Genomic DNA, 110,586 nt, shown 5'->3' on the forward strand with positions numbered 1-110,586 from the left:
GGCGATGACCACCGCTCCCGCTCTGCGGGCCCGCGGGACGGCCCGGTTGAGCCACGGCAGCCCGGTCGGGAAGATCGGCGCGATGAACAGGCCGACGCCGGCGTACGCGTACGGCGCCAGCTCCGGAACTGTGGCGAGCAGCAGGCACACCGTCATGCCCGCGCACGAGACGGTGATGATGGCCTGCGCCGAGAAGCGCAGCGCGATCGGGGCGACCAGGAAACGGCCGACGGTCATCATCAGCCAGTACACCGACGTGGCGGTGGCGGCGGCCCCGGCGCCGTAGCCCACGGTCTCCAGGTGGGTCGGCTCCCAGCCGCCGACGCCGGCCTCGATGCCGACGTGCAGGACGTACAGGGCGACGAACACGGCGAGTACGGAGCCGAGGCTGCGAGCCTGGACCTGGCCGCCGTAGGTGTCGCTCGACCTTTCGGTGGGCCTTTCGGTGGATCTCCCGGAGGTTGTCACGGCGGACGTCTCCATCGACGTCTCCATGGCCGTCCCGGGCGACTGCGGCGCCTGGTCACGCACCCCGCGCAGGCACAGCAGAAGCGGCAGGTTGGCCAGCGCGAAGCCGAGGAAGACCACGGGGTAGTGCGCGGATCCCACCGCGCCGATCAGGGCCGGGCCGAGGATCGCGCCGATGCCGAAGTGGGCGTTGAGGATGTTCAGCATCGCGGTCGAACGGTGGCCGAAGCCGACGGCGAACAGTTGGTTGAGGCCGTAGTCGATGCCGCCGAAGCCGAGCCCCGCCAGCAGGGCCATGGCGAGCGCGGCCGGCCAGTTCGGTGCGAGTGCGAAGCCGGTCGCACCGAGGGCCATCAGCAGATACGAGGCACCCAGGATCCGCCGGTTGCCGACCCGGCCGCTGCCGTGGAGCCGGTCGAAGAGGAGCACCCCCGCCACCCCGCCGACGAAGTGCGCGCTCAGCCCGAGGCCGGCGGCCGACGGGGACAGACCGAACTCCTCGCGGAAGGCGGGAATTGCCGGGCCGTACAGGGCTTGCAGGGCGCCGATGAGGACGAAGCCGACGCAGGAGGCGACCACTGCGGCGGGGCTGAAGACACGTGGGTGCGGGGGTACCGACGTCACTGTCATGACGTGGAATGTTACCGGTAACAAATCCGGACCCGTCAAGATCCGGGGCCTCGGACTGGTGACCTGGACTCCCAGTACAGATGCTGGACGTGTAGTCTAGGAAATGGCTCGGGCGGTCAGCTGCCGGGCCACTGGCGGCAGAGGAGTGTGCGATGGCGGCCGAGCAGGCCCTCGAAGCGGAGCGAGACGCGATCGTGGCCGCGCTGAAGCCGGTCGTGGACGGGCTCGCGGCGACGTTCGGGCCGATGTGCGAGGTGGTCCTGCACGACTACCGGCGGCCGGAGAAGTCCGTGGTCGCGGTGGCCGGTTCGGTGACGGGGCGGGCCGTGGGCGGGGCGATGAGTGAGATCGGCATGCGGGTCGTCGCGCGCGGCGACGGTGCGGGCGACGAGCTCAACTACGTCACCCGCACGCGCAGCGGCAAGCTGGTCAAGGCGTCCACCATGGTGCTGCGGGACTCCACGGGAGCCGTGTTCGGCGCCCTCTGCGTCAACCTGGACGTCACCGCCGTCAACGACGCCCACGCCCTGCTGGGAGCCCTCGCCGGCATCGGCGCCACCTCGGCCGACGTACCGGTCACCACGTTCGGCAACGACATCGACTCCGTCGTCGACGCCATCCTCGACGCCCATCAGCTCCGGCAGAACGGCAGCTGGGCCGGTCTCGAACGGGCCCAGCGCCTGGAGCTGTTCCGCGGCCTGGACGAGCGGGGCGTCTTCGCCGTGCGGCGCGCGATCGAACAGGTCGCGGCGCGGCTCGGCATCTCCCGTGCGTCCGCCTACAGCTATCTGTCGCAGGCGCGCTCCGAGGCCTGGGCGGCGACGGACGAGGCCGCCACCCACACGACAACCTCTGGAGGACACGAGTGACGACCCCCACTCCACCGGTCACCCTCGACGACGTCCGCGACGCCGCCGCCCGGCTCAAGGGCGTCGCGCACCGCACCCCGGTGCTGCGCTCGCGCACGCTCGACGAACTCGTCGGCGCGGAGGTCTTCCTCAAGTGCGAGAACTTCCAGCGGGTCGGCGCCTTCAAGTTCCGCGGCGCCTACAACGCGGCCTCCCGTCTGACGCCGGAGCAGTTGGAGCGCGGTATCGCCGCATACTCCTCCGGGAACCACGCGCAGGCCGTCGCGCTCGCCGCCCGGGAACTCGGTACGACCGCGGTGATCGTCATGCCCGAGGACGCCCCGCCGTCGAAGCGTGCGGCGACCGTCGGCTACGGCGCCGAGATCGTCACCTACGACCGCTACACCGGCGACCGGGTTCAGATCGCCGAGGCCCTGGCCGCCGAGCGCGGCCTCACCGTCATCCCGCCCTACGAGCACCCGCACATCATGGCCGGTCAGGGCACCGCCGCTCTCGAACTCCTCGAAGAAGTGAGGGAGTTGGATGCACTTCTGGCGCCGGTCGGCGGTGGTGGGCTCATCGCCGGCAGCTCCACGGCGGCCAAGGGCCTGTACCCGGGCATCCGGATGATCGGCGTGGAGCCGGAGGCCGGGGACGACACCAAGCGATCCCTGGAGGCGGGGCGGCGCATCAGCATCCCGGTGCCGCACACCATCGCCGACGGCCAGGCCCTGCACACCCCCGGCGAACTCACCTTCTCCGTCAACCGGCGGCTCGTCGACGCGATCGCGCTGGTCAGTGACGACGAGATCCGGGACGCGATGCGGTTCGCCTTCGAACGCCTGAAGATCGTCGTCGAGCCCAGCGGCGCCACCCCGCTGGCGGCCCTGCTCACCGGCCGGGCAGGCACGTCGGCACGCCGGGTCGGCGTGATCATCTCCGGGGGCAACATCGATGCCGAGCGCTTTGCCGAGCTCTGTGGGACGGGGGCCTGAGCGGGAGTTCTCCCGAATGGCGGGCCCGGATGGCCGGGCGGACGATGGAGTGGTAGGGGGCCGGCCGCCGACGGCGGTGCACAGGGTTCGCCGGGGAGACCGGCCGCGGTCGCGGTGAGACGCGGCCGGAAGGGAGCCCGTCATGTTGGAAGTGAAGCCCATCGACAAGCCGGATGAGCGGCGCGATTTCCCCCGCGGTCACCTCGAAGCCGTCCACATGACGGATCTCGACTTCGCCGTGGCGACCTTCGAGCCCGGTTGGCGCTGGACGGAGTCCGTAGCCTCCATCGCGGGCACCGACACCTGCCAGATGCACCACAACTGCTACGTGGTCCAAGGCCGCATGCACATCCGCATGGATGACGGCGGCGAGAGCGAGGTCGGTCCTGGCGACGTCTTCGTCTGCTCGCCCGGACACGACGCCTGGGTCGTGGGCGACGAGCAGGTCGTGGTCTACGACTTCCAGGGACAGACGGCGAGGGAGTACGCGAAGCAGAAGTAACGCGCGGCAGCCGACTCGGTGCCCGGTACGTCAGACGGTGACGACTATCTTCGCGCGCGCGTGCTCCACCTCCACGTACCGGAGCGCCTCGGCAGCCTCGCTCAGCGGATACGTCCGCTCGACGACCGGGGCGATCCTGCCGGACTCGGCGAGTTCGCGCAGCGCCGCCAGGTTGGCCCTGCTCTGCCGGGCCGAGATCTCGAGCAACTGCTGCGGGCGCGCGAAGGGTGCCGCCAGTCGCCGCTTGAGGAAGAGCGCCATGGGGCCGACGACGCTGCCGCCCTCGTACACCCCGCCGCCGGACAGGATGAGCGTCCCGGTGGGCGTCAGTACGCGCCGGAACTCCCCGAGCGAGCGATTGCCGACGAGGTCCAGCACCACGTCATACCGCTTCCCGCCGAGAGTGAAGTCCTCCTGCGTGTAGTCGACGACCCGGTCGGCGCCGAGTGAGCGGACCAGGTCCACGTTCCTCGTGCTGCACACGGCCGTCACCTCCGCGCCGTACGCCTTGCCGAGTTGCACGGCGAACGTGCCCACCCCGCCCGACGCCCCGTTCACCAGGACCGTCTGTCCCGGTTGCACCCGGGCGACGTCGCGCAGACCGATCAGGGCGGTGTTCCCCGCCAGCGGTATCGCCGCCGCCTGCTCGAAGGTGAGGTTGGCCGGCTTCGGGCCGACCTCGCTGTCCCGCGCGCACACGTACTCCGCGAACGCGCCGTCGGCCTCCCCGTACACCTCGTCGCCCGGCTCGATCCCCGTGACCCCGGCGCCCACCGCCTCCACCGTGCCCGCGAAGTCCCTGCCCCGCACGCGCGCCTTGGGCCGCCGCAGCCCCATCATGCCCCGGCCGATCAAGGGGTCCCCGCGCATGAAGTGCCAGTCGTAGGCGTTGACCGAGGCCGCGTGCACCCGCACCAGCACCTCGTCGGTAGCCGGCACCGGCCTGTCGATGTCCCTGAACTCCAGCACGTCCGCCGAGCCGTACCGGTCCTGAATCACTGCCTTCATGGGATCCCCCTCCATCTCCGGCGAGCCTACGGACGGCCATCGGAAGCGGATATCCGGGATGAACCCTGATTTTCTCAGGGTCGCCCCCGGCCTTGCCCGGATGAAACCGATCGGTTTACGCTGGGTCCTGCAGTTGGAAACCGATCGGTTTCCATGCGTCGAGACAGCCTGGAGAGTCCCATGACCGCCATCGAAGGTTCCGTCGCCCTGGTCACTGGCGGCAGCCGTGGCATCGGCCGTGCCCTGGTCGCAGCCCTGTACGAGCGGGGCGCGAAGAAGGTGTACGCCACCGCCCGCGACCCGCGCACCGTCACCCACCCGGACGCCGTGCCGCTCGCCCTGGAGGTGACCGACCCCGCGTCCGTCGCGGCGGCGGCCGAGCAGGCGCATGACGTCACCCTGCTGATCAACAACGCGGGCGCGGCGGTGAACGCGAACTTCCTCGACTCTCCCGTCGAGGACGTCCGCCGTGAGTTCGAGACCAACTTCTACGGGCCTCTCCTGGTCACGCGGGCCTTCGTTCCCGTCCTCGAACGCAACGGCGGCGGGCACATCCTGAACGTCCACTCCGTGCTGTCGTGGATCGGTCTCGCCGGTTCCTACAGCGCGTCCAAGGCCGCCTTCTGGTCGCAGACCAACTCACTGCGCCTGGACCTGAAGCCGCGCGGCATCGAGGTCACGGGCCTGCACGTCGGATACGTCGACACTGACCTGACCGTCGGCATCGACGCGCCCAAGTCCACGGCCGAGAGTGTCGCCGCCCAGGCCCTGGACGGGATCGCGTCGGACGCCCTGGAGGTCTTGGCCGACGACATCTCACGGCAGGTCAAGGCGGGACTGGCGGCCGACCCGGCCACTCTCTACCCGCAACTCGCCGCCTGACCTGCGCCCTGATCACACCGGCAGCAGGCGCGCCACCAGCGCGCTGAGCTGCCGGGCGGTGCGGCACTCGTGCATCTCGACCAGCTCGGCGTAGGCGGGCGCGGCGGAGTCGCCCGTGCCCCAGCGGGAGCGCTGCTCCGGGTTCAGCCAGTAGACGCGACGAGCCCGTTCGGAGATCTGCCGTACGGCGGGCAGGTTCGGGTCGCTCTGGTTGGTGCGGGCGTCACCGAGGACGAACACGGTCGTGCGGTGGCCGACCGTGTCGCCGTACCGCTCCGCGAACTCGCCCAGTGCCATGCCGTAGTCGCTGCTGCCGTGATAGCCCGTGAGCGTGGCCTCCGCCTCGATGCGGGCGCTTAGCCCCTCCGGGTCGGCGGTCCCGCGCTGAAGCAGCCCGGTCACCTCGTCGATCCGGTTGACGAAGGCGAACACGCGCACCTTGCTGAACTGGTCGTGCAGCGCCTGTACCAGCAGCATCGTGAAGTCCGAGAAGCCGGACACGGAGCCCGACACATCGCACAGCAGCACCAGTTCGGGGCGGACGGGCCGGCGCCGGCGCAGCACCGGCTTCATCGGCACGCCCCCCGTCGACAGCGAACCGCGCAGGGTCCGCCGTAGATCGATGCTGCCCCGGGAGGCGCGGCGGCGGCGTGCCGCGAGCCGGGTCGCGAGCTTGCGGGCGAGCGGCTGAACCGCCCTGCGCAGCTCGGCCAGTTGAGCTTTCCCGGCGAAGAGGAAGTCGACCCGGTCGGCGGTCGGAGCCACCGCCCGCCGGGCGATCTCGTCCCGCCCGCGCCGCTCCGCGACCCGGCGCCGCGCCTCCGCGGCCACCAGTGCCCGGAACGCCTCGATGCGCTGCCGGATCTCGTCCTCCAGCAGCCGGTCCGTGAACCCCGAACTCCCGCCCTGCCCACGCACGGTGTCGCGGACACGGGCCAGCAGGGTCTGCGGGCGCAGCCGTTCCAGCGTCTGGTACGACGACCAGCCGTCCGACTCCGGCGAGGAGCCGTAGCCGCCGAAACCGTCGACCGCCTCGGCCGCCAGCCGGCCCATCATGGCCTGGTCGTTGGCGGCCAGGGCAGCCGCCAGGCGGTCGCGCAGGTCGTCCCGCCCCGCCGCCTTCTGCTCCGGCGCGCCGAGACCACGCGGAAAGTAGAGGTCGAAGACCGGGTCGAACACCGGCCGTTGCCCGTTTCCGTGCAACAGCGTCGCCGCCAGACCCTCGCGCAGCAGCTCCCGGTCCGCAAGGCCGAGGACCTCCATCGCCCGCCCCGCGTCGACCGTCTCGCCGGTGCCGATGCGGACACCGTGCGCGCGCAGCGCAGAGACGAGGGACGTCAGCCGTTCCGCGACGCCCGCAGGCGTGGTCACAGGGCGTCCAGATCGAGCTTGGCGGTCGCCTTGAGGACATCGTCCTGGTGCTTGAGGAGCACGCCGAGGCTGGCCTGCACGACCGTCTCGTCCAGGGTGTCCGCGCCCAGCGCCAGCAGGGTGCGCGCCCAGTCGATCGTCTCGGCGACCGACGGCACCTTGCGCAGGTCCATCGCCCGCAGCGCGCCCACGACCCGGACGACGGAGCGGGCCAGCGTCTCGTCGAGCCCCGGAACCTTCAGCCGTACGATCCTGCGCTCCAGCTCCTCGTCCGGGAAGCCGATGTGGAGGAAGAGGCAACGCCGGCGCAGCGCCTCGGACAGCTCACGGCTGGCGTTGGACGTGAGGACGACGAACGGGCGGCGCGTCGCGGTGATCGTGCCGAGCTCGGGAACGGTCACCTGGAAGTCGCTGAGCACCTCGAGGAGCAGGCCCTCCACCTCGACGTCGGCCTTGTCGGTCTCGTCGATCAGCAGGACCTTCGGGTCGTCGCCCCGGATGGCCGTCAGCAGTGGCCGGGTGAGGAGGAACTCCTCGCTGAAGATGTCCGTGCGTGTCTCGTCCCACGTCTCGTCGCGGCCCGCGCTGATGCGCAGCAGCTGCTTGGCGTGGTTCCACTCGTACAGCGCCCGGGACTCGTCGACGCCCTCGTAGCACTGCAGGCGCACGAGCCGCGCCCCGGCGACCTCGGCCACGGCCTTGGCGAGCTCCGTCTTGCCGACCCCGGCAGGGCCCTCCACCAGGAGCGGCTTGCCGAGGCGGTCGGCGAGGAACACGGTCGTGGCGACCGCGGGCGAGGCGAGATAGCCGGTCTCGGCCAGACGTGCGGAGACGTCGTCGACGGATGTGAACAACGGGGCCTCCGGCTGGGTGGGAGATGTCAGTCCAGACACCTATCTAAGCGCTTGTTCACCTCCGCTGTCACCTGTGATCCGATGCCTTTTCCGAAGCCTTCCTCGCTGGAGACCGATCGGTTTCCGTCCGGGCCGGGTGCGCGGTAGCCTCGCCGTATGGCCACGACAGACAAGGCGTCCACCAAGGACCGGCTCCTCGACGCGGCGTCCGAGCTCTTCTACCGCGACGGCGTCTCCATCGGCGTCGAGGCGCTGTGCCGGACCGCCGGGGTCTCCAAGCGGTCCATGTACCAGCTGTTCGCGAGCAAGGACGAGGTCCTCGCGGCGAGCCTGGCCCGACGGCTTCCGGCGTACGAGGCCCAGCTGGCGCCCGGCTCGCAGGACGCCGGTACGCCCCGGGAGCGGATCATGCACGTCTTCGAGCGGTTGGAGAAGGCGTCCACCGAGTGCGACTACCGCGGCTGCCCCTATCTCGCGGCCCTGGTCGAGCTGAAGGATCCCGAGCACCCGGCGAGCGTGGTCGCGCGCGGCGCGAAGGAGTGGATGCGGGACTTCCTGCATGCGCGTGCGCAGGAGGGCGGAGCCCGGGATCCCGAGCTGCTCGCCCGCCAGCTGATGCTGGTCTTCGACGGGGCCAGCGCCCGCGCGGGTGCGAAGGTCGAGACGCTGGACGGGCTGGCCACCGCGACCGTGGTCGCGCTGCTGGACGCGGCCGGCGTGGAGTGACGCGGCGGCCGTCGTGCGGTGACACAGGAAAAGGCGGCCACCGTGGTGACCGCCTCTCGTCATACCTGTCGTCCGGGTCGTACCCGGCGTCATGACGCCACCGCGACCGCCCCCACCGCCGGCGCGCGCAGCATCCGCCGGGCCGTGGCCAGGCTCGTGCCCAGGGTCACCGTCGCCGCGACCGCGACCACGGCGACCGCCGTGCCGTAGGCCTGGCCCGGCAGCACCCCATCGGTGCGCACCATCGTGAACGGGACGATCCCGGCCAGCGCGGCGACCATGCCGAGGAGGACCCCGGAAACGGTCAGGATCAGCGTCTCGACGCCGACCGTGCCGAGCACCTGCCCCGGGGTCGCCCCCGCCAGACGCTGCTGCCCGAACTCCCGGCCGCGGTAACTCGTCGCCGCGTACAGCGAGTTGACCAGCATCACGCAGACGAAGACGACGATGATGCCGACGACCGTGAAGTTGAGCGTCTCCAGGTTCTTGGCGTCGATCGACTTCGTCAGGCCCGAGGCCGCGACGGCGTCGCTCTCCACCGCCTGCATGGTGAGCGTGGCCGTGGCCACCGCCGTGAACAGGATCAGCGACATCAGGATCCCGGCCAGCTGACCGGCCCGCTCCCGCAGATTCCGCACGGCCAGCCAGCCGCTCGCCCCGTTCAACGGGAGCCGGTCCAGCACGCCCTCCAGAAGCTGCGGCGCCAGCAGCGCGAAGCCCACCGACAGCAGGATCGCCCCATAGGCCGGCGCCGCCATCAGCGCCGCGTCCGTCGCCGAGAACGCGAAGGTGGAGGAGGCCGCGACGGCCCCGGCGAGCAGCGCGCCGTACGCGAGGTACTTCCGTGCTCCGCCCCGCCGTTGGTGTCCGCGCGTCGCCCGCCGTACGGCGAGGAAGGCGGCGCCCGCGGATGCGAGCAGCGTGATGTCGATGCCCGACAGGAGCGCGATCGGGCCGAAGGAGTGGTCGACGGACTCGGCGACCTGGCCGCTGTTCTGGAAGATCTCCAGCAGTGCCCGGCCGCCCAGCATCGCAGGGCCGATCGCCAGCGCCGCGCCCACCAGGGCCACGACCACCGCCTCGCCGACGACCATCCGCTTGAGCTGCGCCGGAGTCGCCCCCGAGCAGCGCAACAGCTCCAACTCGGCCGTACGCTGACGGACGTTGACCGTCAGGGCGGAGGCGACGGCGAAGAAGACCAGCAGGGTGCCGTAGCCGCCGACGACGCCCGCCGCGGTGGACAGTGTCTCCGCACTGGTCGAGTCGACGCCGTCCTGCGCGGCCGTGTCGTGCATCGAGTTGAACGTCATGATGATCGCCGCGCCGAGAAACGCGGACAGCAGCGTGGCCAGGAACCGCCCGGGGCGGTGCCGTATCGACCGTATGGCCAGCATGAACATCGCTCACACCCCCGTCGTCACGTTGTCGCCGAGGTGGGCCAGGCGTTCGGCCACCGCGTCCGCCGTCGGAGCGTCCAGCCGGCCCGCCAGCCGGCCGTCCGCCAGGAACAGCACCGAGTCGGCGTAGGAGGCGGCGATCGGATCGTGGGTCACCATCACGACCGTCCGGCCGTGCACCCGTACCGTCTCCTGGAGCAACCGCAGCACATCGCGCGCGCTGCGCGTGTCCAGCGCGCCCGTCGGCTCGTCCGCGAAGATCACCCGAGGCTCGGTCACCAGGGCGCGGGCGATGGCGACTCGCTGGCGCTGACCGCCGGACAGCTGGTCGGGACGGTGACCCAGCCGGTCGCCGAGGCCGACGGACGTCAGCACCTCCTTGGCCCGCTTCCGGTCGACGCGCTGACCGGCGAGCTTCAGCGGCAGCACTGTGTTCTGCGCGACGGTCAGCGTCTCCAGCAGGTTGTACTGCTGGAACACGAACCCGATCCGGCCACGCCGGAACTTCGTCAACTCGGCCTCACCGCCGCCGGTCAGCTCGGTACCGTCCACGCACACGATGCCGCTGTCGGGCTGGTCGAGACCGGCCGCGCAGTGCAGCAGCGTGGTCTTGCCGGAGCCGGACGGTCCCATCACCGCGGTGAAAGTGCCCCGCCCCAACCCCAGCGTGACCCCGTCCAGAGCCGTCACCGCGCTGTCCTGCGCACCGTAGGTCTTGGTGACCTTGACCAGCCGGAGTGCCTCGGCGGCGGGTCCCTTGTCGTGCGTACGTCGCGAGCTTGTCCGAAACATCGTCATCACTCTCCGTCCGGCACTCCCTGTGCCTGCCGACGAAGCTACGGAGCCGGCGAGTCGACCACATTGGGCGCAGAACCCGTATTGCCGGGTGTACTTGGCGACACCCCCTGAGGGGGACGGGATCCGGGCCCGCACGGATCCAGCCAATTGAACGGTTTCAATTCAATCATCGTCGCACACTTCGTCGACTGAATGCTTCTGTTGGAATCTGCACAGAATTCATGCTGCTCGCACCATGGACTCATGTCACTTCTGCCACTAGCTTCAACCGACGTTCGACCTGAATCGTTCCAACTTCGAAGAGTCGAAGGGACAACGGCATGAACGACGGAGTCGACCGTACGAAGGGCCGAGGGGTGCGCCGCAGGACCGTGCTCACCACCGCCCTGGGCGCCGCCCCGGTGGTCCTCGCGGGCGGGATCGCCGCAGGCGGCCCCGCTTCGGCCGCACCCACCTCGCACCGCACGGCCGTCGAGGGCCTGACGGTCGAGCACAGAACGAACCCCCTCGGCGTGGACGCCGCTCACCCCCGGTTCGGCTGGCGCATGGCGTCCACGGTGCGCGGTCGCCGCCAGTCCGCCTACCGGATCCTCGTCGCGACCGCGCCCGACCGCCTGACCCCCACCCGGGCTGACGTCTGGAACAGCGGCCGGGTCACCTCACCCGACTCGATCGCCGTGCGCTACGAGGGCCCCGCACTGCGCGCCTCCACCCGCTACCACTGGACGGTGACGGCCTGGGACGAGACCGGCCGAGCCGTCCCCGCCGCCCCAACCTCCCACTTCGAGACCGGCCTGCTCGGCACCGACGGCATCGCCGGCTGGGACGGCGCCCGGTGGATCACCATGGCCGGCAAGCAACCCAACACCGCCGGCGCCCCGCTGCTCCGCCACCAGGCAAGGCTGACGGGACGTCAAGTACGTGACGCCCGGGTCTACATCTCCGCACTCGGCGTCTACGAGGCCCACCTGAACGGCCATCGCGTCGCCGTGCCGGAGGGCGACGCAACGACCCATGAACTGCTGACGCCGGGCTGGACCAACTACGACAGCACCGTCAACTACTTCACCTACGACGTCACGGACCTGGTCGCCGGGGAGCGACGCGAGGGGCAGGTGGGGCAGGAGGGGCACGCGGGGCATGTCACCCTCGCCGCCGTACTCGGCAACGGCTGGTACAACAGCCGGGTCTCCGAGAACAGCGCCTACTACTCCGCCGACGGCAACCGTCCGGCCCTGAAGGCCAAGCTGCTGATCCGGTACGCCGACGGTTCCGAGCAGACGGTCGTCACCACACCCGGCGACGACTGGAAGGCCACCGACACCGGCCCCTACCGCGCCGACGACATCTACGACGGCCAGACCTACGACGCCCGTGCGGAACTGTCGGGGTGGACGGCCGACGACTTCGACGACTCCGCCTGGGCCGGCGTGACCGAGCACGACTTCACCACCAGGTTCCCCGACGCCAGGCTGGTCGCCTACCCGGGTGAGAGCGCCCGCCTGATGCCCCGGTGGGACCGCAAGCCGCAGTCCGTCACCGTCTGCACGGGCGTCACCGGCCAGGACGGCAGCCCCAACGGCAAGGGCCGCATCGTCGTCGACCCCGCCCGCACCGTCACCGACCCGGCCGCGGCAGCCAAGGCGGCTGTGACCCTGCACCCCGGCGACACGGCCGTGATCGACCTGGGCCAGAACCTGGTCGGCGTGCCCCGCTACACCCTGCGCGGCCCGGCAGGCACCGAAGTCGCCTTCAGGCCCGGCGAGATGCTCAACGACGACAGCGAGGGCGCCGACGGCCCCGTCGGCTCGGTCTACCGCGCCAACCTCCGCTCCGCCAAGGCCACGAGCACCTACATCCTCAAGGGCGACCCCGACGGCGAGACCCACGAGGACTCGCTGACCTTCTACGGCTTCCGCTACGTCTCCGTCACCGCGACCGAAACCGTCACCCTCACCCGCTTCACCGGCCGGGTCGCGACCTCCGCCCTCCGCGACATCGGCACGATCACGACCGACGACGCGGATGTCAACCAGCTGATCAGCAACGTGCGTTGGGGACAGCGCGGCAACTACCTCTGGGTGCCCACCGACTGCCCGCAACGCGACGAACGCCTCGGCTGGACGGGCGACACCCAGCTCTTCTCCAACACCGGGCTCTACAACGCCGACGCCGTCAACTTCCTCAGCCACTTCGAGGACATCCTGATCGACTCGCAGCACACCTACGGTCTGGACGGCGCCCAGTTCACGGCGGTCGCGCCCGGCAACCGCTACAACGCGGCGGCTCCCGCCAGTGGCTGGGCGGACTGCGGGGTGGTCGTGCCGTGGACGGTGTGGCAGATGTCCGGCGACCCCACGATCGTCGACCGCAGCTGGGCGGCGATGACGAAGTACGTGGACTGGATCCGTGGGCGCACCGGCGACGCGTACGCCGGGCAGGGTGCCGTCTTCGGCGACTGGCTCGCCTTCCAGGACACCAGCACCCAGCTGATCAGCGACGTCTACTACGGCTACAGCGTGCGCCTCATGGCGGACATGGCCCGCGGCAGCGGCCGCACCACCGAGGCACGCGCCTATGACGACCTCTTCGCCCGCATCAAGCGCGCGTTCACCACCAAGTACCTGGCCACCGACGCGACAACGGGCCGGGTGACCGTACGGTCGAGTCTCGGAGACGCGCCTCCCACGGGCGGCCGGACCGAGGACGACACCCAGACCGCCCTGCTGTGGGTCCTCAAACTCGGCTTCTACGACACCGAGGCCCAGCGCCGCCAACTGGTCACGCTGCTCGCCGAGAACATCGGCAACGACGAGGCCTACAAGGAGGCCCACCCCGACAGCACCCGCGTGAAGTACGCCGAGAACACCCTCTCCGTCGGCTTCCTCGGCGTGAACGTCCTCGCCCCCGTGCTCACCGACGAGGGCCACGTCGACCTCGCGTACAAGCTGCTCCACCAGGACGCCATGCCGTCCTGGCTGTACTCGGTGCGCAACGGCGCCACCACCATCTGGGAGCGCTGGAACTCGTACTCGAAGGAGGACGGCTTCGGCCCGGTCGACATGAACTCGTTCAACCACTACTCCTACGGCGCGATCATGGAGTGGATGTACGAGAGCATGGCGGGCATCGCGAAGGACCCGGCCCACCCGGGCTTCCGGCACTTCCTCCTGCGCCCGCACCTCGACCCCACCGGGCGGATCACGCAGGTCGCCGGCACTCACCACTGTCCGTACGGGGAGATCGTCAGCGAGTGGCGGACGGAGGGCCGGAAACTGACCTACCGGGCCGTGGTTCCCGCGAACAGTACGGCGACCCTGCACATCCCCACGTCCGACCCGGCCTCGGTGCGCGAAGGCAGGACCCCTCTGTCCCGGGTGTCGGGCGTTGAGTACCTGGGCTTCGAGGACGGGACGGCGCGCTACCGGCTGCCCTCCGGCCGCTACCGGGTGACCGCCACCCTCGGCTGACCCGGGCCCGTCGTGTGGCGGGTCCGGCTGGGGGAACTCGGTCGGCATGGACGAGCCGACCCGCACCCACACGTCGTACTGGATCGAGACGGCACCGCCCGGGGACCTCGCGCCCCCGCCGGACGGCGACCTCACGGCCGAGGTCGCCGTCGTGGGCGCGGGGATCGCCGGGATCGCCACGGCCTGGGAGCTGGCCCGGCGGGGCCACGACGTCGCCCTGCTGGAGGCGGACCGGATCGCCGCCGGCGTCACCGGGCACACCACCGCCAAGCTGACCGCCCAGCACACCCTGATCTACGACCGGCTCCGCCGCACCCGGGGCAAGGACGGCGCCCGCCTGTACGCGACCTCGCAGACGGACGCGATCCGGCACGCCGCCGAGGCCGTCGACGAACTCGGCATCGACTGCGACTGGGAGGAGACGGCGGCCTACACCTACGCCGAGGACGGCGACCGGATCGACGAACTGCGCGCCGAGGCCGACGCGGCCCGGGAGGCGGGCCTGCGCGCCGAGTACGTGACCGGGACGGATCTGCCGTATCCGGTGGCGGGGGCGGTACGCGTCGAGGGGCAGGCGCAGTTCCATCCACGCAAGTACCTGCTCGCGCTGGCCGCCGACCTCGAACGCCTCGGCGGGAAGGTGTACGAGCACACTCGCGTGGTGGGTCTCTCCGAGGGCGAGCCCTGCGTGCTGACGACCGAGGACGGCGTGAAGGTGATCGCCGGGACCGTCGTGGTCGCCACCCACTACCCGATCTTCGACCGGGCGCTGCTGTTCACCCGCCTGACGCCCCGGCGGGAACTGGTCGTCACGGCCCCCGTCGACGCGGCCAAGGCACCCACCGGCATGTACATCACCCCCGACCAGAACACCCGCTCGGTCCGCACGGCCCCCTACCGGGACGGAAAACGCCTGCTCATCGTCACCGGCGAGCACTTCACTCCGGGCGCGGGCGGCGACGTCGAGGCGCGCTTCGAGGCGCTGACGAGCTGGGCGCGGGAGCGCTTCGGTGACCTCTCCTTCACCCACCGCTGGGCCACGCAGGACAACGACTCCACCGACTCCGTCCCGCTCGTCGGCCCCCTGCACCCCGCGAGCCGCCATGTCCACGTGGCCACCGGCTTCGGCGGCTGGGGACTCAGCGGCGGCATCATGGCGGGCCGCCTGCTCTGCGATCTGATCACCGGTCGCGAGAACCCGTGGAGCGACCTCTACGACCCACGCCGTGTGATGTCCGTCGTCCGCGAGGGGAAGGACTTCGTCAAGCACCAGGCCGACGTCGCCCGCCACTTCGTCGGCGACCGGCTGCACCACCTGCCCGGCCCGTCGACCAACTCCGTGGACGACATCGCACCCGGAGAAGGCGCCGTCGTCCACGTGTCCGGCAAGCGCTGCGCCGTCCACCGCGACCACGACGGAAAGGTGCACGCCGTCTCCGCGAAGTGCACCCACCTGGGCTGCCTGGTCGCGTTCAACCGCGCGGAACGGACCTGGGAGTGCCCCTGCCACGGCTCGCGCTTCGATCCCGACGGCCGAGTCGTCCAGGGCCCCGCCGTACGGCCGCTGGAGCGGCGCGACCTCTGAGGCGGCGCCTTCAGCCGGCGTCCTCGCCGACCAGGACGACCTCCAGCGTGCGCGGGCCGTGCACCCCCTCCACCCGGTCCAGCTCGATGTCGCTGGTGGCCGAGGGGCCGGAGATCCACGTCAACGGGCGGGTGGGATCGAGGCGTTCCAGCGCCTGCGGGACCGACGACACGACCTGCTCGGGGACCCGTACGACACAGATGTGGTGGTCGGGGACGAGCGTGATGCGGCGACGGCCCTGGTCGGGGGAGCCGTCGAGGACGATGGTGCCGGTCTCGGCGATGGCGAGCGCGCACGCCGTGACCACGCTGCCGACCCTGTCCAGTTCGTGCGGGGTGCTCTCCGTCCGGTCCGGGATCCGCTCGGCGTCGGACGCCGCCAGCCACCCTGGCTCCAGCCCCGGTGGCACGAGCACCGTCCGCGCGCCCCGCGCCGCGAGCATCCCGGCGATCGTCGCCGCGAGATCGGCGCCCGTGCAGCGGTGCACGATCGCCCGGTAGTCCGCCAGGTTCTCGGCCAGCAGATCGACCGTCTCCGCGACGCTCCGCTCCCCGTGTTCGTGCGCGTAGCCGCGTGGAACCGCCTCTTCGTACGGCTTCTCGTCGTGCGGAACGTCCGCCAGCGCCCGCCGCACCCGGCCCAGGATCCGTTCCCTGCTGCTCACTCGGCACCGCCCTTTCCGCCCTGCGTCCGCTGCCACCAGTCCCGGAACGGCTCCGCCGGCACCGCCGGCAGATCCCGTGTCCCACTCCATGCCTTGCCAGGGCCGGGCAGCGAGCGCGGATGCAGTCGGCGGGTGCGTGAAGCGAGACGCTGGCCGGTGCGCAGGACGCCCGGGCGACTGAACGCCCAGCGTGCCGCCCGCATCGCGGCCCGCTCGGCGGCATGCCCCTTCGCGGGCTTCAGGACGACCTTGTTGCCGTGGGAGGTCACCTGGCCGCCCTCCACGACCCGCTCCCGCAGATGCACCAGCACCTCGGGGATGTCGATGGCGACCGGGCACACCTCGTAGCAGGCACCGCACAGCGACGACGCATACGGCAGCGAGGCATCGATCTCGCTTGTCACGCCCCGGAGTTGAGGGCTGAGGATGGCACCGATGGGCCCGGGGTAGACCGAGCCGTAGGCGTGACCGCCGGCCCGCTCGTAGACCGGGCAGACGTTGAGGCACGCCGAGCAGCGGATGCAGCGCAGGGCCTGGCGGCCGACCTCGTCGGAGAGCGTGTCGGTGCGGCCGTTGTCGAGGAGGACCAGGTGGAAGGTCTTCGGCCCGTCAGCCGCCTCGGAGTCCGTCGTACCGGTCCACATGGACGTGTACGGGTTCATGCGCTCGGCGGTGGACGAGCGGGGGAGGGTCTGCAGGAACACCTCCAGGTCCCGCCAGGTGGGCACGATCTTCTCGATGCCGACGACCGAGATCAGCGTCTCGGGCAGGGTCAGGCACATCCGCCCGTTGCCCTCGGACTCCACGACGACCAGCGTGCCGGTCTCGGCGACCATGAAGTTGGCGCCGGAGACGCCGACCTTGGCGCGCAGGAACTTCTCGCGCAGGTGCAGGCGGGCCGCCTCGGCGAGCTCGGCGGGGGTGTCGGTCAGGCCTGCCGGGGCCGGGCGGCCCCACTCGCCCATCTCAGCCCGGAAGATGTCCCGGATCTCGCCCCGGTTGCGATGGATCGCCGGGACGAGGATGTGCGAGGGCCGGTCCTTGCCCAACTGCACGATCAGCTCGGCGAGATCGGTCTCGTAGGCGCGGATGCCCTCCGCCTCCAGGGCCTCGTTAAGCCCGATCTCCTGCGTGGCCATCGACTTGACCTTGACGACCTCGGACTCACCGGTCGCCTTGACCAGGTCGGCCACGATCCGGTTGGCCTCGTCGGCGTCGGCGGCCCAGTGGACCGTGCCGCCCGCCGCCGTGACCGACTCCTCCAACTGCACGAGATAGCGGTCGAGATGACGCAGCGTATGGTCCTTGATCCGTTTCCCGGCCTCCCGCAGCGCCGCCCAGTCGGACACCTCCGCGACCGCCTTGGCCCGCTTGGCGCGGATCGTGTGCGTGGCGTGGCGCAGGTTGCCGCGCAGGGTCGTGTCGTGCACGGCCTCGTGCGCGGCCTTCGGAAACGCCGGCATCCCGACGAACGTTCCACTCATGCCGCCGGCTCCTCCTCCGTGCTCGCCAGGATCTCCGCGATGTGCACCGGCCGCATGCCCGTCCGCAGCCGGGCCATGGTCCCGCCGATGTGCATCAGACAGGAGTTGTCGGCCGCGCACAGCACGTCGGCGCCTGTCGACTCGGCGTTGCGCACCTTGTCCGTGCCCATCGCCGCCGAGACATCGGCGTTCTTCAGCGCGAAGGTCCCGCCGAATCCGCAGCACTCGTCGGCGCCCGGCAACTCCGCCAACTCCAGCCCCTTGACGGCCTGCAGGAGCCGCCGGGGCCGGTCGGCCAGCCCCAGCCCGCGCAGGCCGTGGCAGGTCGGGTGATAGGTCACCTTGTGCGGGTAGTACGCCCCGACGTCCGTCACTCCCAACACGTCCACCAGGAACTCCGTCAGCTCGTACGTCTTCGGCACCACCGGCGCCAGGGCCGCCGCGAGGGTGTCGCCGCGGCCCTCGGCCCGGGCCCGCTCACCCATCCGCGGATACAGCTCGCGTACCATCGCCCCGCACGATCCGGACGGGGTGACGATCGCCTCGTACTCCCCGAAGACATCGGAGAAATGCCGGGCGAGCGGCTCGGCCTCGTGCCGGTATCCGGTGTTGTAGTGCGCCTGTCCGCAGCAGGTCTGGGCCATCGGGAAGTCGACCTCGACGCCCAGCCTGGTCAGCAGTTTCACCACAGCGCGCCCGGTGTCCGGATAGAGCGTGTCGTTGACACAGGTCAGGAACAGGGCGACACGCATCGCGGCTCCTTGCGATCGATCATCGGATGAGTGCAGGGTAATGCGGCAGCGCGGCGCAGGGGAGACCCCGCTCGCCCCGGGTGAGCCGGTCACCCTCTGACGGGACGGTCACCTCCGGAGGAGCCGCGCCTCCGCCTCGCTCCAGCGCGCCGCGTCCCCCCGTGGCTCGTACCGGGTCAGCGGCTGCGTACGGGTGAGCAGGCGCCGCCCGTCGGCGAGGTCGCCGACCAGCCCGTGGGTCCGCGCCTGGACCAGGACGTTCCCGAGGGCGGCGGCCTCGCTCGGGCCGGCCACCACCGGCAGCCCGCAGGCGTCGGCGGTCAGCCGGCACAGCAGGGCGTTGCGGGCGCCGCCCCCGACGACATGCACGACGTCGACCGGATGGTCGGCCAGCCGCTCGGCGTCCCTGATCGCGCGCCGGTGGGCCAGGGCGAGCGAGTCGAGGATGCAGCGCGTGATCTCGGCGGGCGAGACGGGCACCGGCTGCCCAGCGGCCCGGCACGCCTCGGCGATCCGCTCCGGCATCCGCCCCGGCGCCAGGAACGCCGCGTCCCCCGCGTCCACGACCGACCGCAGCGCCGGCGCCTTGGACGCGTCGAGCAGCAGCCCGTCCAGGTCGGGGTGCCCCCAGGCCCGTACGCACTCCTGGAGCAACCACAGCCCCATGATGTTCCGCAGATACCGGACCGTGCCGTCCAGCCCCAGCTCATTGGTGAAGTTGGCGGCCCGGCTCTCCTCGGTCAGCACGGGCGCGTCCAGCTCCAGCCCCGCCAGCGACCAGGTGCCGGTGCAGATGTACGCGAACCGCTCGCCGCCCTCGGCCGGAACGGCGGCCACGGCGGACGCGGTGTCGTGCGACCCCACCGCCGTCACCGGCACCGGACCGCTCAACCCGGTCTCCTGAAGCACCTCGTCGCGCAACACCCCGGCGGGATCGCCGGGTTGCCGCAGCGGCGCGAACAGGCCCAGGTCGATACCCAGCCGGGCGGCGATGTCGTGGGCCCAGTCGCGCGTGCGGGGATCGACCAACTGGGTGGTGGAGGCGTTGGTGAGCTCGGTGCCCTGCTCGCCGGTGAGCCAGTTCGTCAGCAGGTCCGGGATGAGCAACAGCCGCTCGGCGTATCGCAGTTGAGCCGCGGCCCGGGCCGCCGTCAGCTGGTACAGGGTGTTGAAGGGTGCGTACTGCAGTCCGGTGGCCGCGTACAGCTCCGCCGCCGGGACGGTCGCCCACACCTGCTCCGCGACCCCCTCCGTCCGGGAGTCCCGGTAGTGCACGGGGTTGCCGAGCAGCGCCCCGTCCGCGTCCAGCAGGCCGTAGTCGACGGCCCAGCTGTCGATGCCGACGGAGTCGACCTGGCCGGCCGCCCGCAGCCCCTCCAGGACACCCGCGTACAGGGCGAGAACATCCCAGCGCAGTCCCTCGGGCACCCGCACGGGCCGGTTCGGGAAGCGGTGCGCCTCGGTCAGCTCCAGACGGCCGGGGCCGACGCGGCCGACCATGACACGCCCGCTGGACGCGCCGAGGTCGACCGCGGCGTACGACTTCACGGGCGCACTCACCGCAGGAAGGCGGCCGCGACGCCGGCGTCGACCGGGACGTGGAGTCCCGTGGTGTGGGTCAGGTCCCCGCCGGTGAGCGCGAAGACGGCGTTCGCGACATGCTCCGGGAGCACCTCCCGCTTGAGGATGGTCCGCTGGGCGTAGAACTCACCCAGCTTGTCCTCCTCGACCCCGTACACGGCGGCCCGCTGGGCCCCCCAGCCACCGGCGAAGATCCCGGAGCCACGGACCACGCCGTCCGGGTTGATGCCGTTGACGCGGATGCCGTGCTCACCCAACTCGGCAGCTAGCAGCCGCACTTGATGGGCCTGGTCGGCCTTGGTGGCCGAGTAGGCGATGTTGTTGGGCCCGGCGAAGACAGCGTTCTTGGAGGCGATGTAGACGATGTCACCGCCCAGCTCCTGAGCGATCATCACGCGCGCCGCCTCCCTCGACACGAGGAAGGAGCCACGCGCCATGATGTCGTGCTGGAGGTCCCAGTCCTCGGCCGACGTCTCAAGGAGGGGCTTGGAGATGGAGATACCGGCGTTGTTGACGACGAGATCGACTCCGCCGAAGGCCAGCACGGCCGCCTTGAACGCGTCGGTGATCTGCTCCTCGGACGTCACGTCCACCGCGACCGCCACGGCCTTGTCGGGCCCGCCCAGCTCCTCGGCGACGGCCCGGGCGTTCCCGGCATGGAGATCGGCGACCACCACACACGCGCCCTCGGCGACGAGCCGGTGCGCGATGGCCTTCCCGATCCCGCTGCCGGCGCCGGTCACGAACGCGACCCGCGTCGCGAGCGCCTTGGGCTTCGGCATCCGCTGAAGCTTGGCCTCCTCGAGCGCCCAGTACTCGATACGGAACTTCTCGGACTCCTCGATGGGCGCGTACGTCGAGACCGCCTCGGCCCCCCGCATCACATTGATGGCGTTGACATAGAACTCGCCGGCGACCCGGGCGGTCTGCTTGTCCTTGCCGAAGCTGAACATGCCGACGCCCGGGACCAGCACGATCGCCGGGTCGGCGCCGCGCATGGCGGGGGAGTCGGGCAGGGCGTGCCGCTGGTAGTAGGCGGCGTACTCCTCGCGGTACGCGGCGTGCAGCTCCTTGAGCCGGGCGATCGCCTCGTCGAGGGGAGCGGTGGGCGGCAGATCGAGGACGAGTGGCCGCACCTTGGTGCGCAGGAAGTGATCGGGGCAGGACGTGCCGAGCGCGGCGAGCCGCGGGTGCTCGGCGCTCGCGAGGAAGTCGAGGACGACCTCGGAGTCGGTGAAGTGGCCGACCTGCGGGCGGTCCTGCGAGGCGATGCCGCGGATGACCGGCGTCAGCGCCGCGGCCCGCTCCCGCCGCTCGCCGGCGCCGAGCGCGGCGTACCCCTCGATCGCCGGCCCGAAGGGCTCCGGCTTCCCGCGCTCGGCGAGGAACGCCTCGGCGGTCCGGATGATGTGCAGCGAGTTCCGCTCGCACTCCTCGGAGGTGTCACCCCAGGCGGTGATGCCGTGCCCACCGAGCACGCACCCGATGGCCTGCGGGTTGGCCTCCTTGACCGCGGCGATGTCCAGCCCCAGCTGAAATCCGGGCCGCCGCCACGGCACCCACACCACGCTGTCCCCGAAGCACTCGGCGGTCAGCTTCTCCCCGTCGGCGGCACAGGCGAGAGCGATGCCGGAGTCGGGATGCAGATGATCGACATGCGCGGCCGCCACGAGCCCGTGCATGGCGGTGTCGATGGAGGGAGCCGCCCCGCCCTTGCCGTGCAGGCAGTAGTCGAAGGCGGCGACCATCTCGTCCTCCCGCTCGACGCCCGGGTAGACGTCGACAAGGGCCCGCATACGGTCCAGCCGCAACACCGCCAGCCCGGCCTCGGTGAGTGTGCCGAGGTCACCACCGGACCCCTTGACCCACATCAGCTCGGCATCACCGCCGGTGACGGGGTCGATGCCGGTGCCCTTGGCGGACGCGTTTCCACCGGCGTAGTTGGTGTTCCGGGGATCGGAGCCGAGGCGGTGGGACCGGGCGAGGAGGGCGGCGGCTTGGGGATGGGGAGCCATGATCATTCAGTCCTGTCTGAGAGGGGGCGGACACGCCCTCAGGGGCGCGGGGAACTGCGCGACCTGCCACATACGGCCTTGGGCCTGCAACCGGTCGAACCAGGCAGATGCGACCCAGTAATCAAGCCCCCCAACCGGCTTGCTGCCCACCAACCCGCTCAGCCACGACCTTCTCGGCCCACCCGGACCGCCGATACGCACCCATGGGATCCGCATCGAGCCCCATCTCTTCCCGGACCTCGGCCAGCAACGGCCGCACATCCGTGTTGTATGCATCCATGAGCACGGCGTTGGCGCCCAGCACGTCGCCGCCGGCCTGCGCCGCAGCCAACGCCTCCCGGTCAACCAGCAGCGCCTTCGCCGTGGCCTCCTGCACGTTCATCACGGACCGGATGATCGCCGGGATCTTGGCCTCGACGTTGTGGCACTGGTCGAGCATGAACGCCACGCCGGACGTGAACCCGCCCCCACGCACCACCTCGTACATGATCCGGAACAACTGGAACGGATCCGCGGCCCCCACCATCAGGTCGTCGTCGGCGTAGAAGCGCGAGTTGAAGTCGAACCCCCCGAGCTTCCCCTCCCGCAGCAGCGTCGCGACGATGAACTCGATGTTGGTGCCCGGCGCGTGATGCCCGGTGTCGACGACGACCTGCGCCTTTGTCCCGAGCTTCAGGCAGTGCGCGTAGGCCGTGCCCCAGTCCGGCACGTCCGTCGTGTAGAAGGCCGGCTCGAAGAACTTGTACTCCAGCAGCATCCGCTGCCCGTCCCCGAGCCGCTCGTACACCTCCGCCAAACCCTCGGCCAGGCGGTCCTGCCGCGAGCGCACGTCATCCTGACCGGGGTAGTTCGTGCCGTCCGCGAACCACAGCTTCAGATCGGCGGAGCCCGTCGCGTCCATGATGTCGACGCACTCCAGCAGATGATCGACGGCCTTGCGCCGCACCACCGCGTCCGGATGACAGATGCTGCCCAGCTTGTAGTCGTCGTCCTGGAAGGTGTTGGAGTTGATCGCGCCCAGCTTCACGCCGCGCTCCTGGGCGTGCTTGGCCAGCGCCGCATAGTCGTCGACCTTGTCCCACGGAATGTGCAGCGCGACGGTCGGGGCGACACCGGTGAACGCGTGCACCTGAGCGGCGTCGTCCAGCTTCTCCTGCGGTGTCCGGGGAACGCCTTGCTGGGCGAACACCTTGAACCGCGTCCCCGAGTTCCCGTACGCCCACGACGGCGTTTCGACTGCCTGGGTCTTGAGTGCGGCCTTCACCGCGGCGAGCTCGGTCACTGAGGGCTCCTGTGACGTCGGGACGGAAGTCGGACGGTGGACATCTGAAAAGCTTCGTCGTGAAACGATTCAAGACGGGAACGTATGAGGCCCCCGAAAGGGTGTCAAGCCCCACGGCCACGGCTTCCTCTTGTGACTCGCCCGCGACCTTCGTTCATCGAAAGTTTTTCGACACGGACCCATTGACGTGACATGGGCTCCGTGCCTAACGTCCCGGCAACCAAGTTGAAACCTTTCACGACGTCGAGAGGGCCGTCCCGCCGACGTCGTCGAGGAGCCCCCATGACCCACCCGTCCACCACGGGTCCGGCCCCGGTTCTTGCGCTCAGGGACATCTCGAAGTCCTTCGGCGCGGTCCGCGCCCTGCGGGACGTCTCCCTGGAGCTGTTTCCCGGGGAGGTCCACGCCCTCGCCGGGGAGAACGGCGCGGGCAAGTCGACCCTGATCAAGACGCTCGCCGGAGTGCACCGGCCGGACGCCGGCCAGGTGCTGCTCGACGGCGTGCCCGTCGTCTTCCACGGCCCCGGCGACGCCCGCGACGCCGGTATCGCCGTGATCTACCAGGAGCCGACGCTCTTCCCCGACCTGTCGATCGCCGAGAACATCTTCATGGGCCGTCAGCCTCGGCGCGCCCTCGGCCGGATCGACCACAAGGCCACGCACACCGCGACCCTCGCCCTGATGCAGCGGCTCGGCGTCGAACTCGACCCCGACCGCCCCGCGCGCGGCCTGTCCATCGCCGACCAGCAGATCGTCGAGATCGCCAAGGCGCTCTCCTTCGACGCCCGCGTCCTGATCATGGACGAGCCGACCGCCGCCCTCACCGGCAGCGAGGTCGCCCGGCTCTTCGGCGTCGTGCGCACCCTGCGCGAACAGGGCGCCGCCGTCCTCTTCATCTCCCACCGGCTGGAGGAGATCTTCCAGATCTGCCGGCGGGTCACCACCCTGCGCGACGGCGCCTGGATCGCCGGCGAGCCGCTGGACGGCATGACCGAGGACGACCTCGTACGCCGGATGGTCGGCCGCGACCTCGACGAGCTGTACCCGAAGCAGGACGTGAAGCCGGGCGAAGTGGCGTTGAGCGTACGCCGGTTGACCCGCGAGGGCGTCTTCACCGACGTCTCCTTCGACGTGCGTCGCGGTGAGATCGTCGGTCTCGCGGGGCTCGTCGGCGCGGGCCGTACCGAGGTCGCGCGGGCCGTGTTCGGCATCGACCGCTGGGACGCGGGCGAGGTCTCCGTCGGCGGCAAGGCCCTCACCAACGGCGCCCCCTCCACCGCCATGGCCTGCGGCCTCGCCCTCGTCCCGGAGGACCGGCGCGCTCAGGGCCTGGTGATGGACATGTCCATCGAGCGCAACATCGGCCTCACCGGGCTGCGTACGACCGTGAGGGCCGGGCTGATGGACCGCGGCGCCGAACGCAGTCGCTCCCTCGACTGGGCCGTCAAGCTCCAGGTCAAGTACGCGCGGATCGCCGACACCGTCAACACCCTGTCCGGCGGCAACCAGCAGAAGGTCGTCCTCGCCAAATGGCTCGCCACCGGCCCCAAGGTGCTGATCGTCGACGAGCCCACCCGGGGCATCGACGTCGGTACGAAGGCCGAAGTGCACCGGCTGCTCAGCGAGTTGGCCGCCGACGGCGTGGCGGTCCTGATGATCTCCTCCGACCTGCCCGAGATCCTCGGCATGGCCGACCGCGTGCTCGTGATGCACGAAGGTCGCCTCACCGCCGAGATCCCGCGCTCCGAAGCCAGCGAGGAAACCGTGATGGCCGCAGCAACGGGGAGGGCCGCCGCATGACGGTGATCACTCCCAAGCAGGCCCCTGTCACCGACGTACCGAAGTCCAGCGGCACCCGCCTGGTCGACCGCGTCTTCAAGATGCGCGAACTCGCCATCCTGGTCGTCTTCTTGGTGATGATCGTCGTCACCCAGCTGGGCAACAGCGAGTTCCTCACCGAGCAGGGCATCAAGGACCTGCTCCTGAACGCGACGATCCTCGTCCTGGTCGCCACCGGCCAGTCCCTGGTCGTCATCACGAGGAACGTCGACCTGTCGGTCGGCTCCACGCTCGGCATCAGCGCCTTCGCCGCCGGAACGTACCTCCACGGCGGCGGGAACCCGGTCGTCGCCGTGCTCCTGGCGGTCCTGATGGGCATCGGCTTCGGCTTGCTGAACGGCCTGCTCGTCAGCCTCGGCCAGGTGCCCGCGCTCGTCGTCACCCTCGGCACGCTGTACATCATCCGCGGCATCGACTCCATCTGGGTCGGCTCCCGCCAGATCACCGCGGCCGACCTCCCGGACGGCTTCGTCGACTTCGGCTCCGGCGGCATCTCCGCGGTGCCGTGGCTGGCGCTGATCGCCCTCGCCGTGCTGGTGGCGACCGCGTACTACCTCAGGCACTTCGGCAGCGGCCGCGAGCTGTACGCCCTCGGCTCCAACCCTGAGGCCGCCCGTCTCGCCGGCATCCCGGTGCGCAAGCGGATCCTGGCCGCGTACACCTTCTGCGGTGCGCTCGCCGGTCTGGCGGGCGCCCTGTACCTGGCCCGGTTCGGCAACGTCGACTCAGGCACGGGCAACGGCTACGAACTCACCGTCGTCAGCGCGGTCGTGGTCGGCGGCGTCGTCTTCACCGGCGGCTCCGGCAGCGTCTACGGTGCCGCGCTCGGCGCGCTGCTGCTGACCTCCATCAACAGCGTCCTGCCCGCCCTCGGCGTCAGCTCCGTCTGGGTGCTCGCCATCAACGGCATCCTGCTCATCCTCGCCATCGCCGTGGACCGTGCGGTCGCGCTGCGCGTGGCCAACGCCCTGAAGAAGAGGAACGCCCGCCATGGCTGACTCGTCGCTCGCGCGCGCCGTTCGCTGGGACACGGTTGTCGGCGCCCTTCTGATCGTCGTGCTCCTGCTGTCCTTCACCACGGTCGATGGCTTCGGCAACGCTCTCAACCTGTCGTTCCTGATCGGAAACACCCTTCCGATCGCATTGATCGCCCTGCCGATGACACTGCTGGTCGTCTCGGGCGAGATCGATCTTTCGGTCGCATCGACCGCGGGTCTCTCGGGCGCCGTGATGGGTGCGCTGTGGAACCAGGGCATGACGATCGAGACGATCATTCCGATCTGCCTGCTGCTCGGTGTGGTGTGCGGTCTGATCAACGGGCTCCTGGTGACCAGGCTGGGCCTGCCGTCCCTCGCCGTCACGATCGGCACGCTCGCCGCCTACCGAGGCATCGCGCAGATCGTGCTCGGGTCGGACGCGGTGACCGACTTCCCGTCCCAGTACCTGGACTTCGCGGCGGGGCGGATCGGCGACACGTTCATTCCGTACGCCTTCCTGCCCTTCCTCGTCCTGCTCGCCATCGCCGTGGTCGCGCTGCACGCCACGCCGTTCGGGCGGTCGGTCTTCGCCACCGGCGCGAGCGAGGAGGCGGCGCGCTTCGCCGGTATCCGTGTCAAGCGGCAGAAGCTGATCCTGTTCACGGTGACCGGGCTGATGGCCTCCCTCACCGGCATCTTCTGGGCGCTGCACTACGCGAGCGCCCGCTACGACAACGCCACCGGACTCGAACTCTCCGTCGTGGCCGCCGTGCTGCTCGGCGGCATCGACTTCGACGGCGGCAAGGGCACGCTCGGCGGTGCCATCGCCGGGGTGTTCCTGCTGGGGGCGCTGCAGAACGTCATGAGCCTCCAGGACGTCTCCGCCCAGTCGCAGATCGTCGTCACCGGCGTCCTGCTCGTGCTTTCCGTGCTCGGCCCGCGGGTCGCACGGCAGATCTCCGTAGCAAGGGCGGGCCGTAGAGCCGCCTCGACTCCGACCTCGTAACTCAGCCCTTCTTCGCAAAGGACTCCCACCATGCGCAAGTCATCCCTCCGCCGCGCCTCCGCGGCCCTTGCCGCCGCCACCTCTCTCGCTCTCGCCCTCACGGCCTGCGGCGGCACCACCAAGGAGGACGTCAAGAACGAGGGCGCCTCCGCCGCCACCGCCGGCAAGGCCGACCCGAACGCCGAGCTGAAGAAGGACCTGACCGTCGGCTTCCTGCCCAAGCAGGTCAACAACCCCTACTTCACCTCCGCCGACAAGGGCGGCGAGGCCGCGCTGAAGGAGCTGGGCTCCAGCTACAAGGAGGTCGGGCCGTCCAGCGCCACCGACACCGCCGGGCAGGTGAGTTACGTCAACACGCTCACCCAGCAGCAGGTCGACGCGATGGCCGTCTCCGCGCAGGATCCGGGCGCCCTGTGCACCGCGCTGAAGCAGGCCATGAAGAACGACATCAAGGTCGTCACCTACGACTCCGACACCACCGCCGACTGCCGCAACGCCTTCGTCTCGCAGGCGTCCGCCGAGGACCTCGGCCGCACCGAGGTGCAGCTGCTCGCCGAACAGATCGACTACAAGGGCGAGATCGCGATCCTGTCCGCCGCGCAGACCGCGACGAACCAGAACACCTGGATCGACTTCATGAAGGACGAGCTCAAGGACCCCAAGTACAAGGACATCAAGCTCGTCAAGATCGCCTACGGCAACGACGACGCCCAGCAGTCCTTCCAGCAGACCCAGGGCCTGCTCCAGGAGTACCCGAACCTGAAGGGGATCATCTCCCCGACGACGGTCGGCATCAAGGCGGCCGCCCAGTACCTCTCCGGCTCCAAGTACAAGGGCAAGGTCAAGCTGACCGGCCTCGGCACCCCGAACGACATGCGCAAGTACGTCAAGAACGGCACCGTCGAGGCGTTCGAGCTGTGGGACCCCTCGAAGCTCGGCGAACTGGCCGCCCGTACCGCCGTCGCCCTGGTCTCCGGCCAGATCACCGGCAAGGAGGGCGAGACCTTCAAGGCCGGCGACATGGGCGAGTACACCATCGGCAAGGACGGCGTGATCAGCCTCGGCAAGCCGACCGTGTTCGACGCCGAGAACATCGACGAGTTCAACTTCTGAGCCCGTCTTCGACTTCTGAGTCCGTCCTCGACTTCTGGCCCCGGAGGGTCGTTGATGCAGCGCGTGTGCTTCCTGCTGAAGGTCCGTCAGGAGCGCCTGGCCGAGTACCGCGAGCGGCACGCCGCCGTGTGGCCCGAGATGCTCGAAGCTCTCTCGGCCACCGGCTGGCACAACTACTCGCTCTTCCTGCGTGACGACGGCCTGCTCGTCGGCTACCTGGAGACCGAGGACTTCGCCGCCGCAGTGGCCGGCATGGAAGCCACCGACGTCAATGCCCGCTGGCAGGCGGAGATGGCGCCGTTCTTCGAGGCACTGGACGGCGCCCGGCCCGACGAGGCCATGAAGCCGCTCACGGAAGTGTTCCACCTCGCCTGACCCACCTCTCCCCACTCCTCGCCGACAACGGAGTCCCCGAGATGAAGAGACGCACCCTGCTGGGCGCCGCCCTCGCCGGAGCCGTGATGACCCCCGCCCTCGCGTCCGGCACCGCCCGCGCCGCCGACCCCGGTCCGTCCCTCACCCTGACCGGCACGACCACGCTCGACACGCAGGCCATCTTCTTCGTGTCGTACGACGGCCTGGTCAACAACAACGCCTTCCAGAAGAACGGCCTGCTGACCTACAAGGGCTACCAGTACGCCGCCTGGTACACCGCCGACCGAGGCGCCGTCGTCGGCCGCCGCGCGCTCGGCGCCACCACCTGGGCCACGGTCAAGGCGGGCCACACCCTGCGCTACAACGACTCCCACAACGTCATCTCGATGGGGATATCGAAGGTCGACGGCCGCCTTCACCTCAACATGGACTCGCACAGCGACGGCTTCACCTACGTCAAGTCCGTCGCCGGACTGATGGACAACCCGGCGGGCCTGAGCTGGACCGCGAGCCGCTTCGGCGCACCGCAGTCGACCATGGACGGCCTCGCGCTCACCTCGCAGTTCACGTACCCGCAGTTCATCTCCACCCCCGACGGCAGACTCCAGCTCAGCTACCGGGTCGCCGTCTCCGGCAACGGCCGCAACGCCCTCGCCGAGTACGACGGTTCGACCTGGACCGACCTCGGCGAGTGGTCCAGCTCCACCGGCACGTACACCAGCGAGCACGGCACCTCGACCGCCCGCAACATGTACCTGCACGGCATCGACTACGACCGGGGCGGGCGCCTGCACTCCTTCTTCACCTGGCGCGAGCAGAACGGCGCCGTGATGTGCAACGGTGGCGGCATCACCAACCACGACACCGGCTACGTCTACTCGGACGACCGCGGCCGCACCTGGCGCAACAACGCCGGCACCGTCGTCGGCACCACCGGCGGCTCCGACAAGGTCGCCGTCACCGACGGCGGACTGGTGATCGACGCACTCAACCCAGACCACTCCCTGATGAACCAGGAGAGCCAGTTCACCGACTCCGCGGGCCTGCCGCACGCGATCATCAGCTACGTCCCCGGCCGCTTCGGGCAGTGCACCACCAACTACGTCGCCGACCGCACCGCGAACGGCCGCGCCTTCCACGTCCGCAAGAACGCCTCGGGCATCTGGCAGAAGACCGAGATCCCCGTCCCGCTGAACTCCAGCCAACGCACCAAGCTGATCCTGGACAAGTACGACAACGCGTACGCGGTCTTCCCGTTCTGTCGGATCGCAGGCGCCTCCAAGGCCTCCGGCCACACGGACTGGACGGTGCTGTACGACGGTGTCACCGCCGGCCTGAACGCCTTCGGCGAGGTCGTGATCGACGAGACGCGCGTGGGCCAGGACCACTATCTGTCGATCATGTACCAGGAGAAGTCCAGCGGTACGACGCCCTCGGCGCTGCGTAACCTCAACTTCCGCCTGCCTGCCTGATCGCAGCCGATGTGGGCGGCATGACGGTAATGTGAAGGCCTTCCCGCCGCCCCACGTCCTACGAGTCTTCTGGAGGTCCCTGCCCGATGGCCCAGTCGGTGGGTATCAAGGACGTCGCACGCGCCGCCGGAGTATCCGTCGGCACGGTGTCCAACGTCATCAACCGTCCGGACGCGGTCGCGACGGAGACCCGGGCGCGGGTGCAGTCCGCGATAGACCGGCTGGGCTATGTCCGCAGCGAGTCCGCGCGCCAGCTGCGGGCGGGACGCAGCCGGATCATGGGGCTGCTCGTCCTCGACATGGGCAACCCGTTCTTCGTCGACGTGGCGCGCGGCGCCGAGCGGACCGCGCGTGACGCCGGGCTCGGCGTGATGGTCTGCAACAGCGCGCAGAGCGCGAGCGAGGAGGCCGACTACCTGTCCCTCTTCGCCGAACAGCGCGTGCGCGGCGTGCTGCTGACCCCGGCCGACGCCACCGGACGCAACATCGAAACGTTCCGCCGCCACAACATCCCCTTCGTCCTGGTCGACCGGGTCGCCGAGGGCACCACCGAGTGCTCGGTCTCCGTCGACGACGTCGCGGGCGGTGCGCTGGCCGTACGCCACCTCGTCGACGCCGGACACCGCTCCATCGCCTACGTCAGTGGCCCGCCCGGCCTCAACCAGGTCCGCGACCGCCGCACCGGCGCACTGCACGCCCTCGGGGAGGCCGGCCTCGGCCCCGACTCCCTGCGCGAGCTGCCCACCGAGCGGCTCGACGTCGCCGCCGGCCGGGACGCGGGCGCCCGCCTGCTCGGCCTCGCCGACCGCCCGACCGCCGTCTTCTGCGCCAACGACCTGCTCGCCCTGGGCGTCCTGCAGGCCATGTACGCCGCGGGCGTCGGCGTCCCCGACGACCTCGCGATCGTCGGCTACGACGACATCGAGTTCGCTGCCGCCGCGGCCGTCCCCCTCACCTCCGTACGGCAGCCCGCGGTCACCATGGGCACCCTCGCCGCGGAGATGCTGCTGGAGGAGACGGAGGAGGAGACCGGGACGAAGCGGCACGAGCACCGGCGTGTCGTACTCCAGCCCGAGCTGGTGGTGCGGCGCTCCAGCCTGTCGGCCCGCTGATCCCGAGGCGGCCCGGACCCGGGGCCGCTGATCGGTCGGTCAGTACGATTTCATGATCCCAGGGGTCGGTCGGCGGACGAACATGTGTTGAACTGGGACGCGGCCCGAAAACCCTCCGTCCCGGGAGCCCTGTTGACCGTCAGTTACCGCCAGCCCGGCGTCGTCCTCACCGACCGCCACTTCACCGTGCCCCTCGACCACGACGCCCCGACGGGCGAGACGATCGAGCTCTACGCCCGTGAGGTCGTCGCCAGCGACAAGGCGCACCAGGACCAGCCGTGGCTGGTCTACCTCCAGGGCGGCCCCGGCTTCGGGGCGAACCGATTCGTCGGCAAGGGCGCCTGGCTCGGCCGCGCGCTCAAGGAGTACCGCGTCCTGCTGCTGGACCAGCGCGGCACCGGCCACTCCGCGCCCGCCAACCGCCAGACGCTCCCGCTGCGCGGCACCGCCGCCGAACAGGCCGACTACCTCACGCACTTCCGCGCCGACTCGATCGTGCGTGACTGCGAGGCGATCCGCCGCGAGGTGACCGGCGGCGCCCCCTGGACCGTCCTCGGCCAGAGCTTCGGCGGCTTCTGCACGGTCAACTACCTCTCCACCGCCCCCGAGGGCCTGACCGCCGCGGTCGTCACCGGCGGCCTGCCCTCCCTCGACGCGCACGCCGACGACGTCTACCGCGCTGCCTACCCGCGCATCGAGCGCAAGGTCGCCGCGCACTACGCCCGCTACCCGCAGGACGTCGAGCGCGCCCGCCGAATCGCCGACCACCTCCTCGCGAACGACGTGGTCCTGCCGAACGGCTACCGCCTCACCGCCGAGGCCTTCCAGTCGCTCGGCATCCTCCTCGGCGGCAGCGAGGGCAGCCACCGCCTGCACTACCTGCTGGAGGACGCCTTCGTCCGCACCCCGCAGGGATCCGCCCTCTCGGACGCCTTCCAGGAGGAGGTCCAGGGCCTGCTGTCGTACGCGAGCCACCCGCTGTACGCACTCGTCCACGAGGCGATCTACGGCCAGGACACGCGCCCCACCAACTGGTCCGCCGAGCGCGTCCGCGCGGAGTTCCCGCAGTTCGACGCGGCCAAGACCCTCGCGGGCGACGGGCCGCTGCTGTTCACCGGCGAGACGATCCACCCCTGGATGTTCGACTGCGATCCGGCGCTGCGCCCGCTGCGCGAGACCGCCGAACTCCTCGCCGCCCGCACCGACTGGAAGCCCCTGTACGACCCGGCGCGCCTCGCCGCCAACGAGGTGCCGGTCGCGGCCGCCGTCTACCACGACGACATGTACGTGGACACCGCGCACTCCCTCGCCACCGCCCGCACGATCCGTGGCCTGCGGACCTGGGTGACGGACGAGTTCGAGCACGACGGTGTACGGGCCGGCGGCCCCCGCGTCCTGGACCGGCTGCTCGCGCTCACCCGTGACGAGGCGTGATGTCGGCGTCACGCGTTACTGTGCGGACATGACCGAGCCGACGATCACTCAGCTGAAGCCCATGCCGGACGACTGGCAGCGCGCGCTCGCCGTCGTCGCGCACCCGGACGACCTCGAGTACGGCTGCTCGGCGGCGATCGCCGCCTGGACCGACGCCGGCCGCGAGGTCTCCTACGTCCTCGCGACCCGCGGCGAGGCCGGCATCGACACGCTGGAACCCGCGAAGTGCGCGCTGCTGCGGGAGCGCGAGCAGCGGGCCAGCGCGGCCGTCGTGGGCGTGTCGGCGGTGGAGTTCCTCGACCACAGGGACGGCGTGATCGAGTACGGCATCGACCTGCGCCGCGACATCGCCGCCGCGATCCGCCGGTACCGGCCGGAGCTGGTGATCACGCTCAACCACCGGGACACCTGGGGCGGCGTCGCCTGGAACACCCCGGACCATGTGGCGGTCGGCCGCGCGACGCTGGACGCGGCCGGCGACGCGGGCAACCGGTGGATCTTCCCGGAGCTCATCGAGCAGGGCCTGGAGCCCTGGAACGGCGTCCGCTGGGTCGCCGTCGCCGGTTCCAGCACACCCACGCACGCGGTGGACGCGACGGCGGGCCTGGAGCGGGCGGTGCGCTCGCTGCTCGAACACCGCACCTACATCGAGGTGCTGACGAGCGAGGACCCGGAGACGTACGCCCGCGGCTTTCTCACCGCGAACGCCGAGGCGACGGGGGAGCGGTTCGGCGGGAAGCCGGCCGTTGCGTTCGAACTGTTCGGTCGGTAGCTTCGACGGATTGAGGGGGAGACGGGGGCAGCACGGTGAACGGCACGGAAGCGCTGGCGGACCGCTTCGAGGAGCACCGCGGCCGTCTCAAGGCGGTCGCCTACCGCATGCTCGGCTCACTGGCCGAGGCGGAGGACGCCGTCCAGGAGGCCTGGCTGAAGCTGAGCCGCAGCGACGCGGGCGCCATCGAGAACCTCGGCGGCTGGCTGACCACCGTGGTCGGCCGGGTCTGCCTGGACATGCTGCGCTCGCGCACGCGGCGCCACGAGGAGCCCCTGGACGACACCTTCGTCCCCGATCCCGTGATCAGACCGCTGTCGACGATCGACCCGGAGCAGGAGGTTCTCCAGGCCGACTCCGTGGGCCTGGCCCTGCTGGTGGTGCTGGAGGCGCTGGAGCCCGCCGAGCGGATCGCGTTCGTGCTGCACGACATGTTCGCGGTGCCCTTCGACGACATCGCGCCGATCGTGGAACGCACCTCGGCCGCCACCCGGCAGCTGGCCAGTCGCGCCCGGCGCCGGGTGCGGGGCGCGACACCGTCGTCCGAGCCCGACCTCGGCAGACAGCGGCAGGTCCTCGACGCGTTCATGGCGGCCTCCCGCGCGGGGGACTTCGAGGCGCTGCTCGCGGTCCTCGACCCGGACGTGGTGCTGCGCGCGGACTCCGGGCCGCTGGTCCGTGGTGCGGCGGCGTCGAAGGTGGTGCGTGGTGCGAAGCCGGTGGCCGAACAGGCGATGCTGTTCGCCCAGTTCGCGCGATACGCGCAGCTCGTGCTGGTCAACGGGGAGATCGGGGTCGTCCACGCGCCCGAAGGGCGGCCACAGTCGGTCATGGGCGTCACCATCGCCGACGGCCGCATCACGCACATGTACATCCTGGCGGACCCCGAGAGGCTCGGGGGCCTCGATCCGGCGGGCCTCGGCGGCTGAGTCACGCAGCAGCTCATTGGTGAGCTTTCGTTCCGTATGCTGAACGGTATGCAAGATCAGATGTTCGACCGGGCCGACCTGCACGGTGACTGCAACAGCTGCTTCGGGCTGTGCTGTGTGGCCCTTCCCTTCGCCGCGTCCGCCGACTTCGCGGTCGACAAGGCGGCTGGGAAGCCCTGCCACAACCTGCGTGACGACCACCGGTGCGGCATCCACGACCGGCTCCGGCAGACCGGATTCACCGGCTGCACCGTCTACGACTGCTTCGGTGCCGGACAGAAGGTCTCGCAGGTCACCTTCGGAGGACAGGACTGGCGGACGGGCTCCCGGGAGGACGCCCGCCAGATGTTCGCCGTCTTCCCGGTCGTCCGCCAGCTCCACGAACTGCTCTGGTACCTCACCGAGGCACTCACCCTGCCCGCCGCTCGCCCTCTCCACGCCGACCTGCGCCGGATCCTGGACAGCACCGAGGAGCTCACCCGGCAGACGCCGCAGGACCTTGCGGCGCTGGACGTGGCGGCGCACCGCCAGGAGGTCAACGTGCTGCTGCTCAAGGCCAGTGAGCTGGCCAGGGCCGGCATCGGCGGCGGCCGCAAGAAGAACCGCCGGGGCGCGGACCTGATGGGCGCCCGGCTCAAGGGCGCCGACCTGCGGGGCGCGAACCTGCGCGGTGCCTACCTCATCGCCGCCGACCTGACCGGCGCCGATCTGCGCGGCGCGGACCTCATCGGTGCCGACCTGCGCGACACCGACCTCACGGACGCCGATCTGACGGACGCCTTCTTCCTGACCCAGCCCCAGCTCAACGCCGCCCGGGGCAGCGCCGGCACACGGCTGCCCGCGTCAGTCGGCCGACCTGTGCACTGGACAGCGGACGTCTGACGTCGCGCTCTCGACGGTCCCGGACGGGACGGGCTCGGTGCGCGCGGTCCCGGGCATCCGTCGCTCCACGCGCAGCCGCAACCCCTCCGGCATCAGCGTGAGCCGCTCCGTCACCCTCAGCCGATACCCCGGGTCGGCCGGCAGCTCGTACCGGCGTAGCAGCAGACCCAGCACGAGCGTGGCCTCGTGCAGCGCGAACTGGCGCCCGATGCACGCCCGCGCCCCCGTCCCGAACGGCTTGAAGGTGTGCGACGCACGCGTCCGTACCGCCTGCGGATCGAAGCGGTCCGGATCGAACCGCTCGGCGTCCGGGCCCCACACCTGCGGATCGCGGTGCAGCATCGCCGTCAGCACCAGCGCCCAGGCGCCCCGCCGCATCGGATGGGCGCCGCCGAGCACGGTGTCCTCGCGCGCCTCCCGGGCGAAGGCGGGCGCCGTCGGCCACAGCCGCAGCGACTCGTCGAGAATCCGGCGCACATACCGCAGCCGCGCCACCTGGTCGTAGCCCGGCGCCGCCGTGTCGCCCCACACGCGGTCCACCTCGGCGCGGGCGCGGGCCGCGACGTCCGGGTGCCGGGACAGATAGTGCAGGGCGAAGGACAGGGCGCCCGAGGTGGTCTCGTGGCCGGCCACCAGGAAGGTGATCACCTGCCGGCGGACGTTCTGCGCGGAGAGCCGCTCGCCCGTCTCCGGATGGGTTGTCTCCAGCATCCGGTCCAGCAGATCCCCGTCCCCGCCGCCCCCCGCCGTACGGGCGCGGACCAGGTCGTCGACCGTGCGGTTGAGGTGGTCGATGTCGGCCTGGTTGCGCCGTGCGGCACGCCGTAGCAGGAACGGCGACGGCACGGTGTTGAGCCGCTGCGCGTAGCTGAGCGTGCCGACCATCGCCGTCACGAAGGGATGCGGACGGGCGCGTTCGAAGGAGCCGAAGTCGTGCCCGAACCCGGTGCGGGCGATGGTCTCCAGGGTCAGCTTGGTCATGTCGCCGGGCACGTCCACCGCCCGGCCCGTATCGGCTGCGCGGTCCCAGTGGTCCATGAGCCGGTCGGCGACGGCCAGCATCATCGGGTGGTAGCCCGCCATGGCCTCCCGGCTGAAGCCCGGCGCGAGCACGTCGTGCGCCAGCTGCCAGTTCGGCTCGTGGTTGTACGCCGTGAACAGGCCGTCCCCGACGACCGGCCGCAGGTTGGCTATGCCGAGCCCGACATGCTTCGCGAACCGGGACTCGTCCGCCATGTCGGCCGCGAGTTCGGCGCCCCACACGAACACGAACTCCTTGTTGAAGGCCTTGCGCCGGAAGATCGGCCCCAACTGCCGGGCGAACCGCAGGGAATCCTGCAGCGGCGTACGCCGACTGGCGCCGAGCGCATCGCCGAGCAGCGGGAGCCGGTGCGGGGGATGCGGGATGCGGGACAGCTCCGGCCAGCCGTGCTCGGCGCTGCGGAAACCCCTCGGAAGTCCGGACCCGGTCGTTGTCTCCGCCATGACGCGATCTCCCTCGATCTCCCCTGATCCAGCGGCACGTTGAGCTTGTTGTACGTGGGTTCAATAACGCGTCTCAGTCTGATCCCGCTGTTGAACCCACGTCAAGTAAAGTGCGGGCATGGCCGCGAACCAGGGCGAGCGCACCCGCCGCCGGCTCAGCACGGAGGAGCGCCGTGAGCAGCTCCTCGCGGTCGGGGCGCGGCTGTTCTCGGAGCGTCCGTACGACGAGGTGTGGATCGAGCAGGTCGCGGAGATCGCCGGTGTCTCGCGCGGGCTGCTGTACCACTACTTCCCGACGAAGCGCGACTTCTTCGCGGCCGTCGTCGAGCGGGAGAGCGAGCGCATGCTGCGGATGACGGCCGCCGTGCCCGGAGTCCCGGTCCGCGAGCAGCTCGCCGCGAGCCTCGACACGTATCTGGAGTACGTCGAGGCGCACGCGCACGGCTACCGCGCCTTCCATCGTGCCGACGCGGCCGGCGACCAGGCCGTGCGCAAGGTCTACCAACAGGCCCTGGCCGCACAGGAGAAGCAGATCCTGGCGGCGGTGTCGGCCGACCCCGAGTTCGGCCCGGTCTTCGAGAAGCGGCCCGACGTCCGGCTCGCCGTGCGCGGCTGGCTTGCGTTCACCACAGCCGTCTGTCTGGAGTGGCTGCGCGGTTCCGACCTCTCCAGGGAGCAGGTGCGCGACCTGTGCGCCCGCGCTCTGCTGGGTGTCATCGCCCGCTGAGTGCTCCCGCGCACGTCCGATGGGATCGCACAGGAACGCCGTGGCTGGTTGGCGCGCGGCTCGATCTTCGATAGGTTAGGTGAGGCTTACCTAAGGAGGTTTGGGATGGGTGACAGCCAAGTCTGGACGGCGGCACCTTCCGCGGCGGAACGAGCCCGGTCGGTGCTGGCGGGCGCGTGGTCCTGCGGGGTGACCGCGGAGAGCTGCCGCGAGGAACTCGTGGGCGCGCACACCGTGACCGAGGAGGGGCGCGTCCTGCTGGAGGTGCCGGAGGACAGCGTGCTCGTCACGGCGGCGATCTGTGCGCCCCGCGGAGAGCCCTCCGCCGTCCTGGAGTTCGCCGATGTCGCCCCCGTGCCCGTACGCAAGCGGATCCGCACCCGGCTCTGGATGTCCGGCTGGTTCACGCCCGAGGACGGCAAACTCGCGTTCAAGGCCACTCGCGTGGTGCTGCGGCAGCCGTCCGGTCCCGTGGTCGTCGACCTCGACGAGTTCGCGGACGCCGCGCCCGACCCGCTGGCCACCGCGGAGGCCCGGCTGCTCACCCACCTCGCCGACTGCCACCCGGACGCCGTCGAGCGGCTCACCCGCCTCGTGGAGTCCGACAGTCTGCACGGCGCCGTCCGCGTCCAGCCGCTCGCCGTCGACCGGCACGGACTGACGCTGCGCATCGAGCGTGCCGGCTCCCACGGTGACGTACGGCTGCCGTTCCACCGTCCCGCCGACGACGTCGCGCAGCTCACCGAGCGCATGCACATCCTCCTCGCCCAGGCCAGCGCCGCCTCCTGCCCGCGTGCCCTACAGCGGCAGCGCACAGACGGCGACGGGTGACGCGAAAGGCTCGCCCGCGAGCTTCAGTTCACCGCTGCCCTCGTCGACATGGAAGACGCTGACGGTGCTCGACCGCTGATTCGCCGTGAACAGCAGCGTGCCGTCCGGCGAGAGGGCGATCTGCCGCGGGAAGTCCCCGGACACCGGCACCGTGTCGAGCAGCCTCAGCCGGGCGCCGTCCGCCTCCACCGCGTAACGCGCGAGGCTGTTGTGACCCCGGTTGGCGAGATAGGCGTAACGGCCGTTCCGCGTCACCACGAGCTGCGCCGGATAGCTGGTGCCCGAACCCGTGCCCGTGGACTGCGCCGCGCCGATGCTCAACCGGCCGGTGCCCGGGTCGTACGCGCAGACCGCCACGGTGTTGTCGACCTCGTTGGCCAGATACGCGTACCGCCCGCCCGGGTGGAAGGTGAGATGCCGCGGGCCCGCACCCGGTTCGGTCCGTGCCCGAGCGACCTCGGTGAGCGTGCCGGACTTCTGGTCGAGGCGGTAGGTGTACACCGTGTCCGCGCCCAGGTCGACGGCGAGCACATGGCCGCCGTCGGGGCTGGTCACGAACTGGTGCGCATGCGGGCCGTCCTGGCCCGGACCGGGCGCCGGGCTGGAGTGCGTGACGAGGTCGGTCCGCTCACCGAGCGCGCCCGAGGCGTCGATCGGGTGCACGGCCAGGCTGCCCGTGCCGTAGTTGGCGCTCAGCAGCCAGCGACCGCTCGGATGCACGGACAGATGGCAGGGCGCCGCGCCGCCGGTGCCGCGGCTCCCCAGAACCTTGCGGTCGGAAAGGCGGACGGCGGTCACGGCACCGTCGTCACGCTCGTTGACCGCGTACAGCGTCCGGCCGTTCGGGTGCACCGCCAGATACGAGGGGTCGCCGACTCCTGCGATGGTGCCGGTGCCGGTGATTCGACCCGATTCCGGGTCGTACGTGGCCAGGCCGATGCCCTCGCCGCCGCCGTCGACGGAGGTGTAGGTGCCGAGGTGGAGAGGGCGGGGGCCGGACGGCTTGCGGCTCTCGGACTGGGAGCTCGGCCGCGTACCGGGGCCGGTGGCTTCGGGAGCTGCCGTCTCCGCGGGGGCGGGCGCGTCGTCACATCCTGTGGCCGCCGGGAGCATCACGCCGGCGGCCGATCCCGCGAGGGTTCCGACGAATCGTCGCCTGCTCAGCCCACCACTGCCCATGTCCACACCTCAGGTCGTCGGTCGTCGTGGTCGCGGCAGCAACCTTGGCGTGGATCAGCCGCCCAGCGCAAGAACGGCAACGCGCGTTGCGCAGGGTGCAATGAACGGGTGAGGTTTCCCGCTTGCCGTCTGTCGGCCGGGAGTTGCCGTGCCCCGGCTACCAGTCGCCGTCCTGCACCGGCTTCCCCGGAGCGTCCTTGAGCGGCTTGACCTGGCCCGGCGAAGGTGCCTCCCAGGGCTCGTGGTCGTCGCCGAGCCAGTCGCCGACCGGCTTCACGGCCCCGAGCGTCTCCGCGGGGGCGAGATCCTCGGCGTCCTGGTCGTAGTAGTCGAACCAGGGCAGCCCCGCGCGCGTGTACGCCGCCCGGTCCACCGGCGACGGCGGGGGAGCCTCGCCGGTGATGCGGCGCCACTCCGGGGGCGTGACCAGATGGACGAAGACCCGGCCGGCGGGAGTCTCGGCCCAGTCCGAGAGCGGGCGGTCGTCCTCGTAGACCTCCTGGCGCATCGAACCGCCGACACCCAGCCCCATCGCCGCGGCGGCCCGGCGCCTCCCGCGCGCCGGAGCGGAGCCGGGCGCCGGGACCGCACCCTGGGCGGGTGCCGCCGCCATGGGCATGGCGGCGCCGTAGGCCCCGGACGGCATGAAGGCCCGCGCCCGCTCCGCCCGCAGCTTCTCCTCCTGACGCCACCTCGCCAGCTGCGGCTCCTTCAGCGGGAACGACTGCAGCTGTACGCCGCCCCAGACCTCCTCGCCCGTCACCTGGCCCTCGACGGTCGCGCCCAGCCCGAGCGGCACCGCCACGAACTGGCGGACCGTGCCCTTGCCGGAGTTGATGCCGTCCAGCCAGGGCTGGCGGGGCAGCACGACGTAGTTCTGGGGCTTGCGCCGCAGCCGGTCGCTCCACGGCTTCCCCGAGACCGCGCACACCTTGCCCACCCCGACCTGGAGGGCGGCCGGCTCGGCGGTGCCGCCGAAGCTCAGCCACATCGCCTCGCGCAGATACACCGGGAGCATCACGCCGCCGCGCGCCCGCCACGCCTGCGGAACGGTGTCCGGGTAGTCCGCCACCCGCCGGACCGGGAACTCCCCGAGCCCCGGCGGCAGCGCATGCGTGCCCGACTCGGGCAGCCGCAGCGTACGGATGAACCGCACCGCCACCCCGTCCGGCAGCCGCAGCGTGTTCCCGTCGATCCGTACGGTCGTGTCGGCCATGGGCCCCGCTCCCTCGCGTCCGGTGCGGGCCCCGTCCGTCCCCGCGCTCTCTAGCGAGAACGTTCGCCGAACCCCGTCCGGTTCCGCCACAGCTGTTCCTGAACGCCCATCCGCTCGCGCAGCCGGGTCAGGCGGGGCATCCGGACGCGGGACTCCTGCGACACTCGGTCCAGTTCCTCCAGCAGCCGGCGCGAGCGGTGCTCGGTGTCGAGTTCGTCGAGGATGCGGTTGACCTCGGTCAGGACGGCGCCGTGCAGCTGCCAGTACTGCGTCTCGCGCTCGGCCTCCTCGCGCAGCAGCAGGGCGAGCTTGTCGCGGGTGCCCGCCGCCGTGCGCAACTCGGCGGCCAGCCGGGACTCCGCCGCGTCGGCGTTGCTGCTGACATGCGTGGTGACCAGCACCGAGAAGCTGACCACCGCGTCGGCGATCTCGGACAGCAACTGCTCCAGGACGGCACCCGTCTCCTTCGCGAACAGCGGCTCGGGCTCGCGATCCTTCGCGAGGTCGGTGAGGGAGCGGGCCAGCACCCGCAGCACGACCGTGCAGATCTCCAGGGTGTCCAGTCCGGTGCGCAGCACCACGCGGTGCAGCACGCTGTCGCGCACGCGCGGGTTGAGCCGCAGGCTGTCCTCGGCCTGCCGCAGTGCCGCGTCCACCTCGATGATGTCGTGGTCGAGTCGGCGAGCCTCGTGCAGCCGGGCCGCGGCCTCCTCGAACGCGGGGCGGCCGGCCGCCTCCTCGCCGATGCGCAGCATCAACTGCCGCAGACGACGGGCCAGTCCCCCCATCGACTCACCGGCCTCGTCCACCCACACCGGCGGCGCGAGGAGCAGATTGAACCCCAGCCCGACCACCGCGCCGATCAGCGTCTCCAGGACCCGCGCCCATGCCGTGTCCCCGACGGTCGTGACCCCGAGGACCAGCATCGCGCTGATCGCCACTTCGGGCACGTACTCGTTGACCCGCACAAGGTGCCCGACCGCGAGCGAGGCCACGATCAGCAGGGCGAGGCTCCACCAGGTCAGGCCGACCAGGAGGCTGAAGGCAATGGCCACCAGCACGCCGGCCACCACCGCGTTCACCCGGCGGATGCCGTTGGTGAGCGTGGCGTAGAAGGTCACCTGGACGACCAGCAGCGCCGTCAGGGGTGCGGTCAGCGGGGCGGCCTCGGGGCTCAGACGCAGCGCGATGACGTAGGCGATCGTCGCCGCGGCCGCCGATCGCAGCGTCTGGACCACCACGGGGTCCCGGCGCAGCTTCCCGAGCCGTTCTCGGAGCGCCGGCTCCTCACGTACCTCTCGCATCCTTGGGCTGTTCCCTTTCCACAGATGCTTCCCACACCCTGCTTGCGGAACGTAACGGTCCGCAAGGACCCCCAGATTGATCGCAGCGGCCGCCGTACGGCAAGGGGCCGGGCCGGTGATCGTCGACACCCGCGCATGGCCGGGCGGCCGACCGGATCCGGGACTGGGGAAAACCCCCGCCGTCACCCCATGGTTGTCCGCACCTGGGGACGGAGGACCGTCGGATGGTCCCCACCCGCCCGGAACGCAAGCCTTGGATCATGCAATCGCATCGGCATCGGCATCGGACCGGATTAACGCTGACCCTGTTCATCATCCTCGCCGCCCTGACGACCGGCATCCCGGCCACGGCGGCACCCGCCACCACCTCCACCACTGTCGTCGAGGCGCTCGACCGCGCCGCTCACCCGCTGCGGACCGTGGAGCCCGGCGGCGACACCCGAGATCTGCGCCCCCTGGACCGCATGATCGGCGACGCCCGGGTCGTCGGCCTGGGGGAGGCCACCCACAGCTCGCACGACTTCTTCGCCCTCAAGGCCCGCGTCTTCCGGCATCTCGTCGAGGAGAAGGGCTTCCGCACCTTCGCGCTTGAGGCACCCTGGAGCACCGGCCTGCGCCTCAACGACTATGTGCTCCACGGCAAGGGCGATCCTCGGCGCATCATGCGGGAGGAGTTCCAGCGGGACTACCTGTGGTGGAACAACACCGACTACCTGCGGCTGGTCGAGTGGATGCGCGGATACAACCTCCGGCACCCCGGTGACCCCGTCCGCTTCATGGGCGACGACATCGCCTGGACCGGACCCGAGCTGTACGACGCCGTCGAGGACTACGCGGCCGATGCCCGGCCCGAGCTGAGCGCCCGGCTGGCCGAGCTCTACCGCGGGCTGCGGCCCACCGTGCCGACGGGCGCGTACATCGAGCAGTACCTGGGTCTGCCGTACGCCGAACGCAAGGAGCGGGCGGCGCGCACGGGCGAGGCGCTCGCGCTGCTGCGGCGGGAGGCCGGGCGCGGGGCCGGCGCCGCCGACACGGAGGCGTACGACTGGGCCGTCCAGCAGGCGACGGTGATCGACCGGACCGCCCGGCAGTACGACTTCGACGTCGAGGACCCCGCGCAGATCGCCGAGGCCATGCGTTACCGCGACCGGGTGATGGCCGCCAACGTGGTGTGGTGGCAGGAGCACACCGGTACCAAAGTGCTGCTGTCGGCCCACAACAACCACGTCGGCTACGTCCCGGAAGAGCCCGCCGAGAACCCCAAGGTGCAGGGCGCCGTCCTGCGCGACCGCCTCGGCGCGGGCTATCTGAGCGTCGGCCTGACCTTCGGCCACGGCTCGTTCAACGCCACCGGCCGGGACGACGACGCCATCCGCCGCTGGACGCTCGGCCCGGCGGGCCCGGGCACCAACGAGCGGACCCTCGACCGGGTGGCGCGGCACGGCGACTACCTACTCGACCTGCGATCCGTCGGATCACCGGCTGACGATTGGCTGCGCCGGGCCCGACCGACGCGCAGCATCGGCACCGCCTATCCGGACGGCCCGCACGACATCGCGCTCGCCCGCAGCTACGACGTCCTGATTCATCTGCGCGAGGTGGAGGCGGCGCGGCTGCGGGACCGATAGCAGTCCGTCAGACGTACAGCTTGTCGATGAAGGCGGTCAGATTGCCCGTGGTCCGGGCGATCTGATCCTCCAGCGTCAGGCTCTCCTCGAAGCGGGCCCCGGAATCCGGGATCTTCTTGCCCCGGACGTAGAGGGAGCAGGCGAGGTCGGTGCACATGTACACGCCGACGGAGTTGCCCTCGCGCCCGGCGGGGCCCGCCTTGCGCGCCGTCATCAGCGAGACGCCGCCGCCCGGATGGGTGGTCAGACAGAGCGAGCACATGCTGCGGTGCAGGAATCCGCGCCGCGAGGTCGGGAACCGGAAGGTGACACCCACCGGGCGCCCCTCCCGCTCGACCACGAGATAGCTGCGATCGGGCGCCCCCGGATCCCGCCACCCCAGGAAGTCGAGGTCGTCCCAAGGGCGTTCACCGAGATCGCGGGGGAGGGAGACGCGCTTGGCCTCCCCTTTCGAGCAGTTGATGAAAGAGTTGCGGATGTCCTGCTCGGTGAGCGGCTTCATGGGGGCCTCCTGGGGGCTCAAGCGTTACACCTAAATAAAACCTAGTGGTACTAGGTTCGTGGCTAGGTTAGGCAGGGTGGCTGAGGGGGAGCCAGTGAATTTCGGCGAGGGCGAGGTCGGGTCACTACGACATGTCGCGGCCTCCTCCGGAGGCCCTGCGACGCGTCCGTGACGACGCCACCGCCTTCGCCACCTGGCTGGACGACGCGGTGGACGCCACCGACGTCACCCACGCCGTCCTCGGCGTCGGCGACCGCAACTGGGCCGCCACCTACCAGCACGTCCCGACCCGCATCCACGAGCGCCTCGCCGAACTCGGCGCCACCCGCCCGGTCGACCGCGCCGCCGCCGACGCCTCCGGCGATCTGGCCGGCGCGGTACGGGACTTCACGACCAGGCTCCGCACCGCGCTGCTGGAGCGGTACGGCGACCCGGACGCCACCGTCCCGGCCGACGACGAGCCGACGACCGCGTACGAGGTCCGCACCCTGACCGGTGGCCCCCTGGACGCCCTCGCCGAACGGCACGGCCTCGTCCCCATGACCGTCACCGAGGCGTACGACCTCACCGCGCCCGGTCACCCGCGCCGCAAGCGCTTCGTCCGCGTCGCCCTGCCGGACGGCGTCACCTACCGCACCGCCGAACACCTCACCGTCCTGCCCGCCAACGCCCCGGCCCTTGTCGACCGCGCCGCCGCCGCACTCCGCGTGGACCTCGACTCCGTCCTGGACATCCGGCCGACCCGCCCGCGCCGCGGCGGCCTCGCGGTGGACCGGCCTTTGACGGTACGTCAACTCCTCACTCGCCAAGTCGAGTTGCAGGAGCGACCCAGCGCCGCCCAGCTCTCCGTCCTCGCCGCCGCCAACCCGTGCCCGCCGGAGCGCACGGCACTGGCGAACCTCACCGACGATCCGCGCGCCCTGGTGGAGCTGATCGAGGACTTCCCCGCCCTGCGCGGCGCCCTCGACTGGCCGCAGCTCCTGGAGATCCTGACCCCGCTGCGCCCGCGCCGCTACTCCGTCTCGTCCTCGCCCGCCGTCGACCCTGATCACGCGGACCTGATGATCTCCCTGCTCCAGGCCCCGGCGCGCTCCGGCAAGGGCACCTACCGAGGCACCGGATCCGGACACCTCGCCTCCGTCCGGCCCGGCGACACCGTGTACGCCCGCGTCCAGCCCTGCCGGGAGGTCTTCCGGATCGACGCCGACGCGCCGCTCGTCATGGTCGCAGCGGGCACCGGCCTCGCCCCGTTCCGCGGCGCGATCGCCGACCGTACGGCGGTCCTCGCGCTCGGCGCCGAACTCGCCCCGGCCCTCTGCTACTTCGGCTGCGATGCCCCCGACGCCGACTACCTGCACGCCGGGGAACTGCGCGCCGCGGAGGCCGCCGGAGCCGTCTCGCTCCGCCCGGCATTCAGCGCCGCCCGCAAGGCGATGTGGCCTTCGTGCAGCACCGGATCGCCGCCGAGACCGACGAGGTCTGGGAGCTGCTCGGTGCGGGTGCCCGGGTGTACGTCTGCGGGGACCGTTCGCGGATGGCGCCGGGTGTGCGGGAAGCGTTCCGTACGCTGTACCGGGAGCGCACGCCGGGTGCCGACGACGCGGCGGCCGGGCAGTGGCTCGACGGACTGGTCGCGGACGGCCGTTACGTGGAGGACGTCTACGCGGCCGGCTGACCGAAGGGGCGGGGTGGGTGCACGGTGGTGGACTCCTGGGAGCGGGCCCGGCAGGTCCTGGACATGGCGGGCATACCGCCGGAACACCTCGCCCACCTGCGCCCGCTGTCGGGCGGCACGTACAACACGGTCGAGGAACTGCTCCTCGCGGACGGCCGCCGTTATGTCCTGAAGGTGCCGCCCGCACCTACGGTCCCGGGACTGCGGCACGAGCGCCGGCTGCTGGTGTCCGAGGCCGAGTTCTACCGCGCGGCCGCCAAGGCGGACGTACCCGCACCGCGTGTGGTGGCCGGCGGGGACCGGCTGCTGATGACGGCCTGTCCCGGCGAGCCCTGGAACGGTGAGCTCACCGAGGCCGAACGGACAGCCCTGCGCACGGAGTTGGGCCGCCAGGTGGCCCGCCTGCACCGGATGACCGGACCGGGCTTCGGCTATCCGTCCGGTGCCCTCGGCCCGCTCGCCGCCGACTGGCGCACCGCGTTCACCGGGATGCTCGACGCCGTCCTCGACGACGCCCGCCGCTACGGGGCCCGGCTGCCGCGCCCCGCCGACGCCGTGGCGCACACGCTCCGGGCCGCCTTCGACGCACTGGACGACGTCACCGTCCCGCACCTGATCCACTTCGACCTGTGGCCGGGCAACATCCTGGTGGACCGCACATCGGGGGAGGCCCGGATCGGGGGCCTCATCGACGGGGAGCGCATGTTCTGGGGCGACCCGCTGGCCGACTTCGTCTCCCTGGCGCTCCTGGGCGACATCAAGAAGGACGAGGCGTTCCTCGCCGGCTACCGGCAGGCCGGGGGACGGGCCGCCTTCGACGTCTCCGCCCGGCTGCGGCTGGCCCTCTACCGCTCCTACCTCTACCTGATCATGATCACGGAGACGATTCCCCGGGCGGTTTCATCCGCACAGCACCGCTGGGTCCAGGACACGGTCGCTCCGGAGCTCGTGGCGGCGCTGGCCGAGATCGAGGATCTGACGTCGTAGGCCACAATGGGGGACGATTCGAACAGGGCGCGGAGCAGGGCCGACCGAAGGGGAGCCGCATGGCGGGGCGGAACGGGCGCACGGTACGGGACCTCAGACGCGGCAACCGGACGGCCGTGCTGCAGCGCCTCTACTTCGACGGCCCCCTCAGCCGCTTCGAACTGGGCCCCGCGACCGGGCTCAGCTCCGGGTCCGTCAGCAACGTCGTCGCCGAGCTGATCGCCGACGGTCTGGTCGAGGAGGCCGGCAGCGTCGACTCCGACGGCGGCCGGCCCCGCATCCTGCTGCGCGTCGCGCCCGGCAGCGGTCACATGATCGGCGTCGACGTCGGTGAGACCCGGGTGCGGATCGGGCTGTTCGACCTGACCCTCACCGAACTCGCCCGTGCGGAGAGGCCGTTGGCGCAGCAGCGGTACGAGGTCGAGGGCATCGTCGGCCATGTGCGCGACGGCATCACCGAGGTGCTCTCGGGCGCCGGCGTCGGCCCCGAGCGGCTCCTCGGCGTCGGCATCGGCGTCCCCGGGATCGTCGAGCGTACGCCGCAGCTCGGCGCCGTGGTGCACGGACAGACGATCGGCTGGGACGCGGTTCCGCTGGAGCAGCGACTGCGCGAGGGCTCCCAACTCCCGGACTCCGTTCCCTACTTCATCGACAACGGTGCCCGGACCCTCGGCCAGGCCGAGATGTGGTTCGGCGGCGGACGCGGCGCCCGAAACGCGGTCGTGGTCCTCTTCGGCTCCGGCGTCGGCGCCTGCCTGGTCACCCCCGAGGTCGAGCACGGCCGGGCGGTCGAGTGGGGGCATCTGACGGTACGGGTCCGGGGGCGCCGCTGCCGCTGCGGTGCGCTCGGCTGCCTGGAGGCGTACGCGGGCGCCGAGTCGCTGCTCGCGCGCTGGCACGAGGAGGGCGGGAGCCTGCCGGAGGGCGCCGACGAGGAGACCGCGCTGGCGGCGCTGCTGGCCGGCGCGTATCCGTCCGAGGGCGGCACGGCCGACCCGGTGGCACTCGCCGTACTGGAGGAGACCGCCGAGTATCTGGGCGCGGGCCTGTCCGACCTGATCAACCTCTTCCAGCCCGAGCGCATCCTGATCGGCGGCTGGGCGGGACTCCGGCTCGGCGCCCGCCTCCTGCCCGCCGTACGCCGTCATGCCGCCGCGTACGCCCTGCGGCATCCGGCCGGGAAAGTCACGATCGACCTGGGCAAGCTCGGCCCGGACGCAGTCACCGTCGGGGCCGCGATCCTGCCGCTCGCCGACTTCTTCGCCCGCGGCGGCCGACTCGCCGAGCCCGCGGCAAAGGGCCCGACGCCCGCCTGGCACACAACCCTGGCGGAGCGGGTGGCGCACTGAGGTTTCGCCGGCGGCGGGGGCGGTACTCGCGGGCCTTCGGACGACCTTGGACGACGTGAAAGAGGTGCACCATGGCCGACGACCGTCGCGAGGCGCAGGAGGAGACCGGCGAGCCGATACCGAGGGATCTGCCGGACCAGCAAGCCACCCCGGGGGAGGACCCGTGGGATCTGCCGGCCGGGCCGGCGGAGGGCACGACCACCGAAGCGGACGACGTGCCCGACACCGATGAGGCGGGCACGAGTCGACAAGGCGCGCGGCAGTCCGGTGCGGTCCATCCCGAGCACCCGGCGCCCGAGGAGTCGCCGGGCTGAGAGAAGAGTTCCAGCCGGGGCCGAGCGGGGTGCCGCAGGGCGTGGGTCAGCCCACCTTGCGGCCCCGCATGGGCTCCGTCGGTGCGCCCGCACCGTGCTGGAGGCCCTGCACGAACTCCTCCAGCACCTCGGTCGCCGAGCGCTCCGGCCGCCAGCCCAGTTCCGTACGCGCCCGCGTGCAGTCCATCAGGGGCAGCCCGAGGACCGCGTCGAAGAGGTGCGGGGAAGCGGGCAGCAGGTGCAGCCCCCACGCGGCGGCGATCGCCGAGCGGGCCGCCGTGCGCGGAAGCCGGACCGGCCGGGCCCCGAGCATTTCGCCCAGCACCCTCGCGTCGACCGGCGGCTCGGCCGCCAGGTTGAACGCCCCGCGCACGTCGGACTTCACGGCCAGCTGATACGCCGTGGCCGCGTCGTCGCTGTGCAGGGCCTGCACCCGCAGTCCCGGGATGTCGGGCAGGAACCGCAGGAGCTCGGGTCGCGCGAGCGGCCCCGGCAGGAACCGCCCGCCGAAGATACGGCGCTGCTCGCTCGCCGACTGCCGCTTGAACAGGAACGCCGGCCGCATCCGCACCACCCGCACCCTGGGGTGGGCCCGGTCGAAGGTGTCCAGCGCCCGTTCCAGGTAGGCCTTCTCCCGGCAGTACGCGGCGTCGGGCCAGCCGTGCGTCGGCCATGACTCGTCCACGGCGTGGTCCTTCGGACCCGGCGAGTACGCGCCGACGGACGAGGCGTGGATCAGCGCCGGGACTCTAGCCGTCGCCACCGCGTCGAAGACCTGCATGCCGCCCAGCACGTTCGTGCGCCACGTCGACGCCGGATCGTGCGTCGGCTGGAACGCCCAGGCCAGGTGGATGACGGCGGCGGCGCCCTCGAACATGTCCGCCAGATCTGAGCGGTCGGACGCCAGGTCCACCGCCGCCCACTGCGTCTTCGGCGGCGACCAGTCGGGTGTCCGGCGGGCCATCCCCAGTACGGAGCCAACCTCCGGATCCTCCGAGAGGAGCCGCATCACACTCGTACCGACATTGCCCGTGGCACCGGTGACAACGATCCTTCGGGCCGCTTCGCTGCTCACCTGCGGCTCCTCCCGGAGAGTGGGGTCGGGAACCCTCGAGTACCCCCGTCCGGGAGGAGTTGCACGCACCGGGTACGGACGCGACTAGGCGGCGAACGCGTTCACGCCCGTCAGCTCCGCCGACAGCGTCCACAGCCGCGCCGCCTGCTCCGGGTCGGTGGCCCAGTCCATGACGCCGCTGCGGTCCTCGTCGTCGTCGGAAGCGGGCTCGGCGATGTCGCAGTCCTCGAGATAGACCCCGCCCATGCCGTTCAGCTGCGGCGACGTCGCGGCCCACACCTGCGTGGCCGCGCCCTGCTCAGCGGTCTTGAAGGCCTCGGGGTGGAGCATGTCGCCCTGCTCGTCGATCCAGCCGCGCTCCACCATCTCCTCCTTGGCGAGGTGGCGCTGCAGCGGGGTGAGGATGCCGCCCGGGTGGAGCGAGAAGGCCCGTACCCCGCGCTCGGCGCCGAGCTTGTCGAGGTGGACGGCGAACAGGACGTTCGCGGTCTTCGCCTGCCCGTACGCCTCCCACTTGTCGTAGCCGTGGCGCCAGTGGACGTCGTCCCAGCGGATACCGGACAGGTGGTGGCCGCGCGAGGAGACCGACACCACGCGGGCGCCGCCGGGTTCGATCGCCGGCCACAGGCGGTTGACCAGGGCGTAGTGACCGAGGTGGTTGGTCGCGAACTGTGCCTCCCAGCCCGGCCCCACCCGGGTTTCCGGGCAGGCCATGATCCCGGCGTTGTCGATCACGATGTCGAGCGTGCGGCCGGAGGCGAGGAAGCGCTCGGCGAAGCCGCGCACGCTCTCCAGGTCGCCGAGGTCCAGCTCGTCGACCTCTACGCCGGCGAGGCCGGACAGGGCCTCCTCGGCGGTGGTGCGGCGGCGGGCGGGGACGACGACATGGGCGCCCGCCCTGGTGAGTGCCCGAGTGGTCTCCAGACCGAGGCCGGAGTAGCCGCCGGTGACGATCGCGAGCTTTCCGGTGAGGTCGATGCCCTGGAGGACGTCGTCGGCGGTGCTTGCGGCCCCGAAGCCGGAGCCGATCCTGTGCTGTGCGGTGCTCATGTGCGGAACGCTACGAATTGGAGCGCTCTCGAAGGCAAGCCGACCTGTGGGGACACGCCCGAACAGGAAAAAGCCCCGGCCGGACGGGGGAGTTCCGGTCGGGGCGGTCTTCAGGTGTGGGCGCGGATGGCGGTCGCCTCTCGGCGAAAGGCTCCACAGGGCTTCAGCCGAACGATCGTCCCTGTGGGCAAAAGGTGAGGCCCGGGGACACTGTCCCATCCGCACCCACGGCTGGTTCAACGGGAAACTACCGGCGAGTGTTCCTGTGTTTGCCCCGAACTGCGGTGATGTGCGTCACGCCCCGTCACGCCCCGTTCCGCCCGCTGCCGGCCCGCTCACTTCACCGCTGACTTGTCACGCGTCCAGGCCAGCAGCTCGTCCGCCGTCCAGGTGGTGACCACCCGTTCGGCGGGCACCTCGCACTCCTCCGCCCGGGCGCAGCCGTAGCGCTGCCAGTCGAGCTGCCCGGGCGCATGCGCGTCGGTGTCGACGGAGAACAGCACGCCCGCTGCCACGGCCCGCCGCAGCAGCCGCCGGGGCGGGTCCAGCCGCTCCGGCCGGCTGTTGATCTCCACCGCCGTTCCGGACTCGGCGCACGCGGCGAACACCTCGTCCGCGTCGAACTCCGACTCGGGCCGGCCCCGCCCGGTGATCAGCCGTCCGGTGCAGTGGCCGAGGACGTCCGCGTGCGGACTGCGTACGGCGGTGACCATGCGGCGGGTCATCGTGCGGGCGTCCATCCGCAGCTTGGAGTGGACGGAAACGACCACCACGTCGAGCCGCTCCAGCAGCTCGGGTTCCTGGTCGAGCGAGCCGTCTTCCAGGATGTCGCACTCGATGCCGGTGAGCAGCCGGAAGGGCGCCCAGGTCGAATTCAGTTCCGCCACCACGTCCAGCTGCTCGCGCAGCCGGTCCGCCGACAGCCCGCGGGCGACGGTCAGGCGCGGCGAGTGATCGGTCAGCACCGCCCAGTCGTGGCCGAGCTCGGCCGCCGTCCTGCCCATCTCCTCGATCGGGCTGCCGCCGTCCGACCAGTCGGAGTGCAGATGGCAGTCCCCGCGCAGCAGCTCCCACAGCCGGTGGCCGTTCACGGGCGGCTCGGCCGCCGGCCGGCCCTCCAGATCCGTCAGATAGGCGGGCGCCTGGCCGGCCAGCGCCTCGCGCACCACCTGGGCCGTCTTCGGGCCGACGCCCTTGAGCGACTCCAGCGTCCCGGCCTCCGCCCGCGCCCGCACCTCGTCCGCCGGCAGCCCGGCCAGCACCCGCGCGGCCGTACGGAAGGCACGTACGCGATACGTCGGCTCCAGAGACCGCTCCAGCAGAAACGCGATCCGGTTCAGCGCGTCGACGGGATCCATCGCCACCTCCTCCTCCAGGGTTCCCCGGCCCTGCGGCGCCCGCACGGCGGTGGACGGAGCGGCGGCTGCGTGTCGCGGTCCGCCTGAAGGATTCGTTGACGCGGGTTGCGTTCTACGCTCTATTCATGACCGAAAGCGCGAGCCCGCACATTTCACAGCCGCGGATCATGGTGCTCGGGGTTCAGCCGGGCACGCCTCCGTTCCGCATCATGGAGATCGACGGTGAAGTCGTCGGTCAGCCGAGGACGATCACCGACGTCCTGGAGTACGCCGCCGCGTTCGGCATCACGGTCCACGACCTGGACGACCCGGACGTGGTCCGCTGGGTGGGCGGAGACAAGTTCACCTGGCACCACCACTAGGGGCGGACTGCCGGGTCAGCCGACCGTCCATTTCTGGTTGCCGCCGCCGGTGCAGGTCCAGATCTGCAGCCGGGTGCCGTTGGCCGAGTTGTTGCCGGTCACGTCGAGGCACTTGTCGGCCTGCGGGTTGACGATGTCGCCTGCCGCGGTGACCGTCCATCTCTGGTTGGGCCCGCCGGTGCAGTCCCACAGCTGGACCGTCGTGCCGTCCGCCGTGCCGTTCCCGGTGGCGTCCAGGCACTTGCCGAGCGCGCGGAGCGTGCCGTCCGAGCCGACGGACCACTGCTGGGCGGCGCTGTTGTTGCAGTCGTAGAGCTGTACGGGCGTGCCGTTCGCGGAGCTCGCCCCGGCCACGTCCACGCACTTCCCGGCCAGCCCCCTGATCGCGCCGCCGGCGGGGCTGTCGCCGGTCGTCACCGAGACGTGGTCCACCACCAGTTGCTGCGGGAACACCGTGGAGCCGTCCGGGTCGCCGGGCCAGTAGCCGCCCACCGCGAGGTTCAGGATCAGGAAGTAGGGCTTGTTGAAGACCCACTGCCTGCCGCCCAGGTCGGCGGGCGTGCGCCGCTGGTAGACGTTGCCGTCCACGGACCAGGTGATCGAGTCGGGTGCCCAGTCGACGGCGAAGGTGTGGAAGGCGTCCGCGAAGGCCTGTCCGTTCGGGAGGGAGTAGCCGGCGCCTATGCCGCCCGACCCGGAGTAGCCGGGGCCGTGGATGGTGCCGTGGACCGTCGAGGGCTCGAAGCCGACGTTCTCCATGACGTCGATCTCGCCCGAGTCCGGCCAGTTGACCGGTGTGCCGAGCATCCAGAACGCGGGCCACATGCCCTGTCCCCGCGGCACCTTCATGCGCGCCTCGACGTGCCCGTACTGCGCGGTGAACTTGCCGGAGGTGTTCAGCCGGGCCGAGGTGTACTGACAGGTGCCGTACCAGCACTGGTAGTTGGCGGGGTTCTCGCGCCGGGCGGTGATCACCAAGTGCCCCTGGCCGTCCAGCGCCGCGTTCTTGTTGCCGGACGTGTAGTACTGCCGCTCGTGGTTGTTGACGTTGTCGCCGGTCTCGATCTGCCACTTCGACGAGTCGACCGCGGCGCCCGCGGGCCCGTCGAAGTTGTCGGAGAACGTCACCGCGGCGGCCGAGACGTCCGGAGGTTCCGCCTGTGCGGGGCCGATCGCGGCGGACGCGACCAGGACGGCCGACAGGGCGGCGAGGAGAGCGGTGCGGAGCAGGCGTGGGGAGGCCATCGTGCTCCCTTCCATGCGGCGGCCCGTGCGGGACGGGGTGCGCCGACCGAGGTGGGGGGTGAAGGTGTCGCCACTTGATTTAAGGAGTGAGGTAAGAGGCCGTCAATACCTTGGTACGGACCAGAACTTGAGTGTCCGGATCCCGCGGAGAGATCGCCCCCACCCGGCATGGTTCGTCCACTGCCGAAGCGTCGGGTTCCTAGGCTTCTCGCCATGAACGCCGCACACATCGGTGAACTCCTCGCCATCCTGGGCGCGGGCATGGCCGCCGGTGCCGTCAACGCCGTCGTCGGCTCGGGGACGCTGATCTCGTTCCCGGTCCTGCTCGCGACCGGCCTGCCACCCGTCACCGCCACGGTCTCGAACGCGCTCGGGCTGATCCCCGGCTCGATCAGCGGAGCCATCGGCTACCGCGAGGAACTGCGCGGTCAGCGTCGGCGCCTGCTGAAGTGGGGCGCCGGCGCCGTCCTCGGCGGGCTCAGCGGCGCCGTGCTGCTCCTGGCCCTGCCGGCCTCGGCGTTCGAACGGATCGTGCCGGTCCTCGTGGGCCTCGCCCTCGTGCTGGTCGTCCTGCAACCGCTGATCAGCGGGAAGCTGAGCAGTCGCCGGGCGCGTAAGGGAAAGACGCCGCGCCCCGACGGCGGCCCCCTGCTGCTCGTCGGACTGACCCTGGCCAGCGTCTACGGCGGCTACTTCGCGGCCGCCCAGGGCATCATCTACGTCGCCCTGATGGGCATGCTCCTCGACGACAGCCTGCAACGCCTCACCGGGGCCAAGAACGTGCTCGTCGCGGTGGTCAACTCCGTCGCCGCGCTGTTCTTCCTCGTCGCCGCGGAGTTCGACTGGACGGCCGTGGGCCTCCTCGCGATCGGGTCCGCAGCCGGCGGCCTCCTGGGAGCCAGGACCGGCCGCCGGCTGCACCCCGCTGCGTTGCGCGCGTTCATCGTGGTCGTCGGCACGGTGGCCATCGTCCAGTTGGTGCTGCGTTAGGCCTTCGCGGGGCGAGACCCCCGGGCGTGCACCACGCGGCTCAGTCGCCGGCCCAGCAGGAGGTAGCCGATCAGGGCGCCGGTGGTGTTGAGGATGACGTCGTCGATGTCGAAGGCGCGTCCCGTCACCAGGGCACCCTGCGCGAACTCGACCAGGAGCATGACGGTCGCCGTCAGCAGCAGGACGCGCAGGACACCGCGCGTTCGTGGCGCGAGGACCGGAACGAGGATGCCGAACGGGACACCCAGCAGCACATTGCCCCCGATCTGCTTGACGGCGTCGCGCAGTTCGGGCTGGTCCAGATAGGCCCGCAGTGAACTGCCCGGCTGCAGGTTGGTGTGCGTCAGCGCCTCGGACGCGGGGGAGGGCTGCAGGGTGAGCTTCGCCAGAACGACGGCGAAGGCCACCATGAACGCGAAGGCGCACAGCATCGCGAGGAGACGGGCGAGAAAGCGCAGGGGGCTTCGCCTGGGTCGCGTGGTGCGTGCGGATGTGGTGGCGCGCTCGGACTTGGCGGTGCGTCCGGACTTCGTGGTGCGTCCAAACCTGGCCCTGAGTCCGGGCTCGGCGGTACCTCCCGACTTTGCGCGGCCCGCGGACTTGCCCGCGCCCCGCGACTTCGAGCCGCCCGCGAACTTGGCTGTCTCTCGCCACTTCGCGCCCATGGCGGACCTGAGGGAACCCGCCGACTTCGAGCTCCCCGCCGCCTTGCCGGAACCTGCGGCCTTCGCTCCTCCTGCCGCCTTGGCGGCACCTCTGGATTTGGGAGTGCCGGGGTGCAACGCGGCACGCGAACGTGAGGTCCCACCGGCCATGCGATCCTCCAGTCTTCAACGTCCCTTCGTGATACGCCGTTTACCCCGGCACCGCGTCGAGATGCCCACCGTGTCGCGCCCGATATCACAGCCGTCCACGGTTTCCCTTCCCGCTGTCGGGGCACTCCGGGCGGAGGCCCGCGCGTGCCGCCGCCTCCGTCATCCGGGGTGGTGTTTGGATGACGCGGAACGGAACTGAACGGACATCTGGCTCGCGGAGGTGGCGCATGGACCGGCGTACGACGCTGCTCGCCGCGGCCGAGTTCCTGGCCTGGTGGGCCGCACTCGCCGTGCTGTGGCTGATCCTCGTCACCACCGTGGACACCTTTGAACTCGCGGTCGGCGCGGGCGTCGCCGGCGTGGCAGCACTGGCCGCCGTCGCCGCGCGCCGGGCGGTGGCCGGCCGATGAACGGCTGGCTCCTCGCGGCGACCGCCGTGCTCGGCGGGGGAGTGGGCGCCACCCTGTGGGGCGTCGCCACCGGACCGCTGCGGCGCAGGGTCGTCGCGCAGAACCTGTCCACGGCCCTGGCCTGCCCCGGACTGCTCCTGCTCGCCCAGGGATACGACCGCCCCGCCTACGTCGATCTCGCCCTGGTCCTCGCCCTGCTCGGCCCGGTCGGCACCCTCGTCTTCGCCCGCCTGCTGACCGGGGAACTCGCCGACGACCCGCCGCGCGCCTGGGGCTTGACGTGGGCGGCCGCCGGCCTCGGCGCGGCCGTGGTCCTGGCGCTGTGCGTGGCGGAGGGACCGAGCCGGGCGATGCTGAAGGTCCTGCTCACGGGCGCGCTGCTGATCGGCGGGAACATCGTCGCCTCCCACGCGCTGTCCGGCGGCATCGCGGGGGTGCGCCGTGGCTGACGCGGTGATCATCGTCGCGCTGCTGCTGGTCGCCGGCTGCGCGACCGTGGCCGTACTGGTCCGCGACCCCGTGCGCCAGGCCCTCGTGCTGGCCGTCCTCGGCGTCGTACTCGCCGTGCTGTTCACAGCGGTGCAGGCACCGGATGTCGCCCTGTCCCAACTGGCGGTCGGCGGCGCCCTCACCCCGCTGCTGTTGCTCCTGTCGGTCCGCAAGGTCAAGCGGCGCAAGGGGCGTGACGAATGAGCCCGCGCACCCGGCTCCGGCTCGTCGCCGTCGGCGGCGCCGGCCTGGCCGTGCTCCTGGTCGCCGCCTGCCTGCGGCTGCCGGACTTCGGCGGCGACAGCCACCCGTACGGCGACCGCGCGGTGCGCGCTTCCCTCGCCCGGCAGACCGCCAACACCATCGCCTCCGTCAACTTCGACCAGCGCGCCTTCGACACCATGGGCGAGATGACCATCCTGTTCGCGGCCGTCGTCGGCTGCGTCGTCCTGCTCAGGCAGACCCGCGACGAGCACCGCGCCCGGCCCGAACCCGCCGACGTCGCCCCGCCGGTGCGCCGTTACGCCCTGATCGTCCTGCCGGTCGCCCTGGTCGTCGGCCTGTACGTCATCGCGCACGGTCAACTCAGTCCCGGCGGCGGCTTCCAGGGCGGCGTCGTCGCCGCGACCGCCCTGCATCTGCTCTACCTCGGCGCCGACTACCGCGCCCTGGAACGCGTCCGTCCGGTCGGCCTGTACGAGGTCGGTGATGCTATTGCCACCTCGGCCTACCTCGTCACCGGCCTCGCGGGCCTCATCGGCGGCACCGCGTTCCTCGCGAACACCGTGCTTCCGTACGGCACGTTCAACACGCTGTCCTCCGGCGGCACCGTGCCCCTGCTGAACGCGGCCGTCGGCATGGAGGTCGCCTGCGCGGTCGTCGTGCTGCTCGCCCGATTCCTGGACCAGTCCGTCGAGATCGAGGAGGAGAGCGGGAAGTGAGAGCGCCGTGATGGATGTCCTGCCGTACCTCGTCGCCGTATGGATCTTCCTGGTCGGCTGCTACGGGCTCGCCACCAGCCGCAATCTGATCCACGCCGTCGGCTGTCTGGCGGTCTGCCAGTCGTCCACGTACGTCCTGCTGCTGGCCGTCGGATACCGCGACGACGCCACCGCGCCCGTCTTCTCCGACCTGGAGCCCGGCTCACGCCCCGTCGTCGACCCGGTCGTCCAGGCCCTCGCCCTCACCGACGTCGTCGTCGGCGCCACCGTCACAGCGCTGCTGCTCGCGCTCGTCATCCAGGTCGCCAAGCGGCACGGCACCGTCGACCCCGACGAACTCTCCGAGCTGCGCGGCTGATGAACGACCTGCTGCCGCTGCTCGTCGCCGTACCGCTGCTCGGTGCCGCCCTCCTGGTCGCAGGTGGTCGTCGCCTGCCCCGCGTCGTCGCGGATTCCGTCGGCTGTGCCGTCGCGGCGGGCACGGCCGGGCTCGCGATCGTGCTGTCGCTGAACTCCTCGCCGCCGATGGTCGAATGGGTCGGCGGCTGGACGCCCGTGGAGGACCGCAGCGTCGGCATCGTCCTGGTCGGGGACGGCGCGGGGCTCGGCATGGCGGCCGTGGCCTCCCTGCTGACCCTCGCGGCCCTGGCGTACTCCTGGCGCTACTTCGAGGAGCCCCCGCGCCGGCACTCCGGCTCGTTCCCCGCGCTGGTCCTGCTGCTCCAGGCGGGCATGTGCGGATTCGCGATCGCGGGCGATCTGTTCAACGCGTTCGTGTGGTTCGAGCTGATGAGCGTCGTCGCCTACGCGCTGACGGGCACCCGGGTCGAGGAGGCCAAGGCCGTGCAGGGCGCCCTGACCTTCGGCATCGTCACCTCGCTCGGCGCCTACGCCATGCTGATGGGCATCGCGCTGCTGTACGCCCGTACCGGCGAGCTCGCCATGGCCCGGATCGGCCGCGGCCTCGACGCCCACGGGCCGCCGGACGCGCTGGTCCTGGCCGCCTTCGTGCTCGTCCTGACCGGCCTGCTGATCAAGTCGGCCGCCGTACCGTTCCACTTCTGGCTCCCGGACGCGCACGCCGTCGCACCCACACCGGTGTGCATGCTGCTGTCGGGCGTCATGGTCGAACTCGGCGTGTACGGCGTCTGGCGCGTGTACGGCACCGTCTTCGCCGGACCCGGCGGGATCCCGGCGGCCGACCTGGAGCGGGTCCTCGTCGTCCTCGGTGCGCTGACCGCGGTGATCGGCGCCGTCATGTGCTGGTACCAGCGGCACATCAAACGGCTGCTGGCGTACTCGACGGTCGCCCACACCGGGCTGTTCCTGATCGGCATCGGTGTCCTCACACCTCAGGCCGACGACGGGGTCGCGCTGTACGTCCTCGGGCACGCCGGGGTGAAGGCCGCGCTGTTCGCCTGCACGGGCATTCTCCTCGACCGGTACGGCACCGTCGACGAGCACGCGCTGCACGGGCGGGCCCGGGAACTGCGCGGTGTCGCAGTGATGTACGTGGTGGGCGCGCTCGCGCTCGCCGGCCTCCCGCCCTTCGGGACGGGATTCGGGAAGGCGGTCACGGAGAAGGCCGCGGGCGGCCCGCTGACCTTGCTGTACGTGGTCGCGAGCGCGGTCACCGCCGCGGCCGTACTGCGGGTCGCCGCCCGGGTGTTCCTCGGGCTCGGCCCGACGCCCGAGGACGACACCGAGTACGAGACGACCGGCGCCGGCGAACGGCCCGAGACCCGGCACCGGCTCAGCCGGATCCCCGACACCATGACCGCGGTCCCCGCCGTCCTGCTCGCCGCCTCACTCGCCGTCGGCGTGGCCCCCGGCTTCGGCGCGGTCGTGGCCCACGCAGTCAACGAGGCCGGCTCCGGCGGCGCCCCCGTCGCCGCACCGCACTGGACCCTTGCCGGCGTCCTACTGGACCTCGCCGCGACGGCACTGGCCCTCGGCCTCGCAGCCCTCGCCGTCACCCGCCCCGACCTCCTGGCCGCCCCGTCCCACGCACGCCCCCTACGCCGCCTGCAGTCCGGGCACGTCGGGGACTACGTGGCCTGGGTCATGGTCGGGGCCACCCTACTGGGGGCACTGGCCCTGCCGGGCGTGCTGCCGTAGGCCCCGCAGCCAAGTGCCGGCCCACCGGGCGGCGCCCGGCATGGCCTCGCCGGAGCACCCACATGGCTCCGCAGCGCGAGCCTCCGGCACCCGGCGATCCCCCGATTCCCTCAAGGCCTGACGTCGCTTCGCCGACGAGGCCTGCCCGGCGGCGCCACCGGCAACCAGCGGTCGGCCGGGCGCTCCCTCGTGTGAGGGCACGGGAGATGCCCGCCTGCCGGGCGGCGTCCGGCATCGGCTTCGCCGGAGCGCCCGTACGGCTTCGCCGCTCGGGCGCTCCGGCACCCAGCGATTGCACCCCCCTCAACGCTTCATGTGGCTTCGCCGAGGCGCGCCCGAGAGCCCTCCGAAGGGGCCGTCGGGAACATCACGAAGTGCCACGCATCAGGCCCCGTACGTCACCTTCACCTCCTTGAAGCCGAGGGAGTGGAGCAGGCCTTCGAGCATGCCGGTGGTGTTGGTCTCGGCGCGGGCGGTCAGTTCGCTGTCCTTGGCCGCGTCGCCGATGTGCTTCACCGCCAGTTTCTGCACGGCCTGTTCGCTGTTCGGGTTGTCCGAGAAGACGTCGCCGAGGCGGTCGAGGAGACCGCGCTGCTTGGAGACGGCATAGGAGCGGTCGGGGTCGAGGGACGGTTTGCCGAGGGCGGCGTGCGGCAGGCGGAGCGTGGCGGAGGTACGGTCGCCGTTGACCGTGACGTCGTCCTCGCCGACCTTGCCGAGGTCGACATAGGCGTCCACGGTGCCCGCGCCGACGTACAGCGTGCGGGAGCCGCGGATCGCGTCGGGCAGGAACTTGGCGTCCTTCTCCAGATCCACGACGATCTGGAAATTGCCGGAGGCGGCGTCGTAGCGGCTCATGTCCTGGATGGACTGGAGCAGTGCGGGACCCGAGCGGTCGTTGGTCTCGGTGCCGAACAGGTCCTTGAGGCCGGGGAGCACGCTGAACCGGATCCCGGCGAAGAAGACGACGAGCACCAGTACGAGGGCGCTCACCACCTTCGCCCAGCCGGGCATGCGCTTGTTGATGCGCTTGATGGGAGTCGTCATGTAGACGTTCCTCCTTCCCTGCCCTTCGCATACCCCCGATCCCTGCGGAGGACCGGATCGTTGGCCGATTGGCACCTCCGAACGGGGCGGTGACAGCCACGCTCACGGGTGCGCTGCAACGTTTCTGCCGAGGTCAGTAGCATGAGTCCGCCAGCCGGAATGATCATTCGAGGAGCGGATCGTGCGAGAGATCGCCGTGTTCAGCGGTAGTGCCCACCCCGAACTGGCGGCGGAGGTCTGCGCGCATCTGGGGGTGCCGCTCAGCCCCAGCCGGGTCAGCCGGTTCGCCAACGACTGCCTGGAGGTGCAGCTCCAGGCCAACTGCCGGGAGCGGGATGTCTTCCTGATCCAGCCCCTGGTCCGCCCCGTCCAGGAACACCTCGTCGAGCTGCTGCTGATGTGCGACGCCGCCCGCGGCGCTTCCGCGCGCCGGATCACCGTCGTCATGCCGCACTACTCCTACGCCCGCTCCGACAAGAAGGACGCGCCCCGCATCTCCCTCGGCGGCCGCCTCGTCGCCGACCTGATGGTGTCGGCCGGCGCCAGTCGCGTCCTCGCGATGACGCTGCACTCGCCCCAGGTGCACGGCTTCTTCACGGTGCCGGTCGACCACCTGCACGCGCTGCGCGAACTCGCCGCTCACTTCCGGCAGTACGACCTCTCCCGCACGACAGTCGTCTCGCCGGACCTCGGCAACGCCAAGGAGGCCGCCGCGTTCGCGCGGCTGATCGGCGCCCAGGTCGCCGCCGGTGCCAAGCAGCGGTTCGCGGACGACCGGGTCAGCATCAATTCCGTCATCGGCGAGGTGACCGGGCGGGACGTCATCATCCTGGACGACGAGATCGCCAAGGGCAGTACGGTCCTGGAGCTCCTCGACCGGCTGCGGGAGCTGGGGCCGCGCTCGATCCGCGTCGCCTGTACGCACGGCCTGTTCGCGTCCGGCGCGCTGAAGCGGATCGGCGAGCAGCCCGACGTACTGGAGATCGTGTGCACCAACACAGTGCCGGTGCCGGCGGAGGAACGCACCGAGAAGCTGCGGATCCTGTCCATCGCCCCGGCGCTCGCCGAGGCCGTGCGCCGCATTCACAACGGGGAGTCGGTCAGCGCCCTGTTCGACTCGCCGGGAACCGAATAGCAGGGGGGCGAGGGCCCCTAAGACGTGATAGCAGGGGGGCGAGGGCCCTTAAAGCGTGCCGGACGTGGCCTCCGGCTGGTTCAGAGCCGCGTCCAGGGTGGGATGCGGGGGCAGCAGCCGCGACAGGCCGGTGATCCTCAGGACGCGCAGGGTGAGCGCATGGGTGCAGACCAGGTGTAACTGCCCGCCGTGGTCCAGCGTCCGGCCGCGGGCCCGGTACAGCAGGCGCAGTCCGGAGCAGTCGAAGAACTCGACCATTCTGAGGTCGATCACGATCCGCGCGTCGGGGTGCGCCGTCACCCGGTCCAGGTACGGGGCGATCTCCACCGCGGCGGCGATGTCGATCTCGCCGCGGAACTCCAGCACCGTGTGCTCGCGGTGCCGATGGACGCGCAGATGCCGACTGAACGGCGCAGGTTCCTGCTGCATGACGACATCGCCTCCAACCTGCTCAGGTGCGGCGGGGATGCAGCCCGAGTGAGCGCAAATCTGTTCCCCGCACTGCAAGTTACCCTCGATTGAGCGAATCTGAGCATGTTCGATTGACATATGTCTCTGATTTGCGACAGAGGCTTCGCGGGATGTCCGGGGTGTGACTACGACAGTGCGTGCCAGGCCTTGGAGAGTGCCTGGCGGAACTGCTCGGCCTGATGGGCCGTGAGATCCCGCACCATCTGCTCCTCCAGCTCCCGCACGGGCCCCGCGTGCCGCGCCAGCAGCTCACGCGCGGCGTCGGTCAACAGGATCAGCAGCTCCCGGCGATTGTCGGGATTGCGCTCCCGGCGCACCAGCCCACGGTTCTCCAGGGACCGTACGAGATCGGCGATCGACTGCGCCGTGACGAAGGAGTCGCGGGCCAGCTGTGCGGCCGACAGTCCGTCGTGGCGCTCCAGGACGGTGAGCGCCGTGTACTGCAGGGCGGTGATCCCGGACGGCCTCACCAGCTCGTCCAGGTGGGAGCGCACGACCAGCTCCACCTGCTTCACCATGTAGAGAAGCGAGGGGTGGGCCTTGGCTGCCTGGGTGTCGAGCATGACTTCAGCCTAGAGCATTGACAGGAATCCTGTCTGTAATGAGACTGCGAACAAACAGGAATCCTGTTGGTTGAAATCTTGGCGATGAGGCTGAGGAGTGGCGATGACCACCTTCGAGATCGAACCCGGTCGGTTGTTCATCGGGGGCCGGTGGCGCGAGGCCGCCGACGGAGCGCGCGCCGAGGTGGTCGACCCGTCCCGCGGTGCTGTCGTCACCACCGTCGCGGACGCCGGTGCTCCCGACGTGGACGCGGCCGTGCGTGCCGCGCGGGAGGCCTTCGACGACGGTGCCTGGTCCGGGCTGAGCGGCCGCGAGCGGGGCCGGGTGCTGCACCGGGTCGCCGAGCTGATCCGGGAGAACGCCGACACCATCGCCGAGCTGGAGAGCCGTGACGTCGGCAAGCCGATCACGCTCGCCCATGCCGTGGACGTCACCAACGCGGCCAACGACTACGAGCACTTCGCCGCCCTCGCCCACTCCATGGACGGCTCCGTCCGGGACACGCCCATGAACGCCCTGGCCTACGTCCGGCGCCGGCCGATCGGGGTGGTCGCGGCGATCACGCCGTACAACTTCCCTCTGATCCTGGCCGGTTCGAAGCTGGCCCCGGCGCTCGCGGCCGGTAACACGGTGGTGCACAAGCCTGCGGAGGAGACCCCGCTGAGCGCCCTGTACATGGCCGGACTCTTCAAGCGCGCCGGTGTCCCCGACGGCGTCGTCAACGTCGTCACCGGTGGCCCCGCGGCCGGCGAGGCCCTGCTGCGGCACTCGGGAGTGGACAAGGTCGCCTTCACCGGCTCGACCGCGGTCGGCCGCAAGGTCGCCGCTCTCGCCGGTGAGTCGCTCAAGCCCGTGACCATGGAGCTCGGTGGCAACGCGGCCCACCTCGTGTTCGAGGACGCCGACCTGGAGAAGGCCGTCGCGGCGATCATCAAGGGGTTCGTCTTCAACACGGGGCAGTTCTGCATGGGCGGACCTCGGCTGCTGGTGGCCCGCCAGGTCCACAGCACGCTGCTCGGCATCCTCGCCGACGCCGTGCCCGGCGTTCCGCTGGGTGATCCCCGCAAGCCCGAGACCGTCATCGGTCCGATGGCGGGGGAGCGGCATCTGCGCAAGGTCGAGGAGTACGTCGAGCTGGCCCGCAAGGAAGGCGGCCGCATCGTCTGCGGCGGCGAGCGGCTCGACCTCGACGGGGGCTACTACTACAAGCCCACCGTGATCGCCGACCTGCCGAACGACTCCCGCGTGATCCAGGAGGAGATCTTCGGCCCGGTCCTCACCGTCCAGCCCTTCGACTCCGAGGAGGAGGCCGTCGAGCTGGCCAACTCCACGCCGTACGGACTGGCCGCCGGCGTCCAGACCGGCAGTCTGGCCCGTGCCCACCGGGTCGCCGACCGGCTCCAGGCAGGCATCGTCTGGGTCAACGACTGGGCGATGCTCGACCCCGCGGTCCCCTTCGGCGGGGTCAAGGACTCCGGATTCGGCCGGGAGTACGGGCCCGAGGCGCTCGACGCCTACACCACGACCAAGTCCGTCGTCGTCTCGCTCGACTGAGCGCCCCTGCCAAGGAGTTCGTACGATGTCCATCCCCACCCGTGCCGCCGTCGTCGAGTCCGGCGGAGCCCCCTTCACCCTCTCCGACGTCGAGCTCGACGAGCCCGGACCGCACGAGGCCGTCGTCCGCATGGTGGCGACCGGTCTGTGTCACACGGACCTCGGCGTGGCGAGCGGCGGACTGCCCTTCCCCCTTCCCGGTGTCCTCGGACACGAGGGCGCGGGCGTCGTCGAGGCCGTCGGCCCGGCGGTGACCGGCGTCGCGCCGGGCGACCATGTCGTGCTGTCCTTCACCTCGTGCGGTGACTGCCGCAACTGCCGTGGCGGGCACCCGGCGTACTGTGCGACCTGGCTGCCGCTGAACCTCCTCGGCGGACGGCGGGCGGACGGCAGCAGCACCATCAGTCGGGGCGGCGACGAGCTGGGCGGGCACTTCTTCGGCCAGTCGTCCTTCGCCGAGCGGGCGTTGGTGGACGAACGCAGTCTGGTGAAGGTCGACCCGGAGGTGCCGCCGGCCTTGATCGCTCCGCTCGGCTGCGGGGTGCAGACCGGAGTCGGCGCCGTATGGAACGTGCTGAAGCCGGTCACCGGCAGCACCGTCGTCGTCCTCGGCGCGGGAGCCGTCGGCCTCTCCGCCGTCATGGCCGCCGCCCTCACCCCGGCCACCGACATCGTCGCCGTCGACCGGGTCGCAGAACGCCTGTCGCTGGCCCGGGAGTTGGGCGCAACCCACACCGTCGACGCCGCCGCGGCAGACCTCGGCGAGGCACTCGCCGAGATCACCGGAGGCCAGGGCGCCGACGGGGTCGTGGAGACCACGGGCAACGTCGGCGTCCTGCGCCAGGGTGTCGACGCGCTCGCCGCCCGCGGCACCCTGGTCGTCGTGGGCGCCCCGCCGTTCGGCACCGAGGTCGCCCTGGACGTCAACGGACTGCTCGGCGGCAAGCGGATCGTCGGCCTCACCCTCGGCGACGCCGAGACGCGGACCTTCATCCCCGCCCTGGTCCGGCTCGTGAAGGAAGGGCGGCTCCCGCTGCACCGCCTGATCAGCACCTATCCGTTCGCGGACATCGACCAGGCGGTGCGGGACATGGGCGCGGGCAAGGCGATCAAGCCCGTGCTGACGTTCTGACCCGGCCGGCCAGCCGGCCGAACTGCCTCAGTCGACCGTCAGGACCAGCTTCCCCGTGGTCCGGCCGGTGTCGCCCAGGGCATGCGCCTCGGCGGCATCGGCCAACGGGAACGTGCCGGCGATCTCGGCCCGCAACTGGCCCTTGTCGACCAGGTCCGCGATCGCCCGCAGGTCGGCGCGGTCGGAGTCCACGAGCATCCGCAGCGCCCGGACGCCGAGCCGCTCGGCCTCCTCGTAGAAGTCGTCAGAACCGACCGGCAGGATCGAGACGACGACGCCGCCCGGGCGCAGCACGCTCAGCGAGCGCACCGACGTCTCACCGCCGAGGGTGTCCAGGACGACGTCCACGTCCTTCGCGACCTCGGCGAAGTCCGTCTCCCGGTAGTCGATCAGCTCGTCCGCGCCCAGGCCCCGCAGGAACTCGTGCTTGCCCGCGCTCGCCGTGCCGATCACATACGCGCCCCGCGCCTTGGCGATCTGCACGGCCACGTGCCCGACCCCGCCGGCGGCCGCGTGGATCAGTACCCGCTGCCCCGGCTGCACGTCCGCGTACTCGACCAGGGCCTGCCAGGCGGTGAGGGAGACCAGCGGCAGAGCGCCCGCCTGGATGTGGTCGACCGAAACCGGCTTGTGCGCGAAGACGCGCGCCGGTGCGGTGACGTACTCGGCGTGCGAGCCGTGGCCGAACGGGTAGGACAGCATGCCGAAGACCTCGTCGCCGGGCCGGAACCGGACGACGCCGATGCCGACCGCCTCGACCACGCCGGAGACGTCCCAGCCCAGGACGAAGGGCGGCTCGCCCAGGAACCCGCCGTTGTCGCGGTGCTTCCAGTCGGTCGGGTTGAGGCCGGCGGCTCGTACGCGGACCAGTACCTCGTTGGGGCGCGGGGTGGGGCGCTGAACTTCCACTTCCTTCAGGACCTCGGGACCGCCGAGAACGTCCTGGCTGATGGCTCGCATCGTGTTCACATTGCTCATGGTGAACCAGCCTGCCGGGAGCCGCCGCCTCGGGAAATGGCACGATTGCCAACCTTCGATAGGATCGTGCCATGCGTGAGGAGCAGTGTGGTGAGCGGCGGCAGGGTGACCGCAACGGTGAGCGACGTGGTGACGGTCGGGTGGAGCGCGTCGTGGTGCTGGCCCTGGACGGCGTCTACCCCTTCGAGCTGGGCATCCCCAGCCGGATCTTCGGCGCGGCCGACGGCCGGTACGAGGTGCTGACCTGCAGCGTCGACGGCGGACCGGTGCACAGCAACGCCGACTTCACGATCGGTGTGCAGCACGGCCCGGAGATCCTAGCCACCGCCGACACCGTGGTGGTCGCCTCCATGGCCGTCCCGTACATCCCCCTGGAGCTGCCCCCCGAGGTCGCCGGCGCGCTCGCGCGGATCCGCCCGGACGCACGCATCGTGTCGATCTGCACCGCCGCCTTCGTCCTAGCCGCGGCGGGCCTCCTCGACGGCCGCCGGGCCACCACGCACTGGCAGGTGACCGAACCGTTCCGGCGCCGGTACCCGCACGTCGACCTCGACCCGGACGTCCTCTTCGTCCACGACGGCCGGATCCTCACCTCGGCGGGCGCCGCCTCCGGCGTCGACGTCTGCCTCCACATCGTCCGCACCGACCATGGCAGCGAACTGGCCAACGCGGTCGCCCGGCGCTGTGTCGTGCCCCCCTTCCGGGACGGCGGCCAGGCCCAGTACATCGAGCAGCCCGTTCCCGAGAGCGGAGCCGCGAGCACCGCCGCCACCCGCTCCTGGGCCCTGGAGCGCCTCGCCGAACCGCTCACCCTGGCCGACCTCGCCGGCCACGCCCGGATGAGCCTGCGCACCTTCGCCCGCCGCTTCAGTGACGAGGTCGGCATGAGTCCCGGCCGCTGGCTGATCCAGCAGCGCGTCGCCCGCGCCCGGCACCTGCTCGAGTCCAGCGACCTCTCGGTGGACCGGATCGCCGGCCAGGTCGGCTTCGCCACGGGCGCCTCATTGCGCCAGCATCTGCACGCGGCGATCGGGGTGTCACCGCAGGCGTATCGCCGTACGTTCCAGACGACCGCCGCTCAATAGCCTCCCCGCTGCCTCTCCGTCCCGGCGCGGTGACCGGTTTGGTCAACTGTGCTGGTCAGTAAAGGCATTTGTCGACGTTCGTTCGCTTGGCTGACAGTGACGGAATACTCACGTCCGCCGAACTTCGTGGTTGATCCTTTCGCGTTCAAACCCGATAAGCTCCCGTTCGGCACTGCGAGTTGACTCGGTCGCGATCGGTCAACTTGCGGTGCGTACTCATGAGTGCGATCGCCCAGCACACCCCCCCCTTGTTTGATCGTCGCCTCGAAGGATGCAGATGGAACTCGCCACTCCGCCCCCGGCGGCGCGGCCCCCTGTCGCCTGGTACAGCTGGTGGCTGATGCCACTGGCTTTAGGAGGTGGGACCGTTGCCGCCACGTTCATGAGCTCGGAGCGAATAACCGCCGGCATCGCCGGTGTCGCCGCGACCGCAGCCAGCACCGTGTGTGTACGGCTCCTGCTCCGCACCCGGACGCAACTGCACCGGTCCGAGGGCGACTTCCGCACCTCGCAGGCCGAGCACTCGCAGCAGTGGCAGCAGCATGTCGCCGGCCTGGAGCGGAAGTACAGCGCCGAGCGCGGCGCCCTGGAGAACCGGCTCGTCGAGCAGTCCGGCGCCTATGAGGCCCAACTGGCCGAGCAGGCCCGCTCCTACGAGGAGCGCCTGGCCCAGGAGAGCGCCTCCTACGAGGAGCGGATCGCCGCCCAGGCCAAGTCCTATGAGGCCCAGCTCGCCGACCAGGCCGAGGTCTGGCAGGAGCAGCTCGCCCACCAGCTCGCCGCGGTCGCCCGGCTCGCCGACGAGCAACTGCCCGAGGCGCTGCGCCAGTTGCGCGAGGGCGAGGCCATCGACGACATCCTGCCGAGCGTCAACCAGTGCGCGAAGGTCAGCGCCGAGCTGCAGGCACACCTGCGCAGGATCCTGCGCACCTCGCTGGTCGGCGTCGAGGAGGAGTTCAACCGCTCCACCGCCGCCGAGCACGCCGTGGTCGGCATCGGCAGCCGCATCCACGTCCTGACCAGCAAGCTCCGCGGCCGGCTGCACGACCTCCAGGGCGAACACGGCCGGCTGCCCGCCGTCGCCCGGGGCCTGATGGAGCTCGACCAGGCGATCGGCCCCGCCGACTGTCTCGCCGCCAGCGTCACCGTCCTCGGCGGCTCCGACCGGCCCGGCCGGCAGTGGCAGGAGCCGCAGCGCCTGCTCAGCGTGGTCCGCGGCGGCATCGGCCGGATCAAGGACTTCCACCGGATCGACGTACGCCACCTGCCCGAACTCGGTGTCGACGGCGGTCTGGTGGACCACCTCACGCTGATCTTCGCCCACCTGCTGGACAACGCCGCCCGCTACTCGCCGCCCACCGAGCCGGTCGTCGTCTCCGGCAAGGAGGTCCCGAACGGCGTAGGCATCGAGATCCAGGACTCCGGAAAGGGTCTGAGCGAGGAGAAGAAGCGCGAGGCCGAGCACGCTCTGTCGGGCACCGCGCAGGGCGCGGGTCTCGGCGGCATCTCGGAGGACGCGAACATCGGTCTGCGCGTCGTCGGCATCCTCGCCCGCCGGTACGGCATCCGTGTCACGTTCGCGGACTCGCCGTGGCTGGGCACCTCGGTGGTGGTCGTGGTCCCGCACAAGTACTTCAGCCCGCTGCCCGCGGCCGCCTCCGCCACCGCGGCGGCGACCGCCCCGACGGCACCGGTCGGCGCCGTGGCCCCGGCACGCGAGCCGGCCGCCGCCGAAACGGCCTCGGCCGACTTCGGCGACGCCGTGGACACCACGCCCGGCGGCCTGCCCCGTCGGCGCAGCAAGCGGAACGAGGAGGCCCGCCACGAGCCGGCCGGGCGTCCGGAGCGGGACGACGACACGACCTCCGTCGTCGCCGTGCCGCCCGACGCGTCCTTCGCAGGCCTTGCCGCCTTCGCCACCGCGGGCCGCGAGCCCGGCGAGGAAGGCGGGTCGGCCGACGGCCGCGAGTCCACCGAGCCGCACAGCACTGAAGAGAGCGACTAGTCCCCATGACGCAACAGGGAACCGACGTGAGCTGGGCGCTCCGCGACCTGGTGGAGAGCATCCAGGAGATCAACTTCGCCCTGGTGGCCTCCAGCGACGGCAAGGCCATCACCTCCTACGGCGCCGAGGACCCCGACGACGTGGACCGCTTCGCGGCCGTCGTGGCCGGGCTGCAGGCACTGGCCCAACCGGTCGCCGAGCAGTTTCCCAAGTACGCGGGGCAGCTCAGGCTGGCAATGATCGAGGTCGACGGCGGCCACCTCTTCGTCGTCCGGGCCGGGGTGGAGACCTATCTCGGCGTCCTCGCCCGGGAAGGCCTCGACCAGGGCCTGCTCGGCCATCAGATGAGGGACCTGGCGCGCAGGATGGGCGAACTGCTCGGGACCACTCCGCGCCAGGAGGAGCACTCTGGATGAGTGCTCCCCGCCGGCCCACGAACCCGTCCGGTCTCGAGCGCTACTACGTCCTCACCCGGGGCCGTAGCGGGCCGGGCGGTTCGGCGTCGAGCCTCGATGTGGCGACCCTCATCGTCTCCCGTACCGCCCCCGCACCGGGGTTGCAGCACGAGCACGAGGAGATCCTCCGGCGCTGCCGCGATCCGCTGTCGGTGGCCGAACTCGGCGCCCATCTCGGATTGCCCTTCAACATTCTCGCGGTGCTGCTGACGGATCTGCTGGAGGCAGGCCACGTCGAAGCCCGTGACCCCATCCCGGCACACCACGCCGGCCGCGGGCCCGACCTCGCGCTCCTTGAGGAGGTACTCAGTGGACTTGAAAGGCTTTGACCAGCCGGGCGGGCCCGGTGCCGGGGGCACCCGCTCGGTGAAGGTGATGATCGCCGGCGGCTTCGGCACCGGGAAGACCACCATGGTCCGGTCGGTCAGCGACATCAAGCCGCTCACCACCGAGGAGACGCTCACCCAGGCCAGTGCCGACGTCGACCACCTCATCGGTGTCGCCGACAAGACGGAGACCACCGTCAGCCTGGACTTCGGCAAGATCGGCCTCAACGACAGCCTGACGCTGTACCTGTTCGGCACGCCCGGCCAGGAGCGGTTCTGGTTTCTGTGGAACGGCCTGTTCAAGGGCGCGCTCGGTGCGATCGTCCTGGTCGACACCCGTCGGCTCGCCTCCAGCTTCCGGGCGATCGAGGAGATGGAGCGGCAGAACGTGCCGTTCGTCGTCGCGCTGAACGTCTTCCCCGACTCCAAGGACTATCCCGTCGAGGAGATCAGGGACGCCCTCGACATCTCCTCGCACACCCCGGTGGTGGCCTGCGACGCCCGCGACCGGGCCTCCAGCCGTGACGTCCTCGTCGCCCTGATACGTCACTTGAAGGAACGCTCCGCCGTCGCCCTGGAGTCCCGATGAACGCCCAGCCCTTAAACGATCCCGATGCGCCCCGCGGTTGCCCCTTCGGCCATGACACCGAGCTCACCCGGCTGTTCGGCCCGGAGGCGGCGACCGACCCGGCCGGCATCTACGAGCGGCTGCGCAAGGAGCACGGCTCCGTCGCGCCGGTGCTGCTGGAGGGCGACATCCCCGCCTGGCTCGTGCTGGGCTACCGGGACAGCCGGCGTGTGCTCGACAATCCCCTCCAGTTCCCTCGCGACGCGCGGATCTGGCGGGACTGGCGGGAGGGCCGGGTGGCGGAGAACTCTCCGTTGGTTCCGATGCTCGCCTGGCGCCCCGACTGCGTGTCCCAGGACGGCGAGGCGCACCGGCGACTGCGCGGTGCCGTCAGCGACGGGCTGCAGTCCGCCGCCGACCGCGGTGTCCGGCGCCACGCCACGTACTTCGCCAACAAGCAGATCGACGCGTTCGCGGACTCCGGCCGCGCCGATCTGGTGGCGGACTACGCCGACTACCTGCCGATGCTCGTGACCGCCCGCATTCTGGGGCTTGCCGAGGCGGAAGGGCGTCGCCTGGTCGAGTCCTGCGCCCAGGTGATGAAGGGCGGCGAGGACGCGGTCACGCACGACGGCGTGATCAGGGAGATTTTCGGTGAACTCGCCGAGCGCAGGCGGTCCGAACCCGGCTCCGACCTCGCCACCGGCCTGCTGGAGCATCACGCGGGGCTCGACCACGACGAGGTCGTGGCCCATCTGCGCGCGGTGCTGATCGCCGCGCACGTCACGACCAGCCTGCTGGCCCGGGTCCTGGAGCTCATCCTGACCGACGCCTCCCGGCTCGCCGGGCTGGTCAGCGGTGAGCTGAACATCTCGGCGCTGGTTGAGGAGGCCATGTGGAACTCTCCGCCGCTGGCCGTCCTGCCGGGGCGCTTCGCCGCCAGCGATGTCGAACTGGGCGGGCACCGCATCGAGGAGGGCGACCTGCTCGTTCTCGGTCTCGCCCCGGGCAACGTCGACCCCGAGATCCGGCCCGACCCGGGTGTCTCGGTGCACGGCAACCAGGCGCACCTGGCGTTCGGCGCGGGCCCGCACGAGTGCCCCGGTCAGAACATCGGGATGTCCATCATCGAGATCGCGGTGGACGTGCTTCTGCACCGTCTGCCGGGCCTGCAACTGGCCGTGCCGCCGGAGGAGCTCACCTCGACCGCGTCCACATGGATGTCCCTGCTGGACAGCCTGCCGGTCGAGTTCGAGGTATAGGCACTCGGACGCCGCTGCCATGCCGGGCAGCGGCGTCCTCTCGCACTGCTGAGCCTCAGGAACGGGATCGAGGCGTCAGCCGTCGAGCCAGTCGCCTGCGACGTCCGTGGGACGGTAACCCGTGGTGTTCCAGAGGAAATGCGGGTGGGCGCAGCCGAACATGTAGGCGAGCAGTGCGGTGTCCTCCCGCCCGGTCTGCGGCTCGTACAGGGCGTAGAAGAACTCGGATCCGACTGCGCCGGAGTCCTGTTGGATCTCACGGGCGCGGGCCGTGGACGGTGTGCCGCTGGATGCCACCACGGCGGCGATGTACGTGCGGCGCAGGATCTCCCAGGTGCTGTCGGTGTTGCCGCGCCAGGGGCCGTGCAGCGCCTCGAAGGCATGGAGCTCGGCGTCGAAGAGGGCCGATGCCTGGGGGAATTGGTCTCGGCAGCGTGCGGACAGCTCGGCGGCCCGGGCGCTCAGAGTTGGTGCGGTGGGCCGCGGGGCGATGGTGAGGGTGGTGCCGTGGGTGAGGATGCCGGTGCACGCGTTGGGCTGCAGGTCGCACAGCGGGCAGTCCTGGGCCGGGGGAAGCCCCTGGGTGATGCCGTCGAACCACAGGGCGTGGCGGCCCGTGAGCCCCAGCCAGACGATGGTGCTGGGCATCAGCCAGGTGTTCCACATCGGGGTGTGCGACTCGGGCATGCAGCCGTACTTGACCACGGCGATGGCGCAGGCGGCGTAGAGGGCCTTGGTGTGGGCGGGCATGTCGGCGAGCCAGAAGTTGCTGATCTCGCCGGTGAGGGCGTCGGCCCGCACGTCGACCATGTCGTCGATGACCCGGCACAGCAGCAGGGAGGCGAGGTGTTCCTCCTGCCAGAGTTCGGTGTCGGGTGAGACGTGCCAGAACAGGCAGTCCATCATCTGCAGCAGTGAGTAGGTGCTCTGGCTGAGCGGGTTGGTCTGGGGGAGTGTGACGCTGCCGGCGTGGTGCCGCTGGAGCCAGGACTCGTCCGCGGATCGCTTGTGGGCCGCGTAGAGTCCGCAGACCAGGGCCCGTGCGGTGTTGGTGCTGAAACTCTCGGCCAGGCGGCCTTCGATGAGTTGGGTGAGCTGCGTGGTGTCTATCGTGTCGATCACGCGTTTGTATTCATGGAAGAGCAGGATGTCGTCCTCGAAGCGATGGCGGTAGCCGAGGTCGCGCTCGAGGTCGTTCATCTGCCGGGCCAGGACCCATCCACCGGTCAGGACGCTGTCGAGTTCCTGGTGGTAGGGCCAGGTCTTGACGGTGAGGGGACGGCCGGCGCTCTGCCGCCAGTCGTAGTCGGCCAGCGTGCGCGCGGGGGGTGTGGGCAGCCGACGGCACAGAGGGCAGGCGCAGGAGGTTTCCCGCTCCTCCTCGCGCGGCGGGGTGAGCGCCCGGCTCCGCCAGGCTCCCTCCAGCATCGCGCACGTCAGTAGGCAGACCTCGATATCGGTGCTGACCTGGGGGAAGGCTGCTTCGATCACGCGCAGGCTGGCATCGAGCCGCCTCAACCTGGCGTTGCCCTCCGCGTCGGGCGGGACGAACGCGTGCGGCGCCGAGTTGAGGGCTCCCTTGACATGCAGCGTGGTGCCGGCGCGAGGGGATCCGAAAGCGTCCAGCCGCTGCTGAGCGGCGTTCTCGCAATCCCGGTACTCGTCCGTGCGCCCATTGATGTGCCGAGCGAAGAGGTCGGCCAGGGCGTTCCCCGCCTCCGCCGGCCGGAGCCGGTCGCTCGGCTGCCCCGGGAGCAGGCTGTCGGTGGATATCTCCGGACCGCCGCCTACGACTCGAGATTTCACACCGGTCTCCCTTCAAGCTGTGGTCCTGGCAGCGAATCGACCGGCCGTGGTGGTCGGCCGGTCGTGTCCGAGAAGCTTCCGTACATTCCGCGATGGCCTCGCCGAACAGCCGGACCCAGGTTTCGGGGGACGTGGCACGAGGTCTCCCCGCCCTGCGGGCGGGCGGCCGCACGGCCGCCCGCTCACTCGAACTCACCTTCCCGATGCGTAAGTTGAATCGAAAAGCGCTACCAGACTGCCCAGGCCGTAAATGATCTACGCGTAACCGGACCGTGATCTCCGTTACTGCTCAAGCCTCCTGAGCTGCGTATACTCGCGCGCCCCCGACGTAAGTGACAGCTACACGCGTCTCCGCGATCTCCCCGGCCGGCCCGTTGAACGGATCGCGGTCCAGGACCACGAGATCCGCCAGCGCTCCTGCACGAATCTCGCCTGTGTCGTCGAGGTGGTTCACATACGCCGAGCCCGCCGTGTAGGCGGTCAACGCCTCGGCGAGTCCGATGCGTTCGCCGGGCAGGAACACCGGCGTGTCGCCCCCACCCGGCGCCAGCCGGTTGACCGCCACGTGGATGCCATGCAGCGGATCGGGGCTGCTCACCGGCCAGTCGCTGCCGGCCGCGAGCCGGGCGCCGGAGCGCAGCAGCGCGCCGAACGGGTACTGCCACGCGGCGCGTTCGGGCCCCAGGAACGGAATCGTCAACTCGTCCATCTGCGGTTCGTGCGCGGCCCACAGCGGTTGGATGTTCGCCGTGGCCCCGAGCCGGGCGAAGCGTGGCACGTCCGCCGGCTGGACGACCTGGAGATGGGCCAGGTGGGGTCGCGTGTCGCTCGGTCCGTTCGCGGTCCGTGCCGCCTCGATCGCGTCCAGCGCGTCGCGTACGGCCCGGTCGCCCAGGGCGTGGAAGTGGCACTGGAAGCGCAACGCGTCCAACTCGGCTACGTACTTGGGCAGTTGCCCCGCGTCGATGAAGCTGGTGCCCCGGTTGGCGGTCGCGCAGCCGCATTTGTCGAGGTAGGGCTCAAGCAGCGCCGCCGTCCCGGTCTCGGCGACGCCGTCCAGCATCAGCTTGACGGTCCCCGCGCGGAAGCGGCCATGGCTCAACGCCGCCCGCTTCTCGACCAGTTCGGGAATCTGCTCGGCGCCGCGCTCGCGGTCCCACCACAGTGCCCCGACGACGCGGGCGGTGAGCGAGCCGTCCCGCGCGGCCGTCAGATACGCCTGTGACGGGTCGTCCATGCCGAGGAAGTCACCGACCAGCGCGTCCTGCCAGGCCGTGATGCCGAGCGCGTGCAGATGCCGCTGGGCGTGCAGCAGGGCCGCCACCCGGTCGGCCGCGGTGGCGGGCGGGGTGAGCCGCCCCACCAGCTGCATCGCCCCCTCCTGCAGGGTTCCGCTCGGCTCGCCGGAGGCGTCCCGGTCGATCCGTCCGTCGGCCGGGTCGGGTGTGTCGCGTGTGATGCCCGCGAGCGCCAGGGCGCGGCTGTTGACCCAGGCGCCGTGATGGTCGCGGTTGGGCAGGTAGACCGGCCGGTGGGGCACCACCGCGTCCAGCAGCTCCTTCGTCGGCGTACCGCCCTCGAACGCCTCCATCGACCAGCCGCCGCCGGTGATCCACTCCCGTTCGCAATGCGCGTCGGCGTACGCGCGCACCGCGGCGAGGGTCTCGTCCGCCGTCCGCGCCCCGGTCAGGTCGCACTGGGTGAGCTCCAGCCCCGCCGGCACCGGATGCACGTGCGCGTCCTGGAATCCGGGCAGCAGCAGCCGTCCGGCGAGGTCCACCACCTCCGTCCGCGGTCCGGCGAGATCGTGCACCTCCTCCCGCCCTACGGCAGTGATGCGGTCGCCGGTGACGGCCACGGCGGTCGCGGTGCGGCCCTCGGGAGTGAGGACGGGACCGCCGGTGAAGAGGAGATCTGCGTGCATGGTCCGCTTCCTGGTAGGGGGTTATCGGGAGGAGGTGGCGATGAGCTGGGGCGCGTCGGCGTCGGTGCCCCTGCCGGTGCGGAAGTACGGCGACCTGCGCACCCACTTGGCCCAGGCGGCCGCCACGAAGCCGGACGCGATCATCGCCAGGGGAGTGGCCAGCAGGAACCAGCCGTTGTCCGCGCTGATTTCGAAGTGGTCGGCGGAGGTGTAGAACGACCAGCCGAGGTAGCCCCCGAGGCCGAGCAGTGCCGCCGCGCTCAGCGAGGGGAGCACGACCGCCCGTATGCCCTCGCGCCAGTCCTCGCGCAGCAGGGAGCGGAAGCGCACGGCGGCCGCGATGGCCGTGAGGGCGTAGGACAGGGCGACCACGATGCCCACGGCGCTCACCGTCGCCATGATCATGTCCGCGAGCCGGGGGATGACCAGCGCCAGTCCCGCGACCACCGCCGCGAGCGCGCCGATGAGCACCGTCCCGGCGGCCGGAGTGCCGTACCGGGGGCTGACCTTGGACCACACCGGCCCGAGCGTACGGTCCCGGCTCATCGCGAACATCGCCCGGGCCGTGGGAATCACCCCGGCCTGCAGGGAGGCGACCGCCGAGAACATCAGGGCGATCAGGGGGAGCACCGCCCATGGCTGGGACGCCAGCCGGTCGCCGAAGAAGGCCAGGCCCTCGGCGCCGTGGCCGACCAACTCCTCCTCGGACAGGACGCGTTGGAAGGCGACCGAGCCGAGCAGGAACAGGCCCAGCATGGTGAACAAGGTCGTGATCCCGGCCCGGGAGGCGTCGCGCGGGTCGCGGACCTCCTCGTTGACGCTGAACGCCGACTCGAAGCCCCAGTAGCAGAACACCGACAGCAGCAGCCCCTGCGCGAGCGCCGTCGCCGAGGGGATCGCGAACGGGTCGAACCAGCTCAGGCTGAAGTCGTGCGGGCCGGTGACGAGGCCGTATCCGCAAAAGCCCAGCAGGACGACGTACTCGAAGACCAGCAGCCCGGCCTGGAGGCGCGCGGCGCTGCGGATGCCGGTCACGGCGGTCAGCGTGACCGCCACCAGGACCAGGATGCCGACCGCCGTCGTCTGTGCGGTCGAACCCGGGTCCAGCGCGAGGCCGCCCACCCGGTGCAGCCCCGCGTCCCCGGCCAGCTGGAGCAGGGCCGAACCGGTGACCGCGGTGGTGTACGCGAGGAACGCCAGCACGGCCACGAGGTTCACCCAGCCGACCATGAAGCCCAGCCAGGGCGTGAGTGAACGGCCCACCCACACATAGCCGTTGCCCGCGTTCGGCTCGACCTTGTTCAGCCGGGAGAAGGCGCCCGCGATGCCCAGGACCGGCAGGAACGCCAGCAGCATGATCGCCGGCAGATGCAGCCCGACCACGCCGGCCGTGACACCGAGCCCGATGCCGATGCTGGTGGTCGCGGCCGTGCTGGACGCCGCGATCGCGACGCCGTCCAGGACGCCGAGGGACTTGCGCAGCTCGGGCCGCGCGGGAGGGTCGACGCTGTAGGGGTTGTCGGACATGGCCGGTCTCCGCTCGCACCGGGGGGCCTGGGCGGCCCCGATGAGCGGACATGAAACTGTTCGGGGGGTTAACAGGTCAACGGTGTTGTCGTAAGGTCTCGCCCATCGACCCCGGTTTCACCGGCCCACGGAGGCGCCCATGACCGACCGCGTCGTCCCGCCCACCGCCCGGCAGCGCAGGCGCCCCACCAAGCAGGGCGTCGTCCTGTCCGACGAGCTGATCGTGGAGACGGCCCTCAGGCTGATCGAGGAGCACGGCACCGACGCCCTCTCGGTACGCCGCCTCGGCCGTGCGCTCGGTGCCGACCCCAGCTCGCTGTACCGGTACTTCCGGCACACCGACGACCTGATGCTCGCTATCGCCGACGAACTCATCGGCCGTACCCTGCGCACCTGGCGCCCGACCGGCGACTGGCGCGCCGACCTGCGGGACCTCGGCCTGCGCATGCACGCGGGTGCCCTCGCCCATCCGCGGGCCGCGGTGCTCAGCTCGTACCGGGTGACCGGGCGGGCGTACGAGATCCAGGCCGTCGAGACGATCCTCGGCGTGCTGCGCGACGCGGGCTTCCCCGACGCGGAGGCGGTGCGGATCTACCACGCCTTCGTCGACCAGGCCCTCGCGTTCGGCGCCCTCGACTCGGCGAGCGTGGCGATGCCGAAGGCCGCACGCGAGGCGGAGGTGGCCGTCTGGCGGGCGACGTACGCGAGGCTGCCCGCCGAATCCCACCCGCACATCGCCGCCACCGCCCGCCATCTCGTGGCCGACATGCCGAACAGCTCCTACCCGGCGGCCCTGGACCTGCTGCTCACCGCCGCCGCGGCCCGCCTGACGGAAATCCAGGCCCGGGCGGGACGTCCGACGGCCACACTGGACCCGCACGTCAACGCCGTTCCGTGAGGAGACCGTTCGCCGATGACCCGGCCACCCGCCCGCCCCGCCGAGCAACGCAAGCAGGACACCCTGCACCGACTGGAACACGACGAGGACGTGTGGGTCGCCACCGCCGACGCCGCCGGGGGAATGCCGTACCTCGTCCCCCTGTCCTTCCTGTGGGACGGCTCGACCCTGCTGCTCGCCCCACCGGCCACGAGCCCGACCGGCCGGAACCTCAAAGCGACCGGCAGAACACGCCTCGGCATCGGGCCGACCCGCGACGTCGTCATGGTCGAGGGGACGGTCGAGACGATCGCCCCGGCCGAGCTGTCCGAGGAGGAGGGCGACCTCTTCGCGACCAGGACCGGCTTCGACCCGCGCCTACTCAGCACGCCCTACCTGTACTTCCGCGTCCGGCCGACCCGGGTGCAGGCCTGGCGTGAGGCCGACGAGCTGGTCGGGCGGGAACTGATGCGGGACGGCGAGTGGCTGGTGGCGGACTGAAACCGCCTGGCCGGGACACCCGTTGGGGTGCAGGCGACGGGGCAGGACCGTCCCGTGCCCCGGACCCTTCGGAGGAGTCATGCCACTGGTGAAAGCGGGTTTCGTGGTGCTCGACTGTGCGGAGCCCGAGAAGCTCGCCGAGTTCTACCGGGATCTGCTGGAAGGCGAGATGACGGACGCGACCGCCAACCGCGTCGAGATCAGGGGCGCCGACGGGACCCGGCTGGCATTCCGTCGCGACATGAACGCCACCCCGCCGAGCTGGCCGCGCCCGGAGAACTCCCTCCAGGCCCACCTGGACTTCGTGGTGGAGGACCTGGACGAGGCGGAGCGCAAAATCGTCGGGCTCGGCGGCCGTCCCGTGGAGACGAAGGACGCGGCCGGCCCCTTCGAGGAACGCGGCTACGCCGACCCGGCCGGCCACTCCTTCATGCTGCGCACGATGGCCCCGACGGCACCGAAGCAGGGCTGAGTCCCTCCGCCGGCACCGAAGCGGGGCCCAGCCCTCCCTCGGTGCCGGCGGGATCGCCGGGGCGGGCCGTCAGTCCCGGCCGCCCTTCTCGCTGACCGGCCACACGCCCGTCGAGCGCTCGATCGCCTTCGCACCCGCGCGGTCCGCCAGGCTGCGGGCCGCCGCGAACAGGGCGCCCTGGACCGCCGCCGCGAGCAGGATCTCTCCCCAGCCGCGGTCCCGGTCCAAGGCGTCGGGGGCGTCCTCCTCATGCCGAATCGCCATCCACGTCTTGCGGAAGGCGAGCCCGGCCAGCGCCCCGCTCGCCCAGCCGAGGGCGAATCCGAGGGGCTTGTAGGCGAGGGGGAGCTTCCTCTTCTTCTGCTTGTTCTGCTTGGCCATGTGCGTCTGCGCCTCCTTCGTGGGTCAGGGTCGCCCTTGCGCCGGTACCCGCTCGGCCTCGGGAACCGGCCCGGGCGGTGTCCCGTCGCCGAACGGCCTGCCGCCCAGCTCCTGACGGTGATGCGGCGTCAGCCAGCCCGACAGGTCCGGCCCGAGGGGCACGATTCCGGTCGGGTTGATGCCGCTGTGGACTTCGTAGTAATGCCGTTTGATGTGGTCGAAGTCGACGGTGTCGCCGAACCCCGGCGTCTGGTAGAGGTCGCGGACGTACGCCCACAGCACCTGGTTCTCCGTCAACTTCCAGCGGTTGCACTTGAAGTGGCCGTGATAGACGGCGTCGAAACGCACCAGGGTGGTGAACAGCCGGATGTCCGCCTCGGTGATCGTGTCGCCCACCAGATAGCGCTGCCCGGCCAGTCGATCGGCCAGCAGCTCCAGCCGCCGGAACAGACGTGCGTACGCGTGCTCGTACTCCTGCTGCCCGGTGGCGAAGCCCGCCCGGTACACCCCGTTGTTGACGTCGTCGTAGATGTCCGCCATCACGGTGTCGATCTCGTCCCGCAGCCCCTCCGGACAGAGATCGGGTGCCCCCTCGCGGTGCAGGGCCGTCCACTCGGTGGCGAGGTCGATGGTGATCCGCTGATAGTCGTTGGTGACGAGCCGGCCGCTGGGCACGTCCACGACCGCGGGCACGCTGACGCCGCCCGGGTAGTCGGTCTCCCGCTTGTCGTAGGCCTCGCTGAGGAAGCGGATGCCGAGCACCGGGTCACGGTCGTCGGGATCCAGCGTGAAGCGCCAGCTGCGGTCGTCCTGGATCGGGTCGGCGATCGCCAGGGGCAGGGCGTCCTCCAGGCCGAGCAGGCGCCGGGACACCAGAGACCGGCTCGCCCACGGGCAGGCACGGCTGACCACCAGACGGTAGCGCCCCGCCTCCACCGGCCACCCGTCCCGCCCGTCCGCGGTGATCCGGTCCGTGAAATGGGCCCTCGACCGCTGGAACCTCTTCCTCCCGTAGGCGGTGTTGCCCCCGCCGCTCATGACCTGGCTCCTCTCTGCCGTACGCGTCTGCCCGCATGCCGGGTTCCCTGATCTCACCGAGTCCCCCGAAATACGCCGACCGCACGGTGTGAGCCCTGTCGACCGGGGGAGTCAGTGACAAATGACCAGCACGTCCACAGAACCGAAGGCCGACCACAGGACCCGCGTCACCGTTCTGGTGGCGCTCACGGCCAATCTCGTCATCGCCGTCGCCAAGGCGGTCGGCGGACTCCTGACCCAGTCACCCGCGCTGCTGTCGGAGGCGGCGCACTCCGTGGCGGACAGCCTGAACGAGGTCTTCCTGCTGGCCGCGCTGCGCCGCAGCCGCCGACCCGCCGACGCCCGCCATCCCCTCGGCTACGGCAAGGAGCGCTTCTTCTGGTCGCTGCTCGCGGCCGTCGGCATCTTCGTGATGGGTGGGTGCTTCTCCTTCTACCAGGGCGTCGAGGCACTGCGTGGTGGCGGCGAGGAGTCGTTCACCGGGTATGTGGCGGGCATGGTCGTGCTCGGTGTCGCCTTCGTTGCCGAGGGCCTGTCGCTGCTGCGGGCGCTGTACCAGGTGCGCCGGCAGGGCGGCGCCGCCGACGGTCTGCGTGACCCCGCCCTGCGCACGGTCGTGGCCGAGGACGGCACTGCGGTGGTCGGGGTGACCCTCGCCTTCGCCGGCATGGCGTTGCACATGGTCACCGGGCAGGTCGTGTGGGAGGCGTCCGCGTCGCTCGCGATCGGCGCACTGCTCGTCTACGTCGCCTTCCGCCTGGGCCGCGACGCCCGCGACCAGCTGATCGGGGAGGCCGCCGACCCGGAAGCCGCCGCCCGGATCCGGGCGCTGCTGGAGGCCCAGCCGGAGATCGACAGCGTGGAAGCCCTGCTCACGATGAAGACCGGACTGGAAACGGCTCTGGTCGCGGCCCGGGTCGATCTGGTGCCCGGGATCGACAGCGAGCAGGTGGAGGAGGTCGCCGTCCGCATCAAGCGGTCCATCGCCCGGACCGTGGCCGAGGCGGACCAGATCTTCCTCGACGTGACCGAACGTTCCGCGCGCGAGGCACAAGGAAGCCCCGCCGCGACGGGGGAACGCGGCGGGGCCTGACGCTCGTGTGCCCGGCGAAAGCGGGTTCATGCGTTCCCCGGGAGAAAAAGTTTCCGGAGCCCTGACCGGTCCCCGCGGGAGGCCCGATCCGGCCTTCCTCGGAGCCTGATCAGCCCTGGTCGAACGGCTCCAGGACGAAGACCGGGATCACCCGGTCCGTCTTCTGCTGGTACTCGGCGTACGGCGGATACGCCGCGACGGCCCGCTCCCACCACTCGTCCTTCTCCGCGCCGGTGATCTCGCGGGCTTTCATGTCCTGCTTCACCGGACCGTCCTGGAGCTCCACATGGGGGTCGCCCTTGACGTTGTGGTACCAGACCGGGTGCTTGGGCGCCCCGCCCAGCGAGGCCACCGCGGCATAACGGCCGTCGTGCTCGACACGCATCAGCGGCGTCTTGCGGATCTTTCCGCTCCTGGCCCCCCGGGTCGTGAGCACGATCACGGGCATCCCCGTGTTCATCAGAGTCGTGCCCTTGGTGCCACCGGAGCTCTCGTACAACTCCACCTGGTCGCGGACCCATTTGGTCGGGCTGGGCTCGTACTCGCCGTCAAGAGGCATGGCATCGGTCCCATCGTCGTGTCCTGGTACTGACTGACGTCGTGCTGCAACACCGTTGCGTGCAAGATTCATCCTGCGGCGACTACACCAGCATCCGCACGCCCAACGCCAGGATCACGCCGCTCGACACCAGCGCCGTCACCAGCCGCCCGCGATGCCCCGTCAGCACGCGCCCCAGCAGCGCCCCGCCCCCGGCGAGCAGCAGTTGCCAGCTCGCCGACGCGGCGAACGCGGCCAGGACGAAGACGCCTTGGTCCAGGGGTTGCACGGGGGCCGTCGCACGGGTGCCGAGGACGAGGGCGGCGAAGTAGATCACGGTGGTCGGGTTGAGCAGGGTGATGCCGAGCAGCGTCAGGTAGGCGCGCGCCGGACTCGGGGGAGGGGGCGTGGAGCGGGTGGCGGCGAGGCGGTGCTCGCGGTACTGGCGTACGGCGGTGACCGCGCCCCGTACCGCGAGGGCGGCCAGCACCAGGGCGGAGGCCCAGCGCAGCGGCACCAGGAACGGACGCAGCGCGGCGGCCAGTGCGGAGCCGCCGAGGGTGGCGACGAGGGCGTAGAGCCCGTCGGCGGTCGCCACGCCCAGCGCGGCACAGACCCCGGTCCGTAGGGTCGTACGGGCGGTGAGGGAGACGAGGTAGGTCGCGACCGCGCCGACGGGGATGGCGATGCCAAAGCCCGCGAGCAGTCCCGCGACGAGCGCGGCGGTCACGACGCGGGAAGCGTCGGCCTCCACGGTCGGCCGGGCTGCTGCTGGAACGGCACCGGGACAAGGGTGTCGGTCAGCGGCAGGAAGGCGATGGTCGTAGGCATGGCCGGATTGTGTGGGTGGCGGCCGCCCGCCGACAAGCGGATTTCCGCGGAGATCCGGCCGGGCGGGCCAGAGATCGAAGCTCTGTGCGATCTTCCCCCCGCTCCGTGCGACCATCCCCGGCCAGATTGCCCGTGCGGCTGATCTGGCCGAACTTGACGTCGTCCATTGGATGCCCCGGGCATCTAATGAAGATCGGCACGACGCACTCTTCGTCTGCGAGGTCTTCCATGACGGACATGACGGAATCCCACACCGTCGCCTTCCCCCAGAGCCGCACCTGTCCGTACCACCCGCCCACCGCCTACGACCCCCTGCGGGACGCGCGCCCGCTGGCCCGCGTGAAGCTCTACGACGGCCGACTCGTCTGGCTGGTCACCGGCCACACGCTCGCCCGCACCCTGCTGGCCGACCGGCGCCTGTCCACCGATCCCAACCGGCCCGAATTCCCCGCGACCAACGCCCGCTTCGCCGAGGTCCGCCGCCGCAGGACCGCCCTGCTGGGCGTCGACGACCCCGAACACCGCGTCCAGCGGCGGATGATGATCCCCAGCTTCACCCTCAAGCGCGCCGCCGAACTGCGCCCGCGGATCCAGCAGATCGTGGACGAGCGGATCGACGCGATGATCGCCCAGGGGCCGCCCGCCGAGCTGGTGAACGCGTTCGCCCTGCCGGTGCCGTCGATGGTGATCTGCGCCCTGCTCGGTGTCCCGTACGCGGACCACGAGTTCTTCGAGGGCCAGTCCCGCAGGCTGCTGCGCGGGCCGACGGCCGCCGACTCCATGGACGCGCGCAGCCGAATGGAGGCCTACTTCGAGGAGCTCATCGACCGCAAGCACAAGCAGGGGGAGGCGGCCGACGGCGTCCTGGGCGAACTCGTCCACCAGCAGCTGCGCAACGGCGATCTGGACCGCGAGGAGCTCATCGCCATGGCGATCATCCTGCTGGTCGCCGGCCACGAGACGACCGCCAACATGATCTCCCTGGGCACCTTCACGCTCCTCCAACACCCCGACCGCCTGGCCGAATTGCGCGCCGACCCCGGACTGCTGCCCGCCGCGGTCGAGGAGCTCATGCGGATGCTGTCGATCGCCGACGGGCTGCTGCGGGTCGCCGTCGAGGACATCGAGGCGGACGGCGAGACGATCCGGGCCGGCGACGGCGTGCTCTTCTCGACCTCGGTCATCAACCGCGACGAGGCCGTCTACCCCGACCCCGACAGCCTGGACTGGCACCGCCCGGCCCGCCATCACGTCGCCTTCGGCTTCGGCATCCACCAGTGCCTCGGCCAGAACCTGGCCCGCGCCGAGATGGAGATCGCCCTGCGCACCCTCCTGGACCGGCTGCCGACCCTGCGGCTTGCCGTCCCCGCGGAGGAAATCCCCTTCAAACCCGGCGACACGATCCAGGGGATGCTGGAACTCCCCGTGACCTGGTAAGAGGCTCCGGTCATGCACAACGAAACGCGCGAAACGCGCGAAGCAGACGACATGCACATCGACATCGACCACGACCTCTGCGTCGGCGCCGGCCAGTGCGCCCTGGTCGCCCCGTCCGTCTTCACCCAGGACGACGACGGCTTCAGCGCCCTGATCCCCGGCCGCGAGGACGGCGGCGGCGACCCGATGGTGCGGGAGGCGGCCCGGGCCTGCCCGGTCAGCGCCATCACCTTGTCGGAAACGGGGAGTTGAGGCCCGGCGCATCGAGTACGGCCCGGTCGCCCCGCAGCTCCGTCGCCGCACTCGGCGGCAGGGCTGCGGGGGCGGCCCGACGGACGTCGGGCGTCGGCGGGGCGCCTGGCCGACCTGCCGCCGCCGGTCGAGCCGGCCCCGGGCCCTGTCGTCTAGCGCGCCGCCAGCAGCGACCGCGCCGCCTCCCGGGCCTCGGCCGCCGGTTGCGTACGGCCCGTGATGCCCGCCGTGACCATGGCGCCCTCGGCCAGCAGATACAGCTGCCCTGTCAGGGCGTCGGGCAGCCCGGCCGCCGTCACCAGTGAGCCGAGGTAGTCCCGGAACGCCCGCTTGTGTGCCCGGACCTGGTCCGCCACCCGCTCCGACCGGGCGCCCAGCTCGCCGTACGAGTTGATCCAGGCGCAGCCGCGGAAGTCCGCCTCGCCGAACCACTCCTCCAGCCAGTCGAAGACGCTCAGGAGCCGCTGCCCGGGGTTCGTCTGCCGCTCCACGTAGGCGGCGAGCTGCCCGCGCCAGCGCACGTCGCGTCGCTCGAGATATGCCTCGACCAGCTGCTCCTTCGCCGGGAAGAGCTGATAGAGGCGCTTCAGGGAGACTCCGGACGCGCCCCGGATGTCGTCCATGCCGACGGACTGGATGCCGCGGCCGTAGAACAGCTTCTCCGCGGCGTCCAGTGCCTGCTCCCGGGCGGTTGCGCTGTCCATGTGCGGCCTCTCCTTGACGTGAGAACGAGCGTTCTCCTACGGTAGCAGCCAGGAGGGAGAACGCACGTTCTCCCGGCTCCCGCCGCCGTTTCGACTCCGGAGGACGACATGACCGACCGACCGCCCCTGCCGCCGTTCACCCGCGAGAGCGCCGCACAGAAGGTGCAGGCCGCCGAGGACGCCTGGAACACCCGCGATCCGCACAAGGTGGCCCTCGCCTACTCGGAGGACTCCGTCTGGCGCAACCGCGGCACCTTCGTCACCGGCCGCGCCGAGATCGTCGAGTTCCTCACCGCCAAGTGGGCGCGCGAGCAGGAGTACGCGCTGCGCAAGGACCTGTGGGCCTTCGACGGCGACCGCATCGCGGTCCGCTTCCAGTACGAGTGCCAGGACGCCGACGGCCGGTGGTGGCGGTCGTACGGCAACGAGTTGTGGGAGTTCGACGAGCACGGGCTGATGACCCGGCGCGAGGCGAGCATCAACGACGTGGCGATCGAGGAGACGGACCGCCGGATCTTCGGCCCTCGGCCCGAGAACGAGCGCGGGCTCACCTTCCCGCTGCAATAGGCCCGTTGAGGAGGCTGAGTAGGGTTCCCGGGTGACCCAACAGACCCGGAAACCCTTCCTCTACGTCATCGTCTGCGCCGCCGGGATCGCCGCGGACGTCAGCAAGCTGGTCACCGCCGCGCAGGAGCGGAACTGGGAGGTCGGCGTCATCGCGACCCCGGTCGCCATGAACGGCTTCTTCGACACCGCCGCCGTCGAGGCCCTGACCGGCCGCCCGATCCGCTCGGCCTGGCGCACACCCGCCGACCCGCGTCCCTTCCCGCCGCCGGACGCCGTCGTCGTCGCCCCGGCCACCTTCAACACGATCAACAAGTGGGCCGCCGGCATCGCCGACACCCTCGCCCTGGGCACCCTGTGCGAGGCGTCCGGCCTCGATGTCCCCGTCGCCGTGCTCCCGTGCGTCGCCGACGCGCTCGCCGCCCATCCCGCCTACGGGGACAGTCTGATACGGCTGCGGGGGATGGGCGTGCGCTTCGGGGATCCGTACTCCGGCGAGGCGGGAGAGGGCGGCGGGCGGCCGGAGTTCGGTTGGGAACGGGCGCTCGAACTGCTCGAACGCGGCTAGCCGCACCCCGGTGACGAGATCCCGTGGGGCGCCGCTGACGGAACCGGCGTCGAGTGCGCCCGACCACGTACGCTCCCCCTGGTACCCCACCCCGAGGGCAGGAGCAGCAACGATGCAGTACGTGAAGCTCGGTTCGACGGGCCTGGACGTGTCGCGGATCTGTCTGGGCTGCATGACCTACGGGCTCCCCGACCGCGGCACGCACGAGTGGACCCTCGACGAGGAGGCGTCGCGGCCGCTGATCAGGCAGGCGCTCGACGCCGGGATCAACTTCTTCGACACCGCCAACGTCTACTCCGACGGCACCAGCGAGGAGATCGTCGGCAAGGCGCTGCGCGACTTCGCGCGCCGGGACGAGATCGTGCTCGCGACGAAGGTCAACGGCCGGATGCGACCCGGGGCGAACGGTGCCGGGCTCTCCCGCAAGGCCATCATGACCGAGATCGACCACAGCCTCGCCCGCCTCGGCACCGACTACGTCGACCTGTACCAGATCCACCGCTTCGACCCGCACACCCCGGTCGAGGAGACGATGGAGGCGCTGCACGACCTGGTCAAGGCGGGCAAGGTGCGTTACATCGGGGCGAGTTCGATGTACGCCTGGCAGTTCTCCAAGATGCAGCACACGGCCGAGCGGCACGGCTGGACCAAGTTCGTCTCGATGCAGAACTACTACAACCTCCTGTACCGCGAGGAGGAGCGCGAGATGCTGCCGCTCTGCGCCGACCAGGGAGTCGGCGTGCTGCCGTGGAGCCCGTTGGCGCGCGGCCGGCTCACCCGGGACTGGGGCACGGTCACCGACCGCAGCGCGAGCGACAACTTCGGCAGCCGGCTGTACGTCGACAGCGACCGGGTCGTCGTCGAGGCCGTCACCCGGGTGGCGAACGAACGCGGCGTTCCGCGCGCCCAGGTCGCCCTCGCCTGGGTGCTGCACCAGGACACGGTGACGGCCCCGATCATCGGCGCCGCCAAGCCGCAGCACCTCGAGGACGCCGCGGCCGCGGTCGAACTGGAGCTCACCGAGAAGGAGTTGGAGGAGCTCCAGCAGCCGTACGCGCCGCATCCGGTCATCGGTCACTGACTGCTCGGTCCCTGACCACTCGGTCACTGGCTAGTGGGGCCCGTGCGGCGAGAACTCGGTGCCGCACGGGCCCGCCCCTTCACTTTCCGCCAAGGGCACACGATCTCCGCTCATCGACAGAGTCCGGTAGTGCTCACCGATCCGCTCGGTCGAACGCCCCACGTAGTGGCCGATGAACGAACGGCGGAACCGGTCCGGCGTGCGGTTGGGCTGCGAACCGTGTACCAGGCTGCCGTTGAAGAACAGGACGTCCCCCGGCTCCATGTCGACGGGCACGGCCGCCAGACCGGGCGGCGGCGGGACGTACTCCCGGGCGAAGGACACCTCGGCGTCCGCCGTTTCCGGGCAGAACACATCCATCTCGTGCGTGCCGGGGACGACTTCGAGCCCGCCGTTGTCACGGTCGATCACATCGCAGGCGATCCACGCCGCCACGCAGGTGCCCGGCTCGACCCGCAGATAGAAGTTGTCCTGGTGCAGCGCCTGCCCCCGGGCCCCCGGCGGCTTGAAGTAGAACATGCTCTGCGCCGCCAGCACCTCCTCTCCGAGCAGCACCTCCAGCACATTGCGCAGCCGCGCGTCGAGGAGCACCCGCAGGGACAGCTCGTCGATCTCGTGCGGGTGCATCACCCTCGGATACGCGCGCAGCGGGTCGCTGTCGGAGGGACGCGGCTCGAAGTGCCCGGGCACCGGCCCGGCCGCGTGCAGCGCCGCGAACCGGGCGCACAACCGGGCGATCTCGTCGCGGCCGAACAGTCCGCGTACGACCGTGAAGCCGTCCTCCCGGAACCGGCGGAGCCCGGCCTCGGGCAGGATGGGGGCGTCGGGGGTGCCCATGTCCGCGGCTGTCATGCGTCCACTCCTCGGTCCGGTGTCCTCACACGGACCACGCTAGGCCGACGCCCGCCCGAGGGGGATGACTGTGAGCGCTGACGGATTGCCCGAGGCTGCTGCACCCGGCGCCCCCGCACCGCCACCGGGCCTGGTGGTGGTCGGCCACTTCGACCAGCCGCCGGCCTACGGGATCAACCGGCCGGGTGGTGCCGACAGCTGGCTGTTCACCTGGACGACCGGCGGCCAGGGCCGCCTGCGGCACGGGGGCACCGAGACGCGGGCCGGGGCGGGGGACCTGGTGGTGCTCGCGCCCGGCGTCGCGCACGGCTACGGGGTTGCCCCGGGCGCGCCGCGCTGGGCCTTCTGGTGGGTTCACTGCCAGGCCCGCCCCTCCTGGCGGTCCTGGCTGCGCCCGTACGACGCGGGTGCGGGGATGTACGTCGTCACGCCGACGCCGGACGCCGTGCACGGCCGTATCGAGGCGGCGTTTCGCCGGATGCTCGACGATGCCCGCTGGACGGGCACGGAGGCGCCGCCGGTGACCGCGCCGGGGGAGGAACCGGGGGAGGAGTCGGTCGCCGTGGCCCACGGCACCGCGGCCCGCGAGCTCGCCCTGTGCTCCCTGGAGCAGGTCGTCCTGCTCACGGCGGGCGCCGCGGGGACCGAGCCGCCGCGGCCCGGCGTGGACGACCGGGTGCGCCGCGCGCAGGCGCTGATCGCCGCCGACCCGACTGCACCGCACACCGTCCACTCGCTCGCCGGGCACGTCGCGCTCTCGCCCTCCCGGTTCGCGCACCTCTTCACGCAGCAAATCGGGCAGTCCCCGATGCGCGCGCTGCGGGAGGCGCGGCTGCGGCACGCCGCCCGACTGCTGGAGAGCACCGACCTGTCCGTGGAACGCGTCGCGGCCGCCTCGGGGTTCGCCAGCCCGTTTCACTTCAACCGGGTGTTCCGTGATCGGTACGGGAGACCGCCGGGCGCGTACCGGGGGAGTGGGCCAATGGTTGGCAGCTGACTTGTGAAGGAGTGGTGAAGGCCTCCGCATCCGCATGACCAGGCAAAAAAGTCGGAGATCGCCTGCTCAATGGTTCCCGGGGGTGGCCCGAAAGGGCGTTGAGTGAATACCGTTTCCAATTGCCTTGCCGATACGCCGCAATGTTCCTGCCGCTTATTGACCACTCGTCAAATAGTGAGCGCCGGGCACGCAATGCGCAAAAACTGGAACCGGTTGTTCTCTGTCCCTGACCTGTGCAAAGGTGTGTCTCGCTCCCCCCGCGCCCGCGCTTCACAAGAGCCGCGTCCGGAGCATACTCATTGGTATGGACCTTCAATGCCGCATGCCCTCCGGAGGAATGCCGCCGTGCGTGACGCAGGCCTGTCGAATTCCCCCAGCGACGCCCGCCTCTTTGATGTGACGGATGCTCAACTGAGCGCCGAACTGAAGAAGTGGACCGGGGTGACACCGGCGCTGCATCCCGTCGGTGAACTCCTTGACCGGCACTGGGAAGCGGGATTCGCCTACGCACGGCTGTGCACCGCCGACGCCCGCTCCGCGGGAATGCTCACCACCGCGGCATTCACCCGGCTTTTCGGCGAAACGCTGCGACAGACCGGACCGACGGCCGCGTGGCGCCCTCAACTGCTCGTCACCGTGCGCCGAATCGCGGCGGAGTGGGACACCGACCGCAGACGGGAGCTGCTCCACCCCGCGCTGCAGTCCGAGGCGGAGGGCGCGGAGCGCGTGGCCGCCCGCCTGCTGCCGCCCGCGAACCGCCGACTGCTGTCCGGGGCCTTCCAGAGGATCCCCCAGTCGGCCCGCTGCCTGCTGTGGCACACCGAGGTCGAGGCCGAACCGCTCGCCGTGCCGGCCGGACTGCTCGGCCTCGACGCGGAGTCCGCCCGCGTCGAACTGGGCCGCGCCAACGAGCGGTTGCGCGAGGAGTGCCTCCAGGTCCACCGCGAGCTGGCCCCCGAGCACGAGTGCCGGCAGTACCTGCGGATGCTGGATGTGACATACCGGCGCGGCGGCGTCGACGTCGACCCCGACCTGCGCGGTCACCTGGACCGCTGCGAGCACTGCAGCGACGCCGCCGGCCAGCTCACCTTCTTCAACGAAGGACTCGGCGCCGCACTCGCGGAGGCGGTGCTCGGCTGGGGTGCGCGGGACTATCTGAAGTCGAGAGCGAGACAGGCCGAGGCACCTGCCGAGCCGGAGCCGGCCGCGGCACCGCCGATCGTCGGCGAGTCGTTCTTCGCGGACGGCGCCGCCGCTTTCGCGCCGCCGGGAGATGTCTCTGCCGCCCCGCAAGCCGCCCCCGGAACTGCTCCCGCTTCCCCGGTGAATTCGCGTGCCTCTGCGGGCCGCAGGCGCCGTGCCCCTGCCGCAGAGAGCTTCGCCCCCGGTGGTGAGCCGCCGGCCCCTGCCGGAGAGGCATCGGTCTTCCCGGGTGGGCCTACCGCCCCCGCCGGTGAGCCCTTCGCCGCGGCGGGCGAGCCCTTCGCCCCTGCGGGCGAGTCCTTCGCCGCCCCGGACACGGTCTCCTCCCCTGCGGAGGCCGGCCCCCGAACCACCCGCAGGGCGGCTCGGAAGGCCGACCCCGTCACCGCCACACGCTCCGGTGCCACCGCCACCGCCACCCGCACCTGCTCCGGTCGCGTGGCCCTCAAGGCCGCCCGCCGTGCCGCCCGGCGTCGCAACCTCACCGCGGCCGTCGCGACCGTCAGCGCCCTCGTCGTCCTCCCGCTCGTCATCTGGTCCACCAACGGATCCGGAGACGGTTCCGCTCCGGCTGCGAACGACCGGCCCACCGAGACGCCGGGCCCCGGCACGGGCTCCCCCACCGGCAACCCCTCCTGGGCGGGCGCCGCCGAGGCCGCGAAGGGCGAGCTGCAAGGCCGGCTCTACAACATCGGGTCCGGGCTCTGCGTCGGCGTCGTCGGCGGGAAGGCCGTCAAGAACGCGGAGACCGAACTCACCAAGTGCTCCTCGGCGGCGGCCGGTCAGCAGTGGTCGTACGAGACCGACGGACTGGTGCGCAGCGGCGCGAACCCCGATCTCTGCCTCGACTCCCACCTCGGCTACTCGGTCCGGCTGGCCCCCTGCTCGGGTGCCACCGACTCCGCGACCAAGAACGTCCGCTACGACTTCACGCTCCAGGGCACCCTGGTTCCGCGCTTCGACCAGGACCTCGCCCTGAGCCCCGCCGCCACCGACGGTTCGGGCGCGCTGGTGCTCAAGACCCGCGAGGACGAAAGCGACGCCCAGCACTGGGTGGTCGACACGTCGAAGCCGGAGCTCCAGCTGGAGGTGGTCAACTGGGACTCGGCGGCGGAGAGAGTGAAGACGGCCGACCCGACCCCGACCCCCACCCCCCGCCCGTCGAAGACGCCGACACCGACCCTGTCCGCGACCCCGACGGCATCGCAGCCGACGTCCACGAGCCCGGCCCCGAGCGACGCGTCCTGCTACTACTACCCGTACTCCTGCTCCTCGGACGGCCGGAACGGCTGGTCCGGAGGCGGGTACGGGGGGTCCGGCGGGTACGGAGGACATGGCGGCCAGGGCGGATACGGCGGCTACGGATACGGCGGTGGCGGCCGCCGCTGAACCTGGCCGTACCGACTGATCAGCCGCCGGTCCCGGGCTGGAGCACCGTCAGTCGCACCGAGGACTCGTTCCCGGCCACGGGCACCTCACCGGCCGTCCACTTCACCTCGATGGACTCCCGCTCGTCGGGCGGCGTCACGCGCAGCGCCGTCGGCAGGGCCGTACGGGCCCCGCTGATCTCGGGGCTGGCGAAGGACAGCCCCGCCCAGGCGCTTTGGCCGGGGGCCAGCGTGACGGCCGTCGGTGTGTCGGGGGAGCGCTTCGGGTCCGGGCCGAGCTGGTTGCCGGACGCGTCCACGAAGGCGGCACCGGGGTAGCCGCGGACCGTACAGGTGCGTTCGGTCGTGTTGGTCAGCACGATCGGGAAGTTGCGCTGTCCGGCCCCCGGACTGGGGCGGCCGATCCTCGCGCGCAGCTCGGAGGTGTGGCAGCGCGGAGCGGCGGCGCCCGACTGGGTCACGGGGCTGCCGGTGTCGGCGGGGCCCGTCCCGGTCGGGGCAGGTCCGGTCGTGCCGGGCCCGGTCGTGGGGCTCCCGGTACCGGCCGTGGGCGGTCCGGTCGTACGCCCGCTCGTGTCGGCCGGTGTCTGTGCGGTGCCCGTGGAGTCGGCGCCGTTGGCGCAGCCGGCCAGCAGGCTCACCAGCGCGACGGCGCTCACGAGGGGAGTCGCTCGGTGTAAGGCGTGGAGTGTCCGTGCACGTCCCATGTCTGTCACGACTCCCCGTTTTCCGGCCGAGTAGTCACCCGACATCAAGGAGTCACCCCTCGCCGAGGAGCCCCATCTCCGCCCAGATCGTCTTGCCGTCCGGCGTGTGCCGGCTCCCCCAGCGCTGGGTCAGCTGAGCGACCAGCAGCAGTCCGCGGCCACCCTCGTCGAAGGTCTTGGCGCGGCGCAGATGCGGTGCCGTGTGGCTGGTGTCGGACACCTCGCAGATCAGCGTCCGCGCGTCATGGATCAGCCGGAGCCGGATGGGGTGGATGCCGTAGCGGATGGCGTTCGTGACCAGCTCGCTCACCACCAGCTCGGCCGTGAACGACGCCTCGCTCAGATTCCAGATGTCGAGCTGCTCCAGGACCTGCTTGCGGATGGGTGCGACGAGCGCCGGGTCCGCCGGGATGTCCCAGGTCGCGACCCGTGAGGCGGGCAGCCCCTGAGTACGGGCCAGCAGCAGGGCCACGTCGTCCGCGACGCCCCCCGTCGGGAGCAGGGCGCTCAGGACGCGGTCGCAGGTCTCCTCCAGTGAGTCGGAGGAGGACGCCAGCGCTTCGCACAGGAGCGCGCGGCTGGCGTCGACGTCACGCACGCGGGTCTCGATCAGGCCGTCGGTGTAGAAGGACAGCACCGTGCCCTCGCGCAGCTCGATCTCGGCGGACTCGAACGGCAGCCCGCCCAAACCCAGTGGCGGCCCGGCGGGCAGCTCGATCTCCCGCGGCTCGCCCCCGGGCGGGACCATGACGGGCGACGGGTGCCCGGCCCGGGCCAGCGTGCAGCGCCGGGAGACCGGGTCGTACACCGCATACAGGCAGGTGGCACCGACGTCGCCGGAGCTGCCCTCGGTGCCCGCCTCGTCGGACAGCCGTACGACCAGGTCGTCGAGGTGGGTCAGCAGCTCGTCGGGCGCGAGGTCGATGTCGGCCAGGGTGCGCACGGCGGTGCGCAGCCGGCCCATGGTGGCCGAGGCCTGGACGCCTTGGCCGACCACGTCCCCGACGACCATCGCCACCCGCATCCCGGACAGCGGGATCACGTCGAACCAGTCGCCGCCCACGCCGGAGCGCGCCGCCGGGAGATAGCGCGAGGCCGCTTCGAGCGCGGCGGTGCGAGGCAGGGACCGGGGCAGCAGGCTGCGCTGCAGGGCGAGGGCGGTCTCGCGTTCACGGGAGTAGCGGCGGGCGTTGTCGATGCAGACGGCCGCGCGTGCCGTGACCTCCTCGGCCAGCAGCACGTCGTCGGGCGTGAACGGCTTGGGGTTCTTGAACCGGCTGAGCACGGCGACCCCAAGGGTGGTGCCGCGCGCCTGGATCGGCACGGACATGGTGGTGTGGATGCCGTACGCCTTGATCCGCTCGGTGCGCTCGGGGTCCCAGGCGAGCCACTGCGCGAGGTCGTCGGTCGACGTCGAGGCCACGATGGTGTGGCCCGCCACTAGCGCGTCCGCCTGCGGCGAGGGGGCGGGGTACGCATCCACATGGCCCGGCTTGACGACGGCTTCGGGGCTGCCCGTGTTGACGGACCGGTGCGCGGCCCGCCGCAGGTTGATCGGGGCGGTCGGGCGGCCGGTGGGCGACTCGCCGTGCTCCGGCGGGTCCAGCAGATCGACGCTGACGAAGTCGGCCAGGGCGGGGACACAGATGTCCGCCAGTTCCTGTGCCGTGCGCGTGACGTCGAGGGTGGTGCCGATGCGGACGCTGGCCTCGTTCACCAGCTGCAGTCGCTCCTGGGCCATGTACTGCTCGGTGAAGTCGTGCGCGGCGACGGACACGCCGCGCACTCGCCCCTTGGCGTCGGTGATCGGGGCCACTCGGGCCAGCCAGACGTGGGTCATGTCACCGCCGACCGGGACGTATGCCCGCACGTCGGTGCCCTGGCCTGTGGTAAGCACGCGAAGAAGCTGCCGTTCGATGTCGTAGCTCTGACGTCTGCCGGTCAGCTCGGGCGCCCGCAGCCCCTGCACGTGCTCCTCGGAGAGCTGGAGGACCTCCGCCATGACGGCGTTGATCCTGCGCACCCGGAGGCGTTCGTCGTAGATGGCGATGGCGCAGGGGGACTCGAGGAGCCCGACATGGTCCAGCGGATCGTCCGGGGGACGCGGGCCCTGCCCTTCGAGCGGCGTGACCACGAGCCACCGAAAGGGGCCGTCACGCTTCAGCCGTACACGGTGAGCGAGCACCCACACGGTGACGGTGCCGCCCTCGCGACGGCGCAGGGTGAGGATGCCGTCCCAGCGCTCGCCCGACGGGACGCCGCTCCCCTGCTCGTCGGCCAGCAGCTCCGCGGCCGGGCGCCCCACCACCTCGGCGGCCCGGTGGCCCAGCAGTCGCTCGGCACCGGCGTTCCACTCGACGAGCACACCGTAGTCGTCGATGACCGCCCGGGCCGTCGCGGCCTCGTCGAACGGGTACTCCGGGCTCATGCTCGCCACTCCAACGCGCACACTCACGGTGATCAAGCGTGTCAGCTCGGCTCCAGCCTAGTGCGTCGGCGACGCGCCCGTACTGGAACGTTCGCGCGCACCTTGACTGCTCGGCGTCGTGTCCCAGCGGAATCAGGCTGTCAACGACTCAGTGATGAGTGCTTCTGAGGTCTGATGAGGGCGCGCGCAACAGGCGGCCATCGCCGCACAATCCGGCGAAGCGTTCCGTCCGGACCGTTGACGGGGTGTCATGTCGCCAACAAGCATGGCACCGTCCGCCTCTGGGAGCGCTCCCACCGCGAGCGTCACCCGTACCTCCCCCGAGGAGCCCAGACGTGAAACGACGCAGAACCACCCTGTTGTCCCTGACGGCCCTGCTGGCGGCGGGACTCACCGCACTCCCGGCCGCACCGGCCGGCGCCGATGAGGCCGAGCAGCTCAAGAACGGCACCTTCGACACCACCACCGAGCCGTGGTGGACGAGCAGCAACGTCACCGCGGGCCTGTCCGACGGGCAGCTCTGCGCCGACGTGCCCGGCGGCACCGCCAACCCCTGGGACGCGGCCGTCGGACAGAACGGCATCGCCCTGGTGAAGGGGGAGTCGTACCGCTTCTCCTTCACTGCGAACGGTTCGCCCGAGGGGCATGTCGTGCGGGCGATCGTCGGCCTGTCGGCGGCGCCGTACGACACCTACTTCGAGGTGACGCCGCAACTGAGCGTCTCCGGGAACTCCTACGCGTACACCTTCACCTCGCCCGTCGGCACGCCGCAGGGCCAGGTCGCCTTCCAGCTCGGCGGCAGCGCGGACGCGTGGCGCTTCTGCATGGACGACGCTTCGCTGCTGGGTGGTGTCCCGCCCGAGGTGTACGAGCCGGACACCGGGCCGCGGGTGCGGGTGAACCAGGTCGCCTATCTGCCCGCCGGGCCGAAGAACGCCACGCTGGTCACCGACGCGACCGGAAGGCTGCCCTGGCAGCTAAAGAACGCCTCCGGGACCGTGGTGGCCCACGGCTGGACCGTGCCGCGCGGCACCGACGCCTCCTCCGCGCAGAACGTCCACTCCATCGACTTCGGCGCCTACCGCAAGCAGGGCGAGGGCTTCACACTCGTCGCCGACGGGGAGACGAGCCGTCCCTTCGGCATCGGGACGGCCGCCTACGAGCGGCTGCGCCTCGACGCCGTGAAGTACTACTACACGCAGCGCAGCGGCATCGCGATCCGCGACGATCTGCGCCCGGGCTACGCCCGCCCCGCCGGACACGTCGACGTCGCACCCAACCAGGGCGACGGCAACGTGCCCTGCCAGCCGGGCGTCTGCGACTACACGCTGGACGCCACAGGCGGCTGGTACGACGCCGGCGACCACGGCAAGTACGTCGTCAACGGCGGCATCTCCGTGTGGGAGCTGCTGAGCACGTACGAACGCGAACGGCTGGCCCGCACCGGGGAGCCGCAGAAGCTGGGCGACGGCACGCTCGCCATCCCGGAGAGCGGCAACAAGGTGCCGGACATCCTCGACGAGGTCCGCTGGGAGCTGGAGTTCCTGCTGAAGATGCAGGTGCCCGCGGGGCAGCCACTGGCCGGCATGGCGCACCACAAGATCCACGACGAGCAGTGGACGGGCCTGCCACTGCTGCCGAGCGCCGATCCGCAGAAGCGGGAACTGCATCCGCCGTCCACCGCGGCGACCCTGAACCTGGCGGCGACGGCCGCGCAGGCGGCGCGCCTGTACCGGCCCTACGACAAGGAGTTCGCGGCGAAGACCCTGGCCGCGGCACGGAAGGCGTGGTCGGCGGCGCTGGCGCACCCCGACCGGTACGCCTCCGAGAGCGACGGCATCGGCGGCGGCACCTACGCCGACAACAACGTCACCGACGAGTTCTACTGGGCCGCGGCGGAGCTGTATCTCAGTACGGGGGACAAGGAGTTCGCGGACCACGTCCTCAACTCGCCGGTCCACACGGCCGACATCTTCGGCCCCCTCGGCTACGACTGGGCCAGGACGGCGGCAGCGGCCCGGCTGGACCTCGCGACCGTGCCGAGCGGGCTGCCCGGGCGGGACAAGGTGCGCCAGTCCGTGATCAAGGGAGCGGACCGCTATCTGGCCACGCTGAAGTCGCAGGCGTACGGCATGCCCTACGCCCCGCCCGAGAACCTCTACGACTGGGGATCCAACCACCAGATCCTGCACAACGCCGTCGTCATCGCGACCGCCTACGACATCACGGGTGCCTCGAAGTACCGCGACGGCGCCGTGCAGAGCATGGACTATCTGCTCGGCCGCAACGCGTTGAACATCTCGTACGTGACCGGCTACGGCGAGGTCAACTCCCGTAATCAGCACGCCCGTTGGTATGCCCACCAGTTGGACCCGAGCCAGCCGAACCCGCCGGTCGGCACGCTCGCCGGCGGGCCGAACTCGAGCATCCAGGACCCCTACGCGCAGAGCAAACTCCAGGGCTGCGTCGGTCAGTTCTGCTACATCGACGACATCCAGTCCTGGTCGACGAACGAGCACACGATCAACTGGAACTCCGCCCTGACCCGGATGGCCTCCTTCGTGGCCGGCCAGGGATAGCCCGACACGAGGGCCGTGAGCCCGCGGTCGCGAGGTGCGGCGGCGGGCTCACGGCAGTGACCGGTGGCTGCTACCGGGTGATGTTCTTGATCGGGAGTTCCTTGGTCACGCCGGATATGTAGTAGTCCTTGGGCGCCGAGAAGAGCACGAACTCGTTGTCGTAGCCGCGGACCGTGGTGTTGATCGTGAAGTTTCCGTCGGCGTCCGTGGTGGTCTGCGCGTTGTACTCGGTCTCGAAGTACTGCCGCAGGAACACCCGGGTACCTTCGACCGGTCCGTGCCCGGCGGGCCAGGTGACCTTGCCGGTGACGGTCAGGCGCATGCCGGGGCGCACGATGATGTTGCTGACCCGGTAGCTCAGGGAGCTCGCGACGGGCTGGACGCTCACCTCCGCGTCCGCGAACGCCATCTGGCCGTCGGTGGGGTTGTCCGTGTCGTACATGGCACGGAACATCACCTCGTGGCGGGGGTTGGGATAGAGGCTCGGCCGGCCGTCCCAGCGGTCCGCCGGCACGTCCTTCAGCTTGAAGCGTCCCTCGGCGTCCGTGCGGACGGTGCCCAGGCTGCGGGTCTCCCATTCCGTCGGGTCGATGGGGTCGCCCCACGGGTTCCAGGTCCTGAACAGAACGGACTGCTCGAGCTGGACCGGGTGGTTCGCGGCGGGCGTCCCGTCCGGGCCGGTCAGTGTCCCGGTGAGGTCGACGGTGCGGTGGTCGAAGTCGGTGGTGTCGGTGCTGGTGGTGAGGGTCACCGTGTAGTCCCGGTCCGCCGAGTGGGCGGACGGTACGACCACCGCGCTCGCGAGCAGGGTGAGTGCCGCCGCGGCGATCGGTCGAGCGGCCAGTAAGCGCATACGCACGAGAACTCCGTTGTGGTGAGGCGTGATGTCGTGCCGGGAGCGTGCGGGGGTGTGCCGGCATGGGTGTGACACCCGGGACATCACCGGAGGTTGTACGGCATTTCAGAAATACACCGCTGGTGAACCCGAAGTTCGGTGGCAGGTCACCTACTGGTTCCTCCGCGGCTCGTGCTCCACGAGTTGGCCCGGCCGTTCGTGGGCGGTCAGCGTGTGCAGTGCGGCCTGGTCCAGCGGTTGGTGCACCTCGACGTACTCGCCGTGCGGAAGCCGCTTGATCACGCCGGTCTCCCGGCCGTGCAACACCCTTTCTCTGTCCTGGAGTTGGAGTCCCAGGCAGATGCGCCGGGTGACGACGAACACGAGCACCGGGACGGTCGGCGCCGCGATCCGGATCGCCCAGGTCACCGCGTTGATCGACAGGTGGAGCCGGGTCGCCACGATGTCGTTGCCGCCGCCGGCCAGGAGGATCAGATAGAGGCTGGTCCAGGCCGCCCCGATGCCCGTGCGGACGGGGCGGTTGCGGGGGCGGTCGAGGAGGTGGTGCTCGCGCTTGTCGCCGGTGATCCACGCCTCCAGGAAGGGATACACGCCGATGAACACGAGCAGCAGCGGGAAGACCACGACCGGGATCAGCACGCCGAGGACGAGCGTGTGGCCCCACAGGGTGATCTCCCAGCCCGGCATGATGCGGACCAGCCCCTCGGCGAAGCCCAGGTACCAGTCGGGCTGGGCGCCGGTGGAGACCTGGTCCGCGCGGTAGGGGCCGTACGACCAGACCGGGTTGATCGACGCCACCGCCGCGATCACGGTGAGAGCGCCGAAGACCAGGAAGAAGAAACCGCCCGCCTTCGCCAGGTACACCGGCATGAACGGAGCCCCGACGACGTTGCGTTCGGTGCGCCCGGGACCCGCGAACTGCGTGTGCTTGTGGTACACGACCAGCAGGACGTGCGCCACGACCAGCGCTGCCATGATGCCGGGGATCACCAGGATGTGCAGCGAGTAGAAGCGGGCCACGACGTCATGACCCGGGAACTCCCCGCCGAACAGGAACATCGACAGATACGTCCCGACGATCGGCACGGACAACAGCGCCCCGTTCACGAACCGCAGCCCCGTCCCCGACAGCAGGTCGTCCGGCAGTGAGTAGCCGAACAGGCCCTCGAACAGGCCCAGGAACAGCAGGGTCCAGCCGAACAGCCAGTTGATCTCGCGCGGCTTGCGGAACGACCCCGTGAAGAAGTGCCGCATCATGTGCGTGAGCATCCCGGCGACGAAGACCAGCGCCGCCCAGTGGTGCAACTGCCGCATCAGCAGCCCGCCCCGCACGTCGAAACTGATGTCCAGGGTGGACGCGTACGCCTCGGACATGCGCACGCCGTTCAGCGGCAGGTAACTGCCGTGGTACGTCACCTCGTTCATCGACGGATGGAAGAAGAAGGTGAGGTACACACCCGTCAGGATCAGGACGACGAAGCTGTACAGGCAGATCTCGCCGAGCAGGAAGGACCAGTGGTCCGGGAAGACCTTGCGCAGGTACTTCCGGCCGAGCGAGTGGATGCCGAGCCGCCCGTCGAACCAGTCCGCGACCCGCTCACCCCGGCCCGCGGGCAGCTCCCGGGCGCTCACGCCTCCTCCCGGCGCACGTGGGTCAGCTTGTCGGGGTTGCTGATGACGTAGACACCGGACACCCGGTCGCCATCCGGCGTGAGATCCAGGACCAGGACGGCGTACGGCTCCTCGCCCTGGAACAGCATCACGGCGTCGTCGCCGTTGACGCGCCGATAGTCCAGCCGGAGCCCTCCCGCCCCGCCCTTGCGCGCGTACGAGCCGAAGAACCGGAGCGCCTTGTCCCTGCCGTGCACGGGACGCAGTGCCGCCGGCTTCCGCTTGCCGCCGGCGTCCGTCCACACCGTCACGTCCGGTGCGAGGATCTCCATCAGCGCGGCGAGGTCCCCGCCCACCGCGGCCCGTACGAACCGCTCCGTCGCCTCCCGTCGCACCCGTGGATGCGCCTCGTACAGCGGCCGTCGCGCATGTACATGCCCCCGCGCCCGATGCGCCAACTGCCGTACGGCCGCCGGGCTGCGGTCGATGATCTGCGCGATCTCCGTGTGCGGGTATCCGAACACCTCGTGCAGCACGAACACCGCGCGTTCCAGCGGCGTCAGCGACTCCAGGACGACCAGCATCGCCAGCGACACGGACTCGGTGCGCAGGGCCGGATCGTCGGCGCCGTCCTCCTCGCCGCCCGCGACCAGCGGCTCGGGCAGCCACGGGCCGACGTACGTCTCACGGCGGCGGCTGATCGCGGCCCGCCGGGTCAGCGCGTGGTTGACGGCGATCCGCACGAGATACGCCCGCGGGTTGTCGACGCCGTCGAGCGGCGCGCCCTCGTTCCGCGCCGTCCACGACAGCCAGGTCTCCTGGAGTACGTCCTCGGTGTCGGCGACGCTGCCGAGCATGTTGTAGACGACGCCGAACATCAGCTCGCGATGCTCGACGAAGACGCCGGTCGCGTCGTCGGTGACGGGTACGGGGGTGTCGGACATGCGTGGGCCTCCCAGTGCGCGCTCACTACTGCGAGGCCCGTCGGGGGCCTGAATGTGACATCCCACCGTTGAATGTGACCCACGTCTCGGCCATGCGACGGGTACCGCGTGCCGAACCGAGGGCTCCGAACCCGCCTGGTACCGGCGTGGATCACATCTGACCTGCGCGTATTTACGCGTAAGTACCCGAGCGGTACCGTGAAGGCATGCCAGCTCTCAATGTGGAGTTCAGCGACCGCGAGCTAGAGGACCTGCGGCAGATCGCCAAGGAACGCGGTACGTCGATGAAGGCGCTCGTGCGGGAGGCCGCCGCGGCCGACATAGCCCGGCACCGGGCGCTGCAGGAGGGTGCCGAGGCGTTCCGCCGGTTCTTCGCGTCGCACGCCGACGAATTCGCGGCCGCCTTCCCCGACGACGAGCCGTCCGCCAAGGGCGCGGGACGGGCCGCCTGACCGATGGCACCCGTCATTCATATCGACGTGCCCTGGCTGCTCCAGCGGCACGAAGAGGTCCTGCCGGACCAGCCCACGGTCAACGACTTCTCCGCGTTGGTCGCCGCCGTCGCGCGCCATCGCGTGGATCCGCCCCGTCTGGGCGTCGACTCCGACCCGGCCTGGCGGGCCGCAGCCCTGCTGCACACCCTCGCCCTGCTCAAGCCGCTTCCCTCGGCCAACGCCCGCTTCGCCTGCGCGTCCGCGGTGGCCTACATGTTCGTCAGCGGCGTCGGCATCGACCCGCCCTACGGCGCCCTCGTCGACCTCGCGCGTGACCTGATCTCCGGCAAGGCAGACGTGTACGGCGCCGCGGACCGGCTGCGCTCCTGGCAGATCTGAGGGCGGTCGGCGATCCCCGTTCCTCCCGCCTCAGGGGCCGCCGACCGAGGGCGGGAGGAACGAGGCCTTCCGAGTGGGCCGATCCCAGTGGACTACGCCGGCGTGCGCGCCGGGCAGCGCGCGTGGTGCTCCGGCGCGTGCGGGGGATTCACACGGGGCGCATGGAATGTCGAAAGCTCACGCAGGGGTGGCCAGTTGCCGCCGTTTCTGACTTTCTTTCAAAGGGGCGGATGTTGCCCGAGTGGCTTGTTGGCCATCCGTGCGCTGTGCAAGGGTGAACCGTCCGCGGGGGGTGGAAAGGCCGGGGCTCATGTGTTCCGTGGGAAACCGGATCGATGGGCTTTGGTGAATTCGCGCTCCCCGCGCCCATGCCGAAGAGGTGCACACCAAGCCGCTCGGTCCTTTTCGGCGATCAGAACTTCTGAGTCATGAGCGTGGGAAGGAATCCGTTCAGTGCCCACCCCCCACCCCCCTCGCCCTCCTTACCCGCCGCCCGGCGGGGTTCCGGAGGAATCCGACGAAGGTCTCGCCGGCCGGCTCCGGGGCCGTCCGGACGGCGAGGCCGCTCCCTCCGTCGCGCTGTTGATGGCGCGGCACTGGCAACCGGCCCACGAGTACGCGGTGATCTGCCTCGCCTCCCCGGGGACCACCGCCGACATGGTCACCGCCGCCGCCTTCCACCAGGTGCTCGACCGCCTGGCGCTGGGCGAGCCGGCCACCGCCCTGCGCCCCCGGCTCCTTGTCGCGGTCCGGGACGCGGTGCGGCAGTGGTCGGCCGACGAGCGAATAGCGAGCGTTCTGCCGGAGCTGGGGAAACCCGCGGGCGGGCGCGGTATGCGTACCGCGAAGTCCATGACGCCCGAAAATCGCAAGCTCGCCGATCGGTCATTCCAGGCGCTTCCGGGACTTGCCCGATGTCTGCTCTGGCATACCGAGGTGGAGGCCGAGCCGGTAAGTGTGCCCGCCGGTCTGTTGGGCATGGATACCGTTACCGCCTCGGCTGCGCTCGAACAAATGCGTGATAAATTCCGCGAAGGTTGTGTACATGCTCATCGGGAACTCGCGCCGACGAAGGATTGCCGGTTCTACAACCGCCTCCTCGACGTCCCGATTCGCCGGGGCGGGGCCTTGCTGCCGGATGTCCAGCAGCATCTGGCGGAGTGCCGCTACTGCCGTAACGCCGCCGAACAACTGAGTCATTTCGAGGGCGGGTTGGGCGTGCTCATCGCCGAGGCGGTGCTCGGCTGGGGCGCGCGCCGCTATCTCGACACCAGACCGGGGCGTACCAAGTCCGACGGACCCCGCGCACGCGGCTCCGCCCGGCACGGCGCCGGACGACGTGGTCTGCTGTCGCGGATCCCCGCGCAGGTTCGCAGGCCGCCCGGTGCGCCGCGTTCCTCACGGACGCTGCTCACGGGTGTGGGCCTGGCCTCGGCCGGGCTGATCGCCATCATGCTCGCCGCCGGTCTGCTGTCCGACGACGACGGGGTCGACCCGGCCGCCTCAGCCACCGGCGGCGGCACCGGAACCCAGCTGCCCCCGGCCGTGTCCTCCGCGCCGCCCGGCACGGCCCAACTCCCCAACGCCCCGCGGCAGACCAGGTTGCGCAATGCCGACGCCGACCTGTGCCTCGACATCCGGGGCGAGCCGAAGGAGGGGGCCGGGACCAGGTTGGCCGAGTGCTCGGCCGACGACACCCAGCAGTGGTCGTACGAGAAGGACGGCAGGCTGCGCAGCGTGGCGGACCCCGATCTGTGCCTCGACTCGCACGTGGACGCGGGCGTCGTGATCCTCGGCAAGTGCGCCGGTGAGGACTCCGAGCGGGGCGACGACGTGCGCTACGACCTCACCGCCCGGGGCGAGTTGCTGCCCCGCTGGGACGAGCAGCTCGCCCTGGCGGCCACGGCGGCGGACGACGGCGCCGAGATCGTCGTCAAGGTCCGCGAGGGCTCCGACGCCCAGCGCTGGCTCACCGATCCGGCAACGTCCGCCAACCCCGGGTCGCTGTCGAGCGCCGAGGCCGAGACGCCTGCGGCGCGGTCGGTTCGATTGGGGGAACAGAAGGCGTAGGACGCCTGGGGACGACCCGAGCCCCCGGGCGCCCCTGCGAGGCCGGCCTAGTTCACCACATCCCGCGGCGCCCCGCCGGAGAGGAAGTCCGTCACGTTCTGGACGGCGGCCAGGGCGATGCGGATGAGGGTTTCGCGGGTGACACCGCCGACGTGGGGGGAGAGCACCACGTTCGGGGCGCGGAGCAGGCGCAGCGCCGGGGTGGGCGGTTCGGGGTCGAAGACGTCGATGCCCGCCCCGGCCACGGCGCCCTTCTCCAGCGCGTCCGCGAGGGCGTCCTGGTCGATCAGGGCGCCCCGTGCGGTGTTGATCACGAACGCCGTCGGCTTGAGGAGCGCCAGCCGCTCGGCGTTCAGCAGGAGCCGGGTCTCGTCGGTGAGCGGGGTGTGCAGGGAGACGTAGTCGGAGGTGCCCAGCAGTTCGGCGAGCGGGACATGGCGGGCGCCGCCGAACTCGGCCTCCGTCTCCGGCGGCACTCGGCGCCGTCCGGTGTAGATCACGCTCATGTCGAACGCGGCGGCGCGGCGCGCCACTTGCCGGCCGATCTGGCCCAGGCCCACGATGCCGAGCGTCTTGCCGGACAGTTCGGTCAGCGACTGCTGGAGCCGGGGGAGCGCCCAGTCGGCCTCGACGAGCGCGGTGTGGGCGGGAACGATCTGCTTGGCCAGCGCGAGCATGAGAGCGAAAGTCTGCTCGGCCACGTTCTGCGCCTCGGCGCCGCTGGAGCCGATGTTGCACACCCGCACGCCCCGCTCGCGCGCCGCCTCCACATCGACGTAGTCGAAGCCGTGGCTCGCGCACTGCACGAGCTCCAACTCCGGTGCCGCGGCCAGGTGTTCGCCGGTCACCGGGGCGAGGGCGGTGATGACGACGTGCGCCGAGCGCAGGGCGGCCGGGTCCTCGCCGGCCGCCTCGACGACGGTGACGTCCGCTCCCTCGGGGAAGAGGGTGGCCAGTCCGGCTCCGATGTCCCGCCCGCCCACGTGGGGCGAGACGACGGCGAGGACGTTCTTCGTGACGGTCATGCGGATTCCTCGATGAGGTCGGCGGGGCCGATCGTGGCGGGGGTGGCGTGCCCGGACAGGGCGAGGGTGAGGTCGAGTTCGGCCAGCAGGCAGCGGATGACGTGCTCGACGCCCGCCTGTCCGTCGAGGCCGAGCCCGTACGCGTACGGCCGTCCGACGAGCACCGCCCGCGCGCCGAGCGCGAGGGCCTTGAAGATGTCGTCGCCGGTGCGCACGCCGCTGTCGAACAGCACGGTCAGCCGGTCACCGACCGCCGCAACCACCCGGGGGAGAGCGTCGGCCGCGCCGACGGAGCCGGCGACTTGGCGGCCGCCGTGGTTGGAGACGACGACCCCGTCCATCCCGGCGTCGGCGGCCGCGCGGGCGTCGTCCGGGTGCACCACGCCCTTCAGGACGATCGGGCCGTCCCAGTTCTCCCGCAGGAACGCCAGGTCCGGCCAGGTCTTCGCGGGGTCCGAGAACATGCCGACGAAGTGCATGACCGCCGCGTTCGGATCCTCGTGCACAGGCTTGGCCAGGCCCGCCTGGAAAGCCGGGTCGGAGAAGTAGTTGGCGGTGCCCACGCCGTGCAGGAACGGCAGATACGCCTGGTCGAGATCACGCGGTCGCCAGGCCAGCATCGGCGTGTCCAGGGTGACGACAAGCGCGGTGAACCCGGCGGCCTTCGCCCGGTTCAGGAAACTCCGTGCCACCTCCGGGTCCTTCGGCCAGTACAGCTGGAACCAGCGCTCGGCATCCCCCATCGCCTCCGCGACCTGTTCCATGGGGGTGCTGGACGCCGAGGACAGGGTGAACGGCACGCCCTGCGCGGCGGCGGCCCGGGCGGCCGCGCACTCCGCGTCCGGATGCATGATCGACAGCACCCCGACCGGCGCCAGCGCCAGCGGAGCGGGCAGGGCGCGGCCCAACACCTCCACGGACAGGTCCCGTTCGTGCACGTCCCGCAGCATGCGTGGCACTATCCGGCGCCGCCGCAGCGCCTCCCGGTTGGCGCGGGCCGTGCTGCCGTCACCCGCGCTGCCCGCCACGTAGCCGACGGGACCGGGACCGAGGCGCTGCTCGGTCAGCTCCTCCAGCCGGGTCAGATCGGTGGGCAGCCGGGGTACGACCCCCGTCAGCCCGTTCAGATAGATCTCGTACTGGAAGTCCGCCCAGTGCTTGCCCATGCGTAGGCCCCGCCTCTCGTCACTGAGAACGCGCTGTACGCCGACCATACCGACCGGTAGGCGGGGGAGTGGATCAGGGGCTCGCCACTGACTCGTGCAGGATGCGTGCCAGTTCGCGCGGCTGGGAGAACATCGGCCAGTGGCCGGTGTCCAGGGTCACGAGTTCCCAGCGGTCGCCCTTGAGGAGTTCGGCCGCGGCGGGCATCGGCTCGTCGCCGTCGAGCAGGCATTTGATGTAGGTGCCCGGATGCTCGCTCAGCGGGCGTGGCAGGACCGCCGGTTCGGTCAACGTGGCACCCGGGTGCGGGGTGGAGCCGTCGACGATGCGGACGATCTGCTCGTCCGTCATCCCCTGGCCCGCGAAGTCGGCTGCCGAGAGCGGCGGCCAGACGCCGCCGTTGTCCTCGATCGCCGCCCGCACCTCGTCGCTCAGCCAGCCCGACAGGAACGACTCACCGTCGACCGCGGCATTGGCGTCGACCAGCACCACACGCCTGAGTCGGTCGCCGATCCGCCCGGCCGCCTGCCCGACCGGAATGCCGGCGTAGCTGTGCCCGACGAGGACGACGTCCCGCAGATCGAGGCGCTCGACCTCCGCCACGATGTCCTGGACGTGGGTCTGCTGCCCGGCTGCAACACCTTGCTTCTCGGCGAGTCCGGACAGCGTCAGGGGATGGACGTCGTGGCCGGCGGCGCGCAGTTCGCCCGCCACCTCGTCCCAGGCCCACGCCCCGAGCCACGTCCCTGCCACCAGTACGAAGTTGGTCATGCTCGCAACGTAGCGGACGGGTCTGACAACGGCTCCTCGTCGCCCTTCGCGCCGGGCCCGGTGATCGGCGGTACGGGCACCTCGACCGTCCGGGCCAGCCGCGCCCCCTCCGGCCCGTACACCGCCCTCGGCTCGGGGAAGACCCGCAGCAGCGCGAGGAACAGTACGGCCGCGAGGACCAGCGACAACGGCAGGCTGATGTCCACCCCGCCCGCGAGATCGCCCAGCGGGCCGACGAACTGGCCCGGAATGTTGGTGAACAACACGCCGAGCAGCGCCGACACCCACCAGGCGGTCATGCCCCGCCAGTTCCAGCCGTGCGCGAACCAGTAACGGCCGCCGCGCTGACGCCGGTTGAAGACCTGGAGGGCGTCGGGGTCGTACCAGCCGCGACGGGTCCAGTAGCCGAGCATCATGACGACCATCCACGGCGTGGTGCAGGTGATGATCATGGTGGCGAAGGTCGAGATCGACTGCACCAGGTCGAGGCCGAACCGCCCGACGAAGATGAATCCGATCGACAGCGCGCCGACCAGCAGTGTCGCCTGCACCCGCGACAGCCGCGGGAACACCGAGGAGAAGTCGAGGCCGGTCCCGTACAGCGCGGTCGTGCCCGTCGCCATGCCGCCGATCAGCGCCAGCAGACACACCGGCAGGAAGTACCAGCCGGGCGAGATCGCCAGCAGGCCGCCCACGAAGTCGGGCGCCGCCGGATCGACGTACTCCGGAACCTTGGCGGCGATGATGCTCGCGGTCGCCAGGCCGAACAGGAACGGCAGCAGCGTCGCGATCTGCGACAGGAACGCGGCGCCGATCACCTTGCGGCGCGGGGTGCTCGCCGGGATGTAGCGCGACCAGTCGCCGAGGAACGCCCCGAAGGAGACGGGGTTGGACAGCACGATCAGAGCCGCGCCGATGAAGGACGGCCAGAACAGCGACTGGGTCGCCGCGTCCGCGGAGGCCGTGAAGACGCCCGTGTACGACGGGTCGAAGTCACCGGCGAACGCGACCACGCCGACCAGGAACAGCACGCTCGCCGTGGGCACGGCGACCTTGTTGACGAACAGCATGAAGCGGAACCCGTACACGCACACCGCGAGAACCAGCCCCGCGAACAGGGCGTACGCGACGACGTACGACAGGTCGCCGCGCGGCAGGCCGAAGAGCCGGTGCGCTCCGCCGACCAGGGCGTCGCCCGAACTCCACACCGAGATGGAGAAGAACGCGACGGCCGTCAGCAGGGACAGGAACGAGCCGACCACTCGGCCGTGCACACCGAGATGCGCGGAGGACGAGACGGCGTTGTTGGTGCCGTTGACCGGTCCGAACACGGCCATGGGGCACAGGATCAGCGCACCCGCGACGACCCCGAGGAGCGTGGCCGCGAGGCCCTGCCAGAAGGAGAGGCCGAACAGGATCGGGAAGGCGCCCAGGACACAGGTGGAGAAGGTGTTGGCACCACCGAAGGCGAGGCGGAACAGGTCCAGCGGGGAGGCGCTGCGTTCGGCGTCGGGGATGCGGTCGACGCCGTGTGTCTCGACCTCGGTCAAGGAGGGCGCGGGGGAGGGGCTTTGGGCCTGTGGGGACAAGGGAGGGCTCCAGCGTGGGCGGGGCGGTGGAGCGCGTTGTGGCGCGGCGGGGCCGACGTCCGGTGCCTGCCGCTGCCGCTGGGGTGCGCGGGCAGCGCGGATGCCGTCCTCTCGGGGGTCTGCAGACGGTAAGGCGGCCTGCGGGAGCCGCACCAGAGGACGGTTCATCCATCTTCGGTGCCGTGAGTGGACGAAACCTCCATCAGTCGCCGTCCTTGGGTGCCTCCTCCGCGTCCGTGTCCGGTGCGGTCGGCGCGTCCGGCCCCTGTGCCCGCACCCGTTGGACGTTCTCCAGTGACTCGCGCAGTTCGGTGAGCCAGTCGTCCGTGTGCCGCTGGACGAGGCGTACGCACCAGGCGAGGGCGTCGCTGCGGCTGCGGGCGACCCCGCCGGCGATCAGGGTGTCGAGGACCTGGCGCTCGGGCTGCCGGAGCCGGGTCATCACGGGGGCGGCGATGTGCGTGAACATGGCGCGCTCACCGTCGCACTCCACGCCCCAGGAAACCTTTCTGCGGAATCGGTGCTCCGCCTCGCGGGCCACCTCGATCCGGGTCTCCCGGGTGCGCTCCCGGAACTCCTGGATCCGGCCCTCCACGGCGGCCTCCCGCTCGGCGGCCGAGCCGCCCTCAGCCAGCTGAGGTGCGGGGATGCGGCCGATCACAGTGATCTCCTCGCGGTCGACCGTGACCTCGGCCAGCTCCTCGAAGAGGTCGTCCGGCAGGCGGCCGGCGAACCAGCCGCGCAGCTTCTCTCGTTGTTCGCTGGTAATCATGTAATCACGATTACTCGACTCGGCCGTGAATACAAGAGGCGTCGGGGCGTGTCAGCCGAGGGCTCAACCGGAATGTTTCAGGCCTATTAATGAGCATGCGAGATCAGGCCACTCGGCGACTTGGAACGATCAAGAACCGCCAGGTTTCGGCGTTGGAACGTTCGAACTCCGTTACTTCACGCCACTGCTTCAATACGCAAGGTTACTGAAACCCGTGGTGTCGATGTGAGTTTCGGCGCCGGACTCGGCAGACTCCCGCTCGTCGCTCCGACACCGATCGCGTCGGAGTCGACACACCCTGTAACTCAAGCGGAAGGATGCACACAATGCGGAACACCGCGCGCTGGGCAGCGACCCTCGCTCTCACGGCCACCGCCGTCTGCGGACCCCTCACCGGATCCGCCCTGGCTGCCCCGGACCCTGCGCCCGCCTCCCTGTACGCCCCCTCGGCCCTGGTGCTCACCCTGGCCCACGGCGACGACCCCACCATGACGACGCCGGTGCGTGCCGTCACCCTGAGCTGCGCCCCGACCTCCTCCGGCACTCATCCCGACGCCGTCTCGGCGTGCGGTGAACTGCGCAGTGTGGGCGGGAACTTCGACGCCCTCGGGAGTAGAGACGGGGTGCTGTGTACCAAGCAGTACGACCCCGTGGTCGTCACGGTCGACGGGGTCTGGCAGGGCCAGCGCGTCTCCTATCAGCGCACCTTCGCCAACGAGTGCGTGAAGAGCTCCTACGGGACGAGCCTCTTCGCGTTCTAAGGGACCGGGATCGCACGGCCTCGTGCAGTTCGGCAGCAGCTCGCGGATGGGGAGTGCGAGCCCTGCCGAGGGGCCCCGGCGATCTCGCACCGGGGGTCGGCCGGGCGGAGTGGGGCCGCCCGGTCGGCACCTCGGATCGTCACCGACCAACCGACTTCCCGGGGGATGCGGGACACCGTTGCCGTGGGGGCATACGGATCACCCGTCTTCCCCGGGGACCCCCTCTTTCCCGAGAGTCCCCTCTTCCGCGGGGATCCCGGGCAGGAGCGCGAACCGGTCCAGCAGGCCCGCGCCGCGCAACAGCCGCCGTATGCGTGGTGCGTCGGACACGAGCCGCAGGCGGCCGCCCCGGTACCTGGCGCGCGTTTCGGCCCGGCACAGGACACGCAGTCCCGAGCAGTCGAAGAAGTCGACCCGCCGCAGGTCGACCAGCACATCCGACTCCGGTCGCGCCGTCGCCGCGTCCAGGTGCTCGGTGACCAGCGCCGCCGTCGCCAGATCGATCTCACCCGTCACCTCGACCACGGTGAACGGGCCGTGTCTGCGGGTGCGGGCATGGGTGTTCGCCGGGGGCGGCACGGACCGGG

At 71.0% G+C, this 110,586-nt stretch carries 103 protein-coding genes and 1 pseudogene (2 of these 104 running past the window's edge); 58 read left to right on the forward strand and 46 right to left on the reverse strand.

Going from position 1 to position 110,586, the window contains the following annotated elements; translation table 11 throughout:
* A protein-coding gene (locus tag AB5J55_RS38675) for a sugar MFS transporter (protein ID WP_369275097.1) crosses the window boundary here: on the reverse strand, window positions 1-1,098 show its 5' portion. Its footprint begins 153 nt before the window's first position; 1,098 of the gene's 1,251 nt are visible here — the first part of the coding sequence; it begins with the start codon at window positions 1,096-1,098; the stop codon falls past the left edge of the window.
* 152 nt (window positions 1,099-1,250) lie between these two features.
* Between AB5J55_RS38675 and AB5J55_RS38680 the strand changes: the two genes are divergently transcribed.
* The 3 genes from AB5J55_RS38680 to AB5J55_RS38690 all read left to right on the forward strand — a co-directional run bounded on the left by AB5J55_RS38680 (window position 1,251) and on the right by AB5J55_RS38690 (window position 3,443).
* Window positions 1,251-1,967 carry a transcriptional regulator gene (locus tag AB5J55_RS38680; RefSeq protein ID WP_369275098.1) on the forward strand — a complete coding sequence of 239 codons (717 nt, stop codon included), beginning with the start codon at window positions 1,251-1,253 and terminating at the stop codon, window positions 1,965-1,967.
* On the forward strand, window positions 1,964-2,941 hold the full coding sequence (locus AB5J55_RS38685; protein ID WP_369275099.1) for a threo-3-hydroxy-L-aspartate ammonia-lyase: 978 nt from the start codon (window positions 1,964-1,966) through the stop codon (window positions 2,939-2,941). The genes AB5J55_RS38680 and AB5J55_RS38685 overlap by 4 nt, the downstream gene beginning before the upstream one ends.
* A 142-nt stretch (window positions 2,942-3,083) precedes the next feature.
* Complete coding sequence (locus tag AB5J55_RS38690) at window positions 3,084-3,443, forward strand: cupin domain-containing protein (RefSeq protein WP_369275100.1); 360 nt, start codon at window positions 3,084-3,086, stop codon at window positions 3,441-3,443.
* Window positions 3,444-3,473: 30 nt separating this feature from the next.
* Here the strand turns inward: AB5J55_RS38690 and AB5J55_RS38695 are convergent, their stop codons facing one another.
* Window positions 3,474-4,451, reverse strand: a complete 978-nt coding sequence (locus AB5J55_RS38695) for an NAD(P)-dependent alcohol dehydrogenase (protein ID WP_369275101.1) — start codon at window positions 4,449-4,451, stop codon at window positions 3,474-3,476.
* Window positions 4,452-4,631: 180 nt separating this feature from the next.
* On the opposite strand from AB5J55_RS38695, the gene AB5J55_RS38700 reads away from it, so the two are divergent.
* On the forward strand, window positions 4,632-5,333 hold the full coding sequence (locus AB5J55_RS38700; RefSeq protein WP_369275102.1) for an SDR family oxidoreductase: 702 nt from the start codon (window positions 4,632-4,634) through the stop codon (window positions 5,331-5,333).
* 12 nt (window positions 5,334-5,345) lie between these two features.
* Here the strand turns inward: AB5J55_RS38700 and AB5J55_RS38705 are convergent, their stop codons facing one another.
* Together AB5J55_RS38705 and AB5J55_RS38710 are read right to left on the reverse strand one after the other, a co-directional pair.
* Complete coding sequence (locus AB5J55_RS38705; protein WP_369275103.1) at window positions 5,346-6,704, reverse strand: VWA domain-containing protein; 1,359 nt, start codon at window positions 6,702-6,704, stop codon at window positions 5,346-5,348.
* Window positions 6,701-7,558: an AAA family ATPase gene (locus AB5J55_RS38710; RefSeq protein WP_369275104.1), complete on the reverse strand. Its 858-nt coding sequence runs from the start codon at window positions 7,556-7,558 to the stop codon at window positions 6,701-6,703. The genes AB5J55_RS38705 and AB5J55_RS38710 overlap by 4 nt, the downstream gene beginning before the upstream one ends.
* A 156-nt stretch (window positions 7,559-7,714) precedes the next feature.
* Between AB5J55_RS38710 and AB5J55_RS38715 the strand changes: the two genes are divergently transcribed.
* Window positions 7,715-8,284, forward strand: a complete 570-nt coding sequence (locus tag AB5J55_RS38715; RefSeq protein ID WP_369275105.1) for a TetR/AcrR family transcriptional regulator — start codon at window positions 7,715-7,717, stop codon at window positions 8,282-8,284.
* A gap of 89 nt (window positions 8,285-8,373) precedes the next feature.
* Here the strand turns inward: AB5J55_RS38715 and AB5J55_RS38720 are convergent, their stop codons facing one another.
* Both AB5J55_RS38720 and AB5J55_RS38725 read right to left on the reverse strand, forming a co-directional pair.
* Window positions 8,374-9,684, reverse strand: coding sequence for an FtsX-like permease family protein (locus AB5J55_RS38720; RefSeq protein WP_369275106.1), 1,311 nt, complete (start codon window positions 9,682-9,684; stop codon window positions 8,374-8,376).
* 3 nt (window positions 9,685-9,687) lie between these two features.
* Window positions 9,688-10,473 (reverse strand): ABC transporter ATP-binding protein, encoded by a 786-nt coding sequence (locus AB5J55_RS38725; RefSeq protein ID WP_369275107.1) that lies wholly within the window; start codon window positions 10,471-10,473, stop codon window positions 9,688-9,690.
* Between the two features lie 326 nt (window positions 10,474-10,799).
* Here AB5J55_RS38725 and AB5J55_RS38730 point away from each other — a divergent pair, with 326 nt between their 5' ends.
* Window positions 10,800-13,949: a family 78 glycoside hydrolase catalytic domain gene (locus AB5J55_RS38730; protein WP_369275108.1), complete on the forward strand. Its 3,150-nt coding sequence runs from the start codon at window positions 10,800-10,802 to the stop codon at window positions 13,947-13,949.
* Between the two features lie 46 nt (window positions 13,950-13,995).
* Window positions 13,996-15,534: an FAD-dependent oxidoreductase gene (locus tag AB5J55_RS38735; RefSeq protein WP_369275109.1), complete on the forward strand. Its 1,539-nt coding sequence runs from the start codon at window positions 13,996-13,998 to the stop codon at window positions 15,532-15,534.
* Window positions 15,535-15,544: 10 nt separating this feature from the next.
* Here AB5J55_RS38735 and AB5J55_RS38740 read toward each other — a convergent pair whose 3' ends face one another.
* The 6 genes from AB5J55_RS38740 to rhaI all read right to left on the reverse strand — a co-directional run bounded on the left by AB5J55_RS38740 (window position 15,545) and on the right by rhaI (window position 23,312).
* Window positions 15,545-16,198, reverse strand: a complete 654-nt coding sequence (locus AB5J55_RS38740; RefSeq protein WP_369275110.1) for a lactate utilization protein C — start codon at window positions 16,196-16,198, stop codon at window positions 15,545-15,547.
* A complete protein-coding gene (locus tag AB5J55_RS38745; protein WP_369275111.1) occupies window positions 16,195-17,682 on the reverse strand; it encodes a LutB/LldF family L-lactate oxidation iron-sulfur protein in 1,488 nt (495 codons plus the stop codon). The genes AB5J55_RS38740 and AB5J55_RS38745 overlap by 4 nt, the downstream gene beginning before the upstream one ends.
* A complete protein-coding gene (locus AB5J55_RS38750; protein ID WP_369275112.1) occupies window positions 17,679-18,434 on the reverse strand; it encodes a (Fe-S)-binding protein in 756 nt (251 codons plus the stop codon). Before AB5J55_RS38750 ends, AB5J55_RS38745 begins: the two co-directional genes overlap by 4 nt.
* 108 nt (window positions 18,435-18,542) lie before the next feature.
* Complete coding sequence (locus AB5J55_RS38755) at window positions 18,543-19,982, reverse strand: rhamnulokinase family protein (RefSeq protein WP_369276414.1); 1,440 nt, start codon at window positions 19,980-19,982, stop codon at window positions 18,543-18,545.
* An 8-nt stretch (window positions 19,983-19,990) separates the two neighbouring features.
* On the reverse strand, window positions 19,991-22,030 hold the full coding sequence (locus tag AB5J55_RS38760; RefSeq protein WP_369275113.1) for a bifunctional aldolase/short-chain dehydrogenase: 2,040 nt from the start codon (window positions 22,028-22,030) through the stop codon (window positions 19,991-19,993).
* A gap of 121 nt (window positions 22,031-22,151) precedes the next feature.
* The gene (gene rhaI / locus AB5J55_RS38765; protein ID WP_369275114.1) at window positions 22,152-23,312 is read right to left on the reverse strand and encodes an L-rhamnose isomerase; all 1,161 of its coding nucleotides are present in this window, start codon (window positions 23,310-23,312) and stop codon (window positions 22,152-22,154) included.
* Between the two features lie 282 nt (window positions 23,313-23,594).
* Here rhaI and AB5J55_RS38770 point away from each other — a divergent pair, with 282 nt between their 5' ends.
* The 11 genes from AB5J55_RS38770 (at window position 23,595) to AB5J55_RS38820 (ending at window position 35,223) form a co-directional block, all read left to right on the forward strand.
* Window positions 23,595-25,112, forward strand: a complete 1,518-nt coding sequence (locus AB5J55_RS38770) for a sugar ABC transporter ATP-binding protein (protein WP_369275115.1) — start codon at window positions 23,595-23,597, stop codon at window positions 25,110-25,112.
* Window positions 25,109-26,149, forward strand: coding sequence for an ABC transporter permease (locus AB5J55_RS38775; RefSeq protein WP_369275116.1), 1,041 nt, complete (start codon window positions 25,109-25,111; stop codon window positions 26,147-26,149). Before AB5J55_RS38770 ends, AB5J55_RS38775 begins: the two co-directional genes overlap by 4 nt.
* Window positions 26,142-27,134 carry an ABC transporter permease gene (locus AB5J55_RS38780; protein WP_328420276.1) on the forward strand — a complete coding sequence of 331 codons (993 nt, stop codon included), beginning with the start codon at window positions 26,142-26,144 and terminating at the stop codon, window positions 27,132-27,134. The genes AB5J55_RS38775 and AB5J55_RS38780 overlap by 8 nt, the downstream gene beginning before the upstream one ends.
* Before the next feature lie 30 nt (window positions 27,135-27,164).
* Window positions 27,165-28,247: a rhamnose ABC transporter substrate-binding protein gene (gene rhaS, locus AB5J55_RS38785; RefSeq protein ID WP_369275117.1), complete on the forward strand. Its 1,083-nt coding sequence runs from the start codon at window positions 27,165-27,167 to the stop codon at window positions 28,245-28,247.
* A 54-nt stretch (window positions 28,248-28,301) separates the two neighbouring features.
* Window positions 28,302-28,622: an L-rhamnose mutarotase gene (locus tag AB5J55_RS38790; protein WP_369275118.1), complete on the forward strand. Its 321-nt coding sequence runs from the start codon at window positions 28,302-28,304 to the stop codon at window positions 28,620-28,622.
* A gap of 41 nt (window positions 28,623-28,663) precedes the next feature.
* Window positions 28,664-30,094 (forward strand): BNR repeat-containing protein, encoded by a 1,431-nt coding sequence (locus AB5J55_RS38795; protein ID WP_369275119.1) that lies wholly within the window; start codon window positions 28,664-28,666, stop codon window positions 30,092-30,094.
* 86 nt (window positions 30,095-30,180) lie between these two features.
* Entirely contained in the window at window positions 30,181-31,206 is a 1,026-nt protein-coding gene (locus AB5J55_RS38800; protein ID WP_369275120.1) for a LacI family DNA-binding transcriptional regulator, read from the forward strand.
* Between the two features lie 132 nt (window positions 31,207-31,338).
* On the forward strand, window positions 31,339-32,640 hold the full coding sequence (locus AB5J55_RS38805; RefSeq protein ID WP_369275121.1) for an alpha/beta fold hydrolase: 1,302 nt from the start codon (window positions 31,339-31,341) through the stop codon (window positions 32,638-32,640).
* Window positions 32,641-32,668: 28 nt separating this feature from the next.
* On the forward strand, window positions 32,669-33,412 hold the full coding sequence (locus AB5J55_RS38810) for a PIG-L deacetylase family protein (RefSeq protein WP_369275122.1): 744 nt from the start codon (window positions 32,669-32,671) through the stop codon (window positions 33,410-33,412).
* 35 nt (window positions 33,413-33,447) lie between these two features.
* Window positions 33,448-34,341: an RNA polymerase sigma factor SigJ gene (gene sigJ, locus AB5J55_RS38815; protein ID WP_369275123.1), complete on the forward strand. Its 894-nt coding sequence runs from the start codon at window positions 33,448-33,450 to the stop codon at window positions 34,339-34,341.
* A 48-nt stretch (window positions 34,342-34,389) separates the two neighbouring features.
* Window positions 34,390-35,223, forward strand: a complete 834-nt coding sequence (locus tag AB5J55_RS38820; RefSeq protein ID WP_369275124.1) for a pentapeptide repeat-containing protein — start codon at window positions 34,390-34,392, stop codon at window positions 35,221-35,223.
* Here the strand turns inward: AB5J55_RS38820 and AB5J55_RS38825 are convergent.
* Window positions 35,185-36,708 carry a cytochrome P450 gene (locus tag AB5J55_RS38825; RefSeq protein WP_369275125.1) on the reverse strand — a complete coding sequence of 508 codons (1,524 nt, stop codon included), beginning with the start codon at window positions 36,706-36,708 and terminating at the stop codon, window positions 35,185-35,187. The genes AB5J55_RS38820 and AB5J55_RS38825 overlap by 39 nt on opposite strands.
* A gap of 118 nt (window positions 36,709-36,826) precedes the next feature.
* On the opposite strand from AB5J55_RS38825, the gene AB5J55_RS38830 reads away from it, so the two are divergent.
* Together AB5J55_RS38830 and AB5J55_RS38835 are read left to right on the forward strand one after the other, a co-directional pair.
* On the forward strand, window positions 36,827-37,435 hold the full coding sequence (locus AB5J55_RS38830; RefSeq protein WP_369275126.1) for a TetR/AcrR family transcriptional regulator: 609 nt from the start codon (window positions 36,827-36,829) through the stop codon (window positions 37,433-37,435).
* Between the two features lie 105 nt (window positions 37,436-37,540).
* Window positions 37,541-38,266, forward strand: coding sequence for a DUF2470 domain-containing protein (locus AB5J55_RS38835; RefSeq protein ID WP_369275127.1), 726 nt, complete (start codon window positions 37,541-37,543; stop codon window positions 38,264-38,266).
* On the opposite strand, the gene AB5J55_RS38840 is transcribed toward AB5J55_RS38835, so the two are convergent.
* From AB5J55_RS38840 to AB5J55_RS38850, 3 genes are all read right to left on the reverse strand, one after another.
* Complete coding sequence (locus AB5J55_RS38840; protein ID WP_369275128.1) at window positions 38,234-39,445, reverse strand: lactonase family protein; 1,212 nt, start codon at window positions 39,443-39,445, stop codon at window positions 38,234-38,236. The genes AB5J55_RS38835 and AB5J55_RS38840 overlap by 33 nt on opposite strands.
* 157 nt (window positions 39,446-39,602) lie before the next feature.
* Window positions 39,603-40,661, reverse strand: coding sequence for a hypothetical protein (locus AB5J55_RS38845; protein ID WP_369275129.1), 1,059 nt, complete (start codon window positions 40,659-40,661; stop codon window positions 39,603-39,605).
* Between the two features lie 50 nt (window positions 40,662-40,711).
* Window positions 40,712-41,965, reverse strand: a complete 1,254-nt coding sequence (locus tag AB5J55_RS38850; protein ID WP_369275130.1) for an FUSC family protein — start codon at window positions 41,963-41,965, stop codon at window positions 40,712-40,714.
* A 260-nt stretch (window positions 41,966-42,225) separates the two neighbouring features.
* Here AB5J55_RS38850 and AB5J55_RS38855 point away from each other — a divergent pair, with 260 nt between their 5' ends.
* Window positions 42,226-43,593: an erythromycin esterase family protein gene (locus tag AB5J55_RS38855; RefSeq protein ID WP_369275131.1), complete on the forward strand. Its 1,368-nt coding sequence runs from the start codon at window positions 42,226-42,228 to the stop codon at window positions 43,591-43,593.
* A gap of 7 nt (window positions 43,594-43,600) precedes the next feature.
* Here AB5J55_RS38855 and AB5J55_RS38860 read toward each other — a convergent pair whose 3' ends face one another.
* Window positions 43,601-44,095: an FBP domain-containing protein gene (locus AB5J55_RS38860; protein WP_369275132.1), complete on the reverse strand. Its 495-nt coding sequence runs from the start codon at window positions 44,093-44,095 to the stop codon at window positions 43,601-43,603.
* A gap of 163 nt (window positions 44,096-44,258) precedes the next feature.
* On the opposite strand from AB5J55_RS38860, the pseudogene AB5J55_RS38865 reads away from it, so the two are divergent.
* From AB5J55_RS38865 to AB5J55_RS38880, 4 genes and pseudogenes are all read left to right on the forward strand, one after another.
* Window positions 44,259-45,770, forward strand: a pseudogene (locus tag AB5J55_RS38865) (reductase); the annotation flags it as partial.
* A gap of 24 nt (window positions 45,771-45,794) precedes the next feature.
* Window positions 45,795-46,757: a phosphotransferase family protein gene (locus AB5J55_RS38870; protein ID WP_369275133.1), complete on the forward strand. Its 963-nt coding sequence runs from the start codon at window positions 45,795-45,797 to the stop codon at window positions 46,755-46,757.
* Between the two features lie 59 nt (window positions 46,758-46,816).
* The gene (locus tag AB5J55_RS38875) at window positions 46,817-48,106 is read left to right on the forward strand and encodes an ROK family protein (RefSeq protein WP_369275134.1); all 1,290 of its coding nucleotides are present in this window, start codon (window positions 46,817-46,819) and stop codon (window positions 48,104-48,106) included.
* Window positions 48,107-48,177: 71 nt separating this feature from the next.
* Window positions 48,178-48,420, forward strand: a complete 243-nt coding sequence (locus AB5J55_RS38880; protein WP_369275135.1) for a hypothetical protein — start codon at window positions 48,178-48,180, stop codon at window positions 48,418-48,420.
* 46 nt (window positions 48,421-48,466) lie between these two features.
* On the opposite strand, the gene AB5J55_RS38885 is transcribed toward AB5J55_RS38880, so the two are convergent.
* From AB5J55_RS38885 to AB5J55_RS38895, 3 genes are all read right to left on the reverse strand, one after another.
* On the reverse strand, window positions 48,467-49,495 hold the full coding sequence (locus AB5J55_RS38885; protein WP_369275136.1) for an SDR family oxidoreductase: 1,029 nt from the start codon (window positions 49,493-49,495) through the stop codon (window positions 48,467-48,469).
* An 84-nt stretch (window positions 49,496-49,579) separates the two neighbouring features.
* Complete coding sequence (locus AB5J55_RS38890) at window positions 49,580-50,545, reverse strand: SDR family NAD(P)-dependent oxidoreductase (RefSeq protein WP_369275137.1); 966 nt, start codon at window positions 50,543-50,545, stop codon at window positions 49,580-49,582.
* A 335-nt stretch (window positions 50,546-50,880) separates the two neighbouring features.
* Window positions 50,881-51,903, reverse strand: coding sequence for a PHP domain-containing protein (locus AB5J55_RS38895; protein ID WP_369275138.1), 1,023 nt, complete (start codon window positions 51,901-51,903; stop codon window positions 50,881-50,883).
* Window positions 51,904-52,028: 125 nt separating this feature from the next.
* Here AB5J55_RS38895 and AB5J55_RS38900 point away from each other — a divergent pair, with 125 nt between their 5' ends.
* Window positions 52,029-52,265 carry a hypothetical protein gene (locus AB5J55_RS38900; protein WP_362385739.1) on the forward strand — a complete coding sequence of 79 codons (237 nt, stop codon included), beginning with the start codon at window positions 52,029-52,031 and terminating at the stop codon, window positions 52,263-52,265.
* 15 nt (window positions 52,266-52,280) lie between these two features.
* Here AB5J55_RS38900 and AB5J55_RS38905 read toward each other — a convergent pair whose 3' ends face one another.
* Window positions 52,281-53,510, reverse strand: a complete 1,230-nt coding sequence (locus AB5J55_RS38905) for a family 16 glycosylhydrolase (RefSeq protein WP_369275139.1) — start codon at window positions 53,508-53,510, stop codon at window positions 52,281-52,283.
* 213 nt (window positions 53,511-53,723) lie between these two features.
* On the opposite strand from AB5J55_RS38905, the gene AB5J55_RS38910 reads away from it, so the two are divergent.
* Window positions 53,724-54,500, forward strand: a complete 777-nt coding sequence (locus AB5J55_RS38910) for a sulfite exporter TauE/SafE family protein (protein ID WP_369275140.1) — start codon at window positions 53,724-53,726, stop codon at window positions 54,498-54,500.
* Here AB5J55_RS38910 and AB5J55_RS38915 read toward each other — a convergent pair.
* Entirely contained in the window at window positions 54,497-54,958 is a 462-nt protein-coding gene (locus AB5J55_RS38915) for a VanZ family protein (RefSeq protein ID WP_369276415.1), read from the reverse strand. The genes AB5J55_RS38910 and AB5J55_RS38915 overlap by 4 nt on opposite strands.
* A 584-nt stretch (window positions 54,959-55,542) precedes the next feature.
* Between AB5J55_RS38915 and AB5J55_RS38920 the strand changes: the two genes are divergently transcribed.
* Genes AB5J55_RS38920 through AB5J55_RS38945 form a run of 6 tightly spaced genes read left to right on the forward strand, consistent with a single transcriptional unit; the run spans window position 55,543 to window position 59,273 of the window.
* A complete protein-coding gene (locus AB5J55_RS38920) occupies window positions 55,543-55,725 on the forward strand; it encodes a hypothetical protein (protein ID WP_369275141.1) in 183 nt (60 codons plus the stop codon).
* A complete protein-coding gene (locus AB5J55_RS38925; protein ID WP_369275142.1) occupies window positions 55,722-56,174 on the forward strand; it encodes a monovalent cation/H+ antiporter complex subunit F in 453 nt (150 codons plus the stop codon). Before AB5J55_RS38920 ends, AB5J55_RS38925 begins: the two co-directional genes overlap by 4 nt.
* A complete protein-coding gene (locus AB5J55_RS38930; protein ID WP_369275143.1) occupies window positions 56,167-56,418 on the forward strand; it encodes a Na(+)/H(+) antiporter subunit B in 252 nt (83 codons plus the stop codon). Before AB5J55_RS38925 ends, AB5J55_RS38930 begins: the two co-directional genes overlap by 8 nt.
* Window positions 56,415-57,155 (forward strand): MnhB domain-containing protein, encoded by a 741-nt coding sequence (locus tag AB5J55_RS38935; RefSeq protein ID WP_369275144.1) that lies wholly within the window; start codon window positions 56,415-56,417, stop codon window positions 57,153-57,155. Before AB5J55_RS38930 ends, AB5J55_RS38935 begins: the two co-directional genes overlap by 4 nt.
* 10 nt (window positions 57,156-57,165) lie before the next feature.
* On the forward strand, window positions 57,166-57,513 hold the full coding sequence (locus AB5J55_RS38940; RefSeq protein WP_369276416.1) for a sodium:proton antiporter: 348 nt from the start codon (window positions 57,166-57,168) through the stop codon (window positions 57,511-57,513).
* Window positions 57,513-59,273 carry a complex I subunit 5 family protein gene (locus AB5J55_RS38945; RefSeq protein WP_369275145.1) on the forward strand — a complete coding sequence of 587 codons (1,761 nt, stop codon included), beginning with the start codon at window positions 57,513-57,515 and terminating at the stop codon, window positions 59,271-59,273. Before AB5J55_RS38940 ends, AB5J55_RS38945 begins: the two co-directional genes overlap by 1 nt.
* 384 nt (window positions 59,274-59,657) lie before the next feature.
* Here AB5J55_RS38945 and AB5J55_RS38950 read toward each other — a convergent pair whose 3' ends face one another.
* A complete protein-coding gene (locus tag AB5J55_RS38950) occupies window positions 59,658-60,320 on the reverse strand; it encodes a DUF4230 domain-containing protein (RefSeq protein WP_369275146.1) in 663 nt (220 codons plus the stop codon).
* A gap of 181 nt (window positions 60,321-60,501) precedes the next feature.
* On the opposite strand from AB5J55_RS38950, the gene AB5J55_RS38955 reads away from it, so the two are divergent.
* Window positions 60,502-61,455, forward strand: coding sequence for a ribose-phosphate diphosphokinase (locus AB5J55_RS38955; protein ID WP_369275147.1), 954 nt, complete (start codon window positions 60,502-60,504; stop codon window positions 61,453-61,455).
* A 48-nt stretch (window positions 61,456-61,503) separates the two neighbouring features.
* On the opposite strand, the gene AB5J55_RS38960 is transcribed toward AB5J55_RS38955, so the two are convergent.
* Together AB5J55_RS38960 and AB5J55_RS38965 are read right to left on the reverse strand one after the other, a co-directional pair.
* On the reverse strand, window positions 61,504-61,884 hold the full coding sequence (locus AB5J55_RS38960; RefSeq protein WP_369275148.1) for an anti-sigma factor antagonist: 381 nt from the start codon (window positions 61,882-61,884) through the stop codon (window positions 61,504-61,506).
* A gap of 167 nt (window positions 61,885-62,051) precedes the next feature.
* Window positions 62,052-62,489 carry a MarR family winged helix-turn-helix transcriptional regulator gene (locus AB5J55_RS38965; RefSeq protein WP_369275149.1) on the reverse strand — a complete coding sequence of 146 codons (438 nt, stop codon included), beginning with the start codon at window positions 62,487-62,489 and terminating at the stop codon, window positions 62,052-62,054.
* A 103-nt stretch (window positions 62,490-62,592) separates the two neighbouring features.
* Between AB5J55_RS38965 and AB5J55_RS38970 the strand changes: the two genes are divergently transcribed.
* Entirely contained in the window at window positions 62,593-64,044 is a 1,452-nt protein-coding gene (locus AB5J55_RS38970) for an aldehyde dehydrogenase (RefSeq protein WP_369275150.1), read from the forward strand.
* 25 nt (window positions 64,045-64,069) lie between these two features.
* Window positions 64,070-65,176 (forward strand): NAD(P)-dependent alcohol dehydrogenase, encoded by a 1,107-nt coding sequence (locus tag AB5J55_RS38975; RefSeq protein WP_369275151.1) that lies wholly within the window; start codon window positions 64,070-64,072, stop codon window positions 65,174-65,176.
* Window positions 65,177-65,203: 27 nt separating this feature from the next.
* Here AB5J55_RS38975 and AB5J55_RS38980 read toward each other — a convergent pair whose 3' ends face one another.
* Window positions 65,204-66,154: an NADP-dependent oxidoreductase gene (locus tag AB5J55_RS38980; RefSeq protein ID WP_369275152.1), complete on the reverse strand. Its 951-nt coding sequence runs from the start codon at window positions 66,152-66,154 to the stop codon at window positions 65,204-65,206.
* Window positions 66,155-66,225: 71 nt separating this feature from the next.
* Here AB5J55_RS38980 and AB5J55_RS38985 point away from each other — a divergent pair, with 71 nt between their 5' ends.
* From AB5J55_RS38985 to AB5J55_RS39010, 6 genes are all read left to right on the forward strand, one after another.
* Complete coding sequence (locus AB5J55_RS38985) at window positions 66,226-67,239, forward strand: GlxA family transcriptional regulator (RefSeq protein ID WP_369275153.1); 1,014 nt, start codon at window positions 66,226-66,228, stop codon at window positions 67,237-67,239.
* A 277-nt stretch (window positions 67,240-67,516) separates the two neighbouring features.
* Complete coding sequence (locus tag AB5J55_RS38990) at window positions 67,517-69,244, forward strand: ATP-binding protein (RefSeq protein ID WP_369275154.1); 1,728 nt, start codon at window positions 67,517-67,519, stop codon at window positions 69,242-69,244.
* Between the two features lie 5 nt (window positions 69,245-69,249).
* Complete coding sequence (locus AB5J55_RS38995; RefSeq protein ID WP_328420191.1) at window positions 69,250-69,660, forward strand: roadblock/LC7 domain-containing protein; 411 nt, start codon at window positions 69,250-69,252, stop codon at window positions 69,658-69,660.
* Complete coding sequence (locus AB5J55_RS39000; RefSeq protein ID WP_369275155.1) at window positions 69,657-70,028, forward strand: DUF742 domain-containing protein; 372 nt, start codon at window positions 69,657-69,659, stop codon at window positions 70,026-70,028. Before AB5J55_RS38995 ends, AB5J55_RS39000 begins: the two co-directional genes overlap by 4 nt.
* Window positions 70,009-70,614 (forward strand): ATP/GTP-binding protein, encoded by a 606-nt coding sequence (locus AB5J55_RS39005; protein ID WP_369275156.1) that lies wholly within the window; start codon window positions 70,009-70,011, stop codon window positions 70,612-70,614. Before AB5J55_RS39000 ends, AB5J55_RS39005 begins: the two co-directional genes overlap by 20 nt.
* Complete coding sequence (locus tag AB5J55_RS39010) at window positions 70,611-71,855, forward strand: cytochrome P450 (RefSeq protein ID WP_369275157.1); 1,245 nt, start codon at window positions 70,611-70,613, stop codon at window positions 71,853-71,855. Before AB5J55_RS39005 ends, AB5J55_RS39010 begins: the two co-directional genes overlap by 4 nt.
* A 75-nt stretch (window positions 71,856-71,930) precedes the next feature.
* On the opposite strand, the gene AB5J55_RS39015 is transcribed toward AB5J55_RS39010, so the two are convergent.
* From AB5J55_RS39015 to AB5J55_RS39025, 3 genes are all read right to left on the reverse strand, one after another.
* Window positions 71,931-73,661, reverse strand: a complete 1,731-nt coding sequence (locus AB5J55_RS39015) for a hypothetical protein (protein ID WP_369275158.1) — start codon at window positions 73,659-73,661, stop codon at window positions 71,931-71,933.
* A gap of 289 nt (window positions 73,662-73,950) precedes the next feature.
* Window positions 73,951-75,585, reverse strand: coding sequence for an amidohydrolase (locus AB5J55_RS39020; RefSeq protein ID WP_369275159.1), 1,635 nt, complete (start codon window positions 75,583-75,585; stop codon window positions 73,951-73,953).
* A gap of 21 nt (window positions 75,586-75,606) precedes the next feature.
* Entirely contained in the window at window positions 75,607-77,112 is a 1,506-nt protein-coding gene (locus tag AB5J55_RS39025; protein WP_369275160.1) for an APC family permease, read from the reverse strand.
* A 139-nt stretch (window positions 77,113-77,251) separates the two neighbouring features.
* Here AB5J55_RS39025 and AB5J55_RS39030 point away from each other — a divergent pair, with 139 nt between their 5' ends.
* The 3 genes from AB5J55_RS39030 (at window position 77,252) to AB5J55_RS39040 (ending at window position 78,962) form a co-directional block, all read left to right on the forward strand.
* Window positions 77,252-78,010 (forward strand): TetR/AcrR family transcriptional regulator, encoded by a 759-nt coding sequence (locus tag AB5J55_RS39030; protein ID WP_369275161.1) that lies wholly within the window; start codon window positions 77,252-77,254, stop codon window positions 78,008-78,010.
* Window positions 78,011-78,025: 15 nt separating this feature from the next.
* Complete coding sequence (locus AB5J55_RS39035; RefSeq protein WP_369275162.1) at window positions 78,026-78,490, forward strand: pyridoxamine 5'-phosphate oxidase family protein; 465 nt, start codon at window positions 78,026-78,028, stop codon at window positions 78,488-78,490.
* 79 nt (window positions 78,491-78,569) lie between these two features.
* Window positions 78,570-78,962, forward strand: a complete 393-nt coding sequence (locus AB5J55_RS39040) for a VOC family protein (protein ID WP_369275163.1) — start codon at window positions 78,570-78,572, stop codon at window positions 78,960-78,962.
* 69 nt (window positions 78,963-79,031) lie between these two features.
* On the opposite strand, the gene AB5J55_RS39045 is transcribed toward AB5J55_RS39040, so the two are convergent.
* Window positions 79,032-79,343, reverse strand: a complete 312-nt coding sequence (locus tag AB5J55_RS39045) for a DUF4235 domain-containing protein (RefSeq protein WP_369275164.1) — start codon at window positions 79,341-79,343, stop codon at window positions 79,032-79,034.
* Window positions 79,344-79,367: 24 nt separating this feature from the next.
* On the reverse strand, window positions 79,368-80,381 hold the full coding sequence (locus AB5J55_RS39050) for a glutathione S-transferase family protein (RefSeq protein ID WP_369275165.1): 1,014 nt from the start codon (window positions 80,379-80,381) through the stop codon (window positions 79,368-79,370).
* Between the two features lie 121 nt (window positions 80,382-80,502).
* Here AB5J55_RS39050 and AB5J55_RS39055 point away from each other — a divergent pair, with 121 nt between their 5' ends.
* The gene (locus AB5J55_RS39055) at window positions 80,503-81,474 is read left to right on the forward strand and encodes a cation diffusion facilitator family transporter (RefSeq protein WP_369275166.1); all 972 of its coding nucleotides are present in this window, start codon (window positions 80,503-80,505) and stop codon (window positions 81,472-81,474) included.
* A gap of 109 nt (window positions 81,475-81,583) precedes the next feature.
* Here the strand turns inward: AB5J55_RS39055 and AB5J55_RS39060 are convergent, their stop codons facing one another.
* Complete coding sequence (locus tag AB5J55_RS39060; protein ID WP_369275167.1) at window positions 81,584-82,033, reverse strand: nitroreductase family deazaflavin-dependent oxidoreductase; 450 nt, start codon at window positions 82,031-82,033, stop codon at window positions 81,584-81,586.
* Window positions 82,034-82,115: 82 nt separating this feature from the next.
* Entirely contained in the window at window positions 82,116-82,742 is a 627-nt protein-coding gene (locus AB5J55_RS39065; protein ID WP_369275168.1) for a LysE family transporter, read from the reverse strand.
* A 329-nt stretch (window positions 82,743-83,071) separates the two neighbouring features.
* Between AB5J55_RS39065 and AB5J55_RS39070 the strand changes: the two genes are divergently transcribed.
* Together AB5J55_RS39070 and AB5J55_RS39075 are read left to right on the forward strand one after the other, a co-directional pair.
* Complete coding sequence (locus AB5J55_RS39070; RefSeq protein WP_369275169.1) at window positions 83,072-84,280, forward strand: cytochrome P450; 1,209 nt, start codon at window positions 83,072-83,074, stop codon at window positions 84,278-84,280.
* A 51-nt stretch (window positions 84,281-84,331) separates the two neighbouring features.
* Window positions 84,332-84,532, forward strand: a complete 201-nt coding sequence (locus tag AB5J55_RS39075) for a ferredoxin (protein ID WP_369276417.1) — start codon at window positions 84,332-84,334, stop codon at window positions 84,530-84,532.
* Window positions 84,533-84,684: 152 nt separating this feature from the next.
* Here AB5J55_RS39075 and AB5J55_RS39080 read toward each other — a convergent pair whose 3' ends face one another.
* Window positions 84,685-85,236, reverse strand: coding sequence for a TetR/AcrR family transcriptional regulator (locus AB5J55_RS39080; protein ID WP_369275170.1), 552 nt, complete (start codon window positions 85,234-85,236; stop codon window positions 84,685-84,687).
* Between the two features lie 108 nt (window positions 85,237-85,344).
* On the opposite strand from AB5J55_RS39080, the gene AB5J55_RS39085 reads away from it, so the two are divergent.
* The 3 genes from AB5J55_RS39085 to AB5J55_RS39095 all read left to right on the forward strand — a co-directional run bounded on the left by AB5J55_RS39085 (window position 85,345) and on the right by AB5J55_RS39095 (window position 87,449).
* Entirely contained in the window at window positions 85,345-85,803 is a 459-nt protein-coding gene (locus AB5J55_RS39085) for a DUF1348 family protein (protein ID WP_369275171.1), read from the forward strand.
* 31 nt (window positions 85,804-85,834) lie between these two features.
* Window positions 85,835-86,368: a flavoprotein gene (locus tag AB5J55_RS39090; RefSeq protein WP_369275172.1), complete on the forward strand. Its 534-nt coding sequence runs from the start codon at window positions 85,835-85,837 to the stop codon at window positions 86,366-86,368.
* Window positions 86,369-86,480: 112 nt separating this feature from the next.
* Window positions 86,481-87,449 (forward strand): aldo/keto reductase, encoded by a 969-nt coding sequence (locus AB5J55_RS39095; protein WP_369275173.1) that lies wholly within the window; start codon window positions 86,481-86,483, stop codon window positions 87,447-87,449.
* Between the two features lie 30 nt (window positions 87,450-87,479).
* Here AB5J55_RS39095 and AB5J55_RS39100 read toward each other — a convergent pair whose 3' ends face one another.
* On the reverse strand, window positions 87,480-88,301 hold the full coding sequence (locus AB5J55_RS39100; RefSeq protein WP_369275174.1) for a phytanoyl-CoA dioxygenase family protein: 822 nt from the start codon (window positions 88,299-88,301) through the stop codon (window positions 87,480-87,482).
* Between the two features lie 64 nt (window positions 88,302-88,365).
* Between AB5J55_RS39100 and AB5J55_RS39105 the strand changes: the two genes are divergently transcribed.
* Together AB5J55_RS39105 and AB5J55_RS39110 are read left to right on the forward strand one after the other, a co-directional pair.
* On the forward strand, window positions 88,366-89,298 hold the full coding sequence (locus AB5J55_RS39105; protein ID WP_369275175.1) for a helix-turn-helix domain-containing protein: 933 nt from the start codon (window positions 88,366-88,368) through the stop codon (window positions 89,296-89,298).
* Between the two features lie 345 nt (window positions 89,299-89,643).
* Window positions 89,644-91,890, forward strand: coding sequence for a ricin-type beta-trefoil lectin domain protein (locus AB5J55_RS39110; protein ID WP_369275176.1), 2,247 nt, complete (start codon window positions 89,644-89,646; stop codon window positions 91,888-91,890).
* A gap of 19 nt (window positions 91,891-91,909) precedes the next feature.
* Here the strand turns inward: AB5J55_RS39110 and AB5J55_RS39115 are convergent, their stop codons facing one another.
* Window positions 91,910-92,596, reverse strand: a complete 687-nt coding sequence (locus AB5J55_RS39115; protein ID WP_369275177.1) for a DUF4232 domain-containing protein — start codon at window positions 92,594-92,596, stop codon at window positions 91,910-91,912.
* A gap of 52 nt (window positions 92,597-92,648) precedes the next feature.
* On the reverse strand, window positions 92,649-95,024 hold the full coding sequence (locus tag AB5J55_RS39120; RefSeq protein ID WP_369275178.1) for a SpoIIE family protein phosphatase: 2,376 nt from the start codon (window positions 95,022-95,024) through the stop codon (window positions 92,649-92,651).
* A 335-nt stretch (window positions 95,025-95,359) separates the two neighbouring features.
* On the opposite strand from AB5J55_RS39120, the gene AB5J55_RS39125 reads away from it, so the two are divergent.
* On the forward strand, window positions 95,360-97,603 hold the full coding sequence (locus AB5J55_RS39125) for a glycoside hydrolase family 9 protein (RefSeq protein WP_369275179.1): 2,244 nt from the start codon (window positions 95,360-95,362) through the stop codon (window positions 97,601-97,603).
* Window positions 97,604-97,673: 70 nt separating this feature from the next.
* On the opposite strand, the gene AB5J55_RS39130 is transcribed toward AB5J55_RS39125, so the two are convergent.
* From AB5J55_RS39130 to sigJ (AB5J55_RS39140), 3 genes are all read right to left on the reverse strand, one after another.
* Window positions 97,674-98,462 carry an acyl carrier protein gene (locus tag AB5J55_RS39130; RefSeq protein ID WP_369275180.1) on the reverse strand — a complete coding sequence of 263 codons (789 nt, stop codon included), beginning with the start codon at window positions 98,460-98,462 and terminating at the stop codon, window positions 97,674-97,676.
* Between the two features lie 147 nt (window positions 98,463-98,609).
* Entirely contained in the window at window positions 98,610-100,091 is a 1,482-nt protein-coding gene (locus tag AB5J55_RS39135; protein ID WP_369275181.1) for a cytochrome bc complex cytochrome b subunit, read from the reverse strand.
* Window positions 100,088-101,014, reverse strand: coding sequence for an RNA polymerase sigma factor SigJ (gene sigJ / locus AB5J55_RS39140; RefSeq protein ID WP_369275182.1), 927 nt, complete (start codon window positions 101,012-101,014; stop codon window positions 100,088-100,090). Before sigJ (AB5J55_RS39140) ends, AB5J55_RS39135 begins: the two co-directional genes overlap by 4 nt.
* Window positions 101,015-101,220: 206 nt before the next feature.
* Between sigJ (AB5J55_RS39140) and AB5J55_RS39145 the strand changes: the two genes are divergently transcribed.
* The 3 genes from AB5J55_RS39145 to AB5J55_RS39155 all read left to right on the forward strand — a co-directional run bounded on the left by AB5J55_RS39145 (window position 101,221) and on the right by AB5J55_RS39155 (window position 103,917).
* A complete protein-coding gene (locus tag AB5J55_RS39145) occupies window positions 101,221-101,466 on the forward strand; it encodes a hypothetical protein (RefSeq protein ID WP_093909931.1) in 246 nt (81 codons plus the stop codon).
* A 3-nt stretch (window positions 101,467-101,469) separates the two neighbouring features.
* The gene (locus AB5J55_RS39150) at window positions 101,470-101,847 is read left to right on the forward strand and encodes a toxin Doc (protein WP_369275183.1); all 378 of its coding nucleotides are present in this window, start codon (window positions 101,470-101,472) and stop codon (window positions 101,845-101,847) included.
* Window positions 101,848-102,300: 453 nt separating this feature from the next.
* Window positions 102,301-103,917 (forward strand): RICIN domain-containing protein, encoded by a 1,617-nt coding sequence (locus AB5J55_RS39155; protein WP_369275184.1) that lies wholly within the window; start codon window positions 102,301-102,303, stop codon window positions 103,915-103,917.
* Window positions 103,918-103,964: 47 nt separating this feature from the next.
* Here the strand turns inward: AB5J55_RS39155 and AB5J55_RS39160 are convergent, their stop codons facing one another.
* The 5 genes from AB5J55_RS39160 to AB5J55_RS39180 form a co-directional block, all read right to left on the reverse strand.
* The gene (locus AB5J55_RS39160; RefSeq protein WP_369275185.1) at window positions 103,965-104,942 is read right to left on the reverse strand and encodes a 2-hydroxyacid dehydrogenase; all 978 of its coding nucleotides are present in this window, start codon (window positions 104,940-104,942) and stop codon (window positions 103,965-103,967) included.
* A complete protein-coding gene (locus AB5J55_RS39165; protein ID WP_369275186.1) occupies window positions 104,939-106,108 on the reverse strand; it encodes a lactate 2-monooxygenase in 1,170 nt (389 codons plus the stop codon). Before AB5J55_RS39165 ends, AB5J55_RS39160 begins: the two co-directional genes overlap by 4 nt.
* A 73-nt stretch (window positions 106,109-106,181) precedes the next feature.
* On the reverse strand, window positions 106,182-106,877 hold the full coding sequence (locus tag AB5J55_RS39170; protein ID WP_369275187.1) for an alpha/beta fold hydrolase: 696 nt from the start codon (window positions 106,875-106,877) through the stop codon (window positions 106,182-106,184).
* On the reverse strand, window positions 106,874-108,466 hold the full coding sequence (locus tag AB5J55_RS39175) for a cytosine permease (protein WP_369275188.1): 1,593 nt from the start codon (window positions 108,464-108,466) through the stop codon (window positions 106,874-106,876). The genes AB5J55_RS39170 and AB5J55_RS39175 overlap by 4 nt, the downstream gene beginning before the upstream one ends.
* A 202-nt stretch (window positions 108,467-108,668) precedes the next feature.
* On the reverse strand, window positions 108,669-109,238 hold the full coding sequence (locus AB5J55_RS39180; protein ID WP_369275189.1) for a hypothetical protein: 570 nt from the start codon (window positions 109,236-109,238) through the stop codon (window positions 108,669-108,671).
* Window positions 109,239-109,564: 326 nt separating this feature from the next.
* Here AB5J55_RS39180 and AB5J55_RS39185 point away from each other — a divergent pair, with 326 nt between their 5' ends.
* A complete protein-coding gene (locus AB5J55_RS39185; protein ID WP_369275190.1) occupies window positions 109,565-109,999 on the forward strand; it encodes a protease inhibitor in 435 nt (144 codons plus the stop codon).
* Window positions 110,000-110,197: 198 nt separating this feature from the next.
* On the opposite strand, the gene AB5J55_RS39190 is transcribed toward AB5J55_RS39185, so the two are convergent.
* On the reverse strand, window positions 110,198-110,586 hold the 3' portion of the coding sequence (locus AB5J55_RS39190; protein ID WP_369275191.1) for an STAS domain-containing protein. 61 nt of this gene lie beyond the right edge of the window; only the last 389 of its 450 coding nucleotides appear in the window; its start codon lies beyond the right edge, outside the window; it ends in the stop codon at window positions 110,198-110,200.

Origin of the sequence: Streptomyces sp. R11 (assembly GCF_041051905.1) — a bacterium.
Lineage (GTDB): Bacteria > Actinomycetota > Actinomycetes > Streptomycetales > Streptomycetaceae > Streptomyces.

Excerpts from the sequence above, each read along its gene's own strand:
- AB5J55_RS38680 (WP_369275098.1), top strand. The coding sequence starts at position 1,251 with ATGGCGGCCGAGCAGGCCCTCGAAGCGGAGCGAGACGCGATCGTGGCC.
- AB5J55_RS38690 (WP_369275100.1), top strand. The coding sequence starts at position 3,084 with ATGTTGGAAGTGAAGCCCATCGACAAGCCGGATGAGCGGCGCGATTTC.
- AB5J55_RS38695 (WP_369275101.1), bottom strand. The coding sequence starts at position 4,451 with ATGAAGGCAGTGATTCAGGACCGGTACGGCTCGGCGGACGTGCTGGAG.
- AB5J55_RS38700 (WP_369275102.1), top strand. The coding sequence starts at position 4,632 with ATGACCGCCATCGAAGGTTCCGTCGCCCTGGTCACTGGCGGCAGCCGT.
- AB5J55_RS38715 (WP_369275105.1), top strand. The coding sequence starts at position 7,715 with ATGGCCACGACAGACAAGGCGTCCACCAAGGACCGGCTCCTCGACGCG.
- AB5J55_RS38720 (WP_369275106.1), bottom strand. The coding sequence starts at position 9,684 with ATGTTCATGCTGGCCATACGGTCGATACGGCACCGCCCCGGGCGGTTC.
- AB5J55_RS38725 (WP_369275107.1), bottom strand. The coding sequence starts at position 10,473 with ATGTTTCGGACAAGCTCGCGACGTACGCACGACAAGGGACCCGCCGCC.
- AB5J55_RS38730 (WP_369275108.1), top strand. The coding sequence starts at position 10,800 with ATGAACGACGGAGTCGACCGTACGAAGGGCCGAGGGGTGCGCCGCAGG.
- AB5J55_RS38735 (WP_369275109.1), top strand. The coding sequence starts at position 13,996 with ATGGACGAGCCGACCCGCACCCACACGTCGTACTGGATCGAGACGGCA.
- AB5J55_RS38745 (WP_369275111.1), bottom strand. The coding sequence starts at position 17,682 with ATGAGTGGAACGTTCGTCGGGATGCCGGCGTTTCCGAAGGCCGCGCAC.
- AB5J55_RS38750 (WP_369275112.1), bottom strand. The coding sequence starts at position 18,434 with ATGCGTGTCGCCCTGTTCCTGACCTGTGTCAACGACACGCTCTATCCG.
- AB5J55_RS38760 (WP_369275113.1), bottom strand. The coding sequence starts at position 22,030 with ATGGCTCCCCATCCCCAAGCCGCCGCCCTCCTCGCCCGGTCCCACCGC.
- AB5J55_RS38770 (WP_369275115.1), top strand. The coding sequence starts at position 23,595 with ATGACCCACCCGTCCACCACGGGTCCGGCCCCGGTTCTTGCGCTCAGG.
- AB5J55_RS38775 (WP_369275116.1), top strand. The coding sequence starts at position 25,109 with ATGACGGTGATCACTCCCAAGCAGGCCCCTGTCACCGACGTACCGAAG.
- AB5J55_RS38780 (WP_328420276.1), top strand. The coding sequence starts at position 26,142 with ATGGCTGACTCGTCGCTCGCGCGCGCCGTTCGCTGGGACACGGTTGTC.
- rhaS (WP_369275117.1), top strand. The coding sequence starts at position 27,165 with ATGCGCAAGTCATCCCTCCGCCGCGCCTCCGCGGCCCTTGCCGCCGCC.
- AB5J55_RS38790 (WP_369275118.1), top strand. The coding sequence starts at position 28,302 with ATGCAGCGCGTGTGCTTCCTGCTGAAGGTCCGTCAGGAGCGCCTGGCC.
- AB5J55_RS38795 (WP_369275119.1), top strand. The coding sequence starts at position 28,664 with ATGAAGAGACGCACCCTGCTGGGCGCCGCCCTCGCCGGAGCCGTGATG.
- AB5J55_RS38800 (WP_369275120.1), top strand. The coding sequence starts at position 30,181 with ATGGCCCAGTCGGTGGGTATCAAGGACGTCGCACGCGCCGCCGGAGTA.
- AB5J55_RS38810 (WP_369275122.1), top strand. The coding sequence starts at position 32,669 with ATGACCGAGCCGACGATCACTCAGCTGAAGCCCATGCCGGACGACTGG.
- AB5J55_RS38820 (WP_369275124.1), top strand. The coding sequence starts at position 34,390 with ATGCAAGATCAGATGTTCGACCGGGCCGACCTGCACGGTGACTGCAAC.
- AB5J55_RS38825 (WP_369275125.1), bottom strand. The coding sequence starts at position 36,708 with ATGGCGGAGACAACGACCGGGTCCGGACTTCCGAGGGGTTTCCGCAGC.
- AB5J55_RS38830 (WP_369275126.1), top strand. The coding sequence starts at position 36,827 with ATGGCCGCGAACCAGGGCGAGCGCACCCGCCGCCGGCTCAGCACGGAG.
- AB5J55_RS38835 (WP_369275127.1), top strand. The coding sequence starts at position 37,541 with ATGGGTGACAGCCAAGTCTGGACGGCGGCACCTTCCGCGGCGGAACGA.
- AB5J55_RS38840 (WP_369275128.1), bottom strand. The coding sequence starts at position 39,445 with ATGGGCAGTGGTGGGCTGAGCAGGCGACGATTCGTCGGAACCCTCGCG.
- AB5J55_RS38845 (WP_369275129.1), bottom strand. The coding sequence starts at position 40,661 with ATGGCCGACACGACCGTACGGATCGACGGGAACACGCTGCGGCTGCCG.
- AB5J55_RS38850 (WP_369275130.1), bottom strand. The coding sequence starts at position 41,965 with ATGCGAGAGGTACGTGAGGAGCCGGCGCTCCGAGAACGGCTCGGGAAG.
- AB5J55_RS38855 (WP_369275131.1), top strand. The coding sequence starts at position 42,226 with ATGCAATCGCATCGGCATCGGCATCGGACCGGATTAACGCTGACCCTG.
- AB5J55_RS38860 (WP_369275132.1), bottom strand. The coding sequence starts at position 44,095 with ATGAAGCCGCTCACCGAGCAGGACATCCGCAACTCTTTCATCAACTGC.
- AB5J55_RS38875 (WP_369275134.1), top strand. The coding sequence starts at position 46,817 with ATGGCGGGGCGGAACGGGCGCACGGTACGGGACCTCAGACGCGGCAAC.
- AB5J55_RS38880 (WP_369275135.1), top strand. The coding sequence starts at position 48,178 with ATGGCCGACGACCGTCGCGAGGCGCAGGAGGAGACCGGCGAGCCGATA.
- AB5J55_RS38890 (WP_369275137.1), bottom strand. The coding sequence starts at position 50,545 with ATGAGCACCGCACAGCACAGGATCGGCTCCGGCTTCGGGGCCGCAAGC.
- AB5J55_RS38895 (WP_369275138.1), bottom strand. The coding sequence starts at position 51,903 with ATGGATCCCGTCGACGCGCTGAACCGGATCGCGTTTCTGCTGGAGCGG.
- AB5J55_RS38900 (WP_362385739.1), top strand. The coding sequence starts at position 52,029 with ATGACCGAAAGCGCGAGCCCGCACATTTCACAGCCGCGGATCATGGTG.
- AB5J55_RS38905 (WP_369275139.1), bottom strand. The coding sequence starts at position 53,510 with ATGGCCTCCCCACGCCTGCTCCGCACCGCTCTCCTCGCCGCCCTGTCG.
- AB5J55_RS38910 (WP_369275140.1), top strand. The coding sequence starts at position 53,724 with ATGAACGCCGCACACATCGGTGAACTCCTCGCCATCCTGGGCGCGGGC.
- AB5J55_RS38920 (WP_369275141.1), top strand. The coding sequence starts at position 55,543 with ATGGACCGGCGTACGACGCTGCTCGCCGCGGCCGAGTTCCTGGCCTGG.
- AB5J55_RS38925 (WP_369275142.1), top strand. The coding sequence starts at position 55,722 with ATGAACGGCTGGCTCCTCGCGGCGACCGCCGTGCTCGGCGGGGGAGTG.
- AB5J55_RS38935 (WP_369275144.1), top strand. The coding sequence starts at position 56,415 with ATGAGCCCGCGCACCCGGCTCCGGCTCGTCGCCGTCGGCGGCGCCGGC.
- AB5J55_RS38940 (WP_369276416.1), top strand. The coding sequence starts at position 57,166 with ATGGATGTCCTGCCGTACCTCGTCGCCGTATGGATCTTCCTGGTCGGC.
- AB5J55_RS38945 (WP_369275145.1), top strand. The coding sequence starts at position 57,513 with ATGAACGACCTGCTGCCGCTGCTCGTCGCCGTACCGCTGCTCGGTGCC.
- AB5J55_RS38950 (WP_369275146.1), bottom strand. The coding sequence starts at position 60,320 with ATGACGACTCCCATCAAGCGCATCAACAAGCGCATGCCCGGCTGGGCG.
- AB5J55_RS38960 (WP_369275148.1), bottom strand. The coding sequence starts at position 61,884 with ATGCAGCAGGAACCTGCGCCGTTCAGTCGGCATCTGCGCGTCCATCGG.
- AB5J55_RS38965 (WP_369275149.1), bottom strand. The coding sequence starts at position 62,489 with ATGCTCGACACCCAGGCAGCCAAGGCCCACCCCTCGCTTCTCTACATG.
- AB5J55_RS38970 (WP_369275150.1), top strand. The coding sequence starts at position 62,593 with ATGACCACCTTCGAGATCGAACCCGGTCGGTTGTTCATCGGGGGCCGG.
- AB5J55_RS38975 (WP_369275151.1), top strand. The coding sequence starts at position 64,070 with ATGTCCATCCCCACCCGTGCCGCCGTCGTCGAGTCCGGCGGAGCCCCC.
- AB5J55_RS38980 (WP_369275152.1), bottom strand. The coding sequence starts at position 66,154 with ATGAGCAATGTGAACACGATGCGAGCCATCAGCCAGGACGTTCTCGGC.
- AB5J55_RS38985 (WP_369275153.1), top strand. The coding sequence starts at position 66,226 with ATGCGTGAGGAGCAGTGTGGTGAGCGGCGGCAGGGTGACCGCAACGGT.
- AB5J55_RS38990 (WP_369275154.1), top strand. The coding sequence starts at position 67,517 with ATGGAACTCGCCACTCCGCCCCCGGCGGCGCGGCCCCCTGTCGCCTGG.
- AB5J55_RS38995 (WP_328420191.1), top strand. The coding sequence starts at position 69,250 with ATGACGCAACAGGGAACCGACGTGAGCTGGGCGCTCCGCGACCTGGTG.
- AB5J55_RS39000 (WP_369275155.1), top strand. The coding sequence starts at position 69,657 with ATGAGTGCTCCCCGCCGGCCCACGAACCCGTCCGGTCTCGAGCGCTAC.
- AB5J55_RS39010 (WP_369275157.1), top strand. The coding sequence starts at position 70,611 with ATGAACGCCCAGCCCTTAAACGATCCCGATGCGCCCCGCGGTTGCCCC.
- AB5J55_RS39020 (WP_369275159.1), bottom strand. The coding sequence starts at position 75,585 with ATGCACGCAGATCTCCTCTTCACCGGCGGTCCCGTCCTCACTCCCGAG.
- AB5J55_RS39025 (WP_369275160.1), bottom strand. The coding sequence starts at position 77,112 with ATGTCCGACAACCCCTACAGCGTCGACCCTCCCGCGCGGCCCGAGCTG.
- AB5J55_RS39030 (WP_369275161.1), top strand. The coding sequence starts at position 77,252 with ATGACCGACCGCGTCGTCCCGCCCACCGCCCGGCAGCGCAGGCGCCCC.
- AB5J55_RS39035 (WP_369275162.1), top strand. The coding sequence starts at position 78,026 with ATGACCCGGCCACCCGCCCGCCCCGCCGAGCAACGCAAGCAGGACACC.
- AB5J55_RS39040 (WP_369275163.1), top strand. The coding sequence starts at position 78,570 with ATGCCACTGGTGAAAGCGGGTTTCGTGGTGCTCGACTGTGCGGAGCCC.
- AB5J55_RS39045 (WP_369275164.1), bottom strand. The coding sequence starts at position 79,343 with ATGGCCAAGCAGAACAAGCAGAAGAAGAGGAAGCTCCCCCTCGCCTAC.
- AB5J55_RS39050 (WP_369275165.1), bottom strand. The coding sequence starts at position 80,381 with ATGAGCGGCGGGGGCAACACCGCCTACGGGAGGAAGAGGTTCCAGCGG.
- AB5J55_RS39055 (WP_369275166.1), top strand. The coding sequence starts at position 80,503 with ATGACCAGCACGTCCACAGAACCGAAGGCCGACCACAGGACCCGCGTC.
- AB5J55_RS39060 (WP_369275167.1), bottom strand. The coding sequence starts at position 82,033 with ATGCCTCTTGACGGCGAGTACGAGCCCAGCCCGACCAAATGGGTCCGC.
- AB5J55_RS39070 (WP_369275169.1), top strand. The coding sequence starts at position 83,072 with ATGACGGACATGACGGAATCCCACACCGTCGCCTTCCCCCAGAGCCGC.
- AB5J55_RS39075 (WP_369276417.1), top strand. The coding sequence starts at position 84,332 with ATGCACATCGACATCGACCACGACCTCTGCGTCGGCGCCGGCCAGTGC.
- AB5J55_RS39080 (WP_369275170.1), bottom strand. The coding sequence starts at position 85,236 with ATGGACAGCGCAACCGCCCGGGAGCAGGCACTGGACGCCGCGGAGAAG.
- AB5J55_RS39085 (WP_369275171.1), top strand. The coding sequence starts at position 85,345 with ATGACCGACCGACCGCCCCTGCCGCCGTTCACCCGCGAGAGCGCCGCA.
- AB5J55_RS39095 (WP_369275173.1), top strand. The coding sequence starts at position 86,481 with ATGCAGTACGTGAAGCTCGGTTCGACGGGCCTGGACGTGTCGCGGATC.
- AB5J55_RS39100 (WP_369275174.1), bottom strand. The coding sequence starts at position 88,301 with ATGACAGCCGCGGACATGGGCACCCCCGACGCCCCCATCCTGCCCGAG.
- AB5J55_RS39105 (WP_369275175.1), top strand. The coding sequence starts at position 88,366 with ATGACTGTGAGCGCTGACGGATTGCCCGAGGCTGCTGCACCCGGCGCC.
- AB5J55_RS39115 (WP_369275177.1), bottom strand. The coding sequence starts at position 92,596 with ATGGGACGTGCACGGACACTCCACGCCTTACACCGAGCGACTCCCCTC.
- AB5J55_RS39120 (WP_369275178.1), bottom strand. The coding sequence starts at position 95,024 with ATGAGCCCGGAGTACCCGTTCGACGAGGCCGCGACGGCCCGGGCGGTC.
- sigJ (WP_369275182.1), bottom strand. The coding sequence starts at position 101,014 with ATGTCCGACACCCCCGTACCCGTCACCGACGACGCGACCGGCGTCTTC.
- AB5J55_RS39145 (WP_093909931.1), top strand. The coding sequence starts at position 101,221 with ATGCCAGCTCTCAATGTGGAGTTCAGCGACCGCGAGCTAGAGGACCTG.
- AB5J55_RS39150 (WP_369275183.1), top strand. The coding sequence starts at position 101,470 with ATGGCACCCGTCATTCATATCGACGTGCCCTGGCTGCTCCAGCGGCAC.
- AB5J55_RS39160 (WP_369275185.1), bottom strand. The coding sequence starts at position 104,942 with ATGACCGTCACGAAGAACGTCCTCGCCGTCGTCTCGCCCCACGTGGGC.
- AB5J55_RS39165 (WP_369275186.1), bottom strand. The coding sequence starts at position 106,108 with ATGGGCAAGCACTGGGCGGACTTCCAGTACGAGATCTATCTGAACGGG.
- AB5J55_RS39170 (WP_369275187.1), bottom strand. The coding sequence starts at position 106,877 with ATGACCAACTTCGTACTGGTGGCAGGGACGTGGCTCGGGGCGTGGGCC.
- AB5J55_RS39180 (WP_369275189.1), bottom strand. The coding sequence starts at position 109,238 with ATGATTACCAGCGAACAACGAGAGAAGCTGCGCGGCTGGTTCGCCGGC.
- AB5J55_RS39185 (WP_369275190.1), top strand. The coding sequence starts at position 109,565 with ATGCGGAACACCGCGCGCTGGGCAGCGACCCTCGCTCTCACGGCCACC.